The following is a 115343-nucleotide window of genomic DNA, read 5'->3' on the forward strand; positions in this document are numbered from 1 at the left end:
CGCCGCGCCACGACGCACTGGGCGTACTGCGACCGGCTCGCCCGTCAGCACCCCGGGGTCGAGGTCGACCCGGACCCCATCTACGTCAGGGACGGTCACGTCGCGACATCGGCCGGGGTCACCGCGGGCATCGACCTGGCCCTGGCGCTTGTGGAGGAGGACTTCGGCCGCGATGTGGCCCTCACCATCGCCCGCCACCTGGTGGTCTTCCTGCGCCGTCCGGGCAACCAGGCGCAGTTCAGCGTCCAGCTCGCCGCGCAGACCGCGCGGCGCGCGCCGATCCGGGAGGTCCAGCAGTGGATCACCGAACACCCCGAGGACGACCTCACGGTCGACGCGCTCGCCGCGCGCGCCCAGCTCTCGCCCCGCCACTTCGCCCGCGCCTTTCGGGCGGACACCGGGCTGACGCCGGGCAAGTACGTCGAGCGGGTCCGGGTCGAGCACGCCCGCAGGCTCCTGGAGGACACCGACGACGGCGTCGAACAGGTCTCGCGCGCCTGCGGCTACGGGACGCCGGAGGCGATGCGCCGCGCCTTCGTCAAGGCGCTCGGCGCGGCACCGGCCGAGTACCGCCGCCGCTTCCACCCACTGCCCGCCGCGGAGACGGGCCCGGTCACCACCCCCGCCCACCGGTCCGGCCACCCGCACCGGCCGGGCGCACACCACACCAGCGACGCACACCGCTCCAGCGACCCGCACCACCCCAGCGACCCACACCGATAGGGACACCATGCAGATCGCCATCGCTCTGTACGAACGCTTCACCGCCCTCGACGCCATCGGCCCCTACCAGACGCTCAACTCCCTGCCCGGTTACGAGACCGTCTTCGTGGCGGAGCAGGCCGGCCCGGTGAGCGACGACACCGGCTCCCTCGCCCTGATCGCCGACAAGACCTTCGCGGAGGTGCGCACCCCCGACATCGTGGTGGTGCCCGGCGGACCCGGCCAGAGCGACCAGATGGAGAACGAGGCGCTCCTGGACTGGCTCCGCGCCGTCGACGCCACGACCACCTGGACGACGTCGGTCTGCACGGGCTCCCTCGCCCTCGCCGCCGCCGGACTCCTCAAGGGCCGCCGCGCCACCTCGCACTGGTGCGCCCTCGGCGAACTCGACCGGCTCGGCGTGGAGTCGACGGGGGAGCGGGTGGTCTTCGACGGCAAGTACGTCACGGGGGCCGGGGTCTCGGCGGGCATCGACATGGGCCTCACGCTGGCCGGCAAGATCGCGGGCGACGAGCACGCGCAGGCCGTACAGCTGCTGACCGAGTACGACCCGCGGCCGCCCTACGACGCCGGTTCCCCCGAGAAGGCGCCGGCGCACCTCGTCGCGAGGTTCCGCGACCGGAGCCGCTTCGCGCAGTGAAAATCCCGGGCGCACGGCGGCGCCGGGCGCTCAGTCGGCCCGCGCGGTCCAGGTGAAGCGCGGCTGCCTGCGCTCCAGGAAGGCGGCGACACCCTCGGCGGTGTCGCCGCTGCCGCGCGCCTGCTCCGTCCAGTACGCGTCCCGGTCCGTGCGCCCCGCCGCGAACTCCTTCGCCGCCGCCTGGGTCAGTTGCGAGCGGGAGGCGAGGACCCGGGTGAACTCCGCGACCCGCTTGTCCAGCTCGCCGGCCGGCAGCACCTCGTCCACGAGTCCGGTGCGCAGCGCCCGCTCCGCGTCGATCAACTCCCCGGAGAACAGCAGGTACTTGGCGGCGGAAGGACCCACGAGGGAGACCAGGCGCCGGGTGGACGACGCCGGATAGACGATGCCCAGCTTGGCGGGCGTGACCCCGAACAGGGCGTCCTCGTCCGCGAACCGCAGGTCACACGCGCCCGCCAGCTGGGCGCCGCCGCCCACGCAGTAGCCCCGTACCGCCGCGAGCGTCGGCTTGGGGAAGGCGGCGAGGGCGTCCTCGGCCCGCACCGCCAGCTCCTGTGCCGTACCCGGGGACTCGCGCAGCGAGGAGATGTCGGCGCCCGCGCAGAACGTGCCACCGGCCCCGGTCAGCACCACGGCGCGTACGGCGGGGTCGGCGGCCAGGGCCCCGAACAGCGGCGGCACCCGGCGCCACATGTCCGCGGTCATGGCGTTGCGCTTGGCCGGATGGTCGATGAGGACGGTGGCGACGCCGTCCGTGACGGTGTGGCTCAGCTGCGGCTCCATGCGCCGGATGCTATCCGCACCCCTCGAACGTACGATCAAGAAGGGTCGACGCATAAGACGTATACGACGTATACGGAACTTAACGCGCAGAAGGCTCCGCCGAGGGAGAGGGAGACGCTGATGGCCGGACGCAAGAACGCCGACGCCAGGACCGACGGGGCGGCCGGCCCCGGGAGCGGCGGCCCCGACCCCCAGGGCGCGCGGCTCAGCCGCGGCTTCGGCTGGCTCGCCCTGCTCGGCGCGATCCTCGCCGTGGCCGGCCTCGTCGGCCTCGTCTACACCGGGGTAGCCACCCTGACCTCGATGCTCCTGTTCGGCTGGCTGCTGCTGATCGGCGGGGTCGTCGGCCTGCTGCACGCCGTCCAGTCGCGCGGGAGCAGCTTCTTCTGGCTCGGCGTGGTGGTCGCCGCGCTGAACCTCGCGGCGGGGGTCGTGATCATCCGCAGGCCCGACGTGGCGGCGGAGGCGCTGACCATGTTCGCGGCCCTGCTCTTCCTCACCGGCGGAGTGTTCCGGCTGGTCGGCAGCCTGGTGGTGCGCGGCCCGCAGTTCGCCCTGACGCTCCTCCAGGGAGCCTTCGGCCTGCTGATCGGCGTCCTCGTCCTCGCGGGGTGGCCCAGCAGCAGCCAGTACGTGATCGGGTGCTTCTTCTCCCTGGCGCTGCTCTTCGACGGCCTCGGCCTGCTCGCCACGGGCATCGGCGGGCGCCGCATCGTGAGCCTCGTACAACCTGAAGAACGCTTGAATACGCAACAACGGGGGCAGGACCAGTCGCACAACTGACGGTGCCATGCGCCACCGATCAAATCCCGTCGATAGTCGCTGACTTCTGGTCAGTGGAGCGGTCCGGACCAGAGCAGTCCCAACACTCGATGTGTGGCGACTATCGAGCGCGAGGGCGGCGACCGGACGATGGCGAACGGCGGGAGAGAGGCGGGCCCGCTCCCGAACGGCGCGGGGCAGCTGCCCTACGAGGGCGTCTGGCGCTTCACCGCCCCCGCCGTCGACGCCTCCGTGCCCCAGGCCCGGCACGCGGTGCGGGACCTGCTGGCCCGGCAGGGCGTGCCGGCCCCCGACGACCTCGTCCAGGGCCTGCTGCTCATCGTCTCCGAGCTGGTCACCAACGCGGTACGGCACGCGGCCCTGCTCTCGCCGATGCTCGCGGTGGAGGTCGCGGTCGGCGCCGAGTGGGTCCGGGTCTCCGTCGAGGACAACCACCCCTACCGCCCGACGGCCCTGGAGGCGGACCACGGCCAGACGGGCGGCAGGGGACTTCTCCTCGTACGCGAGATCACCCGGGAGGCGGGCGGCGCCTGCGACGTCGAGCACACCGCGAGCGGGGGCAAGGTCATCTGGGCGGCGCTGCCCCTCAAGCCCGACGCGGGCTAGCGGATCGGACGGAGGCCGGGCCGGACGGCCCGGAGGGCTCAGGACCCCGCCGACACCGGAGAGTCCATCCGGTCGCCCACCGACTGCCGGGTGGCGGAGGCGGGTATGGGCCGGTCCTGCCGCAGCGCGTCCCAGACCCGGTGGGACGCCTCGTCCAGCGGCTTGACCCGGCCGGAGTCCTGCGCGTCGTAGGTGACCGGCATCGTCACCATGCGGGTGCGGTCCGGGCTGATGCCCTTCAGCTCCTTGGCGAGACCGAGGAGCTTGTCCGCGGAGGCCAGATCGGAGTCGGCGCTCACGGTCTTGGTCGCGGTGTCCGCCAGGTCGTAGGACTTGGCGGGGTCGCCGAGCGGGTCGAGGGTGTCGGCCCGCTGGATCAGGGCTTTGACGAAGGCCTGCTGGAGCTGGATGCGGCCGAGGTCGCTGCCGTCCCCGACGCCGTGCCGGGTGCGGACCAGCGCGAGGGCCTGCTCGCCCTTGAGCGTGTGCTTGCCCGCGGTCAGCGAGAGCCCGCTGTTGTGGTCCCTGATGGCCTTGTGGGTGGTGATGTCGACGCCGCCGAGCTCGTCGATGAGCTTCTGGAACCCCTTGAAGTCCACTTCGAGGTAGTGGTCCATGCGCAGGCCCGACATCTTCTCGACCGTCTTGACGGTGCAGGCCGGCCCGCCCACCTGGTAGGACGAGTTGAACATGGCCTGCTGTGCGCCCGCCGCGCCGCCGCCGTGGGCCGGCGCGCACCGGGGCCGCTCGACCATCGTGTCGCGCGGGATGCTGACGACCGAAGCCTTCTTGTGGGTCTTGTCGACGTGCAGGACCATCGCCGTGTCGGCCCTGGCCCCGCTGACCCCACTGCCGTACTCGCCGTGGGTACCCGCTCGTGAGTCGGATCCGAGCAGGAGGATGTTCATCGAACCGTCCCGCTGTTCCGCGGGCCGGTCGCCGCCGAGGGCGGCGTTCACGTCCGTGCCCCTGATCTGGCCGTTGAGGTGCTGCCAGGCGTAGGCCACGCCTCCGCCGCCGACGAGGACCACGCCCAGGGCGCCCCATGCGACGTACCGCAGGGCCTTCTTCCTGGACCGGTGCCGTGAGCGGCGTACCCGCGGCTCATTCCCGTTCTCGTGCGGCATGCGCTGACTCTCCTCGATGACCGGGTGCTCAGTAGGCGGAGTCGACGTTGTCGATGGAGCCGTACTTGTCGGCGGCGTAGTTGGCGGCCGCGGTGATGTTGGCGACCGGGTCGGTCAGCGAGTTCGCGGTGCCCTCGACGTGGTAGGCGTCGAAGGTCGGCTGGATGACCTGGAGCAGACCCTTGGAGGGGGTGCCGTTCTGGGCGTTGACGTCCCAGCCGTTCTGGGCGTTCGGGTTGCCGGCGGACTCGCGCATGATGTTGCGGTGCAGCCCCTCGTAGGTGCCGGGGATGCCCTTGGACTTCATGATGTCGAGGGACTGGCGGATCCAGCCGTCGAGGTTGTCGGCGTAGGGCTTCTTGGCGGCCTTGGCCTGCGTCACCGCGGTGCTCGCCTTGGTGGGCTCCGCGGCGTGGGCGGCGGAGGGCGCCACGGTCAGGGCGGCGGCCATCGCACCGGTGGCGGCGATGCCGGCGATGGAGATCTTTCGGAAGCGAGCGGCACGGTCGAGCGTCTTGGTCGTGGCCATGGGGGGATGACTCCTCAAGCGGGGGACGTAGAGGGAGCCCGGTCCGAAGCGGGCGAGAGCGCCCTGCGGTGTGTCCCCGAGCTCCGGCGACGTCAGCCAGACTCAGCGATCGCCCCCGGCGGGCGCAACGGTGTGACGTACTACCCCGGTACGCAGTCGGGCCCGCCCGGCACCGCCCCGAAGTGCCCCCAGGCCCCGGGGGGTCTGCACCGAAGCACCTACTATTTCCCTTCGCATGTGATCTGACCCCTATGAGTGGCTTCACAGCCCCGGGGCCCCCGAGGTGGCGTGGGTCACCGCATGACGACGGCCCGGGCGGCCCGCGGCCGGCCCGGGCCGTCGGCCCGTGGAGCGCCTGTGCCCCCGCGCGGCGCCTATGCCTCGGTCTCGGAGCGGTCACCGCCCCAGAGCGTGTGGAAGGAGCCCTCGCGGTCCGTGCGCCGGTAGGTGTGGGCCCCGAAGAAGTCCCGCTGGCCCTGCGTGAGCGCGGCCGGCAGCCGCTCGGCGCGCAGCGCGTCGTAATACGCAAGCGCCGCCGCGAAGCCGGGGGTGGGCACGCCCTGCGTGGTCGCGGCCGTCAGCACGGCACGCCAGTCGTCCTGCGCCCCCGCGATCTCGTCCGCGAAGCTCTTGTCCGCCAGGAGCGAGACCAGGCCGGGCTGGGCCTCGTACGCCTCGGTGATCCGGTCCAGGAACGCGGCCCGGATGATGCAGCCGCCGCGCCAGATGCGGGCTACGGCGCCCAGGTCGATCGCCCAGTCGTACTGCTCGCCGCCCGCGGCGATCTCGTGGAAGCCCTGCGTGTACGAGACGATCTTCGAGGCGTACAGCGCCTGCTCGACCCGGTCGGCGAAGGCCGCCGCCTCGGACTCGCCCAGCGGCTTCGGCGTGGGCCCCGCCAGGCCCCTGGAGGCGGCGCGCAGCCCGGCGTGGCCCGACAGGGAGCGGGCGAACACCGCCTCCGCGATGCCGGACACCGGCACGCCCAGGTCGAGCGCGATCTGCACCGTCCAGCGGCCGGTGCCCTTCTGCTCGGCCTGGTCCTGGACGATGTCGACGAAGGGCTTGCCGGTGGCGGCGTCCACGTGGGAGAGGACCTCGGCGGTGATCTCGATCAGATACGAGTCGAGGCGGCCGGTGTTCCACGTGCGGAAGATGTCGGCGATCCGCGCGGGGGAGTACCCGGCCACGTCCCGCAGCAACTGGTAGGCCTCGCCGATGAGTTGCATGTCCGCGTACTCGATGCCGTTGTGCACCATCTTCACGAAGTGGCCGGCGCCGTCCGGGCCGACGTGGGTGACGCACGGGGCGCCGTCCTTCGCCTTCGCGGAGATCTTCTCCAGCATCGGGCCGAGCGAGGCGTACGACTCGGGACTTCCGCCGGGCATGATGCTGGGCCCGTGCAGGGCACCCTCCTCGCCGCCGGAGACACCGGTGCCGACGAAGTGGATGCCCTGCTCGCGCAGCTCCTTCTCGCGGCGCCGGGTGTCCGCGAAGTGCGCGTTGCCGCCGTCGACGATCATGTCGCCGGGCTCCAGGAGCGGGGCGAACTCCTTGATCACGGCGTCGGTCGGCTCGCCCGCCTTCACCATGACCACGAGCCGCCGGGGCCGTTCCAGGGCGGCCACGAACTCCTCGGCGGTCTCGGTCGGCACGAAGATGCCCTCCTCGCCGAACTCCTTCACCAGCTGGTGGGTGCGGGCCGCGGTGCGGTTGTGGAGGGCGACCGCGTACCCGTGGCGGGCGAAGTTGCGGGCGAGGTTGCGCCCCATGACGGCGAGGCCCGTGACCCCGATCTGGGCTGTAGTGCTCATGCCTGTCGCTCCTGGGAAGAGGGGTGGATACGTCATTGTTCAGCGCGGCGGCTGCCGCACATGGTGCCCGCTTCCCGAGCGGCGTGTCTCAGGCATTCACGTCGTGGGTGCGCCCGTGTTGCCGGTGCTCACATGGACGTAGTCGACGACGAGCTGCTGGGGGAAGGCCGTGCTGCCGTCCGGGTCGCCGGGCCAGTAGCCGCCGACCGCGAGGTTGAGGATGAGGAAGAAGGGCTTGTCGAAGACCCATCGGTTGCCGTTGAGGTCGGCCGGGGTGCGCCGCTGGTAGACGGTGCCGTCGACGGACCAGGTGACGGAGCCGGGCGACCAGTCCACCGCGAACGTGTGGAACCTGTCCGCGAAGGCCTCGCCTCCGGGCAGGGTGTACGCCGCGCCGATCCCGCCGGAGCCGGAGTACCCGGGCCCGTGCAGCGTGCCGTGGACGGTGCCGGGCTCGAAGCCGACGTTCTCCATCACGTCGATCTCGCCGCTGGCCGGCCACCCCACGTCCCCGATGTCGCCGCCCAGCATCCAGAACGCCGGCCACATGCCCTGGCCCCGCGGCACCTTCATCCGCGCCTCGACGTGGCCGTAGGTCTGCGTGAACCTGCCCGCGGTGTTCAGCCGGGCCGAGGTGTACTGGCATCTGCCGTACCAGCACTGGTAGTTGCCCGGGTTCTCCTTGCGGGCGGTGATGACCAGGTCGCCCCGGCCGTCGAGGGCCGCGTTGGCGGTGCCTGCGGTGTAGTACTGCCGCTCGTGGTTGTTGACGTTGTCGCCGGTCTCGGTCCGCCACTTGGCGCCGTCGACCGCGGCCCCCGCGGGCCCGTTGAAGTCGTCGGTGAAGGTGGCGGCGGCCGTGGAGACGGCGCCGGGCGTACGGGGCGCGGGTTCGGCCGATGCCGAGGGGAGCACGGCGAGGCTCGCGGCGCCGCAGGCCAGGGCGAGGGCGCAGAGCCTGGTGCGGCGGAGGGGGGAGGTGTGCACTGTCATCACATCGCTTCGCGTGGGGGCGGTGGCGCGTGGGGCATGCGCATGACAAATGACGATCGAGAAATGAACGCGGCGACGGAGCCACCGCGTTCACTTTGTTCAGTACTTGATTTAAGGCCGACGCCCGGACCCCGTCAAGGAGTTGGTACGGACCGACCGGGCTCGGCCCGCGCCCCCGCCGGTGCGGCGCTACCAGCCCGCGGACGGGCCCGTCAGCTCCCTGATCGCGGGGCGCGCCGCGTCGAGCACGGTCATGAACCACGCGGAGAACGGGTCCCGCTCGTGCCGTTCGGCCAGCTCCGCCGCGGTCACGAAGGCCGTGGAGCCGATCTCCTCGGGGTCCGGGTCCAGCGGGGACTGGACCATGCCCACGAACAGGTGGTTGAACTCCTGCTCCACCAGTCCCGAGGCCGGGTCCGGGTGGTTGTAGCGCACCGTGCCCGCCTCGGCGAGCAGCGACGGCGAGACCCCCAGCTCCTCGTACGTACGCCGGGCGGCCGCCGCGAAGGGCGCCTCGCCGGGGTAGGGGTGGCCGCAGCAGGTGTTCGACCAGACGCCGGGGGAGTGGTACTTGCCGAGGGCGCGCTGCTGGAGGAGCAGCCGCCCCTGTTCGTCGAAGAGGAAGACGGAGAACGCCCGGTGCAGCTGCCCGGGCGCCTGATGCGCGGAGAGTTTCTCCGCTGTGCCGATCGTCCTGCCGTCCTCGTCGACGAGTTCGAGCAAGATCGCTTCTCCGGTGCCGTTCGACGAGCTGTTCGTCGCGGTGGCAGGTGTGATCGGCATACCCATCCTTCGCTTCGGTCTACGGGCCCCAAGTCTGCCGTACGTTCCGGACGCCCCCGGCACTTCGAGGACCCGCATGTCCCGCCGGAACGTCAGACGCCGAAGGCCGCCGGATACCGGATCGTGCCCCGTGGCAGCCCGGCGAAATCGTCGGACCCGGTCAGCGCGAGCGCCATCATGGCCTCGTCGGGCACCTCGAAACCTGGCCGGATTCCGTACCTGGAAGCGGGCTCGAACCCGAAGCGCGGATAGTACGAGGGGTGCCCGAGCACGAGGACGAGCCGCTCGCCCCGTGCGCGCGCCGCGTCGAGGAGCGCCCGCACCACGGCGGAACCCGCCCCCGTGCGCTGGTGTGCGGGCAGTACGGCGACGGGCGCGAGAGCCAGCGCGGGTGCCCCGTCCACCCGGCAGCGGGTGAGCAGCGCGTACGCGGCCACCGTGCCGTCGGGTGCCTCGGCGACGCAGGAGAGCCCCGGCAGCCAGGCGTCGTCGTCCGCGCGCAACGCGTCGACGAGGTCGGCCTCCGCCCCGGTCTCGAAGGCCGCGGCGTTCACGGCGTGCACCGCGGCCCTGTCCGACGCGGTCTCCGGACGGGTCGGCCAGGAGTCCACGGGCCGCAGCACATAGCCCGTGTAGCCGTACTCCGTCCCGTGCTCGCGCCGCATCGCGATCTCCTCGCGGGTGGCGGCGAGCGCCTCCGCCATGCCGGGAGTGTCCGGGTCCGCCGCGTCCGCGCGCGCGGCGAGCGGGCCGTAGTACTCCTCCCAGTCGGACTCGGGCTGCCGGTGCACGCCGAGTACGGAGTAGCCGGCGCCGGTCGCGGCCCGGATGTTCTGCTCGTGGGTGCGGAGCGGGTAGTGCCGCTCCCAGAAGGCGCGAGCGGCGGCGGAGGGCTCGTCGGCCGTCCATTCGCACTCGGTGAGGACGAGCGCGCCGCCGGGGGCGAGCAGCCGCCGCCAGGCGCGCAGCGCGGTGTCGAAGCCGATGCTGTAGGCGGAGCTCTCCGCCCAGACGAGATCGAACGAGCCGTCCGGGAAGGAGAGTTCCGCCATGTCGGCGTTGAGCGTGGTGATCGATCCGGCCAGCCCGCGCGCCAGGGCGGCGGCGCGGAGCTCCTCGAGGAACGGCTCGTGCAGATCGACGGCGGTCACCTCGGCGCCGTGCTCGGCGGCGAGCAGGAGCGCGGCCCTGCCGGGGCCGCAGCCCAGGTCGAGGACGCGCGGCCGCTCCGGCAGCGCGCCCGCGAGGGCGGAGAGCCGCCGGGTGGTCGCGTCGGAGCCGGGGCCCTGCCGGGGAAGGCCGTGGTGCAGGGCGAAGAAGGCGTGGGTGATGGAGGTGTTCTCGGTCAACGTGGGAAACCCTCGGGTGAGGGGCCCGCGGACGTACGGAGCGTCAGGCGCGGGCCCGGGAAGTGGGGATGCACGTGTCGCCGCGCGGAGCAGCGTCGGCCGCGACAGTCATCAACCCACCTCCTGGAATCCGAGAACTCCGGCCACGATAACACCGGCGCTCTCGCCGCCGGGTGCCGGAGCTCAGTGGCAGAGCTCAGTGGCAGAGCTTCGCCTCGTGCTCCGCGTGGCCGCTCGGCTCCAGCTGGAAGGTGCAGTGCTCCACGTCGAAGTGGTCGCCCAGGCAGCCCTGGAGCTCGTGCAGCATCTTCTCGTGGCCGATGGAGTCGAGGGTGGAGGAGCTCACCACGACGTGCGCGGAGAGCACCGGCATGCCCGAGGTGATCGTCCAGGCGTGCAGGTCGTGGACCTCCTCGACGCCCGGCAGATCGAGGATGTGGGCCCGCACCTCCGCCATGTCGACCCCCTGGGGAGCCGACTCCAGGAGCACGTTCAGGGTCTCCTTGAGGAGCTTGACCGTACGCGGGACGATCATGAAGCCGATGACGAGCGAGGCGATCGGGTCGGCGGCCTGCCAGCCGGTGAGCATGATCACGGTGGCCGCGATGATGACGGTGACCGAGCCGAGGGTGTCCGCGACGACCTCCAGGAAGGCGCCGCGCACATTGAGGCTGTCCTTCTGGCCGCGCATCAGCAGTGAGAGCGAGATCATGTTGGCGACGAGGCCGAAGGCGCCGAACCAGATCGCGAGGGCACCCTCGGTCTGCGCGGGTGTGATGAACCGCTCGACCGCCTCGTACAGCACGTAGCCGCCCACGCCGAGCAGCAGCAGACAGTTGGCGAGCGCGGCCAGGATCTCGGCGCGGGCGTAGCCGAACGTGCGGTTCTCCGTGGGGGGCCTGTTGGCGAAGTGGATCGCCAGCAGCGCCATGCCGAGGCCCAGGGCGTCCGTGGCCATGTGCGTCGCGTCCGCGACGAGCGCGAGCGAGTCCGCCGCGATGCCGCCCACGATCTGCGCGACCATCACCGTGATCGTGATCGCGAGGGCTATTCGCAGCCGCCCCTTGTAGGCCTGGGCCGCGGTCCCCGTGGCCGGTGCCCCATGCGTGTGTCCGTGATCGTGCCCAGCCCCCATGGAGCCGCCTCCCGAGTCGGTCGTCGGTACTGCCGTTCGCTGGTCGCGCGACCACAGTGAACTACGGGTGGGGGGTATCTGACAACGTGGCACTGAACACCGTTGTCATCTCCCTGACCTGCGAAAATGGCAACGGTTGCCGTCAAGGGGAGGGTCGCAGGTCAGGGCGGTGGACGATCAGTCGCGGCGCGCCCGCGGGTGGTGCAGGCACCAGCCCGCCCACGCCGACTCCACCATCTCGCGCACCCCGCGCCGGGCCGTCCAGCCGAGCTCCGCCGCGGCCAGGCCCGCGTCGGCCACGGCACGCGGCGAGTCCCCGGCACGGGCCGGCTCGACGAGCGCGGGCCGGGTGTCCCCGCTCACCTCGCCGATGAGCGTGACGAGTTCGCGTACGGAAACACCGCGCCCCCGCCCGATGTTCACCGTCAGATCGCCCCCGGCCCCGCCTGCCAGCCGGCGGGCCGCCGCGAGGTGGGCCTCGGCGAGATCGGACACATGGACGTAGTCCCGCACGCAGGTGCCGTCCGGGGTGGGGTGCGTGTCACCGAAGATGCGGGGCGGCTCGTCGCGCATCAGCCGGTCGAAGACCATCGGGATCACGTTGAAGACCCCGGTGTCCGCCAGCTCGGGGGCGGCGGCGCCCGCCACGTTGAAGTAGCGCAGGCAGACCGTCCCGATGCCGTGCGCCCGCCCGGCGGCCCGCACCAGCCACTCCCCGGCGAGCTTGGTCTCGCCGTAGGGGCTCACCGGGACGCAGGGGGTGTCCTCGCGTACGAGCTCCACGTCCGCCGGGTTGCCGTACACCGCGGCCGACGAGGAGAACACGAACCGCCGGATGCCCGCCTCGGCGACCGCCTCGAGGAGCGTCGTCAGGCCGCCGAGGTTCTCCCGGTAGTAGCGCAGCGGCTGCTCCACCGACTCCCCGACCTGCTTGCGGGCCGCGAGGTGCACCACCCCGGTGACGCCGTGCTCGGCGAAGACCCGGCGCAGCAGCTCCCCGTCGAACGAGGAGCCCTTCACCAGGGGCAGGCCCTCGGGCAGCCGCTGCGGCACCCCCGACGAGATGTCGTCCAGTACGACGACGTCCTCCCCGGCGGCGGCCATGACCCGCGCCACATGTGCCCCGATGTATCCCGCTCCGCCTGTGATCAGCCATGTCATGGGCGCCCACCCTAAGCGAACGCGTCGGGCGGACAGCCGGTCGCTATGCGGGCAAGCCGGGCGCGGGGCGGGCGCGGTTTGTGGCCGCGGCCCCCCATCCACCATGATGATCGCGAAGGCCGAGGCCCTCGCAGGCCGCCCTTATCGGGGCGTGAACGGGTGATGAACGCCCGCTTCCCATCATCCGATAGCCTCTGCCGACGTGCCGCCCGGCCGCCGTGGCCAGGGGCGCTCCCCTTACGCATGTGCCCGGCGCGAGCCGCGCCGGGACTCAAGGAGTGAGTTCGTCTGTCGACCGCCATCCTCACCGGTCAGCCGGTCCCCGGGTCGCCGCTCGAAGGCGATCTGCGGTCCCTGGGCTTCGACGTGCGGGTCGCCTCTGACGCGGCGGACGCCGAGACGCTGATCGCCGACGTGCCGCGCGACCAGCGGGTCGCGGTCGTCGACGCGCGCTTCGTCGGCCACGTCCACGCGCTGCGCCTGTGCCTCACCGACCCCCGCTTCGCCGCCTGCGCGGTGCCCGGCGCCGTCACGGCCAAGCCGGAGGCCCGCGCCGAACTGACGCGTGCCCTGCGCGCCGGCGCCGGCGCGGCGGGCGGCGTCGCCACGCTCGACGCCCTCCCCGACACCATCGCCGCGGCCATGGAGTCCGGCACCGCCGACGTGCACCGCCCCGACCTCGGCGCCCTCGTCGCCACCGTGCCCAGCGACCCGCAGGCCAGGAACGAGGCGCGCCAGGCCGTCGCCGCCGTCGACGACGAGGCGGTGCGGCTGCGCACCGCGGTCAAGTCGCGCGACGGCTTCTTCACGACGTACTGCATCTCCCCGTACTCGCGCTACATCGCCCGCTGGTGCGCCCGCCGGGGTCTGACCCCGAACCAGGTCACCACCGCCTCGCTGCTCACCGCCCTGATCGCGGCCGGCTGCGCGGCGACCGGGACGCGCGGCGGGTTCGTCGCCGCGGGCCTGCTGCTGCTCTTCTCCTTCGTCCTTGACTGCACCGACGGGCAGCTCGCCCGCTACTCCCTGCAGTACTCGACGCTGGGCGCCTGGCTGGACGCGACGTTCGACCGCGCCAAGGAGTACGCCTACTACGCGGGCCTCGCGCTCGGCGCCGCACGGGGCGGCGACGACGTGTGGGCGCTCGCGCTCGGCGCGATGATCCTGCAGACCTGCCGGCACGTCGTGGACTTCTCCTTCAACGAGGCGAACCACGACGCCACCGCCAACACCAGCCCCACCGCGGCCCTTTCGGACAAGCTCGACAGCGTCGGGTGGACGGTCTGGGTGCGCCGGATGATAGTCCTGCCCATCGGTGAGCGCTGGGCGATGATCGCCGTGCTCACCGCGGCCACCACCCCCCGCACCACCCTGGTCGTCCTGCTCATCGGCTGCGCCCTCGCCGCCTGCTACACCACCGCGGGCCGCGTCCTGCGCTCGCTGACCCGCAAGGCCACCCGCACCGACCGTGCCGCGGACGCCCTCGCCGATCTCGCGGACAACGGCCCCCTCGCCTCGGCCTTCTCGGCCCTCAGGCCCCGGGTGACCTGGCTGCGCCCCGCCCCGGTCCTCGCCTTCGTCGGCGGCGCCGGGCTCGTCGGCACGGCGCTGGCCAACCCCTACGGCAGCCCCGTCGTTGTGGCCGCCGCCGCGCTGTACGTCGCCCTCGCGGGCCTCGCCCTGATCATGCCCCTCAAGGCCCCCCTCGACTGGCTGGTCCCGCCGTTCTTCCGCGCCGCCGAGTACGGCACGGTCCTGGTACTTGCGGCCAAAGCCGATGTGAACGGTGCGCTTCCGGCGGCTTTCGGGCTCGTGGCCGCGGTCGCCTACCATCACTACGACACGGTGTACCGCATCAAGGGCGGCACCGGCGCGCCCCCGCGCCGGCTGGTGCGTGCGATCGGCGGCCAGGACGGCAGGACCCTCGTGGTCGCGCTGGCCGCGGCCCTGCTGCCCGCCACAGATTTCACCGTCGCGCTCACGGCACTCGCCGTGGCCGTGGCACTCGTGGTGCTCGTCGAGAGCATCCGCTTCTGGGTGACCGCCCACAGACTCGGCGCACCCGCCGTACACGATGAAGGAGAACCCGCATGATCGGCCTCGTGCTGGCGGCAGGCGCCGGACGGCGTCTTCGCCCCTACACCGACACCCTGCCCAAGGCCCTGGTGCCGGTCGACGGTGACACCACCATCCTCGACCTCACGCTCGGCAACTTCGCCGAGATCGGTCTGACCGAGGTCGCGATCATCGTCGGTTACAAGAAGGAGGCCGTCTACGAGCGCAAGGCGGCGCTCGAGGCGAAGTACAACCTCAAGCTGACCCTGATCGACAACGACAAGGCCGAGGAGTGGAACAACGCCTACTCCCTGTGGTGCGGCCGTGACGCCATCAAGCACGACGTGATCCTCGCCAACGGCGACACCGTGCACCCGGTCTCCGTCGAGAAGACGCTCCTCGCCGCCCGCGGCAACGGCCAGAAGATCATCCTCGCCCTCGACACGGTGAAGCAGCTCGCCGACGAGGAGATGAAGGTCATCGTCGACGACGCCAAGGGCGTGCAGCGCATCACCAAGCTGATGGACCCCTCCGAGGCCACCGGCGAGTACATCGGCGTCACCCTCATCGAGGGCTCCGCCGCCGACGAGCTCGCCGACGCCCTGAAGACCACCTTCGAGCGCGACCCCGACCTCTACTACGAGGACGGCTACCAGGAGCTCGTCAACCGCGGCTTCAAGGTGGACGTGGCCCCGATCGGCGACGTCAAGTGGGTCGAGATCGACAACCACGACGACCTCGCCAAGGGCCGGGAGATCGCGTGCCAGTACTGACGAGGCTCATCCCCTCGCCGGTCGTCGTCGACATCCGGCCGGGGGCGCTCGACGACCTGGCCGGTGTCCTCGCCGACCAGCGGATCTGCTCGTCGACCGGCAAGCTCGCCATCGCCATCAGCGGTGGCTCGGGTGCGGTGCTCCGCGAGCGGCTGATGCCCTCGCTGAGCGGCGCGGAGTGGTTCGAGGTCGGTGGCGGCACGCTCGACGACGCCATCAAGCTCGGCGAGGACATCAGGAAGTCGGGCCGTTACGACGCGGTCGTCGGCCTCGGCGGCGGCAAGATCATCGACTGCGCCAAGTTCGCCGCGGCGCGCGTCGGCCTGCCGCTGGTCGCCGTCGCGACGAACCTGTCGCACGACGGCCTCTGCTCGCCGGTCGCGACCCTCGACAACGACGCGGGCCGCGGCTCGTACGGCGTGCCGAACCCCATCGCGGTCGTCATCGACCTCGACGTGATCCGCGAGGCGCCCGCCCGCTTCGTCCGCTCCGGCATCGGCGACGCCCTCTCCAACATCTCCGCGATCCGGGACTGGGAGCTCGCCGCCCGCGAGCGCGGCGAGGACATCGACGGTCTCGCGGCCGCCATGGCCCGCCAGGCGGGCGAGGCCGTGCTGCGCCACCCCGGCGGCGTCGGCGACGACGGCTTCCTGCAGGTCCTGGCCGAGGGACTGGTCCTCACCGGCATCGCCATGTCGATCTCGGGCGACTCCCGCCCGGCGTCCGGCGCGTGCCACGAGATCAACCACGCCTTCGACCTTCTCTTCCCCAAGCGCGCCGCCAGCCACGGCGAGCAGTGCGGCCTGGGCGCGGCCTTCGCGATGCACCTGCGCGGTGCCCGCGAGGAGTCGGCGTTCATGGCCTCGGTGCTGCGCCGCCACGGCCTGCCCGTGCTGCCGGAGGAGATCGGTTTCACCGTGGACGAGTTCGTCCAGGTCGTGGAGTTCGCTCCGCAGACCCGGCCGGGCCGCTACACGATCCTCGAACACCTCGACCTGTCCGCAGACCAGATCAGGGACGCATACGCCGACTATGCAAAAGCCATCGGTAGCTGAGCTCCGCCCGGTTGTTCACCCCCCGGGGGTGAAGGACCGGCGCAGCGGCGAACACTGGGCCGGCCGGCTCTACATGCGCGAGGTCTCCCTGCGCATCGACCGCCACCTGGTGAACACGCGGGTCACGCCCAACCAGCTGACCTACGTGATGACCGTCGCCGGCGCCCTCGCCGCCCCGGCCCTCCTCGTGCCGGGGATCACGGGCGCCGTGCTCGGCGTGCTCGCGGTCCAGCTCTATCTGCTGCTCGACTGCGTCGACGGCGAGATCGCCCGCTGGAAGAAGCAGTACTCGATGGCCGGGGTCTACCTGGACCGGGTCGCCGCCTACCTGTGCGACGCCGCGGTCTTGGTCGGCTTCGGTCTGCGCGCCGCCGACCTGTGGGGCTCGGGGCGCATCGACTGGCTGTGGGCCTTCCTCGGCACGCTGGCCGCGCTCGGCGCGATCCTGATCAAGTCCGAGACCGACCTGGTCGGCGTCGCCCGCCACCAGACGGGCAAGGAGCCGGTCAAGGAGTCGGCGGCCGAGCCGCGCTCCTCCGGCATGGCGCTGGCCCGCAGGGCCGCCGCGGCGCTCAAGTTCCACCGGCTGATCCTCGGCGTCGAGGCCTCGCTGCTGATCCTGGCCCTCGCCGTCGTCGACCAGGTCAGGGGCGACCTGTTCTTCTCGCGTCTGGGCGTCGCCGTGCTCGCGGGCATCGCGCTGCTGCAGACCGTGCTCCACCTCGTGTCCATCCTCGTATCGAGCAGGTTGAAGTGAGCACCCCGAGTACCCCGAGCACTCCGGCGGAGAAGCTGAAGGTCGGCGCCGTCATCATCACGATGGGCAACCGGCCGCAGGAACTGCGCGCCCTCCTCGACTCGGTCGCCAAGCAGGACGGCGACCCGGTCGAGGTGGTCGTGGTCGGCAACGGCGCCCCCGTGCCCGAGGTGCCCGAAGGCGTGCGCACCGTCGAACTCCCCGAGAACCTCGGCATCCCCGGCGGCCGCAACGTCGGCATCGAGGCCTTCGGCCCCGGCGGCACCGACGTCGACATCCTGCTCTTCCTCGACGACGACGGACTCCTCGCCAACACGGACACGGCGCGGCTGTGCCGCGAGGCCTTCGCCGCCGACCCTCGGCTCGGCATCATCAGCTTCCGCATCGCGGACCCGGACACGGGGGAGACCCAGCGCCGCCACGTGCCGCGCCTGCGGGCCTCCGACCCGATGCGCTCCTCGCGCGTGACGACGTTCCTCGGCGGCGCCAACGCCGTGCGCACGAAGGTCCTCGCCGAGGTCGGCGGGCTGCCCGGCGAGTTCTTCTACGCGCACGAGGAGACCGACCTCGCCTGGCGCGCACTGAACGCCGGCTGGATGATCGACTACCGCTCCGACATGGTCCTCTTCCACCCGACGACGGCGCCCTCGCGGCACGCGGTCTACCACCGCATGGTGGCCCGCAACCGCGTCTGGCTGGCCCGTCGCAACCTCCCCGCGCCGCTGGTCCCGGTCTACCTCGGCGTCTGGCTGCTCCTCACCCTCGCCCGGCGCCCCTCGGGCCCGGCCCTGAAGGCCTGGTTCGGCGGTTTCAAGGAGGGGTGGACCACCCCCTGCGGGCCTCGCACGCCCATGAAGTGGCGTACGGTGTGGCGGCTGACCCGACTGGGCCGACCTCCTGTCATCTGACAAGCTCGGGTCTGAGAGCATTCGGGCCATACCCCGGTCCCTGGCCCACGCCTACGCCCGACCGGCTGCGCATCTGAAGACGAAAGTTTCCACTCGTGAGTGAGACAACGCATGACGCCGGGGTCGCGGTGACCGCGTCCCCGTCGCCCGATGACGGGCTCTCCCGGGCCGAACTCGCCGCCAAGTACGGTCTGACCGTCAGCGGCGCCCGGCCCGGACTTTTCGAGTACGTCCGCCAGCTCTGGGGACGGCGCCACTTCATCCTCGCCTTCTCGCAGGCGAAGCTGACCGCCCAGTACAGCCAGGCCAAGCTGGGCCAGCTGTGGCAGGTGGCGACCCCGCTGCTGAACGCGGCGGTCTACTTCTTCATCTTCGGCCTGCTGCTCGGCGCCAGGGAGGGCATCCCGCACGAGATCTACGTGCCGTTCCTGGTGACGGGGGTCTTCGTCTTCACGTTCACGCAGAGCTCGGTCATGGCGGGCGTGCGGGCGATCTCCGGCAACCTCGGGCTCGTCAGGGCCCTGCACTTCCCGCGCGCCTCGCTGCCGATCTCCTTCGCGCTGCAGCAGCTCCAGCAGCTGCTCTTCTCGATGGTCGTGCTCGTCGTGATCATGTGCGCGTTCGGGATCTTCCCGGCGTTCTCCTGGCTCCTGGTCCTGCCCGCGCTCGTCCTGCAGTTCGTCTTCAACATGGGCCTGGCGCTGATCTTCGCCAGGATGGGCAGCAAGACGCCGGACCTGGCGCAGCTGATGCCGTTCGTGATGCGGACCTGGATGTACGCGTCGGGCGTCATGTTCAGCATCCCCGCGATGCTCGCGACCAAGAAGGACGTGCCCGGCTGGGTCGGGGACGTGCTCCAGTGGAATCCGGCCTCGATCTACATGGACCTGATCCGCTTCGCCATGATCGACAAGTACGACTCCTCCTACCTGCCGCCGCACGTGTGGCTCTTCGCCGTCGGCTGGGCCGTGGTGATCGGCATCGTGGGCTTCGTGTACTTCTGGAAGGCTGAGGAGCGTTACGGCCGTGGCTGAGGACAAGAACGCCGGCAAGGGGCACATCCCCACCGTCATCGCCGACGAGCTGCACATCGTCTACCGCGTCAACGGCGCGAAGACGGGCAAGGGCAGCGCCACCTCCGCGCTCAGCCGCATGCTGCGGCGCGGCGAGGAGCGCGGCGTCCGCAAGGTGCACGCCGTGCGCGGCGTCAGCTTCACCGCCTACCGCGGCGAGGCCATCGGCCTGATCGGCTCGAACGGCTCCGGGAAGTCGACCCTGCTGCGCGCCATCGCGGGCCTGCTCCCCGCCGAGAAGGGCAAGGTCTACACCGACGGCCAGCCCTCGCTGCTCGGTGTCAACGCGGCCCTGATGAACGATCTGACCGGTGAGCGCAACGTCATCCTCGGCGGTCTCGCGATGGGCATGTCCCGCGAGCAGATCAAGGAGCGCTACCAGGAGATCGTCGACTTCTCGGGGATCAACGAGAAGGGTGACTTCATCACCCTGCCGATGCGCACCTACTCCTCCGGCATGGCCGCCCGCCTGCGCTTCTCCATCGCGGCCGCCAAGGACCACGACGTCCTGATGATCGACGAGGCCCTGGCCACCGGCGACCGCAAGTTCCAGAAGCGCTCCGAGGCCCGCATCCGCGAGCTGCGCAAGGAGGCCGGCACGGTCTTCCTGGTCAGCCACAACAACAAGTCGATCCGTGACACCTGTGACCGCGTGCTCTGGCTGGAGCGCGGTGAGCTGCGCATGGACGGCCCGACCGACGAGGTCATAAAGGAGTACGAGAAGTTCACGGGCAAGTAGCCCGTTCGAGCCATCGGGCGTGCACCCGTTCGGCAGCAGTGCCCCGCCGGGAGTGATCCGGCGGGGCACTGTCGTGACATGGTGTCCCCGAAGCCGCCAGGACCTCACAACTCGCCGGTGCGCGGGGAACGTTGACGCCAATCGGTGTGTTGTTGTGATGCGCCGAACACCCCGACGATGCGCGAGGGGTTGTACAACGTAAGCTGTACCGGTGCTGATTCGCGGCAAGTGGGGCGATATCGCGCGGCGCCCCGGCTCGGAGCGGCGTCCGCCTCGCGCAAGGCTGGGCGGCGTGTCCGAAATGGGATGTATTGGGTCGGCAGTGTAGAACGGGAGATGTGACGGCAATGGCTACGGATGATCTCCGGCTCCGCGATGCATCCGCCGTCCTCGACAAGGCCGCGGACGAGAACTTCCCGGTGGCTCCGTTTTTCCTGCCCCGGGCCTGGCGCGACGACCTGATGGCCGTCTACGGCGTCGTGCGCCTCATCGACGACATCGGTGACGGCGACCTCGCGCCCGAGGCCGCCCACGCCCGCTACCTGGGCACCGACGCCGACGACCCGCTCGGCCTCCTGGACGCCGTCGAGGCCGACCTCGGCAGGCTCTTCGCCGGCGCCGACGCCGGGCACCCGCTGGTGCGGGCGCTGCGGCCGGCCGCCGAACGCGGCACCCTGACGGTGTCGCCGTTCCTCGACCTGATCGAGGCCAACCGCCAGGACCAGCTCGTCACGCGCTACGAGACCTACGACGACCTGGTGGCGTACTGCGCGCTCTCCGCCAACCCGATCGGCCGGCTCGTCCTGGCCATCACCGCAACGGAGACCCCCGAGCGGATCCGCCGCTCGGACGCCGTCTGCACCGCGCTGCAGATCATCGAGCACATCCAGGATGTGGCCGAAGACCTGGGGCGCGGCCGCATCTACCTGCCGGTTGAGGATATGAAGCGGTTCCACGTGAGCGAGTCAGAACTGTCCCGGCCGACGGCGGGTGCGTCGGTACGCGCCCTGGTCGCGTACGAAGCGGAACGCGCCCGCCACCTCCTGAATGAAGGCACCCCCCTGGTGGGTAGCGTCCACGGCAGGCTGAAGCTGTTGCTGGCGGGGTTCGTGGCAGGAGGGAGGGCGGCCGTCCAGGCGATCGTCGCCGCCGGATACGACGTACTTCCTGGACCACCCAGACCCACCAAGCCACGCCTGTTGCGCGAGGCGGGTGCAGTTCTGCGAGGAGAGGGGTGAGCCGGGTAGTGGAGTCAGACCCGCGCGTGTCCGCGTCGGTGCTCGCCGCGTACAGCTACTGCGAGGCCGTGACCGGACAGCAGGCGCGCAACTTCGCGTACGGCATCAGGCTGCTGCCGACGCCGAAGCGGCGGGCCGTGTCCGCGCTCTACGCGCTCTCGCGGCGGGTGGACGACATCGGTGACGGCGCGCTCGACCCACAGGTCAAGGCGGACCGGCTCGACGAGACCAGGGCGCTGGTCGCCCGGATCCGCGCGGGCGACGTGCGGGAGGACGACACCGACCCGGTGGCCGTCGCCCTCGCCCACGCGGCGGCGCACTTCCCGATCCCGATGGAGGGCCTCGACGAGCTCATCGACGGGGTCCTCATGGACGTGCGCGGCGGCACGTACGAGACGTGGGAGGACCTGAAGGTCTACTGCCGGTGTGTCGCCGGCGCGATCGGACGGCTCACCCTCGGCGTGTTCGGTACGGAACGGGGGGCGCTCCATGCCGAGCGCGCGCCGGAGTATGCCGACACGCTCGGTCTCGCGCTCCAACTGACCAACATCCTGCGGGACGTTCGCGAGGACGCCCAGGACGGGCGGACGTACCTGCCCGCCGACGACCTCGCCAAGTTCGGCTGCTCCGCCGGATTCTCCGGCTCCGAGCCGCCCGCCGGATCCGACTTCGCCGGCCTCGTCCACTTCGAGGTGCGCCGCGCGCGTGCCCTCTTCGCCGAGGGCTACCGGCTGCTGCCCATGCTGGACCGGCGCAGCGGCGCCTGCGTCGCGGCCATGGCCGGCATCTACCGCAGGCTGCTCGACCGCATCGAGCGGGAACCCGAGGCGGTCCTCCGGGGCCGCGTCTCGCTGCCGGGCCACGAGAAGGCGTACGTCGCCGTGCGCGGGCTGTCCGGGCTCGACGCGCGGAACGTGTCACGGCAGACCGTCCGGAGGCGCGCGTGAGCCGCATCCGCAGTGATCGTGGGGCAGCGGGGACGGCGCGAGTGAAGCGGCGGGCAACCCTCCGCTCCAGGGTCGCGTCCCAGACTGCAACGGCCGAAGGGGTGGGTGCGTGAAGAGCGAAGACCTGCAGCCCGACGGGCTGGACGCGGACGCCGAAGGCCGCCCCCCGGGGGCGGCCGCCGTGGTGGTCGGCGGCGGGCTCGCCGGCATCACCGCCGCGCTCGCGCTCGCCGACGCCGGCCTGCGCGTGACCCTGCTCGAAGGCCGGCCGCGCCTCGGCGGCCTTGCGTTCTCCTTCCGGCGCGGCGCGCTCACCGTCGACAACGGCCAGCACGTCTACCTGCGCTGCTGCACCGCCTACCGGTGGTTCCTCGACCGCATCGAGGGCAGCCACCTCGCACCCCTGCAGGAACGTCTCGACGTGCCCGTCCTGGACGCCGACCGCAACCGGCTCGGACGGCTGCGCCGCGCCGGGCTGCCGGTGCCGCTGCACCTCGCGGCGAGCCTCGCCACCTACCCTCATCTGTCGGTCGCCGAGCGCGCCAAGGTGGGGCGCGCGGCGCTCGCCCTCAAGGGACTGGACCCGGCCGACCCCGTCCTCGACGGCCAGGACTTCGGCAGCTGGCTCGCCAGGCACGGTCAGTCGGCGCGCGCCATCGAGGCCCTCTGGGACCTCGTCGGCGTCGCGACGCTCAACGCCGTCGCGGGAGACGCCTCGCTCGGGCTCGCCGCGATGGTGTTCAAGACCGGGCTGCTCTCGGAACCGGGCGCCGCCGACATCGGCTGGGCCCGGGTCCCCCTCGGTGATCTGCACGACACGCTGGCCCGCAAGGCGCTCGACGCCGCGGGAGTCCGTACGGAACTAAGGGCACGGGTCACCTCCATCTCCCGTACGGACAACGGAGGTTGGCGGGTGGAGGTTCCCGGCGAGACCGTCGAGGCCGAAACCGTCGTCCTCGCCGTGCCGCAGCACGAGACCCACGACCTCCTGCCGGACGGCGCGCTCGACGAGCCCGACCGGCTGCTCGACATCGACACCGCCCCGATCCTCAACATCCACGTCGTCTACGACCGGAAGGTGCTCAAGCGGCCGTTCTTCGCCGCACTCGGCACCCCCGTCCAGTGGGTCTTCGACAGGACCGAGGCGTCCGGGCTCGCCGAGGGGCAGTACCTCGCGCTCTCCCAGTCCGTCGCCCACGACGAGATCGACGCGCCCGTCGCCGCGCTGCGCGAACGCTATCTGCCCGAGCTGGAACGGCTGCTGCCCGCCGCGCACGGCGCCGAGGTGCGCGACTTCTTCGTCACCCGCGAACGCACGGCCACGTTCGCGCCCACCCCCGGCGTCGGCAGGCTCCGCCCCGGAGCCCGCACCAAGGCCCGCGGCCTCTACCTCGCGGGCTCGTGGACCGCCACCGGGTGGCCCGCGACCATGGAGAGCGCCGTACGCAGCGGCATCAGCGCGGCACAGGCCGCCCTCGCCACCCTCGACCGCCCCCGTGATCACCTCTTCTCGTTCGAGGAGGCGGCGGCGTGAAGCTCGACCTTCTGGGGTCAGGTCCCCAGAGAACCAGCACCGGAACAAGAGGAGAAACTGTGCCGACTGTGCCCTCGGCCGAGAAAACGGCTGCCGACACGGTGGACGTGACCTCACTGCTCGAACAAGGAAGGACGCTGGCCACCCCGGTGCTGCGGGCCGCGGTGGACCGTCTCGCCTCCCCCATGGACACCGTCGCCGCCTACCACTTCGGCTGGATCGACGCCGAGGGCAACCCCTCCGACGGCGACGGCGGCAAGGCCGTGCGTCCCGCGCTCGCCCTGCTCTCCGCCGAGGCCGCCGGCGCGGCCCCCGAGGTCGGCGTCCCCGGGGCGGTCGCCGTCGAGCTCGTCCACAACTTCTCGCTGCTCCACGACGACCTCATGGACGGCGACGAACAGCGCCGCCACCGCGACACGGTGTGGAAGGTGCACGGCCCGGCACAGGCCATCCTCGTCGGCGATGCCCTCTTCGCCCTCGCCAACGAGATCCTCCTGGAGCTCGGCACGGTCGAGGCCGGCCGCGCCACCCGCCGTCTCACCACCGCCACCCGCGCCCTGATCGACGGCCAGGCGCAGGACATCAGCTACGAGCACCGCGACCGGGTCACCGTCGAGGAGTGCCTGGAGATGGAGGGCAGGAAGACGGGCGCCCTGCTCGCCTGCGCCGTCTCCATCGGCGCCGTCCTCGGCGGCGCGGACGAGCACACCGCCGACTCCCTGGAGAAGTACGGCTACCACCTCGGCCTCGCCTTCCAGGCCGTCGACGACCTGCTCGGCATCTGGGGCGACCCGGAGGCCACCGGAAAGCAGACGTGGAGCGATCTGCGCCAGCGCAAGAAGTCGCTGCCCGTGGTGGCCGCGCTCGCCGCGGGCGGCCCCGCGTCCGAGCGCCTCGGCGAACTGCTCACCGCCGACTCCAAGAGCAGCGAGTTCGAGAACTTCTCCGAGGAGGAGTTCGCCGCGCGCGCCGCCCTGATCGAAGAGGCGGGCGGCCGCGAGTGGACCGCCAAGGAGGCCCGGCGCCAGCACGCCGTGGCCATCGAGGCACTGGACAGCGTCCGGATGCCGGAGCGGGTGCGGGCGCAGCTCGTCGCCCTCGCCGACTTCGTCGTCGTACGAGAGAGATGAGCACTATCGCGCGGACATCCGGGATTTCTGGGGGGTGACCCCCAGCACCCAGGCAGTCGCCGGCCGGCGCCCCGCGCCGGCCGACGGCGGACCCACACAGCAGACGTAGCCACCGCACTGCACGAAGGGGAAGCCATGACAGCGACGACCGACGGAAGCACCGGAGCGGCCACGCCCCGCGCGGCCTCGGCCAGCCGGCCCACCGAGCCCGTCGACCGCATCGACACCGTCGCCGCGCCGGCGGGCACCAGAGAAGCCGCGGCGCAGGCCATACGGCGCTCCACGGAGTTCCTGCTGGCCCGGCAGGACGCCGAGGGATGGTGGAAGGGCGACCTCGAGACCAATGTGACCATGGACGCCGAGGATCTCCTGCTGCGCCAGTTCCTCGGGATCCGGGACGAGGCGACCACGCGCGCCGCCGCCCTCTTCATCCGCGGCGAGCAGCGCGACGACGGCACCTGGGCCACCTTCTTCGGCGGGCCCGGCGAGCTCTCCACCACCATCGAGGCGTACGTGGCGCTGCGCCTGGCCGGGGACCGGCCCGACGAGCCGCACATGGCGAAGGCCTCGGCGTGGATCCGCGAGCGCGGAGGCATCGCGTCGGCCCGGGTCTTCACCCGGATCTGGCTGGCCCTGTTCGGCTGGTGGAACTGGGACGACCTGCCCGAACTCCCGCCGGAACTCATTTACTTCCCCAAGTGGGTCCCGCTCAACATCTACGACTTCGGCTGCTGGGCCCGGCAGACCATAGTGCCGCTGACCATCGTCTCCGCCAAGCGTCCTGTGCGCCCCGCGCCCTTCGCCCTGGACGAGCTGCACACCGACGCGCGCGTCCCCAACCCCGCCAAGCCGCTTGCCCCCGTGGTCAGTTGGGACGGCGTCTTCCAGCGGCTCGACAAGGCGCTGCACGTCTACCACAAGGTCGCGCCGCGCCGGCTGCGCAGGGCCGCCATGAACAGCGCGGCGCGCTGGATCATCGAGCGCCAGGAGAACGACGGCTGCTGGGGCGGGATCCAGCCGCCCGCCGTCTACTCCATCATCGCGCTGCACCTGCTCGGTTACGACCTGGACCACCCCGTACTGAAGGCCGGACTCGACTCCCTCGACCGGTTCGCCGTGTGGCGCGAGGACGGCGCCCGCATGATCGAGGCCTGCCAGTCGCCCGTGTGGGACACCTGCCTGGCCACCATCGCCCTCGCGGACGCCGGAGTGCCCGCGGACCACCCGCAGTTGGTCAAGGCCGCCGACTGGATGCTCGGCGAGCAGATCGTGCGGCCGGGCGACTGGTCGGTGCGCAGGCCCGCGCTGACGCCGGGCGGCTGGGCGTTCGAGTTCCACAACGACAACTACCCCGACATCGACGACACCGCCGAGGTCGCTCTCGCACTGCGCCGGGTCGCGCACCCGGACAAGGCCCGCCTGGAGAACGCCATCGAGCGCGGGGTGCGCTGGAACCTCGGCATGCAGTCGAAGAACGGCGCCTGGGGCGCCTTCGACGTCGACAACACCAGCCCCTTCCCCAACCGGCTGCCGTTCTGCGACTTCGGCGAGGTCATCGACCCGCCCTCCGCCGACGTCACCGGCCACGTGGTGGAGATGCTCGCCGTCGAGGGCAGGTCCCACGACCCGCGCACCCGGCGCGGCATCGAGTGGCTCCTCGCCGAACAGGAGGAGAACGGCGCCTGGTTCGGGCGCTGGGGCGTCAACTACATCTACGGCACGGGATCGGTGGTGCCCGCCCTGATCACCGCCGGGCTGCCCGCCTCGCACCCCGCGATCCGACGCGCGGTCCAGTGGGTCGAGTCGGTGCAGAACGACGACGGCGGCTGGGGCGAGGACCTGCGCTCCTACCGCGACCGCGGCTGGGTCGGCCACGGTACGTCGTCCGCGTCGCAGACCGCGTGGGCGCTGCTCGCGCTCCTCTCGGCGGGCGAGCGCGAGGCCGCCTCGGTGGAGCGGGGCATCGCCTGGCTCGTCGGGACGCAGCGCGAGGACGGCTCCTGGGACGAGCCGTACTTCACCGGCACCGGCTTCCCCTGGGACTTCTCCATCAACTACCACTTGTACCGGCAGGTGTTCCCGCTGACCGCGCTCGGCAGGTACGTCAACGGCGAGCCCTTCGCCCCGGGAGCCGCCGCACGGCCGGGTACGACCACACAGTCCGGCAAGAGCAGTTGATGGACCGGACCCCGGCTCCGCGGCCGGGCCCCGCGCCGCTGCTGATCGCCTGCGCGCTCGGCATCGAGCGCTTCGCCCTGCGCACCGGCGACCGCAGCGGCGCGCCGCACACCATGACGGTGCTGCGCACCGGCATGGGCCCCAAGAACGCCGAGCGCGCCGTCACCGGCGCCCTCGGCAAGGAAACCCTGCGCGACGCGGCCGTCCTGGCCACCGGCTTCTGCGCCGGACTCGCCCCTGGCATGCACCCCGGCGACCTCGTCGTCGCCGAGGAGACCAGGGACGCGCGCGGCAGCACCCCCTGTACGGGAACCGGTCTGCTGATCGAGGAGCTGGTGCGGGCCATGCCCGGACGCACCGTGCACACCGGACCGCTCACCGGCTCCGACCACGTCATCCGCGGCCAGGAGCGCAGCGACCTGCTGGCCACCGGCGCGGTCGCGGTGGACATGGAGTCCGCCGCGACGCTGCACAGCGCCGTACGCGCCGGAGAGCGGCCCGTTGCGGCCGTCCGGGTGGTCGTGGACGCACCTCAGCACGAACTCGTCCGCATCGGCACGGTGCGCGGTGGAATATCGGCTTTCCGCGTTCTCCGTGCCGTGCTTCCCGCTTTCTTTGAATGGCACCGTTCTTCGCTGCTCCCCCGGAGGTGAGCCAGATGGCCATGCCGCTTCGTCAGTCCATCAAGGTCGCTACGTATCTCTTTGAACAGAAGCTGCGCAAGCGCGACAAGTTTCCGCTGATCGTCGAATTGGAGCCGCTCTTCGCCTGCAACCTCAAGTGCGAGGGCTGCGGCAAGATCCAGCACCCGGCCGGTGTGCTCAAGCAGCGCATGCCGGTGGCCCAGGCCGTGGGTGCCGTTCTTGAGTCCGGTGCTCCGATGGTGTCCATCGCCGGCGGTGAGCCGCTGATGCATCCTCAGATCGATGAGATCGTGCGGCAGTTGGTGGCGAAGAAGAAGTACGTCTTCCTCTGCACCAACGCCATGCTGTTGCGGAAGAAGATCGAGAAGTTCACGCCCTCGCCGTATTTCGCGTTCGCGGTGCACATCGACGGCATGCGGGAACGGCACGACGAGTCCGTCGCGAAGGAAGGTGTCTTCGACGAGGCCGTGGAGGCCATCAAGGAGGCCAAGAGGCGCGGCTTCCGGGTCACCACCAACTCGACCTTCTTCAACACCGACACCCCGCAGACCATCATCGAGGTCCTGAACTTCCTCAACGACGACCTCCAGGTCGACGAGATGATGCTGTCGCCCGCCTACGCCTACGAGAAGGCGCCCGACCAGGAGCACTTCCTCGGCGTCGAGCAGACCAGGGAGCTGTTCAAGAAGGCCTTCGCGGGCGGGAACCGGCGGCGCTGGCGGCTCAACCACTCCCCGCTCTTCCTGGACTTCCTGGAGGGCAAGGCGGACTTCCCGTGCACCGCGTGGGCGATCCCGAACTACTCGCTCTTCGGCTGGCAGCGCCCCTGCTACCTGATGAGCGACGGCTACGTCCCCACGTACCGCGAGCTCATCGAGGAGACCGACTGGAACAAGTACGGCCGCGGCAAGGACCCGCGGTGCGCCAACTGCATGGCGCACTGCGGCTACGAGCCGACCGCCGTCCTCGCCACGATGGGTTCCCTCAAGGAGTCCATCCGCGCGGCCCGCGAGACGGTCTCGGGGAACCGCGGGTGACGTCATGAACGGGCGGACGAGGGCACTCCGAGAAGGGGTGCCCCCCGTCACCGTGAGCTGAGAAGAATGAGAGAGGGGGCCCGAGCATGACCATTCTCGAAACCATCAGGGGGCCACGGGACCTGAAGGGGCTTTCCGGGGTCGAGCTCGACGAACTGGCGGGGGAGATCCGGGAGTTCCTGGTGCACGCGGTCGCCAGGACGGGCGGGCATCTCGGGCCCAATCTGGGGGTGGTGGAACTCTCCATCGCCCTGCACCGGGTCTTCGAGTCGCCCGTCGACCGGCTCGTGTGGGACACCGGCCACCAGAGCTACGTGCACAAGCTGCTCACCGGGCGGCAGGACTTCTCCAAACTGCGCGGCAAGGGCGGCCTCTCCGGCTACCCCTCGCGGGAGGAGTCCGAGCACGACATCGTCGAGAACAGCCACGCCTCGACCGCGCTGGGCTGGGCGGACGGCCTCGCCAAGGCGCGTCAGGTCCTCGGTGAGCGGGGCCATGTCGTCGCCGTCATCGGGGACGGCGCGCTCACCGGCGGCATGGCCTGGGAGGCGCTCAACAACATCGCGGCCGCGAAGGACCGGCCGCTGATCATCGTGGTGAACGACAACGAGCGCTCGTACGCCCCGACCATCGGCGGCCTCGCCAACCACCTCGCCACCCTCCGTACGACGGACGGCTACGAGCGGGTCCTCGCCTGGGGCAAGGACCTGCTCCAGCGCACCCCCGTCGTCGGAAGGCCGCTGTACGAGTCACTGCACGGCGCCAAGAAGGGGTTCAAGGACGCCTTCGCGCCGCAGGGCATGTTCGAGGACCTGGGACTGAAGTACGTCGGGCCGATCGACGGGCACGACATCGGTGCCGTCGAGTCGGCGCTGCGGCGCGCGAAGCGCTTCCACGGCCCGGTGCTCATCCACTGCCTCACCGAGAAGGGCCGCGGTTACGAGCCGGCCCTCGCCGACGAGGCGGACCGCTTCCACACCGTCGGCGTCATGGACCCGCTCACCTGCGAGCCGCTCACCCCGGCCGGCGCGCCGTCCTGGACCTCGGTGTTCGGGGACGAGATCGCCCGCATCGGCGCCGAGCGCGAGGACGTCGTCGCCATCACCGCGGCCATGCTCGGCCCGGTCGGCCTGACGAAGTTCACCGCGGCCCACCCCGACCGGGTGTGGGACGTCGGCATCGCCGAGCAGCACGCCGCGGTCTCCGCCGCCGGACTGGCGACGGGCGGCCTCCACCCCGTCGTCGCCGTCTACGCCACCTTCCTCAACCGCGCCTTCGACCAGCTCCTGATGGATGTGGCGCTGCACCGGTGTGGGGTCACCTTCGTGCTCGACCGGGCCGGCGTCACGGGCGTCGACGGCGCCTCGCACAACGGCATGTGGGACATGTCGATCCTGCAGGTCGTGCCGGGGCTGCGGATCGCCGCGCCGCGCGACGCCGACCAGCTACGGGCGCAGTTGCGGGAGGCGGTCGCGGTGGACGACGCGCCGACGCTCATCCGGTTCCCCAAGGAGTCGGTGGGGCCCGCGATCCCTGCCGTGGACCGGCTCGGCGGCATGGACGTCCTGCTCCGGGAGGAGGCTGAGGACGTGCTGTTCGTCGCGGTCGGGGTGATGGCGCCGGTCTGTCTGCAGGCCGCCGAGCTGCTCCGGGCGCGCGGCCTCGGCTGCACCGTCGTCGACCCGCGCTGGGTCAAGCCGGTCGATGCGGAGCTGCCCGCGCTCGCCGGGCGGCACCGGGTGGTGGCGGTGGTCGAGGACAACAGCCGGGCAGGCGGGGTCGGTTCGGCGGTCGCGCTGGCGCTCGGCGAGGCCGAAGTGGACGTTCCCGTACGGCGGTTCGGGATCCCCGAACAGTTCCTCGCGCACGCCAAGCGGGGCGAGGTCCTCGCCGACCTCGGACTCACCCCGGTCGAGATCGCGGGACGCGTCAGTGCCACCCTCGCGGCCAAGGAGGGCGCGCGGGAGCAGGGTTCAGGCAAGGAGCACAGCGTATGACCAAGGAGTTCGACACCAGAGAGCCCGGTACCGGGGAGCACGGCCCCAAGGGGTTCGACCTCGGCAGGCTCCTTGCCGAGCGCGGCGCCGAGCGGTACGAACTGCACGCCAGGCACCTCAACCACCAGCTGCCGCGGATGCTGCACACCATCGGCTTCGACAAGGTCTACGAGCGGGCCGAGGGCGCGTACTTCTGGGACGCGGAGGGCAACGACTACCTCGACATGCTCGCCGGTTTCGGCGTGATGGGCCTCGGCCGGCACCACCCCGTCGTACGCAAGGCGCTGCACGACGTCATCGACGCCTCGCTCGCCGACCTCACCCGCTTCGACTGCCAGCCGCTGCCCGGCCTGCTCGCGGAGCGGCTGCTCGCGCACAGCCCGCACCTGGACCGGGTCTTCTTCGGAAACAGCGGCACGGAGGCCGTCGAGACGGCGCTGAAGTTCGCCCGGTACGCGACGGGGAAGCCGCGGGTGCTCTACTGCGCGCACGCCTTCCACGGGCTTACGACGGGATCGCTCTCCGTCAACGGCGAGGACGGGTTCCGGGACGGCTTCGCGCCGCTGCTGCCCGACACGGCGGTCCCGCTCGGCGATCTGGACGCGCTGCGGGCGGAGTTGAGGAGGGGAGACGTCGCCGGGCTGATCGTCGAGCCCATCCAGGGCAAGGGCGTCCACGAGATGCCGCCCGGATATCTGCGCGCCGCCCAGGAGTTGCTGCACCGGCACAAGGCGCTGCTGATCGTCGACGAGGTGCAGACGGGTCTCGGCAGGACCGGCGACTTCTACGCGTACCAGCACGAGGAGGGCGTCGAGCCCGATCTGGTCTGCGTCGCCAAGGCGCTGTCCGGCGGCTATGTGCCGGTGGGCGCGACGCTCGGCAAGGACTGGATCTTCAAGAAGGTCTACTCCTCGATGGACCGCGTCCTGGTGCACTCGGCGAGCTTCGGCTCGAACGCGCAGGCCATGGCGGCGGGGCTCGCGGTCCTTTCCGTCATGGACGACGAGAAGGTCGTCGAGAACGCCCGCGTCACCGGGGAGCTCCTGAAATCCCGGCTCGCCGCGCTCGTGGACCGCTACGAGCTGCTGAGCGAGGTGCGCGGCCGGGGACTGATGATCGGCATCGAGTTCGGCCGCCCCAAGTCCCTGAAGCTGCGCGGCCGCTGGACGATGCTGCAGGCCGCCCGCAAGGGGCTCTTCGCCCAGATGGTCGTCGTGCCCCTGCTGCAGAAACACCGCATCCTCACCCAGGTCTCCGGGGACCATCTGGAGGTCATCAAGCTGATCCCGCCGCTGACGGTGGGGGAGCGGGAGGTGGACCGTTTCGTGGCGGCGTTCACCGCGGTCATGGACGACGCGCACAACGGCGGCGGCCTGATGTGGGACTTCGGCAGGACGCTGGTGAAGCAGGCGGTCGCCAACCGCTGACGTCCGGAACGGGCCGGGACGCGGCGGCATCGGCAGAGATTTTGCCTCCCGGGCAAGAAAGTTGCCCGCGAGGCAAGGCTCTGGCTCAATCAGGGGTATGAGCCCTGCCGAGCCCACGGGTCCCACGGATCCCACGGAATCCGCCGAGCCCGCGTCCGGAGCGGCCACGTCCGCCGAGCCGTCCCGCACGGCCGACGCGCTGCCCGCCGTGGCGCCCCAGCTGCGCGAACTGCGCCGCCGCGCCTCCCTCACCCTGGAGGCCGCGGCCCGGAACGCCGGGCTCTCGCCCGCCCATCTGTCCCGCCTGGAGACCGGCCACCGGCAGCCGTCGCTGCCGATGCTGCTCACGCTCGCTCGTGTCTACGGTACGACCGTCTCCGAGCTGCTCGGCGAGACGGTCGCCGACCGGGACGCGGTCGTCCGCGCCCAGGACATGGAACCGACCCGGGCCGGCGGCTGGACCTACTGGCAGGCGGGCGCCCCGGGACGCGGCATGCAGGCGCTGCGCGTGCACGTCCCGCACGGGGCGCAGGGCGACATCGTGCGCGTCCATCCCGGCGAGGAGTGGCTGTACGTCCTGAAGGGGCGGCTGCGGCTGCGTCTCGGGGACACCGCGCACGCCCTCGGAGCCGGGGACAGCGCGCACTTCGACTCGCTGACCCCGCACCGGATCGCCGCCGCCGACCGGGACGGCGTCGATCTCCTCTTCGTCCACACCTTGCTGCAGAGCCCCGCCACCGCGCTGTGCCTCGGCGGCCCCACCCAGGGAGAACCGACATGACGGAACCGGAACCGCAGGGCCCCCGCCAGCCGGAGCGCCCCCGCAACACCATGGAAGAGAAGTTCCCGCGCGCTCTCTGGGTCCGCCTGATCATCTACGTGGCGGTCGGCCACCTCTTCGCGGCCTTCATCTACCTGCTCTTCGAGTTGGGCGCGAAGAACCAGTAGACCCGGGCGCGGGTCGGGCTGCGGGGCGGAAGCTCAGTCGAGGAGGCGCTCCCGCAGGCGCTCGCGGGTCTCGGCGCTCACCTTGAGGCCCTCGGTGAAGTAGGTGTCCAGGTCGCCCCAGGTCTCGTCGATCGCCTCGTACGCCGCCGTCAGGTACTCGGCGCGGGCGTCGAAGAGCGGGTCGAGCAGCTCCATGACCTCGGGGGACATCGCGTTCGGCGAGCTGTCGCTGCGGTGCACCTTGTAGCGGCGGTGGGACGCGCTCGACTCGAGGTAGTCGGCCTCGATGGCGTCGCGCTCGACGCCGACGGCGAGCAGCGTCACGGCTATGGAGAGGCCCGCGCGGTCCTTGCCCGCCGCGCAGTGCATCAGCGCGGGCACGCTGTCCTCGGCGAGTGCGTGCAGCACCTTGCTGTGCTCGGCGGTGCGCTCCGTGATGATCGCGCGGTACGCGTCCGCCATCCGGGACGCGGCCCTGCCGTCCGAGAGGATCGAGCGGAGCTGGTCGAGGTCCCCGTCGCGCACCATCTTCCAGAACTCGGCGCCGTCGGCGGGGTCCGTCAGCGGCAGGTTCACGTTGCGCACGCCCGGCAGCTCGATGTCGGGACCCTCGAGGCGCTGGTCGGCAGCGTTGCGGAAGTCGAAGACCGTGTGCAGGCCCAGCGAGGCGAGGTACGCGGCGTCGGCGGCGGTGGCGTGCGCCAGGTGGCCGCTGCGGAAGAGCCGGCCCCGGGCGACGCGCCGGCCGTCGACCGTCGGCAGCCCGCCCACGTCACGGAAGTTGCGCACTCCGGCAAGCTCGGGCTCTGTCGACGGGACCTGCTGCGTCACGGGCTCTCCTCAGACTCTGCGCCGGCGCGGCTCGCCGGTGGGTGCGTCCTTGACGATACGACATGGGTACCTGGGGCAATCACCCCTTCGCCGGTGGGGTGAGCGGCCCTGTGGCGGCCCCCTGCGGACGGGATTCGTCCTTGCCCTGGAGTGCTCTCCAGCTCGTACAGTCACGGGACTCACGAGCACAGCGGCCAAGGAGATTCACATGCGTCATCGCGTTCTGGGCGGGACCGGCATAGAGGTCAGCCCCTACTGCCTCGGCACCATGATGTTCGGGTCCGTCGGCAACCCCGACCACGAGGACTGCGCCCGCATCATCCACGCCGCCCTGGACGCGGGCATCAACTTCGTCGACACCGCCGACATGTACTCGGCCGGGGAGTCGGAGACGATCGTGGGCAAGGCGCTCAAGGGCCGCCGCGACGACGTGGTCCTCGGGACCAAGGTCCACTTCCCGATGGGGGAGGGCCCCAACCGCGGCGGCAACTCCCGGCGCTGGATCATCCGCGAGGTGGAGGAGAGCCTGCGGCGGCTGGACACGGAGTGGATCGACCTCTACCAGGTGCACCGGCCGGACCACACCACCGACATCGAGGAGACGCTCTCCGCCCTGACCGACCTGGTGCACCAGGGCAAGATCCGGGCGTTCGGCTGCTCGACCTTCCCGGCGGACGAGATCGTCGAGGCCCATCACGTCGCCGACCGGCGGGGGTTGCAGCGGTTCCGCACCGAGCAGCCGCCGTACTCACTGCTCGCCCGGGGGATCGAGCGGCACGTGCTGCCGGTCGCTCAGCGGCTCGGCATGGGCGTACTGACCTGGAGCCCGCTCGCCTCGGGGTTCCTGACCGGGCGCTACCGCAAGGGCCAGGCCCTCGACCTGAGCAGCGGGCGGCCCACCCTGCACCCGGACCGCTTCGACCCGGCGGCGCCGCGCACCGCCGCGAAGCTGGAGGCCGTCGAGCGGCTCGTGGCCGTCGCCGACGAGGTGGGCTGCACGCTGCCGGAGCTGGCGACCGCTTTCCCGCTCGCGCATCCGGCCGTCACCTCGGTGATCATCGGCCCGCGCACGATGGAGCAGCTGCAGGCCACGCTGAAGGGCGCCGCCGTGGTCCTCGACGACGCCGCACTCGACCGGATCGACGAGATCGTGCCGCCCGGCACGGACATCTACCCGCCGGACGGCGTCTGGACCCCGCCCGCGCTCTCCGTGCCGGCACTCCGGCGGCGCGCGGCCGGCGACAGGTCCGCCGCCTGAGTGCCGGCACCGCGCCGGTTCAGCGGGATTCGGCGAGGGGCTCGCCGGTCTCCAGGAGCGTCTTGAGGCTGGAGAGGATGGCCGGCCAGCCCTGGCTGCACATGGAGTGCAGGGTGCCCGCCTCGTCGAACTCGTGCGTGACGGTCAGCTTGACCTGGTCGCCGTGGGGTTCGAGGTCGAAGGTGACCTGGGAGCGCCGCTCGCTCGCGAGTCGCGCCCGCAGGTCCTCGTCGATGCCGTTCGCCTCGGCCCACTGGGTGCTGAACGTGTGCCAGGTGTAGGCGAGGCGGCGGTGCGGTTCGTGGACGAGGACGACCTGCTCGGGGTCCTCGGTGGTGGCGCCGGTCTCGGTCCAGGTCATCGGGGAGCCCGGCGCCCAGTCGGTCCGGAAGCTGACGCCCCAGTACCGCTGGGTGAAGGCCGGGTCGGTGAGCGCCTGCCACAGGCGCTCGGGGGTGGTGCGGATGTACGTCGTGTAGACGAAGGTCCTGCTGTCCATGGGGGGATGCTCCAATGCTCTCTTCAGGTCCGCGAGGGCGTCGACCCTGTCGCGGTCGAAACGGCTGATCCATCGTTCGGTGATGGCGTTGATCGGAGCGGCGTTCAGGTAGTGCAGCTTCTCCCGCCCCTGCCGCACCGTCGTGACCAGCTCGGCCGCCTCCAGCACGGCCAGGTGCTTGCTCACCGACTGCCGGGCCATGTCCAGGCCCGCGCAGAGCTCGCGCAGGGTCTGGCCGTTGCGGTCCCGCAGCCGGTCGAGCAACCGGCGCCGGTTCGGGTCGGCCAGCGCCTTGAACGCCGCGTCCATTCGCTGTCACCCCCAGTCATGCAGCCGTGAGGCTGCCCATCCATGATTGGCAGCCATTTGGCTGCATGTCAATCGGGACCGACGGAGCCATCGAGGAGAGCGGCGAGGGATCTGGGTGCGCGCGAAATGTGGTGCGTGCACTTATTCCGAGTTGAACGAAACTTGACCGGTGGCTTATCTCACGCCCCGTCAACCCTTCCCTACGGTGGCGTAGGTCACTTAGGGAGGTGAAGGATGGTACCTCGTGAGCGCAGAGTCGACATCCTTCATCAAACACCCCATCAACAACGGCGTATTCAGCTCCTACGCAGCGGTCGGCGACAGCTTCACCGAAGGCGTGGGTGACCCGGGACCCGACGGCACCTTCGTCGGCTGGGCCGACCGCCTCGCCGTCCTGCTGGACGACCGCGTACCCGAGAACACCTTCCGGTACGCCAACCTCGCCGTCCGCGGAAAGCTCCTCGACCAGATCGTCGAGGACCAGCTGCCGCGGGCGAAGGAACTCGCCCCCGACCTGGTGACGTTCTGCGCCGGGGGGAACGACATCATCCGGCCGGGCACCGACCCCGACGAGGTCGCCGAGCGGTTCGAGCGGGCCGTCGCCGACCTCTCGTCGGCGGTCGGCACGGTCATGGTGACCACCGGCTTCGACACCCGCGGCGTGGCGGTGCTCAAACACCTCCGCGGCAAGATCGCCACGTACAACATGCACGTCCGCGCCATCGCGGACCGGTACGGCTGCCCCGTGCTCGACCTGTGGTCCCTCAGGACCGTGCAGGACCGCAGGGCGTGGGACGGCGACCGGCTGCACCTCTCCGCCGAGGGGCACACGCGCGTGGCGCTCCGCGCCGCTCAGGTCCTGGGCCTCGAGGTGCCCGCCGACCCCGACCAGGCGTGGCCGCCGATGCCGCCGCGCGGCACGCTGGAGGTGCGGCGCGACGACATCCACTGGGCGCGCGAGTACCTGGTGCCGTGGATCGGGCGGCGCATCCGCGGCGAGAGCTCGGGGGACCACGTGGAGGCGAAGGGCTTCCGCAATCCGCACACCATCAAGATGCAGATCGAGGCCGTCTCCTGAGCCTCCCGAGCACTCCGAGCGCCGCGGACCACGGCGGACGGAGCGACTCCGCCCACACCGAAGGCGCCCCGTCCGCGGGGCGCCTTCGGTGTGGGCGGGGAGCCGTCCGGGCCGCCCGCGCAGGACTCGGCCGGGGCCGGTGGACATAATGGAGAGGCCTATCCACCCCCCTCAGGAGGTCACGTGTCCCGGTCTCTGATCCCCGGGCTCCGCTCGCTGCGGTCCGCCGCTTTCGGTGCGGATCCCGCAGGTGCCCGGCTGGCCCGGATCCGCAGATCGCCGAACTTCTCCGTGGCCGAAGGGTCCTTCCAGAACCCCGTCGCCGCCCGGACCCGGCCCTCCGGTTCGTCCGTGGAGCTCGCCAAGGTCTACTTCCGCAAGGAGGAGCGCGTACGCCGCGGCCCGGCCGGCGCGATCCCGGTGCACCCCACGACCCTCGCCGACCTCGCGGTGCCGCCGGCCGACGGACTGCGGGTCACCTGGATGGGTCACTCCACCGTCCTGGTGGAGATCGACGGACGGCGGGTGCTGTTCGACCCGGTCTGGAGCGAGCGGTGTTCGCCGTACTCCTTCGCCGGACCCAAGCGGCTGCACCCGGTACCGGTGCCCCTGGAGGCCCTCGGCCCCGTCGACGCCGTGGTGATCTCGCACGACCACTACGACCACCTGGACATGCCCACGATCAAGGCGCTGGCCGGCACCGACACCGTGTTCGCGGTGCCGCTCGGCGTCGGCGCCCACCTGGAGCGGTGGGGCGTGCCGGCCGACCGGCTCCGCGAGCTGGACTGGAACGAGACGGCGAAGGTCGCGGAGCTGACGCTGACCGCCACGCCCGCACGGCACTTCTGCGGCCGTGGCCTGCGCAATCCGCAGCACACGCTGTGGGCCTCCTGGGTGGTCGCGGGACCCGAGCACCGCGTCTACCACAGCGGCGACACCGGCTACTTCCCCGGCTTCAAGGAGATCGGCGCCGAGCACGGCCCCTTCGACGCCACCATGATCCAGATCGGCGCGTACTCGGAGTGGTGGCCGGACATCCACATGACGCCCGCCGAAGGCATGCAGGCCCATCTGGACCTCCAGGGCGGCGAGCCGCACGGCGTGCTGCTGCCCATCCACTGGAGCACGTTCAACCTCGCCCCCCACGCCTGGTCCGACCCCGGCGAGGGCACCGTCGCCGCGGCACGCCGGGTGGGCGCCACCATCGCGCTGCCCGTCCCCGGCGAGCCCTTCGAGCCCGGCGCGGAGTCCCTTCCCGGCGACCTCTGGTGGCGCGGCGTCGCCGTCGTGCCGGAGGGCGGCTGGCCGGGCGCCTCGACCATGGTGGTGCGCGCGATCGCCTCGCCGAAGGCGGACAGCGGGGAGCACGAGGCGACGCCCGTCGGATAGCGGGCCCGCGCGGCTTTCGCTCACGCGGCGCGGGCGCGGTGCCGGCGTACGGCGTCGCGGTTGGCGCACCGCTGGGTGCAGTAGCGCTGCCGCCCGGTGCGGGAGGTGTCGGCGAAGATCGTGGTGCACTCGGTCACGTCGCACCTCCGCAGCCGGTGCATGCCCCGCCCCGCCAGGTGCAGGGCGGTGCCGACGGAGATCAGGGAGAACAGCAGGGCGCCGAGGGGCTGTCGGGGCTCGCGGTAGTGCAGGTGCCAGCCGCTGCCCGCGTGGTCGGTCAGGCGCGGGTGGGCCGTGGCCGCCGCCAGCATGGCGTTGACGCGCTCGGCGCGCTCGTGCTCCCCGGTGGCGTCGACGACTTTCTCCCAGGCGTCCAGGGCCTCCTCGGCGCGCGCCAAGTCACCCGGTTCGACCAGCCGTTCCAGGGTCAGGCCCGCGGCACGGCAGCGGTCCGCGAGCTCCTCCGCGCTGGTGGGGCGGGAGTTGGCGAGATCGGCGGCCAGGTTCACGGCGGCTTCCCCGTAAGGGTTGAGATGCATGCGGCCATTACAGCAGGGCGGCCGTCGCGAGACGCGGCCCTCAGGAGGACACGGTCAGGGCCAGGGAGGCGATCGCGGTGGCGCAGTAGAAGCCGGGGAACGCGAGGTTGTGGAGCACGCGGGCCCGCAGATGGAAGGCGAGCGCGCCCAGATAGAGCAGGACGAGACCGCAGGCCGCCGCGGCGCCGAGGGGGCGTAGCGCGGCATCGAAGAGTCCGAGGAGGAGGCCCGCCGCGCCGGCCAGCTTGAGGACGGCCAGCCGGGGGAGCCAGGAGCGGGGAACGCCCACAGGTGCCCCGGCACCGTTCATTATCTCCTTCTATGACCTCGCGGCATGGACGTGGGCACGCGCCTGCTCCGGTACTTCGCCGCAGTGGCGGAGGCGGGCAGCCTGACCGGTGCCGCGAAGAGGCTGTTCGTCTCACAGCCTGACCGAGGCGGGCGGTGAACTCGCCGCGCGGGTGCCCGCGCTGCTGGACGGCTGGGACGAGGCGGTGCGGGCGACCGGCCGCGCGGCACGGGTGCTGCGCCTCGGCTTCCTGGACGCGGGTGCGGTGGGGGCCGTCCCCGAGGCCATCGCGCGGTTCCGCCGCGCGCGGCCGGAGTGGCGGGTGGAGCTGCGGCAGTCCGACTGGTCGGACCCGAGCGCCGGCCTGGCCGGGGGAGAGGTGGATGCCGCGGTGGTGCGTCTGCCGTTTCCGGGGCAGGAGGGCTTCTCGGTGCGGGAGTTGTACGTGGAGGAGCGCGGCGTGCTGCTGCCGGCCCGGCATCCGCTGGCGGCCGGCGGGACGGTGGAGTTCCGCGAACTGTGGGACGAGCCGTTCGTCGCGGCCGGAGCCGGGACCGGTGCCTGGCGGGAACACTGGCTGGCGGCGGAGGAGCGGGACGGGCACCCCGTCAGGGTCGGCGCCGTCGCCGACCGTCCCGACGAATGGCTCGGAGCGGTGGCCGGCGGCTGCGTGGCGCTGGCCCCGGCGTCGGCGGCCCGTTTCCACTCCCACCCGGATGTGATGTTCCGTCCGGTCCGTGGGGTCTCGCCGAGCGGGGTGGGGCTGGCCCGGTCCCGGCGGCGGACGCACGAGGCGGTACTGGATGAGCTGCTCCAAATCATCACGGGGCGGCTGAGCCGGAGATGAGGTCCGGGCCGGGCGCTCACCGTCGTACCGCCCGGCCGCTCACCCGCGTACCGCCCGGCCGATCACCGGAGTAGCCCGCGGAGGGCGGTGGCGTCCCGCGTACGCGAGTCGAATCGGTCCTGTGTACGAGGCGAATCGGACCCCCGTGCGAGGCGTCATACCAGAGCGGGACGCTGCGCCGCTGACTTTGTCAACTGCCCACCGCACGTGATGCGTTGCCGACTACCGTGAGTGGCCGTCGGGCGACGCAGGGATCACGACGCAGGGCTGACGTCGCGACCTGCCGGCCGGCACGGCGATGCCGCAACCACGCCGCAAAGGGGAGCCGGGCCGACCGCCGGGCCCTCGTCGCAACGTACCGAGGACGCAGATGTCTCACCTACGCGCACCGGCCGCCCGCCCAGACCGCCGTGAGGGCGGCCGGCACGGCAGGCCCGGCAGCCGAAGCGCCGCCGCACTGCCCGAGACCCACATACGGCCGCAGCTCCTGCGCATCGCGGTGCTGCCGGCCGTCGCCGTGGGCCTCAGCGCCTGTGCGGCCGTGCTCTTCACGCTGCGCTCGACCGGCGCCCGGCCGGGACCGGTCCTGCTCGCCGTCCTCACCGCCGCCGCCCTGGTCGGCCTCGCCGGCATCGTGACCGCCGCCGTCGCCGCCGAACGCGCCGCCAGGACCGTGCGCGACCGGGTCGTCCTGCTGCGCCGCACCACCGCACGCGGCCAGGCCGAACTGCGCGCCGTCGTCGACCGGTTGCGCCGCGGCGACACGCCCGCGGAGCCCGAGTCGGCGCCGCCGCCGAGGACCAGGGCGGGCGGCGACGAGTTCGACCAGCTCGCCGACGAGCTGTCCCGCGCACAGGACGCCGCCGTCGGCGCCGTCGTCCAGGCCTCCCGGCTCTCCGGCCGGGCGGGCAGCGAACAGAAGGTCGAGGTCTTCGTCAACCTCGCCCGGCGCCTGCAGTCGCTCGTGCACCGCGAGATCTCCCTGCTCGATGAGTTGGAGAACGAGGTCGAGGACCCCGACCTGCTCAAGGGCCTCTTCCACGTCGACCACCTCGCGACCCGCATCCGGCGCCACGCCGAGAACCTCGCCGTGCTGGGCGGCGCCGTCTCGCGCCGCCAGTGGAGCAACCCGGTCTCCATGACCGAGGTGATGCGCTCGGCCATCGCCGAGGTCGAGCAGTACTCGCGCGTCAAACTCGTGCCGCCCGTCGACGGCACCCTGCGCGGGCACGCCGTCGCCGACGTCATCCACCTGCTCGCCGAACTCGTCGAGAACGCCACGGTGTTCTCCGCCCCGCACACCCAGGTCCTGCTGCGCGCCAACGCCGTGACCGCCGGGCTCGCCGTCGAGGTCGAGGACCGGGGCCTCGGCATGCCCCTTGCCGAGCAGAACAGGATGAACCGGCTGCTCACCGACCCGGACCAGGTCGACGTCGGCAGCCTCCTGCAGGACGGCCGCATCGGGCTCTTCGTCGTCTCCGCGCTCGCCCGCAGACACGGCGTCGCCGTGCGCCTCCAGAGCAACATCTACGGCGGCGTCCAGGCGGTCCTGATCCTGCCCCAGGCGCTGCTCGGCGCCGAGGAGCAGGCGGAGCCGGTCACCCGTCGCCGCCCCGCGGCCGAGGCGGCGGCCCGTGGCGCCATCGGGGACACCGGCGAGCTCGGGGAGACCGGCGCCATCGGGGAGACCGGCAGCCTCGGGGACATCCGGTGCGCCGAGAGCGTCGGTGGCGCCCCTGGTCCCGTAGGCGCCCCTGGCCCCGGAGCCATTCCCGGTCCCGGTCTCGAAGGCGTCCCCGGCCCCGGAGGTGTACGGGACGACGCGTCCGTCGCCGCATCGCCGTGGCCGTCCGCCGAACCCCAGGAACAGCCCCACCCCGTACCGGGTCCGGCGCCCCGCTCCGCACCCCTGCCGGCCCCCTCCCCGGAACCGGTGGCCGCGCCGCACCGCCCGAACGGCGTGCACGGCACCCCGCCCGCCCCGCTGCCCGTGCGCGGCTCCCGCCGGGAGCGCCCGACGCCCGCCGACGCCACCCCCGGCATCCGGCCGGAGGACCGGCAGGCCGTCGCCGAACACACCGCGGCACCGGTGACCCCCCTGGGCGGCGCCGTGCGCGGCCGCGTCGGCCGGCCCCAGCTCCCCAAGCGGCGCGCCCAGGAGCACCTCGCCCCCCAGCTCCGGGACGCCCCGGCGCCGAGGCCCGAGAGCGACACCGTCGTCGGCCACGACCCGGGCCTGATGGCCGCGTTCCAGCGCGGCATCGGTCTCGCCCAGGCGCAGGACGCACGCGATCCCACCCCGCGGGAGCACGAGATCGGCGTCCCGCACGACGGGCGCGGCCAAGGCGGCTGACCGGCACCGGGCAGCCCGACCACCCCCCACCACCTCTGCCCCGGCAGACCTACGTACGTTCTGTACCCCAAGGAGTCGATCCCCCATGGCGAGCGATGCGCCGACCGGCCATGTATCCGATCTCGACTGGCTGATGAGCGGCCTCGTGCAGCGCGTGCCGCACACCAGAAGCGCCGTCCTGCTCTCCTCCGACGGACTCGTGAAGTCGGTGCACGGCCTCGACCCGGACAGCGCCGACCACATGGCGGCACTCGCCTCGGGGCTCTACTCCCTGGGGCGCAGCGCGGGCATCCGCTTCGGCGACGGCGGCGACGTCCGCCAGGTCGTCGTGGAACTGGACTCCACCCTCCTGTTCGTCTCCACCGCGGGCTCGGGCACCTGCCTCGCCGTACTCGCCGGGCGCGACGCGGACGCGGCCGTCCTCGGGTACGAGATGGCGATGCTGGTCAAGAGCGTCCGCCCGTACCTGATCACCGCTCCCCGGCAGCCCGCCGGCGAACCCGCGCCGATGAGGCATTGAGCATGGCGGCCCCGCACGACGGGCCCTGGCTCGACGACGCAGCCGGGCGGCTCGTCCGCCCCTACACGGTCAGCAACGGCAGGACCAGACCGACCGGCCAACTCGACCTGCTCTCCCAGGTGATGGCGACCGGCTCCACACCGCTCGGCTATCTCGGGCCCGAGCACTCCACGGCCCTCGGCCTGTGCGAGGCGCCCACCTCCGTCGCCGAGATCGCGGCCCAGCTGAAGCTGCCCGCGGTCGTGGCCAAAGTGATCCTCTGCGATCTCCTCGACTGCGGGGCCCTCACCCAGAAGGCCCCGGACTCCTACCACAACCCCACTGACCGGTCCCTGTTGGAGGCAGTGCTCGATGGATTACGACGACAGCTCTGACCCCTTCCCCACCGCACTCAAGATCCTGGTCGCGGGTGGCTTCGGGGTCGGCAAGACGACCTTCGTCGGCGCCGTCAGCGAGATCGCGCCGCTGAGCACCGAGGAGCTGCTCACCACGGTCAGCGAGGCGACCGACGACCTGTCGGGCGTGGAGAACAAGACCACCACGACCGTCGCCATGGACTTCGGACGGATCACCCTCGACCCGGAACACGTGCTGTACCTCTTCGGCACACCGGGCCAGGAGCGGTTCTGGTTCATGTGGGACGAGCTCTCCGAAGGCGCCCTCGGCGCCGTGGTGCTCGCCGACACCCGGCGCCTGGAGGACTGCTTCGCCGCCGTCGACTTCTTCGAGCAGCGCGGCATGGGCTTCATCGTGGCGATCAACGAATTCGACGGCGCCCACCGCTACGAGCCGGAGGAGGTACGGGCCGCGATCGACCTGGACCCTCAAGTGCCCGTCGTGCGCTGCGACGCGCGGATCTCCAGCTCCGGCATCCAGACCCTCCTGATCCTCGTCAAGCACCTCCTCGACCACGCCCCGGCGCCGAGCTACGGAGCCCATACGTGACGTACGACCCGACCGGGCACCTGCTGCTGACCCCCGTCGACAAGGAGGCGCCCGCGCGGGTGCTGAGGCTGCGCGCACTCGGGATCGGGCAGTACCCCGAGCCGGCGCTCGACGTCTACGCGGGCCGGCTCGCCGGGCTGACCGGCGCGCCCTGCGCGATGGTCAACTTCATCGGCGAGGAGCGGCAGTTCTTCGCCGGCCTGCACGCCCTGGGCAGCGAGGCGCGCCGCCACCTGCCGCGCGATCACGGTTACTGCCCGCACGTCGTGGTGCGCCGCAAGGCGCTCGTCCTGGAGGACGTCCGCGACTATCCGCGGTTCGCGGGCAACCCGGTGGTGGACGAGAGCGGCATCCGCTCCTATCTGGGCGCGCCCCTCATCGACCGTACGGGCATCGCACTCGGCACGGTGTGCGTCGTCGACGTCGAGCCGCGCCCCTGGGGCAGGACGGGCCTGGACACGATCAAGCGCATGGCCGCGGAGCTGACCGAGCAGATACACCGGCGCGAGGAGGGCGGCTTCTGAGCCTGGTCCGCCAGGCGTCCGGCCCCGCTCAAAGGTCCAGCTCAGAGGTCCAGTTCGGTTCCGTCCGGGAAGCCGACCCGCACGCGGTCCCCCTCCACGGCGCAGCTGACGGCCTCCCGCAGCGCCCGTGGGGACACCGTGTCCTGCGACAGGGCGACCAGGGTGACGTGGAGGGTGTCGCCGCCCGGGTGGGCCGCCGAGGTCAGGAACGGCGTCGCGGAGTGCGGTCCGTACGCGTTGGCGGCCGCCTCGCGGGCGATGCCCGCTTCCTCGTCCCAGCCGTACAGGCCGACGACCGCGCTGGTCAGACCGGACTCCGTGCGGGTGAGCGCCCAGCCGGGGCCCTGCTCGGCGTGCGGCCGCGCCCGGCCCGCCACCGCGTGGCCGCCCTCGCGGACGGTGACACCGGCGGGGGCCCGCACGCGGTGCACGCGGATCTCCCACGGGCCGTGCAGCGCGCTCACCGTCTCGATGGGGAACTCCTCGTCGCCGCCGGGGAATCGGGCGTCGTGGCGGGAGGCGGCCACCCGGCCCGCGCAGCGCAGCGGGTGGATGCGCAGGCGGCGCGAGGCCGTGCCGTCCGGGGCGAGCAGCGCGAGGTGGCCGTCGACGGCGCGCTCCCAGGCGCGCGGCGCGGTCTCCGGCGCGGTGGCCGTCGAGTAGCCGAACTTGGCGTAGTGCGGGTCGTCCTCGGCGGGACCTTCGAGGGGGTTGTGGTCGCTGCCGTGGTTGACCAGGCGGACGATGCCGTCGTGCCGGGTGCCGTGCAGCAGCCAGCCGGGTTGGGGGAGAGCCGTGTACTGGTCGGACTCCTCGACGGGGAGCGGCAGTTCCCGCTCGGTCCACACCGGGTGGGCGGCCGGGAGCAGCAGGCCGAGGAAGCCCTTGCTCGCCCAGTACGGGGAAGCCGGCCCCGAGTAGGGCTGCGTGGTGGGCAGATGTGTCCCGTACCAGCCGAGCGGCAGCAGCCCCCGCCCGTCGGGGACCCCGCGCTCCACGAAGTGCCGCGCGGTGCCGGAGGCGAGGCGCCGGGTCAGGCCCGGCGCGAGCGGGCTGCAGCCGGCGAGCGCGCCCATCCACACGGGCGCGGCGGCCGCGAAGCGGTACGTCAGGGAGCGGCCCTGGTGGACGGGGGCGCCGTCGCCGCCGAAGAAGTGCGGGTAGCTGGTGAGGAATTGGGCGAGGCGCTCACGGTAGACCTCGGCGCGGCCGCCGTCCTCGGCCCCGGCGATCCGGGCCCACAGCAGCGGGTACAGGTGCAGGGCCCAGCCGATGTAGTAGTCGAAGTTCCGGCCGTCGCCGTCGCTGTACCAGCCCTCGCCGCGGTACCAGTCCTCGATGCGGTCCAGGCCGCCGTCGATGTCCGCCCGGCTGTACGGCGCGCCCACCGAGGCGAGGAACTGTTCGGAGACCACCTGGAAGAGCCGCCAGTTGTTGTCCCACGTCTTCGCGCCGACGAACCCGGAGAACCAGTCCACCACCCGCTCCCTGACCCGGTCGTCGAGTCTCTCCCAGATCCAGGGGCGGGTCTCGTGCAGTGCGACGGCGATCGACGCGGCCTCCACCATCTGCTGCGAGCAGTCGGTGAGCCGGGGCCAGGCCTCGCCGCCGCGTCGGTCCGTGCCGGCCGCCAGGCCCTGTGCGTAGCGTTCCGTGAGGCGGGGGTCCACGTCGCCGCCGGCTCCCGCGATCCGGAAGGCGGCGAGCAGGAAGGACCGCGCGTACCCTTCGAGCCCGTCCGAGACGACCCCCGACCAGCTGCTGCGGCCCGGCAGCCGGTACTGCGCGAAGCCCGGCGTCGCATGCGGCAGGAGCGCCGCCAGCTGCCGGTCGGCGAGCGCCTCCCAGTGCGCGCGGGTCCAGCCGGTGAGGGGCGAGAGGACGCGGTCGGTCGGCGGCAGGTGCAGGTGCGGTGCGGGCATCGTTCCGTGACTCCTCGACGGGCGGCGGGCCGACGGGGCGCGGGCGGTCGCGCGCGTCGGCAGTAAGCGTGTACCGAGGCGGCTCCCGGCGCCAGGTCCGGGTGCGGGAAAAATCCAAGTGTGCACGGGCAGATGTCCGTTGACGTCGGCGGTAAGCGATTACTACGTTGCCACCTCATGGCTGAGAAAAGGACCCGAACCGCGCGTGCCGCCGTCGCGACGGCGGCCGCGGCCGCCACCCTCGCCCTCGCGGTCCCCGCCCACCCGGCCCCGCGCACCCCCACCCCCGGCGCGGACGGCGTGGGCGACCCCCTGTACCCCACCCTCGGCAACGGCGGCTACGACGTCCGCCACTACGACCTCTCCTTCGACTTCACGCCCGTCACGTACGACTTCACCGCCACCATGAAGATCCGGGCGAGGGCCACCCAGGACCTGTCCTCCTTCAACCTCGACGTCGACTCGCTCGCCGTCGACGCCATCGAGGTCAACGGCGAGAAGGCGACCTGGACGCTCACCCCAGGACCGACGGGGCAGGAACTCACCGTCACCCCCGCCCGCCCCCTGCGCGACCACCGCTTCTTCGGCGTCGAAGTGGCCTACCACGGCAACGGCAGGACGAAGCCGGCCGGCCTGCCCGGCTGGCGGCACATGTCCGACGGCGGATTCGCCTCGGCGGCCCAGGCCTCCCGCGCCGACACCTTCGCGCCCGTCAACGACCACCCGTCGGACAAGGCGACGTGGACCTTCCACCTCACCGCGCCCAAGGGCTGGACCCCCGCCGCCAACGGCGACCTCACCGGCCGCAGGGACGCCCCCGGCGCCCGCCGCACCTGGGACTTCGCCCTGAACTCCCCGATGGCACCGGAGCTGCTCGGCATCTCCGTCGACCGGCAGACCTACGTCCACGGCCGCGGCCCGCACGGGGTGCGGCTGCGCCACCTCGTACCCGAGGACCAAGTGGCGAAGTACCGGCCCATCGTCGAGGAGACCGGCGGCCACCTCGCCTGGCTGGAGAAGACCCTCGGCGTGCGCTACCCCTTCGGCACGTACGGCGTGCAGATCGTCCGCGACGGCTACGGCGACGCGCTGGAGAACCAGACCCTCTCCCTCTTCGGCCCCGGCTGGTTCGAACGGCCCACCTACTCCACGACGATGGTCCACGAGCTGACCCACCAGTGGTTCGGCGACTCCGTCACCCCCGCCACCTGGCAGGACGCCTGGCTCAACGAGGGGCCCGCCGTGTACTACGCCGCCCTGTGGGCGGACCAGAAGGGCTTCCAGCCGATCGAGGAGAAGATGCGGACGGCGTACGCGAAGCTCGACGCGGTCCGCAAGGCCGAAGGCCCGCCCGGCAGGCCGAAGGGACTCGGCGGCTTCAACATCTACGACGGCGGCGCCGTCACCCTCTACGCGCTGCGCCGGCAGATCGGGCAGGACGAGTTCGACGCGGTCATGAAGGCCTGGCTGACCGGGCACCGGCACGGCAACGCCGACACCCGGGACTTCATAGACAACGCGGTCGAGGTGACCGGCGACCCCTCCGTCGGCACCTTCCTGCGCCACTGGCTCTTCGACCTCGACAACCCGCCCATGCCCGCGGACCGGGACCGGAACGCGGCACGGTGAGGCGCCGACCGCCCGGCCACCCACAGCTCGCGCATCCGTGAGCTCACCCGCAACACCCGGTCAAACGAAGGAAGTTCCATGACCGACCTCCGTCTCGGCGTCCTCGGCTACGGACTGCGCGGCTCGCTCGCCCGCACCGCCCACCGGCCGGACGCGGGCTCGCGCGTCACCGCGCTGGCCGACCCCGACGCCGCGGCCCGCGCCGAGGCGGCCACGGCCTTCCCCGGCGCCTCTATATCGGGCGACCACCGCGAGGTCGTCGAGGACCCGGACGTCGACGCGGTCCTCGTCCTCACCCCCGACCACACCCATGCGGCACTCGCCTGCGAGGCGCTGCGCACGGGCAAGCCCGTCTTCGTCGAAAAGCCCCTCGAAACGGGGATCGAGGCCTGCGACACGATCCTGCGGACCGCGTACGAGACAGGCACCCGGCTCTACGTCGGGCACAATATGCGCCACATGCCCGTGGTCCGGCTGATGCGCGACATCATCGGACGCGGCGAGATCGGCACGGTCAAGACGGTCTGGGTGCGCCACTTCGTCGGCTACGGAGGCGACTGGTACTTCAAGGACTGGCACGCCGAACGGCAGTACACCACCGGCCTGTTGCTGCAGAAGGCCGCCCACGACATCGACGTGCTGCACTGGCTGGCGAACGGCTACACACGCCGGGTGCAGGCCCTCGGTGACCTCATGGTCTACGGCGACAACCCGCACCGCCGCGCGCCGGGCGAGCCCAAGAGCGACGACTGGTACACCGCGGACGGCCACTGGCCGCCGCACACCCAGCGCGCCCTCAACCCGGTCATCGACGTCGAGGACGTCTCCCTGGTCAACATGCGCCTGGACAACGGTGTTCTCGCCGCCTACCAGCAGTGTCACTTCACCCCCGACTACTGGCGCAACTACACCGTCATCGGCGACGCCGGCCGCCTGGAGAACTTCGGCGACGGCCCCGGCGCGACCGCCAAGGTGTGGAACGCGCGCCGCTCGGGCCACCGGGCGCAGGCGGACGCCGAGTACGCGGTGCCCCACGCGCAGGACGAGGCGGGGCACGGCGGCGCTGACCCCCTGCTCGTGGACGAGTTCGTACGTTTCGTACGCGAGGGAGGGCGCACCGACACCTCGCCCGTCGCGGCCCGGATGGCGGTGGCCGCGGGCGTACGGGCGACGCAGTCGCTGCGGGACGGCGGGACACCCCGCGAGGTGCCGGTCCTCGATCCGGAGCTGATCGCCTACTTCGAGCGCGGCCAGACCCGCTGACCGGACCGGGCGGGCGGGGCCTGAAGGAAAGCTGCGGCGGCGCTTAAGAAATCCTCGATGGACCGGGGCGCCGCCGTAGGGAAGATTCCTGTGTCGTCGGGGGAAGAAGCGACGTACGACAGGAGCCGTGGCGTTGAAGGCGCTGGTCAAGGAGAAGGCTGAGCCGGGTCTCAGCCTCAAGGACGTGCCGGAGCCGGTCATCGGCCACGGCGACGTCCTCATCAAGGTGCTCCGCACCGGTATCTGCGGAACGGACCTGCACATCCGGTCCTGGGACGGCTGGGCGCAGCAGACGATCACCGCCCCGCTGGTCGTCGGCCACGAGTTCGTCGGCGAGGTCGTGGAGACCGGCAGGGACGTCGCCGACATCAAGGCGGGCGACCTGGTCAGCGGCGAGGGCCACCTGGTCTGCGGCAAGTGCCGCAACTGCCTGGCCGGCCGGCGCCACCTGTGCCGTGCCACCGTCGGCCTGGGCGTCGGACGCGACGGGGCCTTCGCGGAGTACGTGGCGCTGCCCGCGGGCAACGTGTGGGTCCACCGCGTCCCCGTGGACCTCGACGTCGCCGCGATCTTCGACCCGTTCGGCAACGCCGTGCACACCGCCCTGTCCTTCCCGCTCGTCGGCGAGGACGTCCTGATCACCGGCGCGGGCCCGATCGGCCTCATGGCGGCGGCCGTCGCCCGGCACGCGGGCGCCCGCAACGTGGTGATCACCGATGTCAGCGAAGAGCGCCTGGAGCTGGCCCGCAAGGTCGGCGTGAGCCTCGCCCTCAACGTGGCGGACTCGACGATCGCCGACGGCCAGCGCGGCCTCGGCCTGCGCGAGGGCTTCGACGTCGGCCTGGAGATGTCCGGCAACCCGCGCGCCATGCGCGACATGGTCGCCAACATGACCCACGGCGGCAAGATCGCCATGCTGGGCCTGCCCGCCGAGGACTTCGCCGTCGACTGGGCGCGGATCGTCACCTCGATGATCACCATCAAGGGCATCTACGGCCGCGAGATGTTCGAGACCTGGTACGCGATGTCGGTGCTGCTCGAAGGCGGCCTCGACCTGGCGCCCGTCATCACCGGCCGGTACGGCCACCGCGACTTCGAGGCCGCCTTCGACGACGCGGCCAGCGGCCGGGGCGGCAAGGTCATCCTCGACTGGACCGCCTGACGCCCGCCGGCCCCTACGACCTCCTCGGCTCGACTCCCCAAAGGAATCCCGCATGTTCGACTCCGTACGCGAAGACCTCCAGGCCACCCTCGACGAGATCCGCGCCGCCGGACTGCACAAGCCCGAGCGCGTCATCGGCACCCCGCAGTCCGCGACGGTCGCCGTCACCGCGGGCGGCCGCCCCGGCGAGGTCCTGAACTTCTGCGCCAACAACTACCTCGGCCTCGCCGACCACCCCGAGGTCGTCGCCGCCGCGCACGAGGCCCTGGACCGCTGGGGCTACGGCATGGCCTCCGTCCGCTTCATCTGCGGCACGCAGGAGGTGCACAAGGAGCTGGAGGCGCGCCTGTCGGCCTTCCTCGGCCAGGAGGACACGATCCTCTACTCCTCGTGCTTCGACGCCAACGGCGGCGTCTTCGAGACGCTGCTCGGCGCCGAGGACGCCGTCATCTCCGACGCCCTCAACCACGCGTCGATCATCGACGGCATCCGCCTGTCGAAGGCGCGCCGCTTCCGCTACGCCAACCGCGACATGGGCGACCTGGAGAAGCAGCTCAAGGAGGCCACGGAGGGCGGCGCCCGGCGCAAGCTGATCGTCACCGACGGCGTCTTCTCCATGGACGGTTACGTCGCGCCGCTCGGGGAGATCTGCGACCTCGCCGAGCGGTACGACGCCATGGTCATGGTCGACGACTCGCACGCCGTCGGCTTCGTGGGACCCGGCGGCCGCGGCACCCCCGAGCTGCACGGCGTCATGGACCGCGTCGACATCATCACGGGCACGCTGGGCAAGGCCCTCGGCGGCGCCTCCGGCGGCTACGTCGCCGCCCGCGCCGAGATCGTCGCCCTGCTCCGGCAGCGCTCCCGCCCCTACCTCTTCTCCAACACCCTCGCCCCGGTGATCGCGGCCGCCTCGCTGAAGGTCATCGACCTGCTGGAGTCCGCCGGTGAGCTGCGGGAACAGCTCGCCGCCAACACCGCCCTGTTCCGCTCGCGGATGACCGAGGAGGGCTTCGACGTCCTCCCCGGTGATCACGCCATCGCGCCGGTCATGATCGGCGACGCGGCCGTGGCCGGACGGATGGCCGAGCTGCTCCTTGAGCGGGGCGTGTACGTCATCGGCTTCTCCTACCCCGTGGTGCCCCAGGGGCAGGCCCGCATCCGCGTCCAGCTGTCGGCCGCGCACTCCACCGACGACGTGAACCGCGCCGTCGACGCGTTCGTCGCCGCCCGCGCGGAGCTGGCGGAGCCGGGCCGGGCCTGACGCCCCGCGGCCCCGCCCCGGTCACCGGGGCGGGGCCGGTGGTGCGCCGTCCACCGCCGGTTGGGAGAATCGACGACATGATCGAAGCGCGGCGGCTGCACATCCTCCGTGCGGTGGCCGACCACCGCACGGTCACGGCGGCCGCCGCCGCGCTCTATCTCACCCCCTCCGCGGTCTCCCAGCAGCTCGCCGCCCTGGAGCAGGAGACCGGCCACCGCCTGGTCGAGCGCTCGGCACGCGGCGTACGGCTGACCGCGGCGGGCGAGATCCTGCTCACCCACACCAACGCCGTCCTCGCCCAGCTGGAGCGCGCCGAGGCCGAGCTCGCCGCCTACAGCTCCGGCGAGGCGGGCACCGTGACCGTCGCCGCCTTCGCCACCGGCATCGGACTGGTCGTCGCGCCCGCCCTCACCCGCCTCGCCGCCTCCGCGCCCGGCATCCGGGTCCACGTCCAGGACGCGGAGGGCGACGCCAGCCTGCCGATGGTCCTCGACCGGCAGGTGGACGTGGCCGTGGCCGTCGAGTACCGGGGAGCGCCGGGCGCCGACGACCCGCGGCTCACCCGCGTCCCGCTCTACGCGGAGCCCTTCGACGCGGTGCTGCCGCCCGGCCACCGGCTCGCGGACGCGGAGCGGGTGGCCCTCGCCGAGCTCGCCAAGGACCCCTGGATCGGCCCGTTCGCCGGCAACCCCTGTCACGACGTGGTCGTCCTCGCCTGTGAACTGGCCGGATTCCAGCCGCTGTTGGAGCACTGGTCGGACGACTTCCGGGCGGTGGTGGCGCTCGCCTCCGCCGGGGCCGGGGTCGCCCTCGTGCCGCGTTCGGCGCTGCGCGGCATGGACGTGTCGGGGGCCGTGGTGCGTCCGGTGGAGGGCGTGGCCCCCACGCGCCGGGTGTTCGCGGCCGTGCGGTGCGGGGCGGAGGACCACCCGCTGATCCGTCCGGTCCTGGACGCCCTGGGCGAAGCGGCGGGCTGAGCGCGGGCCGGCCGAGGCATTTACCCGCATCCCACATCCGGGATACCGTGCCGAATATGGAACACGATGGAGTCGACGCGCGCCTCGCCGCCCGACTGGCCGAGCTGCGCGCCGAACGCGGCTGGTCCCTGGGTGAGCTGGCCGAACTGAGCGGCATCAGCCGCTCCACCCTGTCCCGGGCCGAACGCGCGGAGATCAGCCCCACCGCGGCCCTCCTGAACCGGCTCTGCGCCGTCTACGGACGCACCATGTCGCAGCTCCTGAGCGAGGTGGAGGCGGAGCCCGCCCAACTCGTGCGCGCCGTCGACCAGTCGGTGTGGGCCGACGACGAAGCGGGCTTCATGCGGTGGTCGGTCTCGCCGCCCACCACCGGGATGCGCGGCGAACTCGTCGAGGGCCGGCTGCAGCCGGGTGCCGACATCGCCTACGACCGGCCGCCCGTGCCCGGCCTCGAGCAGCACATCTGGGTGCTCGAAGGCTCCCTGGAAGTCACGGTGCACGGGGAGGCGCACACCCTGTCCACGGGCGACTGCCTGCGCTACCGGCTGTGGGGCGCGTCGCGGTTCCGCTGCCGCGGCGAGGAGGCCGTGCGGTACGCGCTCGTGGTGGTGAAGCCGTGACCGCCCCCGCCACGCGCACCCGCCCCGTCCGGCTCGACGCCGCCGGACTCCGCGCGTCGGCCGACGCGTTGGCCGCGCTGCTCGTCGACACCGTTCGGGCCGGCTCCTCGCTCGGCTTCCTCGCCGACCTGGACCGGGCCACGGCGGCCGCCTGGTGGCGCGGGCTCGACACGGCCGTCGAACGGGGACGGCTCGCAGTCTGGGCGATCCACGGCGAAGGCGGCGAAGGAGGAGAAGGAGGCGAAGAGGGTGAGGAGAGCGACGGGCGGGACGCCGGACGCGTCCTCGGCACCGTCAGTCTCGCCTTCGTGGACAAGCCCAACGGCCGCCACCGCGCGGAGCTGGCCAAGCTGATGGTGCACCCGGCGGCGCGCGGGCAGGGCCTCGCCCGTACGCTCCTGACCGCCGCGGAAGAGACGGCGGAACGGGCCGGCGTGACCCTCCTCGTCCTGGACACCGAGACCGGCAGCCCCGCCGAGACCCTCTACGAGCGAGCCGGCTGGACGGCGGCGGGCACGATCCCCGACTACGCCACCGACCCGGCGGGCGCCCTCCACCCCACGACCCTCTTCTACAAGCGGCTCGGCAGGGGCGGACCCCGCACGCATGACGTCCCGCGCGCGGGGGAGGCTGCCCCGAAGAGACCCCAGCCGCACCCCCAGGGAGCCCGACACGATGCCGGACCGAGCCGCTGACACCACCTCGAACCCCGCCCCCGCCGCGTACACCGCGGGACTGCTCAACGCGGCGGACGGCGTGCCCGTCGCCACGTACACCTGGCTGCCCGCCGACGGCAGGCCCCGCGCCTACGTGCAGATCGCGCACGGAGCGGCCGAGCACGCCCTGCGCTACGACCGCTTCGCCCGCCACCTGACCGCGCACGGCTACGGAGTGGTCGCCTCCGACCACCGGGGCCACGGCGCCACCGCCCAGGCCACCGGCGGCTACGGAGTGACCTCGGAGGTGGCCGGCGGGGAAGAGGCCGACAGCTGGCGGGCGATCGTCGACGACCTCAAGGCCATCGGCGACCAGGTCCGCACGCTCCACCCCGGCGCGCCGTTCTTCCTCCTGGGGCACAGCCTCGGCTCGATGCTCGCGCGCGACTACGCACAGGAGTACGCCGACGGCCTCGCCGGTCTGATCCTCTCCGGCACGTTCCGCTCGCTGCCCGGCGCCGACACCGAGTCGGCCATCGCCCGCCTGGAGCGGGAGATCGCCGAACACGGCCGCGCCGCCCCGTCCTCGTACGTCTCCGAGCTCTTCGCCTCGTTCAACGACGCCTTCCCGCGCCGCACCGGATTCGAGTGGCTCTCGCGGGACGAGGCGGAGGTCGACGCGTACGCCGCCGACGAGCGCTGCGGATTCGGCTTCTCCGCCGGACTCTCCCTGGACTGGGTGCGTGCCGTGCGGAAGATCAACGATCCGCGCAACATCGCGCGCGTGCCCGCCGATCTGCCGATCCACGTCGCGGTCGGCGAACAGGACCCCTGCAACCAGCACATGACACTCGTCCACGAACTCCTGGAGGACTTCCGGTACGCGGGGATCGAGGACCTGACCTGGAAGGGCTACCCGGACGCGCGCCACGAGATCCTCAACGAGACCAACCGCGACGAGGTCCAGGAGGACCTGAGGTCCTGGCTGGACAAGCGGGTGCTGTGACCCGGGCCGGGCGCGCGGTCGCCGGCGGGTGACTGTCAGTGGCGTTGGCTACGGTTCATGCCATGTCGAAGTCCAGATCCCGTTCCCGCACCGCCGTCACCTCCGACGACGTGCGCCGCATCGCCCTCGCCCTGCCGGAGACGGTGGAGAAGATCGCGTGGAGCATGCCCACGTTCCGGGTGGCAGGAAAGATGTTCGTGACGGTCCCCGACGACGAGACGTCGTTCGCGGTGCGCTGCCCGAAGGCCGAGCGGGACGAACTGGTCCTCGCCGAGCCGGAGAAGTTCTGGGTCGCCGCCCACGAGGCGGGCTCCGCGTGGGTGCGGGTGCGCCTCGCGGCGCTGGACGCGGACGAGCTCTCCGACATCCTCGCCGACTCCTGGCGCCAGGCGGCCCCGCCCCGCCTCCTGGAAGAGCATCCGACGCTGGGGGTCGCGGCCGGGGAATGACGGGACAGAGAGCGCTGTCCATGACCCGTGGCATGATCCCACCACTGCCGTAGGGGAGGGGTGGGTCAGCGTGCCGTCAGGGCCGGGGACGCGAGGGAAGGGCGACCGGGAGGCCGGCGCCCCAGAGGGCCAACGGGGGATCTGGTCACGGGACTTCGGGCTGTTCTTCGCGGCCCGTGCCGTGGCCAAGCTCGGCGACACCATGCTGCCGGTCGCCCTCGCCGCGGGCCTGTTGCGGCATGGGCACGGGGCCGGCGCCGTCGGCCTCGTGATGGCCGCCACGACCGTCTGCTTCGCCGGTCTGGTGATCTTCGGAGGGGTCTTCGCCGACCGCTTCAGCACCCGGCTCATGATCGGCGCCGACGCCGTCCGGCTCGGCACGCAGTCGCTGGCGGCGGTGTTCTTCTTCACCGGACACGTCGTGCTCTGGCAGATCTGCGCGATCGGCGCGGTCAACGGCGCGGCCGCCGCCCTCTTCCAGCCCGGCGTCGCGAGCACCGTCCCGCGCCTCGCCGCCGACGTGCAGAAGGCGAACGGCGCGATACGGGTGGCGGAGTCGACGGCGTCCCTCGCGGGGCCGGCCGCCGCGGGCGTCCTCGTCGGCCTCGCCTCACCCGGGGCGGTCTTCGCCGCCCACGCCGGCACGTACGCGCTGAGCGCGCTCTGCCTCCTGCTGCTCCGGCTGCCGCCCGCCCGCCCGGGATCGCAGCCGCAGAGCCACGGCTTCCGGGCCGATCTGGTGCAGGGCTGGCGGGAGTTCAGGTCCCGCACCTGGCTGTGGGGCGTCATCGCCGTCTTCGGCGTGCTGATGATCACGACCGTCGGTCCCGCCGTGCCGCTGGTGGCGACCCTGGTCGTCCGGGAGCACGGTTCGGGTTCGTACGGCCTGGTGAACTCCGCGCTCGGCGCGGGCACCGTCCTCGGGGGCCTGCTCGCCCTGCGGCTGCGCCCGCGTCACATGCTCCGCGCCGGCGCCATCGCCCTGGTCGGCTACGGCGCCTTCCCGGCCACGGTCGGTGCCGGGTGGGGTGTTCCGCTGATGGCGGCCGGGGCCGCCGTCGCGGGCGCCGGGGTCTCCTTCTGGGGAGTGATGTGGGCGACGAGCGTCCAGACCCAGGTCCCGCCGGACGTCCTCAACCGCATCCACGCCTACGACGTCGCGGGTTCCCTCGCCATGCTCCCGGTCGGCCAGGCCCTCGCGGGCCCGGCGGCGGACGCCTTCGGCGCCGAGAAGGTGCTGCTCACGGGCGGCGTGATGACGGTGCTCGTCTGCCTGGCCCTGCTCGCCGTCCCGGCGATCCGCGATCTGGTGCGGGCGGACGTGGCTCCGTCGGGCGTCGTGCGGCGGGCGGCGGAGGTGGGCGAGCCCGGCGGTCTCGGCCTCGGCGTCCACGACGCGGCCGCCCCGCCCCGGTGGCGTCCGGGGCGGGGCGGTTCGTGAGGCGTCGTGATCCGTGGGTCACTTGTCGGTCCGCGGATTGCCGGGTGCCGTCGGCCCGGTCGTCCGGTCCAGCAGCCCGGTCCGGTCAGTCCTGGTGGACCTCGTTGCGGCCCGGCCCGCCGGAGAGCTTGTCGGTGCCCGCGCCGCCCCACAGGACGTCGTCACCGCTGTTGCCCCACAGCGTGTCGTTGCCCGCCTCGCCGTACAGCTTGTCGTTGCCCTTGCCGCCGTAGAGGACGTCGGCGCCGCCCTTGCCGTGCAGGACGTCGTTCCCGTCCTCGCCGTGCAGGTTGTTCTCCTCGTCGGTGCCGGTCAGGGTGTCGTTGCCGGGGCCGCCGAAGCAGTCCTGGCTGCAGCGGGTGAGGGTGTCGTTCCCGGCGTCGCCATACGGGCCGAAGCCCATCGGGCCGCCACCGCCGTCGAGACGGTCGTCACCGTCGCCGCCGTGCAGGAGCGCGGACTCCGAGGCCTTGATGACGTCGTTGCCCGCGCCGCCGTAGATGCCGGCCCAGGCCTGGCTGTCCGGCGCGAGGGTCGCGGTGTCGTTCTTGTCGCCGAGGTCGATGTCGTAGCTGTCGGAGTCGTCCGAGTTCTCCGGGATCTTGACCGCGCACCGCACGGCGGTGTGGTCGCCCTCCTCCGGGTACGCGCACTCGTCCCACTGCGCCGCGTCGGCGGAGACGGCGATGTCGTACCGGTCGTGGAAGGTGAGGACGTAGTAGGAGTCGTGCTCGCCGCGGTGGTCGATCGTCTCGTCGACCGTCACCTTGTTCTGCTGGCCCGGGGCGGCCTTGTACCAGAGCTCGCCGTCCGCGACGACGAGAGAGGCCGTGGCCTCGGTGGCGGACGGGGCGGACGGGGCGGACGGGGCGGCCTGGGCCGCCGACGCCGCTAAGCCGGCCGCGCCGAGCGTCAGGGCGAGGGTGGCGGAGGCCGCGATGGTCCGGTGAATGCGCATGCGGAAGTGGCCCTTCAGGGTGTGCGTGTGCGGTGGTGCTTCTGGTCACCCGGTTAGACAGGGGGCCCCGGAACGGAGTTGCGCGGTGCCGCGTGAACACCGGCGGACGGCGTGGTGACCGGTACGTGGACGGTGGGGCACCGCCGCCGATGACACCTGATCGGCGCGGGCGGGGAGTGACGCTTGCCCTGGAATTCGAACGTGTGATCCCATCGAAGCATGCGTCACACCGATCCTCGCGACCCCATTCGGCCGGACCAACCCGAGCCGCACCGCCCGGCCCGCAGCGGCACGTGGGACTCATGACGCCCGCGATCGTCGTCCACCGACCGTCCGCGAACGGTGGGCGACGGGTCACCCTGGGCACCGCGACCCTGGGCCTGGCCCACGACGACCGCGATCTCATCGAGTTCCTCAGACGCGCGGGACTGGACGACGCCGAAGGCCTCGTACTCGGAGAGTCGCTGCTCATCGAGTGGCGGGGCGGCGGTGCGCACGAGTACGACGGAAAGGGGTGAGCGATCACCGGTCGGAGTGCGGTATTGTTTCGGTGCGCGTTCGGCCGGGGGAAACCCCAGGTCACACGGGCACCGGGACGTGGCGCAGCTTGGTAGCGCACTTGACTGGGGGTCAAGGGGTCGCAGGTTCAAATCCTGTCGTCCCGACTCGAGAGAGTCGCAGATCGAGGGCCGTTTCAGAGCGAATCTGAAACGGCCCTCGATTCGTTTGCGCCCTCGACGTTCTTCGGGCCACCGCATGTTTGTGCCCCCGGGAGCGCCGTGCGTCCGGGGGCGGGGGCGAGCCTCGGCTGTCCGCGAGGGCTACGCGGTGGTGTGCGCCAGTTCCTGGCCCAGGTGGTGGGCGAGCTGGGCGGGCGTGGGGTTCTCGACGATGGCCACCATCGCGATCTCCATGCCGGTCAGCGTCATCAGGGTCTTGGTGAGTTCGAGGGCGGTGAGGGAGTTGAGGCCGTTCTCCAGGAAGTTGCTGTCGTCGTCGAGGGGCGTGTTGAGGAGCGTGCCGGCCTGCGTGCGGATGGTGTCGGTGAGGAGCTTCTCGCGCTCCTCGGGGGTGGCCGCGGCGAGCTGCTTCTCGAGCTCGGTGGCGTCCTGGCCGGGGGTGTTGCCGGTGCTGGTCATGAATGCTCCTGTGTGAGTGGGTTGGTGGCGTGTCACACCGAGGCGTGCGCGGTGTGGTCGTGCAGCCAGTGACGCGTGGCCTGGAAGGGGTACGTCGGGAGGTCGACGGCCGGGGCGTGGGGGGTGTGCCGGACGAGCGGCGTCCAGTCGACGGTGCCGCCCGTGGTGTGCAGCCGCGCGAGTGAGGCGAGCAGGGCGTGCGGGGCGGGCGTGTCGGAGGAGTGGGCGCCCAGGTCGAGGATCGGGTGGGTGCCGGGGGCGGGGGCCGCGTCGGCGGGGGAGGCGGTGAGGTGGTGGTGCCAGTACGCGGGGGTGGTGACGGGCGTGTCCGCGGGGGCGGTGCTCGTCAGGGTGAGCGTGGGCGGCGAGAAGGTCAGCTGCCCCAGGACCTGCTCGTACGCCTCGGGGGTGGGCTCCCGGGTGCCGTCGGCCGTGACCGTGGCGTGCGCGGCGGCCAGGCGGCACGCGTCGTCCAGGTTCAGGACGCCCGCGGCGTACGCGGCGGCGATGTGGCCGACACCGTCCCCGGTGAGCGCGTGCGGGTGGACCCCGGCCGCGAGGAGCAGCCGGGCGAGCGCGGCGTCGACCGCGAAGCGCAGGGCCTGCGCATGGCCCGGGTGCGGGGAGCCCAGGGGGTCGGCGGGCAGCGGGGCGGCCAGGTGCGGGGAGAGCAGACCGCACGTCTCGTCGAAGGCGGCGGCGAACAGGGGGAGGGCCGCGTACAGGTCGGCGGCCGGCGCGGTGTCGGTCAGCGGGCCCCCGGCGAAGTGACAGCTGACCTTTCCGGGCGCGGCCGGACCGTCGCCGCCGTCATCGGAGGCGCCGCCGATCAGGGCCGGGTGGTCGTCGGCCGCGGCCAGGGCACGGGCCGCGCCCAGCAGCTCTGAGGCGTCCGTGCCGATGAGGACCGCGCGGTGCTCCATGGGGCTGCGGGTCGCGGCGAGCGCGTACGCGACCTCGGCGGGCGAGGGCGCCGGGTCCACGGCCGAGAGGTGGGTGACGAGTGCTTCCGCCTGCGCCCGGAGGGCCTCGGGGGTGCGCGCCGAGAGAGGCCAGACCACCACCGGGCGCGCCGGGGAGGCGGCGTCGGCGGGCGGGACGGGCGCGTCCGGTTCCGGGGCCTCCTCCAGGATGAGGTGGGCGTTGGTGCCGGACGTGGCGAACGCGGAGATGCCCGCCCGGCGGGGCTCCTCGCGGCGGGGCCAGTCGACCGCCTCGGTGAGCAGCCGGACCCCGCCCTTCTTCCAGGCGGCGAGCGGGGTGGGGCGGTCGACGTGGAGCGTCGGGGGCAGCGTGCCGTGCCGCAGGGCCTGCACCATCTTGATGAGCGCGGCGGTACCCGCGGCTCCTTGCGTGTGCCCGGTGTTGGACTTGACGGAGCCGAGCCACAGGGGCCGGTCGGCGGGCCTCCCCGCGCCGTAGGTGGCGAGGAGCGCCTGCACCTCGATGGCGTCGCCGATGGGCGTGCCCGTCCCGTGCGCCTCGACGGCGTCGACCTGGTCGGGGGCGAGCCGCGCGTCGGCGAGGGCGGCGCGGATCACGTTCTGCTGGGAGGGGCCGTTGGGGGCGGCGAGGCCGTAGCCGGCACCGTCCTGGTTGACCGCCGAGCCGCGGATGACGGCGAGCACCGGGTGGCCGTTGCGCCGCGCGTCGCCGAGCCGCTCCAGGAGGACCAGGCCGACGCCCTCGCCCAGGCCCATGCCGTCCGCCGCGGCGGCGAACGGCTTGCACCGGCCGTCCGCCGCCAGGGACTTCTGGTGGGCGAAGGCGTGGAAGGTGTGCGGCGTCGACATGACGGTGCCGCCGCCGGCGAGCGCGAGACGGCACTCGCCGCGGCGCAGCGCCTGACAGGCCAGATGGAGGGCGACCAGCGAGGACGAGCAGGCCGTGTCCACGCTGATCGCGGGACCTTCGAGGCCGAGGGCGTAGGCGATGCGCCCGGAGACGAGACTCCCCGACGTGCCGCCGCCGAGATAGGGCAGCAGCTCGTCGGGCGCGGTCTCCAGGCGCGTGGCGTAGTCGTGCCCGGTGGCGCCGACGTAGACGCCGGTGAGGGTGGAGCGCAGGGTGTGCGGGGCGATGCGGCCGCGCTCGACGGTCTCCCAGGCCAGGTGGAGCATGAGGCGCTGGAGCGGTTCGGTGGCGACGGCCTCGGCGGCGCCGATGTCGAAGAAGCCCGCGTCGAACCCCGCGGCGTCGTCGAGGAAACCGCCGAGCTCCGCGTACGGGGGGTCCTCGGGGAGGTCCCAGGCGCGGTCGTCGGGGAAACCGGTGACGGCGTCGCGCCCCTCGGAGACCAGATCCCACAGGTCGTCCGGGGTGCGGGTCTTGCCGGGCAGCCGGCACGCCATGGACACGATGGCGATCGGCTCGTGGTGCGCGGCCTGGAGTTCGCGCAGCTGCTGCTGCGCCTGGTGCAGCTCGGCGGTCGTCCACTTGAGGTATTCGACGAGCTTCTCTTCGTTCGCCACGGGAATGGTCAGCCTTCCTGTTCTCGCGCGTGAAGCCTCAGGTGGGAGCCGCAAGGAGATCGAGGACGGGGTGGGCAGGCGTGCGCGGCACACGGTCGTTGCCAGGGTTGCCGCGGCTGCTTAAGCGGGTCTAACCCCTGGCTTGCCGCCGGGTGCGGCGGTGTCGTGGGCCAGCCGCAGGAGGTCGGCCGCTATCTCGTCGGGCGCCCCCGCGTGCAGGTCGTGGTCGGAGCCCGGATACCAGCGCACGCTCACCTGGTCCAGGGCCTCTTCGGCGGCGGCCACCCAGGCGCGCACCCGGTCGGAGAGCTGAGGGATGGCCGGGATGATGGGCAGCAGCCGGACGGGCACGGTGATCTTCGGATACCAGTCGGCGGGGGCCTCGCGCTGCAGGCTCTCGACGATCGACATGACCTGTTCCGAGGTCAGCCGGGGCACGAGCAGCCCGTCCGGCCCCACGCGGTAGTCGGCCAGGCGCGCCTCGACGGAGGTGGCCGACCACTCCGGGTGCGTGGCCCGGAGGTAGGCGCGCATGTCGGCGGCGCTCGTGGTGCCCTGCTGCGCGCGCCGGACCACCTCGGCGGTGCGTTCCCAGAAGGCCCGCATCACCGGCCCGTCGAACTCGTACCAGCCGCCGTCGATCAGTACCAGACCGGAGACCAGGTCGGGCCGTTCCGCCGCGAGGCGCAGCGCGAGGTGCGCGCCCCAGGAGTGTCCCGCCACCAGGGCGCCGTCCAGGCCCAGCGCGGTGACGGCCTCCACCAGGTCCCTGACGACGGCCGCGTTCTCGTAGCCGTCCGGCGGGGTGTCCGACTCGCCGTGACCGCGGTGGTCGACGGCGTAGACCGGGTGGCCCGCGGCGGCGACGCGCTCGGCGACCTCGTCCCACATCCGGGCGTTCGAGAGCATGCCGTGCAGCAGCAGGAACGGCCGCCGCGCCGCGCCCGGCCCGCCCACGGGCCGGTGCCGGACATTGAGGGAGACGGTGTTCGACACGGGGACGCGGAGGTTCTTCACAGGCTGGCCCTAGGGGTGGGGGAGCGGGACGAGGACGGCGCGTCGGCCACGGGGCACCGCGGGATCCGCGGTCGGCTGACGCCCGGTCAGGGGCGCTGCGCGGTGGCGAAGATGTATCCCAGTTCGGGCATCTTGCCGAGGGCCGCCTGGTTGTGCAGGAAGAGCTCGTACCCCTCGACGCCGATGATGTCGACGTACTCGTCCCGGTGGGCGCGGATCCACTCGACGTAACCGTCGTAGGTCTTGGCGGTCTCGGCGGTGATGTCGGTCAGTTCGAGCACCGTCCAGCCGGCCGCGCGGAAGATTCCGGGGTAGTCCTCGATGTCGGTCAGCGCGGCGTAGATGGTGGTGTCGCTGACGGTGGCGGTCCGGGGCCTGCCGGGGTCGGGGTTGAGGGAGACCATGTCGGCGATGGGCATGCGCGCGCCGGGCTTCACGACGCGGAACGCCTCCGAGAGGACGCGCTGCTTGTCGGGCATGTGGAGCATCGACTCCAGGGCCCAGCAGTGGTCGAAGGAGCCGTCCTCGAACGGCAGGTTCATCGCGTCGACCTGCTCGAAGCGGACGCGGTCGGCGAGGCCGGCCTCGCGCGCCCGGCGGTTGCCGCGCTCGACCTGGCGGGCGCTGACGGAGATGCCGACCACCTCGACGTCGCGGGCCCGGGCCAGCTGCATCGCCGGGGTGCCGTTGCCGCAGCCGATGTCCAGGACGCGGTGGCCGGGGCCGGGGTCGAGGCGCCGGATCATCTCGTCCGTCATCTGGACCATGGCCTGGTCGAACGTGGCCTCCTGGCGGCCGCCGTCGAACCAGTAGCCGTAGTGCAGGTTGCCGTCTCCGAGCTGAGTCATCAGATCGAAGACCTTGTGGTCGTAGTAGTGGCCGATGTCGGTGGGCTCGGGGGCGACGGTCTTGTTCACCGTCGGGGGCTTCTTGGTCGTCGCGTTCTTCGTCACGGCCTCAGCGTCACCGCCCGGCAGGCGGCGCCACAACCCCGACAGGGCCCCTCAACAGCCCCTATGTCCGCCCCTCACCCACCCCTATGAAGGGCCCCTGCGGGGGTGTCGGCCCCTTGTCCACGGGCCTTGACGCGATCCATACGGAACGGGTGCTACCCCGGCGCAGAAAATGAGAGTACGCTCCGACTAGATATTGAACTCTCTTTAGGAGGTCGACTCCCGTGTCAGATCTGGGTGCGCGGCGGTGGTGGGCCGTCGGGGCTCTCGTACTCGCCTCGATGGTCGTCGGCTTCGACGTGACGATCCTTAGCCTGGCGCTGCCGGCCATGGCCGACGATCTGGGTGCGAACAACGTCGAGCTGCAGTGGTTCGTGACGTCGTACACGCTGGTCTTCGCGGCCGGCATGATCCCGGCGGGCATGCTGGGCGACCGCTTCGGACGCAAGAAGGTCCTGCTCGGCGCCCTGGTGATCTTCGGCATCAGCTCGCTGGCCTGTGCCTACGCCACGTCGTCCGGCACGTTCATCGGCGCGCGCGCGGTGCTCGGCCTGGGCGCGGCGCTGATCATGCCGACGACGCTGTCACTGCTGCCGGTGATGTTCTCCGACGAGGAACGGCCCAAGGCGATCGGGGCGGTGGCCGGCGCGGCGATGCTCGCCTATCCGCTCGGCCCGATCCTCGGCGGCTACCTGCTCAACCACTTCTGGTGGGGCTCGGTCTTCCTCATCAACGTGCCGGTGGTGATCCTCGCGTTCCTCGCGGTCTCCGCCTGGCTCCCGGAATCCAAGGCCAAGGAGGCCAAGCCGTTCGACATGGGCGGCCTCGTCTTCTCCAGCGTCGGTCTCGCCGCGCTCACGTACGGCGTGATCCAGGGCGGCGAGAAGGGCTGGACGGACGTCACCACGGTGGTCCCCACCCTCGGCGGACTGCTCGCCCTCGTCGTCTTCGTCCTCTGGGAGAAGCGCGTCGCCGACCCGCTGGTCGACCTCTCGCTCTTCCGCTCGGCCCGCTTCACCTCAGGCACCATGCTCGGCACGGTGATCAACTTCACCATGTTCGGTGTGCTGTTCACCATGCCGCAGTACTACCAGGCGGTCCTCGGCACCGACGCGATGGGCAGCGGCTTCCGGCTCCTGCCGATGGTCGGCGGTCTCCTCGTGGGTGTGACCGTCGCCAACAAGGTCGCCAAGGGGCTCGGCCCCAAGACCTCCGTCGGCATCGGCTTCGCACTGCTCGCCGCCGCCCTCTTCTACGGCGCCACCACCAGCACCGACAGCGGCACCGGTCTGGCGGCCGCGTGGACGGCGGCGTACGGCCTCGGCCTCGGCATCGCCCTGCCCACCGCCATGGACGCCGCCCTCGGCGCGCTGTCCGAGGACTCCGCGGGCGTCGGATCCGGCGTCAACCAGTCGATCCGTACGCTCGGCGGCAGCTTCGGCGCCGCCATCCTCGGCTCCGTCCTGAACTCCGCCTACCGCGGCAAGCTCGACCTCGACGGAGTGCCCGCACAGGCCCACGAGGCGGCCAAGGACTCCGTCTTCGGCGGCCTTGCGGTGGCCCGCGCCCTCAAGTCCTCGGCGCTCGGCGACTCGGTGCGCTCCGCGTACGTCCACGCCCTGGACGTCGTCCTCGTGGTCTCCGGAGGCCTGGGTCTGCTCGGGGTGCTGCTGGCCGTGGTGTGGCTGCCCCGCCATGTTGGTCAGACCACCGCCAAGCCCGCAGAATCTGAGCATGAAGCCGCAGACGCAGTCTGACCAGGCCCGAACCGTGCCTGGACTGAGAGAACGCAAGAAGGCCAGAACGAAGGCCGCGATTCAGCGGGAGGCGGTGCGCTTGTTCAGGGAACAGGGCTACTCCGCCACGACCATCGAGCAGATCGCCGAAGCCGCCGAGGTCGCCCCCAGCACCGTCTTCCGCTACTTCGCGACCAAGCAGGACCTGGTCTTCTCGCACGACTACGACCTGCCCTTCGCCATGATGTTCCAGGCCCAGTCGCCCGACCTGACGCCGATCCAGGCCGAACGGCAGGCCATCAGATCGATCCTGGAGGACATCCCCGAGCAGGAACTGGCCCTGCAGCGCGAGCGGTTCGCGCTCATCCTCTCCGAACCGGAGCTGTGGGGCGCAAGCCTCGGCAACATCGGCCAGACCATGGAGCTCATGGGCGAACAGGTGGCCAAACGGGCCGGCCGCGAGCCGCGGGACCCCGCGGTGCGCGCCTACACCGGGGCCGTCTTCGGAGTGATGCTGCAGATCTCCATGGACTGGGCCAACGATCCGGAGATGGACTTCGCGACCACCCTGGACGAGGCGCTCCACTGCCTGGAGGACCTGAGGCCCTGACCGGTTGAAGACTGTCGGCGACCGCCACGGCGTGGTCACCGCACAGCCACCCGACGAGGGGCGGAACACCTTCCCGCCCCTCACCCAGACGTCGTACGCGTCGGCTCCGGCCGGTGCGTGCGACCCCCGCGCCCCTCAATTCCCCCGCAGGGGCGCGGGGCCCACAGGGGGAGGACGACCGCGCGCGGCCACCGTCCCCCGGCTACCGCGTACGGTCCAACCTGGCGTGCTCCGACTTCCCTCGGCGGAGCACGCCAGGGGTTTTCCCGCCCGCGTCAGACGCCCGGCGCCGCCGCAAGCGCGGCCCTGATCACGCCGGCCACCTGCTCCTGGCAGTTGTCGAGGTAGAAGTGGCCGCCGGGCAGCACCCGCAGATCGAACGCCGCGCTGGTGCGCTCCCGCCAGGTCGCCGCCTCCTCGGGCGAGGTCCGCCCGTCGGCGTCACCGATCAGCGCCGTGATCGGGCAGGCGAGGTGCTCCGGACCGGGCGCCTCGTACGTGCCCACGGCCCGGTAGTCGGCGCGCAGCGCGGGCAGGATCAGCTCCTGCAGCTCCGGGCTGGCGAAGAACCGCTCGTCGGTGCCGCCCATCGCCCGCAGATGGGCCAGGATGTCCGCGTCCCCGAGCGGCGCCGCCGCCCGTCCCGCCGGCCGGTACGGCCGCGCCAGGCCCCCCGAGGCGAACAGGTGCACCGGCAGGCCCGGGCCCGAAGGGCCGCGCAGGCGCCGCGCCACCTCGAACGCCACGATGGCGCCCAGACTGTGCCCGAACAGCGCGAACGGCTTGCCGTCCGCGGGCAGGTGCGGCACCACGCCGTCGGCCAGCGCGGCCACCGACTCCAGGCACGGCTCGGTGTGCCGGTCCTGCCGCCCCGGATACTGCACGGACAGCACCTCGATGCCCGGCGCAAGCAGCCCCGAAAGGCCGAAGTAGTAGCTCGCCGAACCGCCGGCGAACGGGAAACACACCAGCCTCACCGGTGCCGACGCGCCGTCGTGGTAGCGGCGCAGCCACACCCCGGCCCCGGTCGTCGGCGCCACTCGCGCCATGCCCCTGTCCATCGCACTCCCTCTCGCTCCCACACGTTCCGCTCGCGGACCGGTGCCGCGCGCCCCCGATGCTGGCGGCGGACCTTAGCGCGCGGCTAAAGCGGCAGGCGGCTAGCCGGGGTTTGGGGCGCCTTTAGAGAGCCCGCCCACGATGAGCCCGGTACTCGTAGCGATCTCCGATTTCGGACCGGGAGCGCCGTTGATGTCTTGTGGCAGCCAGTTGTTCCGAGCTCGACCGCAGCTGACGTGATGGCGACGTCCTCACCGTCATCGTCCTCGCCGTCGTCCTCGCCGTCGTCGGACGAGAGCCTGCTCCCCGAGCCGATCGCGGTCGTCGGGATGGCCTGCCGCCTGCCCGGCGCGGCCGATCCGGCCGCCTTCTGGCAGTTGCTGAGCGAGGGGCGCAGCGCTGTGCGCGCCACGCCGCCCGAGCGCCGGCGGGCCGACTCGGGTCTCCACGGGCCCGGCGGCTTCCTGGACCGGATCGACGGCTTCGACGCGGGATTCTTCAACATCAGCCCGCGCGAGGCCGAGACGATGGACCCCCAGCAGCGGCTGCTCCTCGAACTGAGCTGGGAGGCCCTGGAAGACGCCGGGATCCGGCCGCCCACGCTGACCGGGAGCCGCACCGGCGTCTTCGTCGGCGCCTTCTGGGACGACTACACCCACGTCCTCGACCGCCGGACCGACCGCGCCGTCGCCCGGCACACGATGACCGGCGTGCACCGCGGCATCCTGGCCAACCGCATCTCGTACACGTACCACCTGGCGGGCCCGAGCCTGACCGTCGACACCGCGCAGTCCTCCTCGCTCGTCGCCGTGCACCTGGCCTGCGAGAGCCTCAGGAACGGCGAGAGCGACACCGCGTTCGCGGGCGGCGTCAGCCTCATCTGCTCGCCCCGCTCCACCGAACTGGCCGCGGCCCGCTTCGGCGGCCTCTCCGCCACCGGCCGCTGCCACACCTTCGACGCCCGCGCCGACGGATTCGTGCGCGGCGAGGGCGGCGGGCTCGTCGTCCTCAAGCCGCTCGCCGCGGCGCGCCGCGACGGCGACCCGGTCTACTGCGTGATCCGGGGGAGCGCCGTCAACAGCGACGGCGCGACCGACGGCCTCACCCAGCCGAGCCGGCAGGCACAGCGGGACGTGGTGCGGCTCGCCTGCCGCCGTGCCGGGGTGCGTCCCGACCAGATCCAGTACGTCGAACTGCACGGCACCGGCACCCCCGTCGGGGACCCGATCGAGGCCGCCGCGCTCGGCGCCGCCCTCGGGCAGGACGCGGCGCGCACCACCCCGCTCGCCGTGGGCTCCGCCAAGACGAACATCGGCCACCTCGAGGCCGCCGCCGGAATCGCCGGACTGCTCAAGACGGCCCTGAGCATCCACCACCGGCGGCTCGCGCCGAGCCTCAACTTCGACACCCCCCACCCGGCCATCCCGCTCACCGAACTCGGACTTGCCGTCCAGCGGGAGCCGGGCGCCTGGCCCCGCCCCGAACAGCCCTTGCTCGCCGGCGTGTCCTCCTTCGGCATGGGCGGCACCAACAGCCACCTCGTCCTGTCCGCGGCCCCCGCCCCGGCCACGCCGGAGGCCGAACCGCAGGCCGAACCGCACACCGTCCTCTCCCGGCCGCACGAGCCCGCCCGTACAACGGCCGAACCCGCCGCCGCGCCCCCTGTCCCGTGGCCGGTCAGCGCCCACACCGCCCCGGCACTGCACGCCCAGGCCGCGCGGTTGCGCGAACACCTCGCCGCGGGTCCCGCCCCCGACGCCGCACGGCTCGGCCGTGCGCTGGCCACCACCCGGGCCTCCCTCACCCACCGCGCGGTGCTGCTCGGCACCGACACCACCCAGCTCCTCACCTCTCTTGAGGTGCTGGCCGAGGGAGCGGAGAGCCCGTCCGTGGTGCGCGGCGAGGCGGACGGCAACGGCAAGACCGCCTTCCTCTTCAGCGGCCAGGGCGCCCAACGGCCGGGCATGGGCCGCGAGTTGTACGCGGCCTTCCCCGTCTTCGCGGACGCCGTCGACGAGGCGTTCGCGGAGCTCGACGCCCATCTGGAACACCCGCTGCGCGAGATCGTCTTCGGTGAGGACGCCGAACACCGCACGCTCCTCGACCGGACGGCGTACACCCAGCCGGCGCTCTTCGCCGTCGAGACGGGCCTGTACCGCCTGGCGGCCTCCTTCGGCCTGCGGCCCGACCACGTCCTCGGCCACTCGGTCGGCGAAATCACCGCCGCGCACGTGGCCGGCGTCCTCTCGCTGGCGGACGCCGGCGCCCTGGTGGCCGCACGCGGCCGGCTCATGGAGGCGGTGCGGGCGCCCGGCGCGATGGCCGCCTGGCAGGCGAGCGCGGACGAGGCGGCCGAGCTGCTCGCCGGGCACGAGGACCGGGTCACCGTCGCCGCCGTCAACGGCCCCGGCTCCGTGGTGGTCTCAGGCGACCGCGACACCGTCGACCGGCTCACCGCCGACTGGCGGGCCCGCGGCCGCAAGGCACGCCGCCTGACGGTCAGTCATGCCTTCCACTCCCCGCACATGGACGCCGTCCTCGACGACCTGCGCGCCGTCGCCGCCGGCCTGACCTTCCGTACACCGAAGATCCCCGTCGTCTCGAACGTGACGGGCGCGCCGGTGACCGGCACCGAGTTCGCCGACCCCGAGTACTGGGCGCGGCACGCGCGTGAGCCCGTGCGGTTCCTGTCCGGTGTGCGGGGGCTGTGCGAGCGCGGCGTGACCACGTTCGTCGAACTCGGCCCGGACGCCCCGCTGTCCGCGATGGCCCGCGAGTGCTTCCCGCCGTCCTCGGCACCGTCCGCGAACTCGGCCCGCCGTCCTGTGGCGGTCGCCGTGTGCCGCCGGGGCCGCGACGAGCCCACTACCTTCATGACGGCTCTGGCGCAGGCGTACGTGCGCGGCGCCGACGTCGACTTCACGGCGGCGTACGGCGACGACACCGGCACCGCGGACCGCCCGAGCCTGCCCACCTACGCCTTCCAGCGCGAACGCCACTGGCCCGACACCACCCCGCCGGACTCCCTTCAGGACGCCGCCCCGAGCGCCGCCGTCCCGGAGGATGCGGCACCGGATGAGGCCGAACCTTCGGAGCGGCCCGCGCCGGTGGCCGACGAGGAGAACGACGCGCGCACCGGGCTGGCCCGGCGACTCGCCGAACTCACCGTCGCCGACCAGGAGCGCACCCTCATCGGCCTGGTCGCCAAACAGGTGGCCCTGGTGCTCGGCGCCACCTCGGAGACGGTCGAAACCGCCCGCACCTTCAAGCAGTTGGGCTTCGACTCGATGGCCGCGGCCGAGCTGAGCGAACGGCTCGGCACGGCGACGGGCCTGCCGCTGCCCGCCACCCTCACCTTCGACCACCCGACGCCCCTGGCCGTCGCCTCCCACCTGAGGTCCCTCCTCACCGGGACGGCGGAACCCCCGCTCCCAACACGGCCCGACGGCACGGGCGTTCCCGGCACGGAAACCGACGAGGACCCGATCGCCGTCGTGGCCATGAGCTGCCGCTACCCGGGCGGCGCGGGGTCACCGGAGGAGCTGTGGCGGCTGGTCGCTGACGGCACCGACGCGATCGGCGACTTCCCCACCGACCGCGGCTGGGACCTGGACCGGCTGTTCCACCCCGACGCCACCCGCTCGGGCACCAGCTACACGCGCAGGGGCGGGTTCCTGTACGACGCCGCCGACTTCGACGCGGAGTTCTTCGACATCAGCCCGCGCGAGGCGCTCGCCGTCGACCCGCAGCAACGGCTGCTCCTCGAATGCGCCTGGGAGGCCTTCGAACGGGCCGGCCTCGACCCGACGGCGCTCAAGGGCAGCCCCACCGGTGTCTTCGTCGGCATGACGGGACAGGACTACGGCCCCCGGCTGCACGAGCCGTCCCGGTCCACCGACGGCTACCTGCTGACCGGCAGCACCCCCAGCGTGGCCTCCGGCCGCCTCTCGTTCAGCTTCGGCCTGGAAGGGCCCGCCCTGACGGTGGACACCGCCTGCTCCTCGTCGCTGGTCACGCTCCACCTGGCGGCCCAGGCGCTGCGGCGCGGCGAGTGCGACCTGGCGCTGGCGGGCGGCGCCACCGTCCTCGCCACCCCCGGCATGTTCACCGAGTTCTCGCGCCAGCGCGGCCTTGCACCGGACGGCCGCTGCAAGCCGTTCGCGGCGGGTGCCGACGGCACGGGATGGGCCGAGGGCGTGGGCCTCGTCCTCCTCGAACGCCTCTCCGAGGCGCGGCGCAGGGGCCATGACGTACTCGCCGTGATCCGGGGCTCCGCGATCAACCAGGACGGCGCGAGCAACGGCCTGACCGCCCCCAACGGCCCCTCCCAGCAGCGCGTCATCCGCGCCGCCCTCGCCGACGCCCGGCTCGCGCCGGAGGACGTCGACGCGGTGGAGGCCCACGGCACGGGCACCACGCTCGGCGATCCCATCGAGGCGCAGGCGCTGCTGACCACGTACGGCCAAGGACGTTCCGAGGGACGGCCGTTGTGGCTCGGCTCGGTCAAGTCGAACATCGGTCACACGCAGGCCGCCGCCGGCGTCGCGGGCGTCATCAAGATGGTGATGGCGCTGCGCAACGAACTGCTGCCCGCCACCCTGCACGTCGACGCGCCGAGCGAGCACGTGGACTGGTCGACGGGCGCGGTCCGGCTGCTCACCGAACCCGTCGTCTGGCCCCGCGGCGAACGTCCGCGCCGCGCCGCCGTGTCGTCCTTCGGCATCTCCGGCACGAACGCGCACCTCGTACTGGAAGAGGCCGGGACGGCTACGGGAGCGGCGCTCACCTCTGGACTGACGGCACCTGAGTCCGGAGAAGCAGCGGACGGTGCGGTGGTGCCCTGGGTGGTCTCCGGGCGGACCGCAGCGGCGCTGCGCGAACAGGCGTGCCGCCTGGGTGAGTTCGTCGCGGGCGACGCGACGGTGCCGGTGTCGGCCGTGGGCCGCTCGCTGGTCACCACGCGGGCCGCGTTCGAGCACCGGGCCGTGGTCGTGGGCCGCGACCGGGACACGCTGGCGGCCGGCCTCGCCGCGCTGGCCGCGGGCGAGGCGTCCGCCGACGTCGTATCCGGCGTCGCGGGCGATGTCGGCCCCGGCCCGGTGCTGGTCTTCCCCGGGCAGGGGTCGCAGTGGGTGGGCATGGGCGCCCGGCTCCTCGACGAGTCGCCGGTGTTCGCCGCCCGGATCGCCGAGTGCGAGCAGGCGCTCTCCGCGTACGTCGACTGGTCCCTCGCCGAGGTGCTGCGCGGGGACGGCGGCGAGCTGTCCCGCGTCGACGTCGTCCAGCCGGTGCTGTGGGCCGTCATGGTCTCGCTCGCCGCCGTCTGGGCGGACCACGGTGTCACCCCGGCCGCGGTCGTCGGCCACTCCCAGGGCGAGATCGCCGCGGCCGTCGTGGCGGGGGCACTCACCCTGGAGGACGGCGCGAAGATCGTCGCGCTGCGCAGCCGGGCCCTGCGGCAGCTCTCCGGCGCGGGCGCCATGGCCTCCCTCGGCGTGGGCCGCGAGCAGGCCGACGAACTCGTCGCGGGGCAGCCGGGCGTCGGGGTCGCCGCCGTCAACGGGCCCTCGTCGACCGTCATTTCGGGCCCGCCGGAACAGGTGGCCGCCGTCGTGGCCGACGCCGAGGCGCGCGGGCTGCGCGGCCGCGTCATCGACGTGGACTACGCCTCGCACAGCCCGCAGGTCGACGCCATCACCGACGAACTCACCCGCACCCTCGCGGGCGTCCGCCCCCGCACGGCGCCCGTGGCGTTCTACTCGGCCGTGACCGGCACCCGCGTCGACACCTCCGGCCTCGACACCGGCTACTGGGTCACCAATTTGCGGCAGCCGGTCCGGTTCGCCGACGCCATCGCCGCACTTCTGGCCGACGGACACCGCGTCTTCATCGAGTCCAGCAGCCACCCCGTCCTCACCCTGGGGCTGCAGGAGACCTTCGAGGAAGCCGGGGCCGACGCGGTCACCGTTCCCACCCTGCGCCGCGACGACGGCGGCCAGGCACGCCTGGCCCTCTCGCTGGCGCAGGCCTACGCCGCCGGGTGCGCGGTCAGGTGGGAGAAGTGGTTCCCGGCCAACGGCACGCCCACCGTCCCGCTGCCCACGTACGCGTTCCAACGGCGCCGCTACTGGCTGGAGGCGCCCGCGGGCACCCAGGACGCGGCGGGCCTCGGCCTCGCCGCGGCCGGCCACCCGCTCCTCGGTGCGGCGACCGAACTCGCCGACGGCGACGTACGGTTGCTCACCGGCCGCATCAGCAGGCACAGCCACCCCTGGCTCGCCCAGCACACCCTCTTCGGCGCCGCGGTCGTGCCCGCCACCGTGCTCACGGAATGGGCGCTGCGCGCCGCCGACGAGGCCGGATGCGCGGGCGTCGACGAGCTGACGCTCCGGGCGCCGCTGACCCTGCCGGAGACCGCGGGCGTACAAGTGCAGATCGTGGTGGGTCCCGCCGACGGGCAGGACGGCCACCGTGAGCTCCACGTCTACGCCCGACCCGAGGACGAGGACGCCCCCGACGCGAGCGGCGCGCCCTGGACCTGCCATGCCGCTGGACGGCTGGTCGCCGAGGCCGTACGCCCCGCGGCCGAGGGCCCTTCGGGGCGCCCCGGCTCCTCGGACGAGGCGTGGCCGCCCTCCGGCGCCGAGCCCGTGGACCTGGGCGACTTCTACGAGCGGGCCGCCGAGGCGGGGGTCGGCTACGGGCCGGCCTTCACGGGAGTACGTGCCGTGTGGCGGCGCGGCGACGAGCTCTTCGCCGAGGCGGTACTGCCCCAAGAGGCCCCGGACGCCAAGGGGTTCGGCATCCACCCCGCTCTCCTCGACGCCGCACTGCACCCCGCGCTCCTCGGCGAGCGGCCGGACGCGGACGGCCAGGTATGGCTGCCGTTCACGCTGAGCGGCGTTTCTCTATGGGCGACCGGTGCCACTTCCGTACGCGTCCGTCTCACCCCGCTGGACCAGGGCGAGGCCGGACAGTCCGGGGAGTCCGGGAGGAGCTGGCGGGTCGGCGTGAGCGATCCGGCCGGTGCCGAGGTGCTGACCTGCGAGGCTCTGGTCGTCGTGGCGGCGGGGGCCCGGGAACTGCGGGCCGCCGGTGACCGGGTGTCCGACCTGTACGCACTGCGGTGGGTGCCGGATGCCGGGGCCGGGGTTGCCGCCGGGCGTGAGGGTGCGGAGGCGGGCGACCGGCTCGGCTGGGCGCGTCTGGGACCGGACGGGTACCCGGACCTCGACGCGCTGGACGCGGCCGTCGACGGGGGGACGCCGGCACCGTCCGCCGTCGTCGTCGAAGTCTGCGCCGACGCTCCCGCCGAGATCGGTGCCGACGTCGACGCGGGTGACGACGACCCCGCCGTCGCCCTGGCCGCGGTCACGCGGACCGGCGCCCTCTTCGAACGCTGGCTCGCCGACGCACGGTTCACCGGCACCCCCCTGGTGCTGATCACCCGAGGCGCGGTCGCCACGGACGACGGGCGGCTGCCCGGCCCGACGGTCGCCGCCGTACGCGGACTGGTCGAGGACGCGCAGGCCAGGCATCCGGGCCGGTTCCTCCTCATCGACACGGACACCGGCACCGGGGCGGACGACGCCGCCTTCGCACAGGCGCTCACCACCGCGCTCGCGACGGACGAGCCTCGCCTCGCCCTGCGCGCGGGCCGTCTCCTCGTACCCCGTCTCGCGGTGGTCCGGGATGCCGGTGCCCATGAGACGGCTCGCCCGCTCGACCCGGACGGCACCGTCCTGCTCGCCGGGGCGGCCGGTGCGCCGGTCGCGGCCGTCGCCACCCACCTCGTACGCGCCGGACAGTGCGGACACCTGCTGCTCCTCACCGCTCCGGACAGCGGCGAAGCGGGACCCGACGGAAGCGAACTCGACCGACTGGCAACAGAGTTGCGTGACTCGGGCGCAACCGTCAGCCACGTCGCGGCCTCCTCGGCGGTTCCCGCCGCCGTCGCCGACATCGTGGCCGCCGTCGACTCCGACCACCCCCTCACCGGCGTCATCCACGTCACCGACACCACCCACGACACCGACGACCCCGCTCCCGGCGGGGCGTGGGCGGCGAGCGCCGGTGTCACGGCGGCCCTGCACGCCGCCACCGCCCACCTGCCGCTCGCCCTCTTCGCCGTGCTGTCCCCGGCCGGCGCGGCCCTGGGCATTCCCCGGCCGGGGATCACCGCAGGAGCCGACGCCTTCCGCGAGGCACTCGCCCTGCGACGGCACACCACGACCACGACGGGCGTGGCCCTCGCCTACGGGCCACCGACCGCCCCGGGGCCAGGTCTCAAGGAGACGCCGCCCGGCCGGCTGCCCGCCCTGCTCGACGCCGCGCGCGGACACGGCGGCCACCCCCTGGTCGGCGTCAGGGCGGCCGTCCGCGCCCTGGCCGCCGAGGACCCCGCCACCCTGCCCGCGCCGCTGCGCGCCCTGGCCGCGGGGCAGACCCCGGCCCGCCGCACGGCGGCCGACCGCAGGCCCCCGACCGACTGGCCCGCACGCCTCGCCCCCCTGTCGGCCGCCGAACAACTCCGCCTGCTCATCGACGCCGTACGCACCCACGCCGCCGCGGTACTCGGCCGCACCGACCCGGAGGCGCTGCGCGGCGACGCCACCTTCAAACAGCTGGGCCTTGACTCGCTGACCGCGGTCGAGCTGCGCAACCGGCTCGTCGCCGACACCGGACTGCGCCTGCCCACCGCCCTCGTCTTCCGCCACCCGACACCGGCGGCCATCGCGGCACACCTGCGCGAGCGGCTGACCGGCGGGAACGACACGCCCGCGGCCGAGTCCGCCGCGCAGGGCGCCGACGGGCCTCCCGCCCCCGCCGCCGTGCTGAGCGAGCTGGCCCGCATGGAGAACACCCTGGCAGCGCTGGCGGCCAGGCTCCCGCAGCAGGAGACGGGCGAGATCACCACCCGCCTGGAGGCGCTCCTCGCCCGGTGGAAGACCACGGACGCCCCCGCGTCCACCGGCACCGCGGACGACGACGACAGCGCCGCCGACCGGCTGAAGGCGGCCTCCGCCGATCAGATCTTCGACTTCATCGACAACGAGCTGGGTGTCGGGCACGACACCTCGCGCGCGACCCCCACTCCGAAGGCCGGGTGACCCCACATGGCGAGTGAAGAGCAACTGGTCGAGTATCTGCGCCGGGTGACCACCGAGCTCCATGACACGCGCCGCCGCCTCGCACAGGAGGAGGAGCGCAGGCAGGAGCCGGTGGCCCTGGTCGGCATGGCCTGCCGGTTCCCGGGCGGCGTGTCGTCGCCCGAGGACCTGTGGGACCTCGTCGCCGCCGGCAAGGACGCCATCGAGGACTTCCCCACCGACCGGGGCTGGGACCTGGAGGGCCTGTACCACCCGGACCCGGCCACCTACGGCACCAGTTACGTGCGCCACGGCGGATTCGTGGACGACGCCGGCTCCTTCGACGCCGACTTCTTCGGCATCAGCCCGCGCGAGGCCCTGGCGATGGACCCGCAGCAGCGCCTCATGCTGGAGACGTCCTGGGAGCTGTTCGAACGGGCGGGCATCGACCCCGTCACCCTCAAGGGCAGCCGCACCGGCGTCTACGCCGGAGTGTCCAGCGAGGACTACATGTCCCAACTCCCGCGCATCCCGGAGGGGTTCGAGGGACACGCCACCACGGGAAGCCTCACGAGTGTCATCTCCGGACGCGTGGCCTACAACTACGGTCTCGAGGGCCCCGCCGTCACCGTCGACACCGCCTGCTCCGCCTCTCTCGTCGCCGTCCACCTCGCGAGCCAGGCGCTGCGCCAGCGCGAGTGCGACCTCGCCCTCGCGGGCGGCGTGCTGGTGCTGTCGAGCCCGCTGATGTTCACAGAGTTCTGCCGCCAGCGGGGTCTGGCCCCCGACGGCCGCTGCAAGCCGTTCGCCGCGGCGGCCGACGGCACCGGCTTCTCCGAGGGCATCGGCCTGATCCTCCTGGAGCGCCTCTCCGACGCACGCCGCAACGGCCACAACGTGCTGGCCGTTCTGCGGGGTTCGGCCGTCAACCAGGACGGCGCGAGCAACGGCCTGACCGCCCCCAACGACGCGGCCCAGGAACAGGTCATCCGCGCCGCCCTCGACAACGCCCGGCTCGCCCCCGCCGAGGTGGATGCCGTGGAGGCCCACGGCACCGGCACCAAACTGGGCGACCCCATCGAGGCCGGAGCGCTGCTCGCCACCTACGGGCAGCACCGCGACCGGCCCCTGCTGCTCGGCTCCCTCAAGTCCAACATCGGCCACACCCACGCCACCGCCGGTGTCGCCGGTGTCATCAAGACCGTCATGGCCATCCGCAACGGCATGGTCCCCGCCACGCTCCACGTCGAGGAACTGAGCCCGCACGTGGACTGGGACGCGGGCGCCGTCGAGGTCGTCACGGAACCCACGCCGTGGCCGGAGACCGGCCGCCCGCGCCGCGCCGGCGTATCCGCGTTCGGCATCTCCGGCACGAACGCGCACGTGATCCTGGAGGAGGCGCCCCAAGAGGCACCGGACGCGGCGTCGGGGGAGACGGCCGGAGGAGCCGAGCGGGACGACCGCCCCGAGCATGCGCCGGGCACGGTGGTGCCGTGGGTGGTCTCCGGCCGTACCGAGGAGGCCTTGCGCGAACAGGCCCGCCGCCTCGGCGAGTTCGTGGCGGGCGACACCGAGGCGCTGCCCGGAGAGGTCGGCTGGTCGCTGGTGACGAGCCGCTCGGTGTTCGAGAACCGGGCCGTGGTCGTGGGCCGCGACCGGGATTCCCTGACGGCAGGCCTCGGAGCCCTGGCGTCGGGAGAGACGTCGCCGGGTGTGGTGTCGGGGGTGGCCGGTGATGTGGGGCCAGGGCCGGTACTGGTGTTCCCGGGGCAGGGGTCGCAGTGGGTGGGCATGGGTGCTCAACTGCTGGATGAGTCGCCGGTGTTCGCTGGACGGATCGCGGAGTGTGAGCGGGCGCTTTCGGCGTACGTGGACTGGTCGTTGACGGAGGTGTTGCGCGGGGATGGCGGTGAGCTGTCCCGGGTCGAGGTTGTCCAGCCGGTGCTGTGGGCGGTGATGGTGTCGCTGGCCGCCGTGTGGGAGGACTACGGGATCAAGCCGGCTGCGGTCATCGGGCACTCGCAGGGGGAGATGGCTGCCGCGTGTGTGGCCGGGGCGTTGTCGCTGGAGGATGCGGCGCGGATTGTTGCGGTGCGCAGTGATGCGCTCCGGCAGCTTCAGGGGCATGGCGACATGGCGTCGCTGGGGACGGGGGCTGAGGAGGCTGCCGAGCTCATCGGCGACCGGCCGGGTGTGTGCGTGGCGGCTGTCAACGGGCCTTCTTCCACGGTCATTTCGGGTCCGCCGGAACATGTCGCGGCGGTTGTCGCCGATGCGGAGGCGCGTGGTCTGCGGGCCCGGGTCATCGACGTCGGCTACGCCTCCCACGGTCCCCAGATCGACGAACTCCGCGACCTGCTGACCGAGCGACTGGCCGACATCACCCCGTCGAGTACCGATGTCGCCTTCTATTCGACGGTCACGGCGGAGCGCCTGGCCGACACCACTGCCCTGGATACGGAGTACTGGGTCACCAACCTCCGTCAGCCGGTCCGCTTCGCCGACACCGTGGAGGCGTTGCTCGCGGACGGCTACCGGCTCTTCATCGAAGCCAGCCCCCACCCGGTGCTCGCTCTCGGCATGGAAGAAACCATCGAGCGGGCCGACATCCCCGCCACCGTCGTCCCCACCCTGCGCCGCGACCACGGCGACACCACCCAGCTCACCCGTGCCGCCGCCCACGCCTTCACCTCCGGTGCCGAGGTCGACTGGCGGCGCTGGTTCCCGGCCGACCCCACCCCTCGTACCGTCGACCTCCCCACCTACGCCTTCCAGCGGCGACGCTACTGGCTGGCCGACTCCGTGATGCGGGGTGCGGGGCGGGACGCGGGCGGTTCGGGGCACGCGCAGTTGCCGACCGCGGTCGCTCTCGCCGATGGGGGCGTGGTGCTCAACGGCCGGGTCTCCGCCGAGCGCGGCGCCTGGCTGGGCGGGCACGTGGTGGCCGGAACCGCCCTGGTGCCCGGTGCGGCGCTGGTGGAGTGGGTGCTGTGGGCCGCCGACGAGGCGGGCTGCGCCACGGTGGAGGAACTGACATTGCAGGCGCCGCTCGTGCTGCCGGAGACCGGGGGCCTCCAGGTCCAGGTCGCCGTGGGTGCGGCGGACGAGCAGGGTCGACGGGACGTACGCGTGTATTCGCGGCCCGAGCGGGATGCCTCGGCCGGATGGCTGTGCCACGCGGTGGGGGAGCTCGGGCGCGACGCGGCGGTACGGCCCGCGCCGCAGGCCGGGGCATGGCCGCCGGCGGGTGCGGAGCCGGTGGACGTGACCGGCTTCTACGACGACGTCGCCGCGGCCGGTTACGCCTACGGTTCGGCCTTCCGCGGGCTGCGGGCGCTGTGGCGGCACGGCCCGGATCTCCTCGCGGAGGTGGAGCTGCCCGAGCAGGCCGGTTCGTCGGCGGGCTTCGGGATCCATCCGGCGCTGCTGGACGCGGCCCTGCATCCGCTGCTCGCCCAGCGGGGCCCGGCCGGGGCCGACGGAGGGGACGTACTGCTGCCGTTCACCTGGAGCGGTGTCTCGCTGTGGGCGACGGAGGCCACCACCGTCCGGGTCCGGCTCGCCGGGCTGTCCGGGGGTGACGAGGAGACGGTGGCCCTGACGGTGACCGACCCCGCCGGTGGGCCCGTCCTCGACGTGGCCGAGCTGCGGCTGCGGTCGACCAGTGCCCGGCAGATGCGGACCGCCGCCGGGCCCGGCACGGATGGGCTCTACGAACTGCGCTGGTCGCCGCTGCCCGTACCGGCTTCGGACGACGGGGCCGGCACGCTCGTCGCGTCCGGCTGCGCGGTGCTCGGCGAGGCGGACGCGGCGCCGGACGCGTACGCGGAGTTCGGCGCGGACCTGGAACGGTATCGGGACGTGGGTGTTCTCGCGGACGCCGCTGCCGTGCCCGCCGTGGTGTTCGCCCCCGTCGAGACCCGCGGTGAGGACGGACTCGCCGTGGCTGAGCGGGTGTTGGGGGTCGTGCAGGAGTTCCTCGCCGCACCGGCCCTGGAGCAGACCCGTCTCATCTTCGTGACCCGGGGCGCGGTCGACGCGGCCGATCCCGCCGACGACCTCGGGGCGGTGCGCGCGGCGGACCCGGCGGGCGCGGCGGTATGGGGTCTGGTGCGCAGTGCGCAGTCGGAGAACCCGGGCCGCTTCCTGCTGCTCGACATGGACGGGCCCCGTGACTCCGCCGACCGTTCCGCCGTGATCGACGCGGTGCGACGCGCGGTGGACGCGGACGAGCCCCAACTGGCGCTCAGGGGCGGCCGGGTGCTGGTGCCGCGTTGGGCGCGGGCCGACGAGCCCGCCGAGGTGGCCGGGCCGCCCGGCGCCGGGGCCTGGCGCCTGGTCGGCGGGGAGTCCGGAACGCTGGAGGCGGTCGTGGCGGAGCCCTGTGACGCCGTGCTGGGTCCGTTGGGAGCCGGTCAGGTCCGCGTCGCCGTGCACGCCGCGGGGGTCAACTTCCGTGACGTACTGATCGCTCTGGGCATGTATCCGGACCCGGACGCGCTGCCCGGCACCGAAGTGGCCGGTGTGGTCACCGAAGTCGGGCCCGGTGTCACCCGCCTGTCGGCCGGTGACCGCGTGATGGGCATGGTGGACGGCGCGTTCGGGCCGTGGGCGGTCGCCGACGCGCGCACTCTGGCGCCCGTCCCGGACGGCTGGGACATGCGGGAGGCGGCTGCCACCCCGGCGGCGTTCCTGACGGCTTGGTACGGGTTGGTGGAGCTGGCCGGTCTCAAGGCGGGGGAGCGGGTGCTTGTCCATGCCGGTACGGGTGGTGTGGGCATGGCTGCGGTGCAGATTGCCCGGCATCTGGGTGCGGAGGTGTTCGCGACCGCGAGCCCGGCCAAGCACGCGGTGCTGGAAGAGATGGGAATCGACGCCGCTCATCGTGCCTCGTCCCGTGATCTCGACTTCGAGGAGACGATCCGGGCGGCGACCGGCGGGCAGGGCGTCGACGTCGTACTCAACAGTCTCGCCGGTGAGTTCATCGACGCGTCGCTGCGACTGCTGGGTGAGGGCGGCCGGTTCGTCGAGATGGGCAAGACCGATCTCCGTGCCCCCGAGGATGTGGCAGCCGGGCACCCCGGGGTCACGTACACCGCCTTCGACCTGGTCGCCGACGCCGGGCCCGAGTGGCTCGGGCAACTCCTCGACCGGCTCGGCGAGTTCTTCGCCACCGGCGCGCTGCGGCCGCTGCCGCACTCCGCATGGCCCCTCGGCCGGGCGCGCGAGGCGTTCCGCCACATGAGCCAGGCGAAGCACACCGGCAAGCTGGTACTCGACGTACCCGCGCCACTGGATCCCGACGGAACCGTCCTCATCACGGGCGGCACCGGCACCATTGGCTCCGCCGTCGCCGAGCACTTGGCGCGCACCGGCGCCTGCACGCACCTGCTCATCGCCGGCCGCAGCGGCGGCGACGCCGAGGGAGCGGACGAACTCGCCGACCGGATCGCCGCGTCGGGCGCCGAGGTCACCTTCGTGGCGGCCGACGTGAGCGACCCCGAGGCGGTCGACGCGCTGATCGCGGGCATCGACCCGGCGCACCCGCTGACCGGCGTCGTGCACGCCGCCGGTGTGCTCGACAACGCGCTGATCGGCGCGCAGAGCCCCGAGAGCCTCGCCCGGGTGTGGGCGCCCAAGGCCGCCGCCGCACGCCGCCTGCACGAGGCGACGCGCGGGATGCGGCTCGGTCTGTTCGTGATGTTCTCGTCCTTCGCCTCCACCCTCGGCACCCCGGGCCAGGCCAACTACGCCGCCGCGAACGCCTATTGCGACGCGCTGGCCGCTCGGCGCCGCGCCGAGGGCCTTGCGGGCCTCTCCGTGGCATGGGGGCTGTGGGAGACCACGAGCGGTCTGACCGGCACCCTCTCCGCCGCCGACCGTGCCCGCATCGACCGCTACGGCATCAAGCCCACCGGCGCGGCCCGCGGCTGCGCCCTGCTGGACGCCGCACGGAGCCACGGACGCCCCGACCTGCTCGCCATGGACCTGGACGCCCGCGTCCCGGCCCGCTCCGACGCACCCGTCCCCACCGTGCTGCGCGCCCTGGCCGCAGCGGGGGCACCCGCCGCCGCACGGCCCACCGCGGCCGCCGACGGCGGAGCACAGGACTGGCAGGGCAGGCTCGCGGGGCTCGGCGCCGAACAGCGGGTCGAGCTCCTCACCGGACTCGTCCGCACCCACGCCGCCGGCGTCCTCGGGCACGCCGACCCGGACGCGGTCCAAGTGGACACGCCGTTCAAGGAGTTGGGCCTCGACTCGCTGACGGCGGTCGAACTGCGCAACCGGCTCGCGGCCGCCACCGGCCTGAAGCTGCCCGCGGCCCTGGTCTTCGACTACCCGCAGGCCCACGCGCTCGCCGCCCACCTGGCCGAGCGGCTCGCCCCCGACGGGGCCGGCGCCGCGACCGCCACGGGCGGCGACACGACCGCCCAGGTGCTGCGGGAGGTGGCCCGGGTCGAACACACCCTGTCCGCCGCCGTCGCACAGGGCCTCGACCAGGCGGCCGTCACGGCCCGCCTGGAAGCGCTGCTCGCCCGCTTCACGGCGGCCATGGCGGCAGGCACGACCACCGCCGACGGCGGCGACGACGCGGCGGACCAGCTGGAGACGGCCACCGCCGAACAAGTACTGGACTTCATCGACAACGAACTCGGGGTGTGAGCCGCATGCCGGCCGCACGCCCCGCGATCACGGGCGGGGAGCTAAAGCGCACATGGTGAGCGAAGAGAAACTGGTCGACTACCTCAAGCGTGTCTCCGCGGACCTGCACGCCACCAGGCAGCGGCTGCGCGAGGCCGAGGAGCGCGACCAGGAACCGGTGGCCGTGGTGGAGATGGCCTGCCGCTACCCCGGCGGCGTCCGCAGCCCGGAGGACCTGTGGGAACTGGTCTCCACGGGCGGCAACGCCCTTGGCCCCTTCCCCGACAACCGGGGCTGGGACCTGGAGCGGATCTTCCACCCCGACCCCGACCACCCCGGCACGAGCTACGCCCGCGAGGGCGGGTTCATCCACGACGCCGACCGGTTCGACCCGGAGTTCTTCGGCATCAGCCCGCGCGAGGCCGCCGTGCTCGACCCCCAGCAGCGGCTGCTCCTGGAGTGCGCCTGGGAGGCGCTGGAGCGCGCGGGCATCGACCCGCGCTCGCTGAACGGCACCCGCACCGGCGTCTACGCGGGCGCGGCACTGCCCGGCTTCGGCACCCCCCACATCGACCCGGCGGCCGAGGGCCACCTCGTCACCGGCAGCGCCCCCAGCGTCCTCTCGGGCCGCCTCGCCTACACCTTCGGACTGGAAGGCCCGGCGGTGACGATCGACACCGCCTGCTCGTCGTCGCTCGTCGCCGTCCACCTGGCCGCGCACGCGCTGCGCCGACGGGAGTGCGACCTGGCGCTCGCCGGCGGCGTCACGGTGATGACCACCCCGTACGTGTTCACCGAGTTCTCCCGCCAGCGCGGCCTGGCCGCCGACGGCCGCTGCAAGCCCTTCGCGGCCGCCGCCGACGGCACCGCGTTCTCCGAGGGCGCCGGACTCCTCGTACTGGAACGCCTCTCCGACGCCCGCCGGGCCGGACACCGCGTGCTCGCCGTCATCCGCGGCTCCGCCGTCAACCAGGACGGCGCGAGCAACGGTCTGACCGCCCCCAACGGCCCCTCCCAGCAGCGCGTCATCCGCGCCGCACTCGCCGGGGCCCGGCTCTCGCCCGCCGAAGTCGACGCGGTCGAGGCACACGGCACCGGTACCCGGCTCGGCGACCCCATCGAGGCCGACGCGCTCCTCGCCACCTACGGCCAGGAGCGGCACGAGAACCGGCCGCTGTGGCTCGGCTCGGTGAAGTCCAACATCGGCCACACCCAGGGCGCGGCGGGCGCCGCGGGTCTGATCAAGATGGTCCAGGCGCTGCGGCACCAGACGCTGCCCGCCACCTTGTACGCGGACGAGCCCACCCCGCACGCCGACTGGGAGTCGGGCGCGGTACGCCTGCTCACCGAGCCCGTCGCCTGGCCGCGCGGCGACCGCGCCCGCCGCGCGGGCATCTCCTCCTTCGGCATCTCCGGCACCAACGCCCACCTCATCCTGGAGGAGGCACCTCAGGACGAGAAGGAGACACTCCCGGCCGCCGCGGACGCGCCCCCGCCGGCACAAGCGACGTCCTCGGCCGCACAAGGGGCACGCCTGGCCGAGGAAGCGGCACTCCCGGCCGGGACCGAAGCAGTGGCCGATGCCGTTGCAGGGGCCGCCGCCTCTGCCGTGTCCGCGCGTTCCGAGGTCTCCCGGGGCGGGGCGGCGACGCTGCCCTGGGTGCTGTCCGCCCGCACCCCCGCCGCGCTGCGCGCCCAGGCCGACGCGCTCGCCGGCCACCTCGCCGCCCACCCCGGCGGCTCGACCGCCGACATCGGCGCCACCCTGCTGCGCCGCACCCTGTTCGAGCACCGCGCCGTCGTGCTCGGCACCGACCACGACGAGCGCGCCGCCGCACTGAACGCACTCGCGGCCGGCCGCAGCCACCCCGCCCTCACCCGCGCCGCGGGCCCCGCACGCCCCGGCGGCACCGCCTTCCTCTTCACCGGCCAGGGCAGCCAACGGCCCGGCATGGGCGCCCGGTTGTACGAGACCTTCGACGTCTTCGCCGAAGCCCTGGACGAGATCTGCGCCCACCTGGACCCGCTGCTCGAACAGCCGCTGCGCTCCGTCCTGTTCGCCCCCGCCGACACCGCGCAGGCAGCCGCGCTGCACGGGACCGGCATGACCCAGGCCGCCCTCTTCGCCCTCGAAGTCGCCCTGTACCGCCTGGTCACCTCCTTCGGTGTGACACCCGCCCGGCTGACCGGACACTCCGTCGGCGAGATCGCCGCCGCGCACGCCGCAGGGGTGTTCTCCCTGCCGGACGCCTGCGCCTTGGTCGCCGCCCGCGGCCGGCTCATGCAGGCCCTGCCCTCGGGCGGCGCCATGCTCGCCGTACAGGCGGCCGAAGAGGACGTACTGCCCCTGCTCGCGGGGGAGGAGGAGCGCCTCTCGCTCGCCGCGGTCAACGGCCCCGCCGCCGTCGTCGTCTCCGGCGAGGAGGACGCCGTCACGGAGATCGAACGGGCCTTGCGCGCCCGCCGCGTCAAGACCAAGCGCCTCAACGTCAGTCACGCCTTCCACTCGCCGCTCATCGAGCCGATGCTCGACGACTTCCGCCGTGTGGTCCGCTCCCTGACCCTCCACCCGCCGACCCTGCCCGTCGTCTCCAACCTCACCGGGCGCCTCGCCGACGCGGAACTCCTGACCGACCCCGAGTACTGGGTGCGGCACGTCCGCCGGCCCGTGCGCTTCTTCGACGGGCTGCGCACCCTCGGCGCCGACAACGTGGTGCGCTACCTGGAACTCGGCCCCGACCCCGTCCTCGCCACCATGGTCCAGGACTGCCTCCCGGCCGCCCCGGCCGACGGCACCGAGGAACCCGCCCCTCTCGTCGTCGCCGCCCTGCGCGCCGGACACGACGAGGCCCGCACCCTGCTCGGCGCCGTCGCCGCGCTGCACACCGACGGACACACCGCCGACCTCGCCCCGCTCTTCCCCGCGGACGCCGCCCAACTGCCGCTGCCCACCTACCGGTTCCAGCGCCGCCGGTACTGGCGCGCCACCCCCGACGCCGCCGCGCCGGCCCGCGCCGCCGACGTCCACGACACCGGCCACCCGCTCCTGCCCGCCGTCATCCACCAGGCCGACGGCAGCCTGCTCCTCGCGGGCCGGCTCTCCCTGCGCACCCACCCGTGGCTCGCCGACCACGCCATCGCGGGCGGCGTCCCGCTGCCCGCGACCGCCTTCGTCGAACTCGCCCTGCTCGCGGGACGCTTCGCCGACTGCGACACCGTCGACGACCTGACACTCGAGACGCCGCTGCTCCTCGATGACGCCGACAGCGGCACGGGTTCAGGCGGTGGCAGCGGTACGGGCACCGGTGGCGCGCACGGCTCCGGAGCGGGCGCCGTCCACGTACAACTCGCCCTGGCAGCCCCCGACGAGACCGGCCGCCGCACCCTCACCATCCACACCCGGCCCGCCGACGACGACGCCGACGCCGGCACCGACGGGATGGAAGACGGAACGGGCACCCACGGCTGGCGCCGACACGCCACCGGCATCCTCTCGGCCGGCCCGGCCACCGAACCCCCGGCCCCCGACACCACGCCCTGGCCGCCCGCCGGGGCCACCGCCCTCGACGTCGACGCGCTGTACGACCGTCTCGACGCCCAGGGCTACTGCTACGGGCCGGCGTTCCGCGCCGTCCACGCGGCCTGGCGGCACGGCGACGACCTCTACGCGGACGTCCGCCTCGCCGACGAACAGCACGCCGACGCCGAGGCGTTCGCCCTGCACCCGGCCCTGCTCGACGCCGCCCTGCACGCCGTCGACGAGCTCTATCACGCCGGGGACGGCGAGGCCGAGGCGCCCGTACGGCTGCCGTTCTCCTTCAGCGACATACGCCATCACGTCACCGGGGCGACCCATCTGCGGGCCCGCCTCGGCCCTCGCGGTGACGACCGGCTGACCCTGACCCTGACCGGCGCCGACGGCACGCCCGTCGCCACCATAGACACCCTCCAACTGCGGCTGATCCCCGCGGACCGCTGGCGCGCCGCCCGCCCCGCGGCCACCATCCCCCTGCACCACCTGGACTGGCAGCCGCTGCCGCTGCGGGACGAGACGCAGCCCGCCGGGACCTGGGCCGTGCTCGGCACCGACGACGCGGGCATCGGACCCACCGCACACCACCCGGACCTGGCCGCGCTGACGGCCGCCGTCGCCGACGGCGAGCCCGTACCGGACATCGTCTTCGCCCCGTTCACCGTCGACAGCGACGCAACCACTGACGCCACCGATGGCCCCACCGCGGACAGCGCGGAGAGCATCCCGGCGCGCGTACGGGCCCACGCCCGGCACGCCCTCCAGCTGCTGCGGGAGTGGCTCACCACGGACAGCCTCCCCGGTGCCCGCCTCGTCATCCTCACCACGGGCGCGGTCACCGCCCACCCCGACGACGCGCCCGCCGACCTGGCCACCGCGCCCCTCTGGGGCCTGGTCCGCGCCGCCCAGGCCGAACAGCCCGACCGCGTGCTGCTCGTGGACACCGACCAGGACACCGCGTCACGCGACGCGCTGCCCGCCGCCCTGGCCGCCGCCACCGTCCACGCCGAGAACCAGCTCGCCCTGCGTACCGGCACGGCCCTCGTCCCCCGCCTCGCGGTCACCCCGCCCGGCCCCGACGCCACCGCGCCACACCTGGACCCGGAGGGCACCGTCCTGATCACCGGCGGCACCGGAGGTCTCGGCCGCGCCGTCGCCCGCCACCTGGCCGCCACACACGGCGCACGCCACCTCCTCCTCGCCGGCCGGCGTGGCGAGGCGGCCGAAGGTGTCGCCGAGCTGCGCGCCGAACTCGCCGCCGACGGCGTCGACGTACGCGTCGAGGCCTGCGACATCACCGACCCCGACGCCCTGAGGGCACTCCTGGCCGGCATCCCCGCCGCCCACCCCCTCACCGCCGTCGTCCACACCGCAGGCGTCATCGACGACAGCCTCGTCACGACGATGACCCGCGGCCAGCTCGACGCCGTCCTGGCACCCAAGGTCGACGCGGCCTGGCACCTGCACGAACTCACCCGCGACACGGACCTGTCGGCGTTCGTCGTCTTCTCCTCCGGCGCCTCCCTCCTCGGCAACGGCGGCCAGGCCAACTACGCGGCCGCCAACGTCTTCCTCAACACCCTCGCCGAACACCGCCGCGCCCACGGCCTCGCCGCCACCTCCCTCGCCTGGGGACTGTGGGAGTCCGCGTCCGGCGGCATGGCGGCCCGGCTCGCGGACGCCGACCGCGCCCGCATCCACCGCACCGGGGTCGCGGGACTCGACGACGACCAGGCCCTCGCCCTCTTCGACGCGGCCCTCACCGCCCCGCACGCCACGGTCCTCGCCACCCGCTTCGACCGGGCCGTCCTGCGCGGCCAGGCCGCCGCACGCACCCTGCAACCCGTCCTGCGCGGGCTGGTGCGCACGCAGCGCCCCACAGCCACCCGCACCACCGGCACCGGCACCGGCACCGACGAGGCCACGCCCACGTCGTGGGTGGCCCGCCTCGCCAAGCTCTCCGACGCCGACCGCGACCGCGCCCTCAACGACCTCATCCGTGAACAGATCGCGACGGTCCTGGCCCACCCCTCACCCGAGACCATCGAACTGGGCCGCGCCTTCCAGGAGTTGGGCTTCGACTCGCTCACCGCCCTGGAACTCCGCAACCGCCTCTCCACCGCCACCGGCATCCGGCTGCCCGCCACGCTCATCTTCGACCACCCCAGCCCCGGCGCCCTCGCCCGCCACCTGCGCGGCCACCTCCCCGACAGCGACGCACACACGTCACCGGCCACCCAGGCACCCGCCCCGCGCACCACGGGCACCGACGACGACCTCATCGCCATCGTCGGCATGGCCTGCCACTACCCCGGCGGCGTGACCTCGCCCGACCGGCTGTGGCAGCTGGTAGCCACCGGCACCGACGCCATCGGCCCCTTCCCCGAGGACCGCGGCTGGGACACGGCCGCCCTGTTCGACCCCGACCCCGACCAGGTCGGCCACAGCTACACGCGAGAAGGAGGCTTCCTCTACGACGCGGCCCGCTTCGACGCCGGCTTCTTCGGCATCAGCCCCCGCGAGGCCGCCGCCACCGACCCGCAGCAACGCCTGCTCCTCGAGACGGCCTGGCAGGCCTTCGAACACGCGGGCATCGACCCGGCCACCCTGCGCGGCACCTCCTGCGGCGTGATCACCGGCATCATGTACGACGACTACGGCTCACGCTTCCTTGCCCGCAAGCCGGACGGCTTCGAGGGACGCATCATGACCGGCAGCACGCCGAGCGTGGCCTCCGGCCGGGTCGCCTACACGTTCGGGCTCGAAGGCCCCGCCATCACGGTGGACACCGCCTGCTCCTCCTCGCTGGTCGCGATGCACCTGGCGTCCCAGGCGCTGCGCCAGGGCGAGTGCGAGCTCGCGCTCGCCGGCGGCGTGACCGTCATGGCCACCCCGAACACCTTCGTGGAGTTCTCGCGCCAGCGAGGCCTCGCCCCCGACGGCCGGTGCAAGCCGTTCGCGGCCGCGGCCGACGGCACCGGCTGGGGCGAAGGCGCCGGCCTCGTCGTCCTGGAGCGCCTCTCCGACGCGCGCCGCAACGGTCACAAGGTCCTCGCGGTGATACGGGGCTCCGCCGTCAACCAGGACGGCGCGAGCAACGGCATGACCGCCCCCAACGGCCCCTCCCAGGAACGCGTCATCCGCGCCGCCCTCGCCGGGGCGGGCCGGGCCCCCGAGGACGTCGACGTGGTGGAGGCCCACGGCACGGGCACCACGCTGGGCGACCCCATCGAGGCGCAGGCGCTGCTGGCCACGTACGGCCAAGGGCGGTCCGAGGACCGGCCGTTGTGGCTCGGCTCGATCAAGTCGAACATCGGTCACACTCAGGCGGCGGCCGGCGTGGCGGGCGTCATCAAGATGGTGATGGCCCTGCGCAACGAACAGCTCCCCGCCACCCTCCACGCCGACGAACCGACCCCTCATGTCGAGTGGGATGGCGGCGGGGTGCGCCTGCTGACCGAACCGGTCCCGTGGTCGCGTGGCGAATGGGTGCGGCGCGCGGGAGTCTCGTCCTTCGGCATCTCGGGGACGAATGCGCATCTGATCCTGGAGGAGGCGCCGGAGGAGGTGCCTTCGGGGGAGGTCTCCTCGGGAGAGGCTGCTTCGGGTGGCGTCGTCGCGCCGGGAGCGGGTGTGGTGCCGTGGGTGGTGTCCGGGCGCTCGGTGGACGCGTTGCGTGAACAGGCGCGGCGGCTGGACGAGTTCACCTCACGGGACTCTGACTCCACGGTGGCCGAGGTCGGCTGGTCGCTGGTGATGAGCCGGTCCGTGTTCGAGCAGCGGGCCGTCGTCGTGGGCCGCGACCGGGACGAGTTGAGGGCCGCGTTGCGGTCGCTGGCGGCAGGTGACGCGTGCGCGGACGTCGTGTCCGGTGCGGCGACTTCTGCGGGGGCGGGGCCGGTGCTGGTCTTTCCCGGGCAGGGGTCGCAGTGGGTGGGTATGGGTGCTCAACTGCTGGATGAGTCGCCGGTGTTCGCGGAACGGATCGCCGAGTGCGAGCGGGCGCTTTCGGCGTACGTGGACTGGTCACTGACGGAGGTGTTGCGCGGGGACGGCAGTGAGCTGTCCCGGGTCGAGGTTGTCCAGCCCGTGTTGTGGGCGGTGATGGTGTCCCTGGCCGCCGTCTGGGAGGACTACGGGATCAAGCCGGCTGCCGTCATCGGGCACTCGCAGGGCGAGATGGCTGCCGCGTGTGTGGCCGGGGCGCTGTCGCTGGAGGATGCGGCACGGATTGTTGCCGTGCGCAGTGATGCGCTCAGGCAGCTTCAGGGACACGGCGACATGGCGTCGCTGGGGACGGGGGCCGAGGAGGCTGCCGAGCTCATCGGCGACCGGCCGGGTGTGTGCGTGGCGGCCGTCAACGGGCCCTCGTCCACGGTTATTTCGGGTCCGCCGGAGCATGTCGCGGCGGTCGTCGCTGACGCGGAGGCGCGTGGTCTGCGGGCCCGGGTCATCGATGTCGGCTATGCCTCGCACGGCCCGCAGATCGACGAGCTGCGCGACCTGCTGACCGAGCGCCTTTCCGACATCACCCCCTCCCGTACTGATGTCGCCTTCTACTCGACGGTCACCGCCGAGCGCCTCGACGACACCACCGCTCTGGACACCGAGTACTGGGTCACCAACCTCCGCCAGCCGGTGCGTTTCGCCGACACCGTGGAGGCGTTGCTCGCGGACGGCTACCGGCTGTTCATCGAGGCCAGCCCGCACCCGGTGCTCGCTCTCGGCATGGAAGAGACCATCGAGCGGGCCGATATCCCCGCCACCGTCGTGCCCACCCTGCGCCGCGACCACGGCGACACCATCCAGCTCACCCGGGCCGCCGCCCACGCCTTCACCTCCGGTGCTGAGGTCGACTGGCGGCGTTGGTTCCCGGCCGACCCCACCCCTCGTACCGTCGACCTCCCCACCTACGCCTTCCAGCGACGGCACTACTGGCTGGAGGAGCCCGGAGGCTCCACGGGGGACGCCGCCGACCTCGGCATGGCGTCCGCCGGTCACCCGCTGCTCGGTGCCTGCGTGGAACTCGCCGAGTCCGACGCGTACTTGCTCACCGGCCGGCTCTCCCGCAAGGCCCCTTCCTGGCTTGCCGAGCACGTGGTGGCCGGGACGGTCCTCGTGCCGGGGGCCGCCCTTGTGGAGTGGGTGCTGCGGGCCGCCGACGAGGCGGGCTGCGCCACGGTGGACGAGCTGACGTTGCAGGCGCCGCTTGTGCTGCCCGAGTCCGGCGGCGTCCAGGTCCAGGTGGCCGTGGGCGCGGCGGACGAGCAGGGCCGACGGGACGTACGCGTGTACTCGCGGCCGGATGGGGCCGACGGAGCCGCCCCGTGGTTGTGCCATGCCGTCGGCGTGGTGAGCGCGGAACTCGCAGCGCCCACACCGGAGATGGGCGGCGCGTGGCCTCCGCCCGGCGCCGAGGCCGTGGATGTGTCGGACTTCTATGAGCGGGCCGCCGAGGCGGGGTACGCGTACGGCCCGGCGTTCCGGGGGGTGCGGGCCCTGTGGCGGCACGGGTCCGAGCTGCTGGCCGAGGTGACACTGCCCGAGCAGGCGGGTGGCCATGACGGCTTCGGGGTCCACCCGGCGCTGCTGGATGCCGCCCTGCATCCGCTGCTGCTCATCGACCGGCCGGCCGACGGTCAGATGTGGCTGCCGTTCGCGTGGAACGGGGTGGCCCTCAGTGCGGAGGGTGCGACGCACGTCCGCGTGCGGCTCTCCCCGCAGGAGGACTCGGCCGAGCGCGGCCTGCGGGTCGAGATCGCCGACGGCGACGGCGCGCCCGTTCTGGCTGTGGACGCGCTGACGCTGCGGGCGGCCGACCCGGGGCAGCTGGCGGCCGCCGCGGGCAGCGGCGTCGACGGTCTCTACACGGTGGACTGGACGCCGCTTGAGGTGCCGTCGACCGACGTGTCGGAGGATGCCGGCTGGGTCGTGCTCTCGGGTGATGCCGGTCTGTCCGGCGTGGTGCCGGAGAGCGGCGGCGAGGCGCCGTGGGCCGTACTGGCTCCTGTCGAGGCCCCCGCAGGGGGAGACGACGGGCGGCCGGTGGTGGAGCGGGCGCTCGCCCTGGTCCAGGAGTTCCTGGCGGTGCCGGAGCTGGCCGAGTCCCGGCTCTTCCTCGTCACGCGGGGCGCCGTGGCCGTGGACGGCGCCGGCGACGTGGACGCGTCCGCCGCCGCTGTATGGGGCCTGGTCCGCACCGCGCAGTCGGAGAACCCGGGCCGCTTCGTCCTGCTCGATGTCGACGGCGATCTTGATGGCGGCCTCGGTGGCGATGGCGACGGGCACGGAGACAGTCGCAGTGCCGTCGCCGACGGGCTGCCGCTGGGCGCTCTGCGGCACGCCGTCGAAGTACTCGACGAGCCCCAACTCGCCCTCAGGGATGGAAAGATACGTGTTCCTCGTCTGACGCCCGCCGGTGGGCCGGAGGAGCTGGTGCCGCCGACCGGCACGCCCGCCTGGCGTCTCGGCACCTCGGGCACGGCCACGCTGGAGAACCTCGCGGTCGTCGACGCCCCGGAGGCGCTCGCCCCGCTCGAGCCCGGCCAGGTGCGGATCTCCGTACGGGCGGCCGGCATCAACTTCCGTGACGTACTGATCGCGCTGGGCATGTATCCCGACAAGGGCACCTTCGCGGGCAGCGAGGGTGCCGGGCATGTGACGGAGGTCGGGCCCGGCGTCACGCATCTGTCCGTCGGTGACCGCGTGATGGGCCTGTTCGAGGGTGCCTTCGCGCCCCTGGCGGTCGCGGACGCCCGGATGGTCGTCCCGGTCCCGGAGGGGTGGAGCCTCCAGCAGGCCGCCGCCGTGCCCGTGGTGTTCCTGACGGCCTGGTACGGGCTGGTGGACCTCGGTCGCCTCAGGGCGGGCGAGTCGCTGCTCATCCACGCCGGCACCGGCGGGGTGGGCATGGCCGCCACCCAGATCGCCCGCCACCTGGGCGCCGAGGTGTACGCCACCGCCAGCCCCGCCAAACACGGCGTGCTCGACGGCATGGGCATCGACGCCGCCCACCGGGCCTCCTCCCGCGACCTCGCCTTCGAGGAAGAGCTGCGCGCGGCGACGGGCGGGCGGGGCATGGACGTCGTACTCAACAGCCTGGCGGGGGAGTTCACCGACGCGTCGCTCCGGCTGCTCGCCGAGGGCGGGCGCATGGTCGACATGGGCAAGACCGACAAACGCGACCCCGAGCAGGTCGCGGCCGACCACGGGGGCGCCTGGTACCGGGCGTTCGACCTGGTGCCGCACGCCGGACCCGACCGGATCGGCGAAATGCTGGCCGAAATGGGCGAGTTGTTCGCCTCCGGGGTCCTTTCCCCACTGCCGGTGACGCCCTGGCCGCTGGGCCGGGCACGGGAGGCGTTCCGGTTCATGAGCCGGGCACAGCACACCGGCAAGCTCGTCCTGGAGATCCCGCCCGCCCTCGACCCCGACGGTACGGTCCTCATCACCGGCGGCACCGGAGTGCTCGCCGCCGCGGTCGCCGAGCACCTGGTGGGGGAGTGGGGCGTACGACACCTGCTGCTCGCCGGCAGGCGTGGTTCCGAGGCGCCCGGCAGCGGCGAACTCGCGGCCCGGCTGACCGGGATGGGGGCCGAGGTGACCGTCGTCGCGGCGGACGTCGCCGACCGCGAGGCGGTGGCCGAACTCATCGGCAAGATCGATCCGGCGCATCCGCTGACCGGCGTGATCCACGCCGCCGGTGTCCTGGACGACGCCGTGGTCACCGCGCAGACACCGGAGAGCCTCGCGCGCGTATGGGCGGCGAAGGCCGCCGCCGCGACGCATCTGCACGAGGCGACACGCGACCTGAGGCTCGGGCTGTTCGTCGTCTTCTCCTCCGGGGCGGCGACACTGGGCAGCCCCGGGCAGGCCAACTACGCGGCGGCGAACGCCTATTGCGACGCCCTCGTCCAGCGGCGCCGCGCACAGGGGCTGCCCGGCCTCTCGATCGGCTGGGGCCTGTGGCAGACCGCGAGCGGCATGACCGGGCACCTGGGCGAGGGAGACCTGGCCCGCATGAAGCGCACCGGATTCACCCCGCTCACCACCGAGCGCGGCCTCGCCCTGCTCGACGGCGCCCTCGCCCACGGCCGGCCGCACCTCGTCGCCGTCGACCTCGACGCGCGGACCGTCGCCGCCCAGCCCGCGGCGTCCCGTCCCGTCCTCCTGCGCGCCGTGGCCGCCACCGCACGCGGCGGCCGGATCACGACCCGGCGCAGCGCGACCGGGGCCGGCGCCCCCGCCACGGACGGCTTCGCCGCCCGGCTCGCCGGACTGACGGTCCCCGAACGGCGCCGCCAACTGCTGGATCTCGTACGGACCAACGTCGCGGGCGTCCTCGGCCACACCGACCACGACGCGGTCCGCCCGGACACGTCCTTCAAGGAGCTCGGCTTCGACTCCCTGACCGCCGTGGAACTGCGGAACCGGCTCGCGGCGGCCACCGGCCTGAAGCTGCCCGCCGCACTCGTCTTCGACTACCCGGAGTCCGCCGCGCTCGTCGACCACCTCCTGGAACGCCTGTCGCCCGACGGCGCCGCCCCGCCCGTCAAGGACGCGGCGGACCCGGTGCTCAACGAACTCGGCAGGATCGAGTCCTCCCTGGACGTCCTCGCCCTCGACGACGACGCGCGCGGCCGGGTCACCAGGCGCCTCAACACGCTGCTGTCCAAGCTGAACGGCGCCGCCGGCGGCGCCACGGCGGACGGGCACGGCGCGACCGGTCTGGACGCGCTCGACGACGTCTCGGACGACGAGATGTTCGAGTTCATCGACCGGGAGCTGTGACCCCTGCCCCGGCCCACCCCTCCCCCCAGCCCCTCCGTACCCCTGTGCCCTTCACCGATGGAGAAGTGACGTTCGATGTCGAACACCGAAGAAAAGCTTCGTCAGTATCTGAAGCGGGTCACAGTGGACCTCGGCCAGGCCCGCCGGCGTCTGCGCGAGGTGGAGGAGCGCGCCCAGGAACCGATCGCCATCGTCTCCATGGCGTGCCGCTTCCCCGGTGACACCCGTACGCCCGAGGCCCTCTGGCAGCTGGTCGCCGACGGCGGCGACGCCATCGGTGACTTCCCCGCCAACCGGGGCTGGGACCTGGAGAGCCTCTACCACCCCGACCCCGACCACCCCGGCACCAGCTACGTGCGCCACGGCGGCTTCCTGTACGACGCCCCGGCCTTCGACCCCGCGTTCTTCGGCATCAGCCCGCGCGAGGCCCTGGCCATGGACCCGCAGCAGCGGGTGCTGATGGAGACGGCCTGGGAGCTCCTGGAACGGGCCGGCATCGACCCCGCCGCGCTGAAGCTGAGCCCCACGGGCGTCTACGTCGGCGCCGGCGTGCTCGGCTTCGGCGGCGCCCAGCCCGACAAGACGGTGGAGGGCCACCTCCTCACCGGCAACGCGCTGAGCGTGCTCTCCGGCCGGATCTCCTTCACCCTCGGCCTCGAAGGCCCCTCGGTGAGCGTCGACACTGCCTGCTCCTCCTCGCTGGTCGCGATGCACCTGGCGGCGCAGGCACTGCGGCAGGGCGAGTGCGAGCTGGCCCTCGCCGGCGGTGTGACGGTGATGTCGACGCCCGGCGCGTTCACCGAGTTCTCCCGGCAGGGCGCGCTGTCGCCCGACGGCCGCTCCAAGGCGTTCGCCGCCTCCGCCGACGGCACCGGCTTCTCCGAGGGCGCTGGCCTGCTCCTCCTCGAACGCCTTTCCGACGCCCGCCGCAACGGCCACCAGGTCCTCGCCGTGATCCGTGGCTCCGCCGTCAACCAGGACGGCGCGAGCAACGGCCTCACCGCCCCCAACGGTCCCTCCCAGGAACGCGTCATCCGCGCCGCCCTCGCCAACGCGGGCCTCGGCGCCGCCGAGGTCGACGCCGTCGAGGCACACGGCACCGGCACGAAGCTCGGCGACCCCATCGAGGCCGGGGCGCTCCTCGCCACCTACGGCCGCGACCGGGACGAGGACCGGCCGCTGTGGCTCGGCTCCGTCAAGTCGAACATCGGCCACCCGCAGGGCGCGGCGGGCGTCGCGGGCGTCATCAAGATGGTGATGGCGCTGCGCAACGAACTGCTGCCCGCCACCCAGTACGTCGACGAACCCACCCCGCACGTCGACTGGTCCACGGGCACCGTCAAGCTCCTGACCGAGCCCGTGCCGTGGACACGCGGCGAACGCCCCCGCCGCGCGGGCGTCTCCGCGTTCGGCATGTCCGGCACGAACGCCCACGTGATCCTGGAGGAGGCGCCCGCGGAAGAGACCCTTCAGCGGACCGACGAGTCTCCTCAGCGGACCGATGGGCCCCCGCAGCAGACCGACGAGTCCCCGGAGCAGGCCACCGGGCAACCGTCGACACCGGCGACGGAACCCCTCCCGGAGTCGCGACCGGTGGCGGGCGGGGTCGTGCCATGGATCGTCTCCGCGCGCGGCGACGACGCGCTGCGCGCCCAGGCCGCCCGCCTGGCCGAACACGCGGGCACGGACCCGCGACCGGCGTCCCCGGCCGAGCTGGGCTGGTCACTGGCGACGACCCGGTCGGTCTTCGAGAACCGCGCCGTGGTCATCGGCGAGGACCACGCAGGCCTCCTCGACGGCCTGCGCTCCCTCGCGTCGGGCGACGCCTCGCCCGACGTGGTCTCCGGGACGGCGGGCGCCACGGGCCCGGGCCCGGTCCTGGTCTTCCCCGGCCAGGGCGGCCAGTGGGTGGGCATGGGCGCCCGGCTCCTCGACGAGTCGCCGGTCTTCGCCGCCCGGATCGCCGAGTGCGAACAGGCCCTCTCCCCGTACGTCGACTGGTCCCTGACCGACGCCCTGCGCGGCGACGGATCCGAACTGGCCCGGATCGACGTCGTCCAGCCGGTGCTGTGGGCCGTCATGGTCTCGCTCGCCGCCGTCTGGGCCGACCTCGGCGTCACCCCGGCCGCGGTCGTCGGCCACTCCCAGGGCGAGATCGCCGCCGCCTGCGTCGTCGGCGCCATCTCCCTCGACGAGGCCGCGCGCATCGTCGCCGTGCGCAGCATCCTGCTGCGGCAGCTGTCCGGACGCGGCGGCATGGCCTCCCTGGGCATGAGCCAGGAGCAGGCCGCCGACCTGATCGACGGGCACCAGGGCGTGGTCATAGCCGCCGTCAACGGGCCGACCTCCACGGTCATCTCCGGGCCCCCGGACGGCATCGCCGCCGTCGTCGCCGACGCCCAGGAACGCGGCCTCCGGGCCCGCGCGGTCGCCTCCGACGTCGCCGGCCACGGCCCGCAGCTCGACGCCCTCCTGGACCAGCTCACCGAGGGCCTCGCAGGCATCGCCCCGACCGCCACCGACATCGCGTTCTACTCCACCGTCACCGGCGGGCACCTGCCCGACACCACCGGCCTGGACACGGAGTACTGGGTACGGAACGTGCGCCGCACGGTGCGCTTCGCCGACACGGTCGACGCGCTGCTCGCGGACGGGTACCGGCTGTTCATCGAGGTCAGCCCCCACCCCGTCCTCAACCTGGCGACGGAGAGCCTCATCGAACGGGCCGAAGTGGCCGCCACCGTCGTGCCCACCCTGCGCCGCGACCACGGCGACACCATCCAGCTCACCCGCGCCGCCGCCCACGCCTTCACCGCCGGTGCCGAGATCGACTGGCGGCGCTGGTTCCCGGCCGACCCCACCCCCCGTACCGTCGACCTCCCCACCTACGCCTTCCAGCACCAGGACTTCTGGATCGCTCCGGCCGGCGGGAAGGCCGGTGACCCGGCCGGACTCGGCCTCGCCGCGTCCGGGCACCCGCTCCTCGGCGCCTGCATCGGCCTCGCCGGCGGAGACATACACCTGCTGAGCGGCCGGCTGTCCCGGCAGTCGGCGTCCTGGCTTGATGACCACGCCGTGGCCGGCCAGGCGCTGGTTCCCGGCGCCGCGCAGGTCGAGTGGGTGCTGCGGGCCGCCGACGAAGTGGGCTGCCCCGCCCTCGAGGAACTCACGCTGCGGACACCGCTCGTGCTGCCCGACTCCGGAGGCCTGCAGATCCAGGTCGTCGTGGACGCGGCCGACGCGCAGGGGCGACGCGACGTCCAGGTGTTCTCCCGCCCCGATGACGACGACGCCTTCGCCTCCTCCCGGCCCTGGACCTGCCACGCCGCCGGTGTGCTCGGCCCCCGGCCGGCCGACGCCACGGCGGACACCCTCGACGGCGCCTGGCCCCCGGCCGACGCCGAACCGGCGGACCCCGAGGAGCTCTACGCCCGGGCCGACCGCACCGGATACGGCTACGGCCCCGCGTTCCGCGGAGTGCGCGCCCTGTGGCGCCACGGCAAGGACGTACTGGCGGAGGTGAGCCTGCCCAAGGAGGCCGGCGACCCGGCCGGTTTCGGCATCCACCCGGCCCTCTTCGACGCCGTCCTGCAACCCGCCGCCCTGCTGCTGCCGTCCACCGACGCCGGACAGGTGTGGCTGCCGTTCGCCTGGAACGACGTGGCGCTGCACGCCGTGCGGGCCACCACCGTCCGGGTACGCCTGACGCCGCTCGGCGAACGGATCGACGAGGGGCTGCGCATCACCGTCGCCGACGCGGTGGGCGCTCCCGTCCTCACCGTCCGCGACCTGCGCTCCCGCCCGACCGACACCGGCCGCCTCGCCGCGGCCGGATCCCGCGACCGGCACGGACTCTTCGACCTGGTGTGGACCGCACCCGAGCCCGCTTCCGCACCGGTCCCGGTCCAGGCCGCGGACGACAGCTGGGTGACCATAAACGACGCCGCGAACGCGGATGCCGCGAGCAAGGCGGACGCATACGAGGACGCATACGAGTACGAGGACGCGGTGAGCCTCGCGGAGCTGCTGGCGTCGGTCGAGGCCGGCGCCCCGGTGCCGCCGCTCGTGGCCGCCCCCGTCGAACCGGCCCCGGGCGACGACGGTCTCGCACTCACCACCCGTGTCCTCGACCTCCTCCAGACCTGGCTGGCCTCGCCCCTGACGGACTCCCGCCTCGTGCTGGTGACACGGGGTGCGGTCGCCTTCGACGGCGACGGCGACGGCGACGGGGAGGGCGAGAGTCGTGGCGATGGTGACGTGGACGTGGCGGCGGCGGCCGTCTGGGGCCTGGTCCGCAGCGCCCAGTCCGAGAACCCCGGCCGCTTCACGCTGATCGACCTCGGCCCGGACGACACGCTCGCCGCGGCGATGGCGGCGGTCGGCCCGGACGAGTCGCAGGCGGCCGTGCACGGAGGCGAAACGCGGGTGCCCCGCCTCGTCCGCGCAGTGCCCACGACACACGCAAGCACCGAGACCACGGGGACCGCTGAGGCTACTGAGACCGTTGAGACCGCCAAGGGGATCGACCCGAACGGCACGGTCCTCATCACCGGCGGCACCGGCGTCCTCGGCCGGCTGGTGGCCGAACATCTCGTACGGGAGTGGGGCGTACGCCACCTCCTGCTGGCGAGCCGACGCGGCGACGCGACCCCCGGAATCTCGGAACTTACGGGGAAACTCGACGAGTTGGGCGCCCACGTGTCGGTCGCTGCGGCCGACGTCGGCGACGTGGAGTCGGTCGCCCGCCTGGTCGCGTCGGTCGACCCGGCGCACCCGCTGACCGGCGTGATCCATGCCGCGGGTGTCCTGGACGACGCCGTGGTCACCGCGCAGACCCCCGAGAGCCTCGCGCGCGTATGGGCGGCGAAGGCGACCGCGGCACGGCACCTCCACGAGGCGACCCGCGAGACGCCCCTCGGCCTGTTCCTGGTCTTCTCCTCGGCGGCCGCCTCACTCGGCAGCCCCGGACAGGCCAACTACGCGGCCGCCAACGCCTACTGCGACGCCCTCGTCCAGCACCGCCGCGCGCAAGGCCTCGCGGGCCTCTCCATCGCCTGGGGCCTCTGGGAGGCGACCAGCGGCATGACCGGGGAGCTGAGCCGGACGGACCTGGCCCGCATGAAGCGGACCGGATTCGCCGCGCTCACCGACGAGGGCGGGCTTGCCCTGCTCGACGCCGCCCGCGCCCACGACCACGCCTACGTGGTCGCCGCCGACCTCGACCCCCGCGCTGTCACCGACGGCCTCTCGCCCCTGCTGCGCGCGCTCACCGCCTCCGGCACGCGTCGCCGCGTCGCCTCCGAGGGTCTCGCCGACGGAGCGCTCGCGGGCCGCCTCGCCGGACTCGACGCGGAGGGCCGCCTCCGGCTGCTCACCGATGTCGTACGCGAATACGTCGCCGCCGTCCTCGGCCACGGCTCGGCAGCCCAGGTGAAGGTCGACGTGGCCTTCAAGGACCTCGGCTTCGACTCGCTGACCGCGGTGGAACTGCGCAACCGGCTCTCGGCCGCCTGCGGCGAACGGCTCCCCGCCACCCTCGTCTTCGACCACCCGACACCCCAGGCCCTCGCCACCCACCTGGTGCACCGCCTGGCGGGCACCGGCCCGGCCGCCACCACGCCCGCGTCCGCCTCCGTGCCCGCGACGGCACACCCGCGGCGGACCGCGTCCGACACCGACGACCCGGTCGCGATCGTCGCCATGACCTGCCGTTTCCCGGGTGGCGTGACCTCGCCGGAAGGCCTGTGGGACCTGCTCGAAGCGGGCACGGACGCCATGGGTGCCTTCCCCACGGACCGCGGCTGGGACCTGGAGCGCCTCTTCCACCCGGACCCCGAGCACATCGGCACCAGCTACACCGACCAGGGCGGATTCCTGCCGGACGCGGGCGACTTCGACGCGGCGTTCTTCGGGATCAATCCGCGTGAGGCGCTGGCGATGGACCCGCAGCAGCGGCTGCTGCTGGAGTCGGCGTGGGAGGTGTTCGAGCGGGCGGGCATCGACCCGACGACGCTCAAGGGCAGCCTGACCGGCACCTACGTGGGTCTGATGAACCACGACTACGCCAAGTCCTTCCCCGAGGCCGACGCCCAACTGGAGGGCTACGCCTACCTGGCGAGCACCGGAAGCATGGTCTCCGGGCGCGTCGCCTACACCTTCGGCTTCGAGGGTCCGGCGGTGACGGTCGACACGGCGTGCTCGTCGTCGCTGGTCTCGATCCATCTGGCGGCGCAGGCGCTGCGCCAGGGCGAGTGCGACCTGGCCCTCGCGGGCGGCGTCTCGATCGTGGCGGACCCGGACATGTTCGCGGGATTCTCGCGCCAGCGCGGCCTCTCACCCGACGGCCGCTGCAAGCCGTACGCCGCCGCGGCCGACGGAGTCGGCTTCTCCGAGGGCGTCGGCGTACTCCTGCTCGAACGTCTCTCGGACGCGCGCCGCAACGGCCACCAGGTCCTCGCGGTCGTACGGGGTTCAGCGGTGAACCAGGACGGCGCGAGCAACGGCTTGACGGCGCCGAACGGTCCCTCGCAGGAGCGGGTGATCCGTCAGGCGCTGGAGAGTGGGCGCTTGTCCGCGGCCGACGTCGATGTCGTCGAAGGCCACGGCACGGGGACGACGTTGGGTGATCCGATCGAGGCGCAGGCGTTGTTGGCGACGTATGGGCAGGGTCGGCCGGTGGAGCGGCCGTTGTGGTTGGGTTCGGTGAAGTCGAACATCGGTCATACGCAGGCTGCCGCGGGTGTGGCGGGTGTGATCAAGATGGTGTTGGCGATGCGGCATGGTGTGGTGCCGGCGAGTCTGCATGTGGATGAGCCGACGCCGCATGTGGATTGGGAGTCGGGTGCGGTTCGGCTGGCGGCGGAGACGGTGGCGTGGCCGGAGGCGGGCCGGGTCCGTCGTGCGGGCGTCTCGTCGTTCGGCGCCTCGGGCACGAACGCACACCTGATCCTGGAACAGGTTCCGGAGCCGGACGTCGAGCCGGTGGCCGAAGCGGCGGACGGCCCGGGGGACTCGGTGTTGCCGGAGGTCTCCTCCAGCGTGCCGTGGGTGCTGTCGGCGCGTGGCCCCCAGGCCCTCCGTGCCCAGGCACGCCGCCTGCACGACCACGTCGGCGACGCGCCCCACACCCGGCCGGTCGATGTGGCGTGGTCGCTGCTGAAGACCCGGGCACTCCACGACCACCGCGCGGTCATCGTGGGCGCGGAACGGGCCGACCTGATGGCGGGGTTGGAGGCACTGGCGGCCGGAGAGCCGCACCCCACGCTGATCGGCTCGCCCTCGTCGCAGCCTCGCCCGGGTGGCGAGACGGTGTGGTTGTTCAGTGGTCAGGGGAGTCAGTTGGTGGGGATGGGGGCCGGCCTTTATGAGCGGTTCCCTGTCTTCGCTGAAGCCTTTGACGAGGTGTGTGCGCGGTTGGATGCGGAGCTTGGGGCTTCGTTGAAGGATGTTGTTTTTGGTGGTCCGCGGGAGTTGTTGGATCACACGATGTGGGCGCAGGCCGGGTTGTTTGCGTTGCAGGTGGCTCTGGCGCGGTTGTGGGAGTCGGTCGGGGTGCGCCCGGATGTGGTCGTGGGCCACTCGATCGGGGAGATTGCGGCTGCGTTTGTGGCGGGTGTGTTCGGTCTGGAGGATGCGTGCCGGGTGGTGGGTGCGCGGGCCCGGTTGATGGGTGCGTTGCCTGAGGGTGGCGCGATGTGTGCGGTGCAGGCCACGCCGACGGAGCTGGCGGCGGATGTGGACGGCACGGGTGTGAGTATTGCGGCGGTCAATACTCCTGATTCGACGGTGATTTCGGGCCCGTCGGATGTGGTGGAGGCGATTGCGGGGCGGTGGCGGGAGCAGGGCAGGAAGACCAAGGCCCTGTCGGTGAGTCACGCTTTCCATTCCGCGCTGATGGAGCCGATGCTGGCGGAGTTCACCGAAGCACTGCGGGAAGTCGAATTCCGCCAGCCCTCGATTCCCTTGCTGAGCAATGTCTCGGGTGAGCGTGCCGGTGAGGAGATCACGCAGCCGGAGTACTGGGCGCGGCATGTACGTCAGGCGGTTCTGTTCCAGCCTGCCATAGCTCAAGTAGCCGAGACCGCCGCAGTGTTCGTGGAGCTGGGTCCCGCCCCAGTTCTGGTGACCGCTGCTCAGCACACGCTGGACGAGTTTGCTGGCTCGGAGCCGGTGTTGGTGTCTTCGCTGGCGGGGGAGCGGTCGGAGGAGTCGGCGTTCTTCGAGGCCGTGGCCCGTCTGCATGTGGCGGGGGTTGCCGTGGATTGGTCGGGGTTGTTCCCGGCGGGTCCGGTGCCGCGGGTGGTGGATCTTCCGACGTATGCCTTCCAGCGTGAGCGGTTCTGGTTGTCGGCTCGCGCGGGTGGTGGAGATGCGGCCGGGCTGGGACTGGTGGCTGCGGGGCATCCGTTGCTGGGTGCGGCGGTGGAGTTCGCCGACCGGGGTGGGTGTCTGCTGACGGGACGGTTGTCGCGCTCGGGTGCGGCCTGGCTTGCCGATCACGTGGTGGCCGGGACTGTCCTGGTGCCGGGTGCGGCCCTGGTGGAATGGGTGTTGCGCGCCGGTGATGAGGTCGGCTGCGGGGCGGTGGAGGAGTTGATGCTGCAGGCGCCCGTGGTGGTGCCCGAGGCGTCCGGACTTCGTGTGCAGGTCGTCGTCGATGAAGCCGATGACCAGGGCCGTCGCGGGGTGCAGATCTATACCCGCCCTGATGGGGACACCACAGACGGCGACGACACCTGGGTCTGTCACGCCACTGGAACGCTCGCTCCTGAAGTCGACGTAACGGGTGCCGATTTGACGGGTGTCTGGCCGCCCACCGATGCCGAACCCGTGGGCATCGAGGACTTCTACGCGCAGGCGGCGGAGGCCGGGTACGGATACGGTCCGGCCTTCCAGGGTCTGCGTGCGGTATGGCGGCACGGGAAGGATCTCCTTGCCGAGGTGGCGCTGCCCGAGGCCGCTGGAACCCACGACGGTTACGGCATCCACCCCGCCCTCCTGGACGCCGCCCTCCACCCCCTCCTCGCCGACCGTTTCCTGAGCGGCAGTGAGGACGAGCAGGTCTACGTGCCGTACGCGTGGACCGGTTTGTCCCTGCGCGCCGTGGGGGCCTCGACGGTGCGTGTACGGCTCCGTCCGGTCGGGGAGAGCGCCGAGCAGGGTCTGAGCGTGACGGTCGCCGACGCGACCGGCGGCCCGGTCATGAGTGTCGGCACCCTGCAGACGCGTCCCGTCAAGCCCGGTCAACTGTCGTCCGCGACGCAACAGCCCGCCATTCGAGGCCTGTTCACGGTGGACTGGGCCCCCCTTCAGGCTGCGTCGACCGACGTGCCGGAGTCTGGTGGCTGGGTCCGTCTCACGGACGGCGCCGACTTGGCCGATCTGGTGCGGCCGGGCGGCGAGGTGCCGTGGGCGGTGCTGGCTCCTGTCGCGGACTCCGCCGACGACGACGCTCTGCCGGTGGTGGAGAGGGTGCTGGCGCTGGTGCAGGAGTTCCTGGCCGTACCGGAGCTGGTCGAGTCCCGGCTGTGCGTCGTGACGCGGGGTGCGGTGGCCACCGACGGTGGCGGTGACGTGGACGCGGCCGCGGCGGCCGTGTGGGGCCTGGTGCGCAGTGCGCAGTCGGAGAACCCGGGCCGCTTCGTCCTGCTCGACGTCGAGAGCGAGGTCGAGGGCGACGTCGTCTCGAAGGTCTACGAGGAGCTGCCCCAGGGTCTGCTGCGGCATGCCGTGGAGAACCTCGACGAGCCTCAACTCGCCCTGCGCGGCGACCAGCTCCACATCCCCCGCCTCTCGCAGGCACGCCGCACGAACGAACTGGTCGCCCCCACCGGCGAATCGGCCTGGCGCCTGCGGATGGTGGACGGCGGTTCGCTGGACGACCTGGCGGCAGCCCCCTGCCCGGAGGTCCTCGAACCCTTGGCACCCGGACGGATACGCCTGTCCGTGCACGCGGCGGGCATCAACTTCCGCGACGTCCTGGTCGCCCTCGGAATGGTCCCCGCGTACGGGGCCATGGGCGGCGAGGGCGCCGGCATCGTGACGGAGGTCGCGCCCGACGTCACCCATGTCTCGGTCGGTGACCGCGTGATGGGTGTGTTCGAGGGGGCGTTCGGCCCCGTCGCGACCGCGGAGGCGCGGATGGTCACCCGCGTACCGCAGGGCTGGGACATGCGCGAGGCCGCAGGCGTCCCGGCGGCGTTCCTCACGGCTTGGTACGGGTTGGTGGAGCTGGCCGGTCTCAAGGCGGGGGAGCGGGTGCTGATCCACGCCGGTACAGGCGGCGTAGGCATGGCGGCGATTCAGATCGCCCAGCACCTGGGCGCGGAGGTATTCGCGACCGCGAGCCCGGCCAAGCACGCAGTACTGGAAGAGATGGGAATCGATGTCTCCCATCGCGCCTCCTCCCGGGATCTCGCCTTCGAGGAGACGATCCGGGCGGCGACCGACGGCCAGGGCGTCGACGTCGTACTCAACAGTCTCGCCGGGGAGTTCATCGACGCGTCGCTGCGACTGCTCGGCGAGGGCGGCCGGTTCCTGGAGATGGGCAAGACCGACCTCCGTACCCCCGAGGACGTGACCGCCGAGCACCCCGGAGTCGCGTACACCGCATACGACTTGGTGGGTGATGCCGGTCCTGACCGCATCGGCCGGATGCTGGACCAGCTCGTCGAGTTGTTCACCTCAGAACGGCTTAAGCCGTTGCCGGTACGTTCCTGGCCGCTGGACAAGGCGCGGGAGGCGTTCCGGTTCATGAGCCAGGCAAAGCACACCGGCAAGCTGGTACTCGACGTACCCGCTCCGCTGGACCCCGATGGCACGGTGCTGGTCACCGGTGGTACGGGTGCGTTGGGCCAGGTGGTGGCGGAGCATCTCGTGCGTGAGTGGGGTGTGCGTCATCTGCTGCTGGCCAGCCGCCGTGGCCCCGCTGCTCCTGGTGCTGAGGAACTGGTGGACCGGCTCGGTGAGTTGGGTGCTGAGGTACAGGTCGTGGCCGCTGATGTCGGTGATCTGGCGTCGGTGGTGGAGCTGGTCGGCAAGACCGACCCCTCCCACCCCCTGACCGGTGTCGTACATGCGGCGGGTGTCCTGGAGGATGCCGTGGTCACCGCGCAGACGCGTGAAGGTCTGGGGCGGGTGTGGTCGGCGAAGGCCGCTGCCGCGGAGAATCTGCACGAGGTGACGCGCGGGATGCGGCTGGGCCTGTTCGTGGTCTTCTCTTCCGCGGCGGCCACCCTCGGCAGCCCGGGCCAGGCCAACTACGCGGCAGCCAACGCTTATTGCGACGGTTTGATGCGTCACCGCCGGGCCATGGGCATGGCGGGGCTGTCCGTGGGCTGGGGGCTGTGGCAGGACACGGCGGCAGCGACCGGCCAGACGGCCGGCGCGACCAACGGGGCCGTCGGCGGGATGACGGGCGGGCTCAGCGGCACCGACCTGGCCCGCATGAGCCGTATCGGCGTGAAGGCCATGACCAATGAACACGGCCTGGCCCTTTTGGACGCCGCACACCGGCACCCCCACCCCCACCTGGTGGGATTCAACCTCGACCTGCGCACGCTCGCCACGCACCCCGTGGCGACCAGGCCCGCCCTCCTGCGCGGTCTGGCCGCCTCCACCAAGGGTGGGACGAGCAGGCCGACGGCCACGGCGGGTGGACACCCCGCCGACCTGGCCGGCCGGCTCGCCGCGCTGCCGCCGACCGACCGGCACCACACGCTGGTGAGGCTCATCCGGGAGCAGGCGGCCACCGTTCTCGGGCAGCACACCGACGCGCTCGCCACCGGCAGCACCTTCAAGGAACTCGGATTTGACTCCCTCACCGCCGTCGAACTGCGCAACAGGCTGTCCGCCGCCACCGGCCTCCGCCTGCCCGCCGGCCTCGTCTTCGACCACCCGGACGCCGACATCCTGGCCGAACACCTCGGCGCGCAACTCGCCCCCGACGGCGACGCGCCCGCCGGGCAGGAAGCCACCGACCCGCTCCTGCGCGACCTGGCGAAGCTCGAGAACGCCTTGTCAAGCACCCTCGTCGAACACGTCGCCGTCGACACCGACGCCGTCACGGCACGCCTTGAAGCGCTCCTGGCCAAGTGGAAGGCGGCCGGCGCGTCGCCCGACTCCGGCAGCACGAAGGAGCAGCTCCAGGTCGCCACGACCGACCAGGTCCTCGACTTCATCGACAAAGAACTGGGTGTGTGAAACGACCGTGCACGGCGCGAAAACCACGCTGAAGGCTGGGTGAACTCTCATGGCGAGTGAAGAGCAACTGGTCGACTACCTCAAGCGGGTCGCCGCCGAGCTGCATGACACCCGGCAGCGCCTGCGCGAGGTGGAGGACCGCAGGCAGGAGCCGGTGGCGATCGTCGGCATGGCCTGCCGCTTTCCGGGCGGCATCGAGACGCCCGAGGGGCTGTGGGACCTGGTCGCCACCGGCGACGACGCGATCGAGCCCTTCCCCACGGACCGGGGCTGGGACCTCCAGGGCATCTACCACCCGGATCCGGACCACCCCGGAACCTGCTACGTACGCGAAGGCGGCTTCATCAGCGCCCCCGGCCGGTTCGACTCCGACTTCTTCGGCTTCAGCCCACGCGAGGCCCTCGCCAGCAGCCCGCAGCTGCGGCTGCTCCTGGAGACCTCCTGGGAGGCCCTGGAACGGTCCGGCATCGACCCCGCCTCGCTCAAGGGCAGCCCCACCGGCGTCTACGTCGGCGCGGCGACCACCGGCAACCAGACGCAGGGCGACCCCGGCGGCAAGGCCACCGAGGGGTACGCGGGCACCGCGCCCAGCGTCCTCTCCGGACGCGTCTCCTTCACCCTCGGCCTCGAAGGCCCCGCGGTGACCGTCGAGACCGCCTGCTCCTCCTCGCTGGTGGCCATGCACCTGGCGGCCAACGCCTTGCGGCAGGACGAGTGCGACCTCGCCCTGGCGGGCGGCGTCACCGTCATGTCCACCCCCGAGGTGTTCACCGGTTTCTCGCGCCAGCGCGGACTGGCACCCGACGGCCGCTGCAAGCCCTTCGCCGCCGCGGCGGACGGCACGGGCTGGGGCGAGGGCGCGGGACTCATCGTCCTGGAACGTCTCTCCGACGCCCGCCGCAAGGGCCACAAAGTCCTTGCCGTGCTGCGCGGTTCGGCCATCAACCAGGACGGCGCCAGCAACGGATTCACCGCGCCCAATGGCCCCTCCCAGCGTCGCGTCATCCGCCAGGCCCTCGCCGGCGCCCACCTCTCCACGTCGGAGATCGACGTCGTCGAGGCGCACGGCACCGGTACCAGGCTCGGTGACCCCATCGAGGCCGAGGCGCTCATCGCCACGTACGGCAAGGACCGCGAGGCCGACCGCCCGCTGTGGCTCGGCTCGGTCAAGTCCAACATCGGTCACACGCAGGCCGCCGCGGGCGTCGCGGGCGTCATCAAGATGGTGATGGCCCTGCAGAACGAACTGCTGCCCTCCACCCTCAACGTCGACGAGCCGACCCCGCACGTCCAATGGGACGGTGGCGGCGTACGCCTCCTGACCGAGCCGGTCCCCTGGTCCCGCGGCGAACGCCCGCGCCGCGCCGGCGTCTCCTCCTTCGGCATCTCCGGCACGAACGCGCACGTGATCCTGGAGGAGGCGCCGGAGGAGTCGCGAGAGGAGACCCCGTCGGCCGAGGCCGCTCCGGGTGACGTCGTCGCGCCGGGAGCGGGCGTGGTCCCGTGGATGGTGTCCGGGCGCTCGTTCGACGCATTGCGTGAACAGGCGCGGCGGCTGGCCGAGTTCACGTCCGGGCATGCGGATGCCCCGACGGACGGGGTGGGTTGGTCCCTGGCCACGACACGGGCGGTTCTCGAACACCGCGCGGTCGTCGTGGGCCGCGACCGGGAAGCCCTGACGGCAGGCCTTGGGTCTCTCGCAGCGGGCGAGGCGTCGGCGGACGTGGTGTCGGGGGTGGCCGGGGATGTGGGGCCGGGGCCGGTACTGGTTTTCCCTGGGCAGGGGTCACAGTGGGTAGGTATGGGCGCCCAACTGCTGGATGAGTCGCCGGTGTTCGCGGGACGGATCGCTGAGTGTGAGCGGGCGCTTTCGGCGTACGTGGACTGGTCGCTGACGGATGTGCTGCGCGGGGATGGCGGTGAGCTGTCTCGGGTCGAGGTTGTCCAGCCGGTGCTGTGGGCGGTGATGGTGTCCCTGGCTGCGGTCTGGGAGGACTACGGGATCAAGCCCGCTGCTGTCATCGGCCACTCGCAGGGCGAGATGGCTGCCGCGTGTGTGGCCGGGGCGCTGTCGCTGGAGGACGCGGCGCGGATCGTCGCGGTGCGCAGTGACGCGCTCAGGCAGCTTCAGGGGCACGGCGACATGGCGTCGCTGGGGACGGGGGCCGAGGAGGCTGCCGAGCTCATCGGCGACCGGCCGGGCGTCTGCGTCGCTGCCGTCAACGGGCCGTCCTCCACCGTGATTTCGGGTCCGCCCGAGCATGTCGCGGCGGTTGTTGCCGATGCGGAGGTGCGTGGTCTGCGGGCCCGGGTCATCGATGTCGGTTACGCCTCGCACGGCCCCCAGATCGACGAACTCCGTGACCTGCTGACCGAGCGCCTGGCCGAAATCCGGCCGTCGAGTACTGATGTCGCCTTCTATTCGACGGTCACGGCCGAGCGCCTGGCTGACACCACCGCCCTGGACACCGAGTACTGGGTCACCAACCTCCGCCAGCCGGTGCGTTTCGCCGACACCATAGAAGCGCTCCTCGCAGACGGTTACCGGCTCTTCATCGAAGCCAGCCCGCACCCGGTGCTCGCTCTCGGCATGGAAGAGACCATCGAACAGGCCGAGATCCCGGCGACCGTCGTGCCGACCCTGCGCCGCGATCACGGCGACACGCTCCAGCTCACTCGCGCCGCCGCCCACGCCTTCACCGCCGGTGCCGAGGTCGACTGGCGGCGCTGGTTCCCGGCCGACCCCACCCCCCGTACCGTCGACCTCCCCACCTACGCCTTCCAGCACCGCCACTACTGGCTGCCGGTGGACGGCGTCGGCGACGTGCGGTCCGCCGGGCTGCGGAGGCTCGAACACACGTTGCTGCCCGCCGCGCTCGGACTCGCCGACGGCGCGCTCGTGCTGACCGGGCGGCTCTCGGCGGCCGGTGGCGGTGATGGCGGCTGGCTCGCCGACCATGCCGTGGCGGGTACGACGCTCGTGCCCGGCGCCGCGCTGGTCGAGTGGGCGTTGCAGGCGGCCGACGAGGCCGGGTGCTCCACGGTCGAGGAGCTGACGCTTCAGGCACCCCTCGTGCTCCCGGACTCCGGCGGTCTGCAGGTCCAGGTGGTCGTCGGCGCGACCGACGGGCAGGGCGGCCGGCGCGAGGTGCGGGTCTTCTCCCGTGTCGACTCGGACGAGGATCCGGTCGGGCAGGACGAGGGCTGGACCTGTCACGCCATCGGCGCGCTGAGCCCCGACTCCGTCGAGGTTCCGGACGGGCTCGCGGGCCAGTGGCCCCCGGCGGGTGCCGAGCCTGTGGAGATCGGGGATCTTTACGAGCGCGCGGCCTCGGCGGGTTACGAGTACGGGCCGTCGTTCCAGGGCCTGCGCGCGGTGTGGCGGCACGGACAGGACCTGCTGGCCGAGGTGGAGCTGCCCGAGCAGGCCGGCTCACACGACGGCTTCGGCATCCATCCCGTACTTCTGGACGCCGCGCTGCACCCGGCCCTGTTGCTGGAGCAGGACCCGGACGACGCGGGCGGCACGGGAGAACTCCGTCTGCCGTTCGCGTGGAACGGGGTGTCTCTGTGGGCCACGGGCGCCGCCACCGTACGGGTACGTCTGGCCCCGTACACGGAAGAGGGAGCGGAGGACGGCGGTGCGCTGCGTGTGACGGTCGCCGACGCCGCCGGGGCGCCGGTCCTGAGCGCGGACTCCCTGGCGCTGCGGCCCGCCGACCCGGAACTTCTGCGCTCGGCCGCGCGGGCGGGCAGGGGCACCGACGGGCTGTTCACCGTGGAGTGGATCACCGCGCACGCGGCGGCCGAGGAGGAGAGCCGCGACGGCTGGGCGGTGCTCGGCCCGGACACACCCGACGGGGCCGTATCCGCGCAGGACATGACCCGGTACCCGGATCTGCCGGCCCTGTCGGCCGCGCTCGACGCCGGCACGCAGGCCCCCACCACCGTCCTGGTCGATACCGCCGCCACGCTTTCTCCCACGTCACCCGGCGGGGCGGTCGACGCGAGCGGCCGTGAGGCCGCCGAACGCACCTTGCACCTGGTACGGGAGTGGCTCGCCGAACCGCGCCTCGCCGAGGCCCGGCTCGTCCTGGTGACCCGCCACGCGGTGGCGACCGCGACGAAGGGCGACGACGGCGGGGACCACCTGGCCCCCCAGCCCCAGCCGACCCAGAAGACCATCGATCCGTCGGCCGCCGCCATATGGGGACTGATACGCAGCGCCCAGGCCGAACACCCGGACCGCTTCGTCCTGTTGGACCTGGACGCCGGAGACGACACCGACCGGACGGCGGCCCTCGCGCGAGCCCTCGCCACGGGGGAGCCGCAGCTCGCCGTCCGCGCGGGAGAACCGAAGGCCCCCCGCCTGACCCCGGCCACCACCCCCTCGACCGCGCCCGCCTCCGACCCCGCCCTCGACCCCGAAGGCACCGTCCTCATCGCGGGCGGCACCGGCATGATGGGCGGTCTCGTCGCCGAACACCTGGTGCGTGCCTGGTCGGTACGGCACCTCCTGCTGGTCAGCCGGCAGGGTTCCGACGCCCCGGGCGCCCGGGAGCTCGCCGACCGGCTGACCGGACTGGGCGCCGAGGTGCGGATCGTGGCCGCCGACCTGACGGACGGCCCCGCCACCGCGGAACTGGTCGCCTCCGTCGACCCGGCGCACCCGCTGACCGGCGTGATCCATGCCGCGGGTGTCCTGGACGACGCCGTGGTCACCGCCCAGACCCCCGAGCAGCTGGCCCGGGTGTGGGCCGCGAAGGCCTCCGTCGCCGCCAACCTGGACGCGGCCACGGCGGAACTGTCGCTCGGACTGTTCGTGATGTTCTCGTCCGCCGCCGGTGTCCTCGGCAACGCGGGCCAGGCCGGATATGCCGCCGCCAACGCCTTCGTCGACGCCCTCGTGGCCCGCCGCCGCGGCGCCGGTCTGCCCGGCCTTTCGATCGCCTGGGGCCTGTGGGCGCGCGGCAGTGCCATGACGCGGCACCTGGACGACGCCGACCTGGCGCGGCTGCGCGCGGGCGGCGTGAAACCGCTCCTGGACGAGCAGGGCCTCGCACTGCTCGACGCGGCGCGGACCGCCGCCCCGCACACCTCGCTGGTGGTCGCCGCCGGAATCGACGTCCGCGGCCTCGGCGGGGACGACGTGCCCGCCATGCTGCGCAACCTGACGGGCCGCTCCCGGCGCAGGGCGGCGGCCGACGGAACCGTGGACCGAGGCGCACTGGAGTCGCGGCTCGCCGGCCTGGACGAGGCCGGCCGCCGGGCCGTCGTCGGTGACGTGGTACGCGAATGCGTGGCGGCGGTACTCGGTCACCGGTCCCCGGCGGACGTGCGCACCGAGGCCAACTTCAAGGACCTCGGCTTCGACTCCCTCACGGCCGTGCAGCTGCGCAACCGCCTCTCGGCGGCGAGCGGCCTCCGCCTGCCCGCCACGATGGCCTTCGACCACCCCACCCCCGACGCCCTCGCCGCCTACCTGTGCACGCGGCTCGGCGGCAGCAGGGCGGCGGCACCCGCCGCCCCCGTGGCGCCGTCGTCGACCGGGACGGACGACCCGGTGGCGATCGTCGCCATGGCCTGCAAGTACCCGGGTGGCGTGACCTCGCCGGAAGGCCTCTGGGACCTGGTCGCCGCGGGCACGGACGCCATGGGTGCCTTCCCCACGGATCGCGGCTGGGACCTGGAACGCCTCTTCCACCCCGACCCGGACCACCCCGGCACCAGCTATGCCGACGTAGGGGCCTTCCTGCCGGACGCGGGGGATTTCGACGCGGCGTTCTTCGGGATCAATCCGCGTGAGGCGCTGGCGATGGACCCGCAGCAGCGGCTGCTGCTGGAGGCGTCCTGGGAGGCGATCGAACGGGCCGGCATCGACCCGACGACGCTCAAGGGCAGCCTGACCGGCACCTACGTGGGCGTCATGTACCACGACTACGCCGCGGGCCTGGCGCAGGACGCCCAGCTGGAGGGCTACTCCATGCTGGCCGGTTCCGGCAGCGTGGTGTCCGGCCGGGTCTCGTACACCCTGGGACTCGAGGGCCCGGCGGTGACGGTCGACACGGCGTGCTCGTCGTCGCTGGTCTCGATCCATCTGGCGGCGCAGGCACTGCGCCAGGGCGAGTGCGACCTGGCCCTGGCGGGCGGCGTCACCGTGATGGCCACCCCTGAGGTCTTCACCGGTTTCTCGCGCCAGCGTGGCCTGGCGCCCGACGGCCGTTGCAAGCCCTTCGCCGCCGCCGCCGACGGCACGGGCTGGGGCGAGGGCGTCGGCGTACTCCTGCTCGAACGCCTCTCGGACGCCCGCCGCAATGGCCACCAGGTCCTGGGCCTCCTGCGCGGCTCCGCCGTCAACCAGGACGGCGCGAGCAACGGCCTCACGGCCCCGAACGGCCCGTCGCAGGAGCGGGTGATCCGCCAGGCGCTGTCGAGCGGCCATCTCACCGCGGCCGATGTGGACGTGGTGGAAGGCCACGGCACGGGCACCACGTTGGGTGATCCGATTGAGGCGCAGGCGTTGTTGGCGACGTATGGGCAGGGTCGGCCGGTGGAGCGGCCGTTGTGGTTGGGTTCGGTGAAGTCGAACATCGGTCATACGCAGGCTGCCGCGGGTGTGGCGGGTGTGATCAAGATGGTGTTGGCGATGCGTCATGGTGTGGTGCCGGCGAGTCTGCATGTGGATGCGCCGTCGCCGCATGTGGATTGGGAGTCTGGCGCGGTTCGTCTGGCGTCGGAGACGGTGGCGTGGCCGGAAGTGGGCCGGGTCCGTCGTGCGGGCGTCTCGTCCTTCGGCGCCTCGGGAACGAACGCACACCTGATACTTGAATACGACCCCGAGCTGACGGACGAGCCGGTGAGCTCGCTCCCGGAGGCGACGGACTCCTTGACGCCGGAGGTCTCCTCCAGCGTGCCGTGGGTGCTGTCGGCGCGCGGCCCCCAGGCCTTGCGTGCTCAGGCACGCCGCCTGCGCGAGGCGGTGGCCACGGATACGGCGCCGGCGATACGAGACGTGGGCTGGTCCCTGCTGCACTCGCGCTCTCTGTTCGACCACCGCGCGGTGGTGACGGGCCGCGACCGCACCGAACTGCTGGCAGGCCTCGACGCACTGGCCGACGGCAAACCCCACCCCACGCTGACGGAAACCCGCCCGGGCGCCGTCCCTCCCAGCGGCGACACGGTGTGGTTGTTCAGTGGTCAGGGGAGTCAGTTGGTGGGGATGGGGGCCGGTTTGTATGAGCGGTTCCCGGTGTTCGCCGAGGCCTTTGACGAGGTGTGTGCCCTGCTGGATGCGGAGCTTGGGGCTTCGCTGAAGGATGTTGTTTTCGGTGGTCCGCGGGAGTTGTTGGATCACACGATGTGGGCGCAGGCCGGTCTGTTTGCGTTGCAGGTGGGCCTGGCGCGGTTGTGGGAGTCGGTCGGGGTGCGCCCCGATGTGGTCGTGGGCCATTCGATCGGGGAGATTGCCGCTGCGTTTGTGGCGGGTGTGTTCGGGCTGGAGGATGCGTGCCGGGTGGTGGGTGCGCGGGCTCGGTTGATGGGCGCGTTGCCTGAGGGCGGGGCGATGTGTGCGGTGCAGGCCACGCCGGCGGAGCTGGCGGGGGATGTGGACGGCACGGCAGTGAGTATTGCGGCGGTCAATACGCCTGATTCGACGGTGATTTCGGGTCCGGTGGATGAGGTGGAGGCGGTTGCGGGTCGGTGGCGGGAGCAGGGCAGGAAGACCAAGGCCCTCGCGGTGAGTCACGCTTTCCATTCCGCGCTGATGGAGCCGATGCTGGCGGAGTTCACCGAAGCGCTGCGTGGGGTGGAGTTCCGTCAGCCGTCGATTCCGTTGTTGAGCAATGTCTCGGGTGAGGTTGCGGGTGAGGAGATCGCGCGGCCGGAGTATTGGGCGCGGCATGTGCGGCAGGCGGTGTTGTTCCAGCCCGCCATAGCCCATGTGGCGGAGCGTGCGGGCGTGTTCGTGGAGCTGGGTCCCGCCCCGGTCCTGGTCACCGCAGCGCAGCACACCCTGGATGATGCAGTTGATTCATCCGTGGCCGAGCCGGTGTTGGTGTCTTCGCTGGCGGGGGAGCGGTCGGAGGAGTCGGCGTTCTTCGAGGCGGTAGCTCGTCTGCATGTGGCGGGGGTTGCCGTGGATTGGTCGGGGTTGTTCCCGGCGGGTCCGGTGCCGCGGGTGGTGGATCTTCCGACGTATGCCTTCCAGCGTGAGCGTTTCTGGTTGTCGGGTCGTGCGGGTGGTGGAGATGCGGCCGGGCTGGGGCTGGTGGCTGCGGGGCATCCGTTGCTGGGCGCGGCGGTGGAGTTCGCCGACCGGGGCGGGTGCCTGCTGACGGGACGGTTGTCGCGCTCGGGTGCGGCCTGGCTTGCCGATCACGTGGTGGCCGGGACTGTCCTGGTGCCGGGTGCGGCCCTGGTGGAGTGGGTGTTGCGCGCCGGTGATGAGGTCGGCTGCGGGGCGGTGGAGGAGTTGATGCTGCAGGCACCTGTGGTGGTGCCCGAGGCGT

Annotated in this window: 67 protein-coding genes, 1 tRNA gene and 2 pseudogenes (2 of these 70 running past the window's edge); 50 read left to right on the forward strand and 20 right to left on the reverse strand. The window is 72.7% G+C overall.

The features are described from left to right. Both ACZ7DY_RS01930 and ACZ7DY_RS01935 read left to right on the forward strand, forming a co-directional pair. Window positions 1-597, forward strand: a pseudogene (locus tag ACZ7DY_RS01930) (GlxA family transcriptional regulator) (its annotated part extends 363 nt beyond the left edge of the window); the annotation flags it as partial. 133 nt (window positions 598-730) lie between these two features. Next, window positions 731-1363 carry a DJ-1/PfpI family protein gene (locus ACZ7DY_RS01935; RefSeq protein WP_471128747.1) on the forward strand — a complete coding sequence of 211 codons (633 nt, stop codon included), beginning with the start codon at window positions 731-733 and terminating at the stop codon, window positions 1361-1363. Between the two features lie 30 nt (window positions 1364-1393). Here the strand turns inward: ACZ7DY_RS01935 and ACZ7DY_RS01940 are convergent, their stop codons facing one another. Beyond that, entirely contained in the window at window positions 1394-2146 is a 753-nt protein-coding gene (locus ACZ7DY_RS01940) for an enoyl-CoA hydratase/isomerase family protein (protein ID WP_471128750.1), read from the reverse strand. Window positions 2147-2266: 120 nt separating this feature from the next. Here ACZ7DY_RS01940 and ACZ7DY_RS01945 point away from each other — a divergent pair, with 120 nt between their 5' ends. Both ACZ7DY_RS01945 and ACZ7DY_RS01950 read left to right on the forward strand, forming a co-directional pair. Next, window positions 2267-2929: an HdeD family acid-resistance protein gene (locus ACZ7DY_RS01945; protein WP_471128753.1), complete on the forward strand. Its 663-nt coding sequence runs from the start codon at window positions 2267-2269 to the stop codon at window positions 2927-2929. Window positions 2930-3022: 93 nt separating this feature from the next. Beyond that, the gene (locus ACZ7DY_RS01950) at window positions 3023-3535 is read left to right on the forward strand and encodes an ATP-binding protein (protein ID WP_471128754.1); all 513 of its coding nucleotides are present in this window, start codon (window positions 3023-3025) and stop codon (window positions 3533-3535) included. Window positions 3536-3573: 38 nt separating this feature from the next. On the opposite strand, the gene ACZ7DY_RS01955 is transcribed toward ACZ7DY_RS01950, so the two are convergent. The 8 genes from ACZ7DY_RS01955 to galE form a co-directional block, all read right to left on the reverse strand. Further along, window positions 3574-4662, reverse strand: coding sequence for an LCP family protein (locus ACZ7DY_RS01955; RefSeq protein WP_471128757.1), 1089 nt, complete (start codon window positions 4660-4662; stop codon window positions 3574-3576). A 28-nt stretch (window positions 4663-4690) separates the two neighbouring features. Continuing rightward, window positions 4691-5191, reverse strand: a complete 501-nt coding sequence (locus ACZ7DY_RS01960) for a transglycosylase SLT domain-containing protein (protein ID WP_471128759.1) — start codon at window positions 5189-5191, stop codon at window positions 4691-4693. A gap of 374 nt (window positions 5192-5565) precedes the next feature. Then, window positions 5566-7005 carry an NADP-dependent phosphogluconate dehydrogenase gene (gndA, locus tag ACZ7DY_RS01965; RefSeq protein ID WP_471128762.1) on the reverse strand — a complete coding sequence of 480 codons (1440 nt, stop codon included), beginning with the start codon at window positions 7003-7005 and terminating at the stop codon, window positions 5566-5568. Between the two features lie 96 nt (window positions 7006-7101). Beyond that, window positions 7102-7998 (reverse strand): glycoside hydrolase family 16 protein, encoded by an 897-nt coding sequence (locus ACZ7DY_RS01970; RefSeq protein WP_471128764.1) that lies wholly within the window; start codon window positions 7996-7998, stop codon window positions 7102-7104. 189 nt (window positions 7999-8187) lie between these two features. Further along, entirely contained in the window at window positions 8188-8781 is a 594-nt protein-coding gene (idi, locus tag ACZ7DY_RS01975) for an isopentenyl-diphosphate Delta-isomerase (protein ID WP_471128767.1), read from the reverse strand. 92 nt (window positions 8782-8873) lie between these two features. Continuing rightward, the gene (locus ACZ7DY_RS01980; RefSeq protein WP_471128769.1) at window positions 8874-10130 is read right to left on the reverse strand and encodes a bifunctional class I SAM-dependent methyltransferase/N-acetyltransferase; all 1257 of its coding nucleotides are present in this window, start codon (window positions 10128-10130) and stop codon (window positions 8874-8876) included. Window positions 10131-10326: 196 nt separating this feature from the next. Continuing rightward, the gene (locus ACZ7DY_RS01985) at window positions 10327-11265 is read right to left on the reverse strand and encodes a cation diffusion facilitator family transporter (protein WP_471128772.1); all 939 of its coding nucleotides are present in this window, start codon (window positions 11263-11265) and stop codon (window positions 10327-10329) included. Window positions 11266-11442: 177 nt separating this feature from the next. Continuing rightward, entirely contained in the window at window positions 11443-12426 is a 984-nt protein-coding gene (galE, locus tag ACZ7DY_RS01990) for a UDP-glucose 4-epimerase GalE (protein WP_471128775.1), read from the reverse strand. A 288-nt stretch (window positions 12427-12714) separates the two neighbouring features. Here galE and ACZ7DY_RS01995 point away from each other — a divergent pair, with 288 nt between their 5' ends. From ACZ7DY_RS01995 to ACZ7DY_RS02080, 18 genes are all read left to right on the forward strand, one after another. Next, a complete protein-coding gene (locus ACZ7DY_RS01995; RefSeq protein WP_471130182.1) occupies window positions 12715-14520 on the forward strand; it encodes a DUF5941 domain-containing protein in 1806 nt (601 codons plus the stop codon). Next, a complete protein-coding gene (locus tag ACZ7DY_RS02000) occupies window positions 14517-15254 on the forward strand; it encodes a phosphocholine cytidylyltransferase family protein (protein ID WP_471128778.1) in 738 nt (245 codons plus the stop codon). The genes ACZ7DY_RS01995 and ACZ7DY_RS02000 overlap by 4 nt, the downstream gene beginning before the upstream one ends. Continuing rightward, complete coding sequence (locus tag ACZ7DY_RS02005; protein WP_471128779.1) at window positions 15242-16309, forward strand: iron-containing alcohol dehydrogenase family protein; 1068 nt, start codon at window positions 15242-15244, stop codon at window positions 16307-16309. Before ACZ7DY_RS02000 ends, ACZ7DY_RS02005 begins: the two co-directional genes overlap by 13 nt. Further along, the gene (locus ACZ7DY_RS02010) at window positions 16287-17066 is read left to right on the forward strand and encodes a CDP-alcohol phosphatidyltransferase family protein (RefSeq protein WP_471128781.1); all 780 of its coding nucleotides are present in this window, start codon (window positions 16287-16289) and stop codon (window positions 17064-17066) included. Before ACZ7DY_RS02005 ends, ACZ7DY_RS02010 begins: the two co-directional genes overlap by 23 nt. 62 nt (window positions 17067-17128) lie before the next feature. Further along, window positions 17129-17974 carry a glycosyltransferase family 2 protein gene (locus ACZ7DY_RS02015; RefSeq protein WP_471130184.1) on the forward strand — a complete coding sequence of 282 codons (846 nt, stop codon included), beginning with the start codon at window positions 17129-17131 and terminating at the stop codon, window positions 17972-17974. Window positions 17975-18069: 95 nt separating this feature from the next. Beyond that, window positions 18070-19008, forward strand: a complete 939-nt coding sequence (locus ACZ7DY_RS02020) for an ABC transporter permease (RefSeq protein WP_471128783.1) — start codon at window positions 18070-18072, stop codon at window positions 19006-19008. Then, window positions 19001-19786, forward strand: a complete 786-nt coding sequence (locus tag ACZ7DY_RS02025; protein WP_471128784.1) for an ABC transporter ATP-binding protein — start codon at window positions 19001-19003, stop codon at window positions 19784-19786. Before ACZ7DY_RS02020 ends, ACZ7DY_RS02025 begins: the two co-directional genes overlap by 8 nt. A 347-nt stretch (window positions 19787-20133) precedes the next feature. Then, window positions 20134-21024 (forward strand): squalene synthase HpnC, encoded by an 891-nt coding sequence (gene hpnC / locus ACZ7DY_RS02030; RefSeq protein WP_471128785.1) that lies wholly within the window; start codon window positions 20134-20136, stop codon window positions 21022-21024. Beyond that, on the forward strand, window positions 21021-21971 hold the full coding sequence (gene hpnD, locus ACZ7DY_RS02035) for a presqualene diphosphate synthase HpnD (protein WP_471128786.1): 951 nt from the start codon (window positions 21021-21023) through the stop codon (window positions 21969-21971). Before hpnC ends, hpnD begins: the two co-directional genes overlap by 4 nt. A gap of 124 nt (window positions 21972-22095) precedes the next feature. Then, window positions 22096-23505 (forward strand): hydroxysqualene dehydroxylase HpnE, encoded by a 1410-nt coding sequence (hpnE, locus tag ACZ7DY_RS02040; protein ID WP_471130186.1) that lies wholly within the window; start codon window positions 22096-22098, stop codon window positions 23503-23505. Then, window positions 23502-24635 (forward strand): polyprenyl synthetase family protein, encoded by a 1134-nt coding sequence (locus ACZ7DY_RS02045; RefSeq protein WP_471128788.1) that lies wholly within the window; start codon window positions 23502-23504, stop codon window positions 24633-24635. The genes hpnE and ACZ7DY_RS02045 overlap by 4 nt, the downstream gene beginning before the upstream one ends. A 135-nt stretch (window positions 24636-24770) precedes the next feature. Continuing rightward, the gene (gene shc / locus ACZ7DY_RS02050; protein ID WP_471128790.1) at window positions 24771-26813 is read left to right on the forward strand and encodes a squalene--hopene cyclase; all 2043 of its coding nucleotides are present in this window, start codon (window positions 24771-24773) and stop codon (window positions 26811-26813) included. Then, window positions 26813-27466, forward strand: a complete 654-nt coding sequence (locus ACZ7DY_RS02055; protein WP_471128793.1) for a phosphorylase family protein — start codon at window positions 26813-26815, stop codon at window positions 27464-27466. The genes shc and ACZ7DY_RS02055 overlap by 1 nt, the downstream gene beginning before the upstream one ends. 5 nt (window positions 27467-27471) lie before the next feature. After that, complete coding sequence (gene hpnH, locus ACZ7DY_RS02060; RefSeq protein ID WP_471128796.1) at window positions 27472-28494, forward strand: adenosyl-hopene transferase HpnH; 1023 nt, start codon at window positions 27472-27474, stop codon at window positions 28492-28494. A gap of 86 nt (window positions 28495-28580) precedes the next feature. Beyond that, the gene (gene dxs / locus ACZ7DY_RS02065; protein WP_471128798.1) at window positions 28581-30491 is read left to right on the forward strand and encodes a 1-deoxy-D-xylulose-5-phosphate synthase; all 1911 of its coding nucleotides are present in this window, start codon (window positions 28581-28583) and stop codon (window positions 30489-30491) included. Next, the gene (locus tag ACZ7DY_RS02070; RefSeq protein ID WP_471128801.1) at window positions 30488-31918 is read left to right on the forward strand and encodes an aspartate aminotransferase family protein; all 1431 of its coding nucleotides are present in this window, start codon (window positions 30488-30490) and stop codon (window positions 31916-31918) included. Before dxs ends, ACZ7DY_RS02070 begins: the two co-directional genes overlap by 4 nt. A 97-nt stretch (window positions 31919-32015) precedes the next feature. Then, window positions 32016-32699: a helix-turn-helix domain-containing protein gene (locus ACZ7DY_RS02075; protein WP_471128804.1), complete on the forward strand. Its 684-nt coding sequence runs from the start codon at window positions 32016-32018 to the stop codon at window positions 32697-32699. Window positions 32700-32749: 50 nt separating this feature from the next. Next, window positions 32750-32866 carry a DUF6126 family protein gene (locus ACZ7DY_RS02080; protein ID WP_355814311.1) on the forward strand — a complete coding sequence of 39 codons (117 nt, stop codon included), beginning with the start codon at window positions 32750-32752 and terminating at the stop codon, window positions 32864-32866. 33 nt (window positions 32867-32899) lie between these two features. Here the strand turns inward: ACZ7DY_RS02080 and ACZ7DY_RS02085 are convergent, their stop codons facing one another. Continuing rightward, window positions 32900-33697 (reverse strand): tyrosine-protein phosphatase, encoded by a 798-nt coding sequence (locus ACZ7DY_RS02085; protein WP_471128807.1) that lies wholly within the window; start codon window positions 33695-33697, stop codon window positions 32900-32902. 208 nt (window positions 33698-33905) lie between these two features. On the opposite strand from ACZ7DY_RS02085, the gene ACZ7DY_RS02090 reads away from it, so the two are divergent. Continuing rightward, window positions 33906-34955: an aldo/keto reductase gene (locus tag ACZ7DY_RS02090; RefSeq protein WP_471128810.1), complete on the forward strand. Its 1050-nt coding sequence runs from the start codon at window positions 33906-33908 to the stop codon at window positions 34953-34955. Between the two features lie 19 nt (window positions 34956-34974). On the opposite strand, the gene ACZ7DY_RS02095 is transcribed toward ACZ7DY_RS02090, so the two are convergent. Beyond that, window positions 34975-35763, reverse strand: a complete 789-nt coding sequence (locus ACZ7DY_RS02095) for an ArsR/SmtB family transcription factor (protein ID WP_471128812.1) — start codon at window positions 35761-35763, stop codon at window positions 34975-34977. A 244-nt stretch (window positions 35764-36007) separates the two neighbouring features. On the opposite strand from ACZ7DY_RS02095, the gene ACZ7DY_RS02100 reads away from it, so the two are divergent. Together ACZ7DY_RS02100 and ACZ7DY_RS02105 are read left to right on the forward strand one after the other, a co-directional pair. Beyond that, complete coding sequence (locus tag ACZ7DY_RS02100; protein ID WP_471128815.1) at window positions 36008-36841, forward strand: SGNH/GDSL hydrolase family protein; 834 nt, start codon at window positions 36008-36010, stop codon at window positions 36839-36841. A gap of 183 nt (window positions 36842-37024) precedes the next feature. After that, a complete protein-coding gene (locus ACZ7DY_RS02105; protein ID WP_471128818.1) occupies window positions 37025-38230 on the forward strand; it encodes an MBL fold metallo-hydrolase in 1206 nt (401 codons plus the stop codon). Window positions 38231-38250: 20 nt separating this feature from the next. Here ACZ7DY_RS02105 and ACZ7DY_RS02110 read toward each other — a convergent pair whose 3' ends face one another. Together ACZ7DY_RS02110 and ACZ7DY_RS02115 are read right to left on the reverse strand one after the other, a co-directional pair. Continuing rightward, entirely contained in the window at window positions 38251-38769 is a 519-nt protein-coding gene (locus ACZ7DY_RS02110) for a CGNR zinc finger domain-containing protein (protein WP_471128821.1), read from the reverse strand. A 40-nt stretch (window positions 38770-38809) separates the two neighbouring features. Further along, the gene (locus tag ACZ7DY_RS02115; protein ID WP_471128823.1) at window positions 38810-39079 is read right to left on the reverse strand and encodes a DoxX family protein; all 270 of its coding nucleotides are present in this window, start codon (window positions 39077-39079) and stop codon (window positions 38810-38812) included. 24 nt (window positions 39080-39103) lie between these two features. Between ACZ7DY_RS02115 and ACZ7DY_RS02120 the strand changes: the two are divergent. From ACZ7DY_RS02120 to ACZ7DY_RS02145, 6 genes and pseudogenes are all read left to right on the forward strand, one after another. After that, window positions 39104-39905, forward strand: a pseudogene (locus tag ACZ7DY_RS02120) (LysR family transcriptional regulator). Window positions 39906-40275: 370 nt separating this feature from the next. Next, window positions 40276-42258: an ATP-binding protein gene (locus ACZ7DY_RS02125; RefSeq protein WP_471128825.1), complete on the forward strand. Its 1983-nt coding sequence runs from the start codon at window positions 40276-40278 to the stop codon at window positions 42256-42258. Window positions 42259-42343: 85 nt separating this feature from the next. Then, window positions 42344-42778 carry a roadblock/LC7 domain-containing protein gene (locus ACZ7DY_RS02130; protein ID WP_471128827.1) on the forward strand — a complete coding sequence of 145 codons (435 nt, stop codon included), beginning with the start codon at window positions 42344-42346 and terminating at the stop codon, window positions 42776-42778. 2 nt (window positions 42779-42780) lie between these two features. Next, on the forward strand, window positions 42781-43152 hold the full coding sequence (locus ACZ7DY_RS02135; RefSeq protein ID WP_471128830.1) for a DUF742 domain-containing protein: 372 nt from the start codon (window positions 42781-42783) through the stop codon (window positions 43150-43152). Further along, complete coding sequence (locus ACZ7DY_RS02140) at window positions 43130-43723, forward strand: GTP-binding protein (protein ID WP_471128832.1); 594 nt, start codon at window positions 43130-43132, stop codon at window positions 43721-43723. The genes ACZ7DY_RS02135 and ACZ7DY_RS02140 overlap by 23 nt, the downstream gene beginning before the upstream one ends. After that, window positions 43720-44247 carry a GAF domain-containing protein gene (locus ACZ7DY_RS02145; protein ID WP_471128835.1) on the forward strand — a complete coding sequence of 176 codons (528 nt, stop codon included), beginning with the start codon at window positions 43720-43722 and terminating at the stop codon, window positions 44245-44247. The genes ACZ7DY_RS02140 and ACZ7DY_RS02145 overlap by 4 nt, the downstream gene beginning before the upstream one ends. 41 nt (window positions 44248-44288) lie before the next feature. Here ACZ7DY_RS02145 and ACZ7DY_RS02150 read toward each other — a convergent pair whose 3' ends face one another. Next, complete coding sequence (locus ACZ7DY_RS02150; RefSeq protein WP_471128838.1) at window positions 44289-46169, reverse strand: DUF2264 domain-containing protein; 1881 nt, start codon at window positions 46167-46169, stop codon at window positions 44289-44291. A 177-nt stretch (window positions 46170-46346) separates the two neighbouring features. Between ACZ7DY_RS02150 and ACZ7DY_RS02155 the strand changes: the two genes are divergently transcribed. The 10 genes from ACZ7DY_RS02155 (at window position 46347) to ACZ7DY_RS02200 (ending at window position 56636) form a co-directional block, all read left to right on the forward strand. Further along, the gene (locus tag ACZ7DY_RS02155; protein ID WP_471128841.1) at window positions 46347-47798 is read left to right on the forward strand and encodes a M1 family metallopeptidase; all 1452 of its coding nucleotides are present in this window, start codon (window positions 46347-46349) and stop codon (window positions 47796-47798) included. A 78-nt stretch (window positions 47799-47876) separates the two neighbouring features. Continuing rightward, window positions 47877-49061 (forward strand): Gfo/Idh/MocA family protein, encoded by a 1185-nt coding sequence (locus tag ACZ7DY_RS02160; RefSeq protein ID WP_471128843.1) that lies wholly within the window; start codon window positions 47877-47879, stop codon window positions 49059-49061. Between the two features lie 133 nt (window positions 49062-49194). Beyond that, entirely contained in the window at window positions 49195-50223 is a 1029-nt protein-coding gene (gene tdh, locus ACZ7DY_RS02165) for an L-threonine 3-dehydrogenase (protein WP_471130190.1), read from the forward strand. Between the two features lie 52 nt (window positions 50224-50275). Next, entirely contained in the window at window positions 50276-51487 is a 1212-nt protein-coding gene (locus tag ACZ7DY_RS02170; protein ID WP_471128846.1) for a glycine C-acetyltransferase, read from the forward strand. A 77-nt stretch (window positions 51488-51564) separates the two neighbouring features. Then, complete coding sequence (locus tag ACZ7DY_RS02175; protein WP_471128848.1) at window positions 51565-52464, forward strand: LysR family transcriptional regulator; 900 nt, start codon at window positions 51565-51567, stop codon at window positions 52462-52464. A 56-nt stretch (window positions 52465-52520) separates the two neighbouring features. Next, window positions 52521-53084: a helix-turn-helix domain-containing protein gene (locus ACZ7DY_RS02180; protein WP_471128851.1), complete on the forward strand. Its 564-nt coding sequence runs from the start codon at window positions 52521-52523 to the stop codon at window positions 53082-53084. Continuing rightward, entirely contained in the window at window positions 53081-53779 is a 699-nt protein-coding gene (locus ACZ7DY_RS02185) for a GNAT family N-acetyltransferase (RefSeq protein WP_471128854.1), read from the forward strand. The genes ACZ7DY_RS02180 and ACZ7DY_RS02185 overlap by 4 nt, the downstream gene beginning before the upstream one ends. Next, a complete protein-coding gene (locus ACZ7DY_RS02190; protein ID WP_471128857.1) occupies window positions 53760-54746 on the forward strand; it encodes an alpha/beta fold hydrolase in 987 nt (328 codons plus the stop codon). The genes ACZ7DY_RS02185 and ACZ7DY_RS02190 overlap by 20 nt, the downstream gene beginning before the upstream one ends. A gap of 62 nt (window positions 54747-54808) precedes the next feature. Beyond that, complete coding sequence (locus tag ACZ7DY_RS02195) at window positions 54809-55195, forward strand: MmcQ/YjbR family DNA-binding protein (protein WP_471128860.1); 387 nt, start codon at window positions 54809-54811, stop codon at window positions 55193-55195. 70 nt (window positions 55196-55265) lie between these two features. Then, entirely contained in the window at window positions 55266-56636 is a 1371-nt protein-coding gene (locus ACZ7DY_RS02200) for an MFS transporter (protein ID WP_471128863.1), read from the forward strand. 85 nt (window positions 56637-56721) lie between these two features. Here the strand turns inward: ACZ7DY_RS02200 and ACZ7DY_RS02205 are convergent, their stop codons facing one another. Beyond that, window positions 56722-57594 (reverse strand): calcium-binding protein, encoded by an 873-nt coding sequence (locus tag ACZ7DY_RS02205; protein ID WP_471128866.1) that lies wholly within the window; start codon window positions 57592-57594, stop codon window positions 56722-56724. A gap of 302 nt (window positions 57595-57896) precedes the next feature. Here ACZ7DY_RS02205 and ACZ7DY_RS02210 point away from each other — a divergent pair, with 302 nt between their 5' ends. After that, entirely contained in the window at window positions 57897-58112 is a 216-nt protein-coding gene (locus tag ACZ7DY_RS02210; protein ID WP_471128868.1) for a hypothetical protein, read from the forward strand. A gap of 73 nt (window positions 58113-58185) precedes the next feature. Beyond that, window positions 58186-58259 (forward strand) — tRNA-Pro (locus ACZ7DY_RS02215). A 156-nt stretch (window positions 58260-58415) separates the two neighbouring features. Here the strand turns inward: ACZ7DY_RS02215 and ACZ7DY_RS02220 are convergent. The 4 genes from ACZ7DY_RS02220 to ACZ7DY_RS02235 form a co-directional block, all read right to left on the reverse strand. Beyond that, window positions 58416-58733 (reverse strand): acyl carrier protein, encoded by a 318-nt coding sequence (locus ACZ7DY_RS02220; protein ID WP_471128871.1) that lies wholly within the window; start codon window positions 58731-58733, stop codon window positions 58416-58418. 32 nt (window positions 58734-58765) lie between these two features. Further along, complete coding sequence (locus tag ACZ7DY_RS02225; protein ID WP_471128872.1) at window positions 58766-61204, reverse strand: type I polyketide synthase; 2439 nt, start codon at window positions 61202-61204, stop codon at window positions 58766-58768. A 120-nt stretch (window positions 61205-61324) separates the two neighbouring features. Next, window positions 61325-62221: an alpha/beta fold hydrolase gene (locus tag ACZ7DY_RS02230; protein WP_471128875.1), complete on the reverse strand. Its 897-nt coding sequence runs from the start codon at window positions 62219-62221 to the stop codon at window positions 61325-61327. Window positions 62222-62307: 86 nt separating this feature from the next. Beyond that, window positions 62308-63174 (reverse strand): SAM-dependent methyltransferase, encoded by an 867-nt coding sequence (locus ACZ7DY_RS02235; protein WP_471128878.1) that lies wholly within the window; start codon window positions 63172-63174, stop codon window positions 62308-62310. A gap of 224 nt (window positions 63175-63398) precedes the next feature. Between ACZ7DY_RS02235 and ACZ7DY_RS02240 the strand changes: the two genes are divergently transcribed. Further along, a complete protein-coding gene (locus ACZ7DY_RS02240) occupies window positions 63399-64931 on the forward strand; it encodes a DHA2 family efflux MFS transporter permease subunit (protein WP_471128881.1) in 1533 nt (510 codons plus the stop codon). 73 nt (window positions 64932-65004) lie between these two features. Next, the gene (locus ACZ7DY_RS02245; RefSeq protein ID WP_471130193.1) at window positions 65005-65520 is read left to right on the forward strand and encodes an acyl-CoA-like ligand-binding transcription factor; all 516 of its coding nucleotides are present in this window, start codon (window positions 65005-65007) and stop codon (window positions 65518-65520) included. 275 nt (window positions 65521-65795) lie between these two features. On the opposite strand, the gene ACZ7DY_RS02250 is transcribed toward ACZ7DY_RS02245, so the two are convergent. Then, window positions 65796-66569, reverse strand: a complete 774-nt coding sequence (locus ACZ7DY_RS02250) for a thioesterase II family protein (protein ID WP_471128884.1) — start codon at window positions 66567-66569, stop codon at window positions 65796-65798. Window positions 66570-66818: 249 nt separating this feature from the next. Here ACZ7DY_RS02250 and ACZ7DY_RS02255 point away from each other — a divergent pair, with 249 nt between their 5' ends. The 5 genes from ACZ7DY_RS02255 to ACZ7DY_RS02275 form a co-directional block, all read left to right on the forward strand. After that, a complete protein-coding gene (locus ACZ7DY_RS02255) occupies window positions 66819-75689 on the forward strand; it encodes a type I polyketide synthase (protein WP_471128886.1) in 8871 nt (2956 codons plus the stop codon). 6 nt (window positions 75690-75695) lie between these two features. Beyond that, a complete protein-coding gene (locus tag ACZ7DY_RS02260; RefSeq protein ID WP_471128889.1) occupies window positions 75696-82331 on the forward strand; it encodes an SDR family NAD(P)-dependent oxidoreductase in 6636 nt (2211 codons plus the stop codon). Window positions 82332-82383: 52 nt separating this feature from the next. Next, window positions 82384-94632 carry an SDR family NAD(P)-dependent oxidoreductase gene (locus ACZ7DY_RS02265; RefSeq protein ID WP_471128892.1) on the forward strand — a complete coding sequence of 4083 codons (12249 nt, stop codon included), beginning with the start codon at window positions 82384-82386 and terminating at the stop codon, window positions 94630-94632. Between the two features lie 75 nt (window positions 94633-94707). After that, window positions 94708-106833, forward strand: coding sequence for an SDR family NAD(P)-dependent oxidoreductase (locus ACZ7DY_RS02270; RefSeq protein WP_471128894.1), 12126 nt, complete (start codon window positions 94708-94710; stop codon window positions 106831-106833). 49 nt (window positions 106834-106882) lie between these two features. Then, on the forward strand, window positions 106883-115343 hold the 5' portion of the coding sequence (locus ACZ7DY_RS02275) for an SDR family NAD(P)-dependent oxidoreductase (protein ID WP_471128896.1). Its footprint extends 3665 nt past the window's final position; the window shows 8461 of its 12126 coding nt (coding positions 1-8461); the start codon lies at window positions 106883-106885; its stop codon lies beyond the right edge, outside the window.

The organism is Streptomyces sp. NPDC037013, assembly GCF_055607265.1.

Coding starts and splice junctions, on each gene's coding strand:
- ACZ7DY_RS02080 (WP_355814311.1), top strand. CDS start 32,750: ATGGAAGAGAAGTTCCCGCGCGCTCTCTGGGTCCGCCTGATCATCTAC.
- ACZ7DY_RS01935 (WP_471128747.1), top strand. CDS start 731: ATGCAGATCGCCATCGCTCTGTACGAACGCTTCACCGCCCTCGACGCC.
- ACZ7DY_RS01940 (WP_471128750.1), bottom strand. CDS start 2,146: ATGGAGCCGCAGCTGAGCCACACCGTCACGGACGGCGTCGCCACCGTC.
- ACZ7DY_RS02265 (WP_471128892.1), top strand. CDS start 82,384: ATGGTGAGCGAAGAGAAACTGGTCGACTACCTCAAGCGTGTCTCCGCG.
- hpnH (WP_471128796.1), top strand. CDS start 27,472: ATGGCCATGCCGCTTCGTCAGTCCATCAAGGTCGCTACGTATCTCTTT.
- ACZ7DY_RS02270 (WP_471128894.1), top strand. CDS start 94,708: ATGTCGAACACCGAAGAAAAGCTTCGTCAGTATCTGAAGCGGGTCACA.
- ACZ7DY_RS02170 (WP_471128846.1), top strand. CDS start 50,276: ATGTTCGACTCCGTACGCGAAGACCTCCAGGCCACCCTCGACGAGATC.
- dxs (WP_471128798.1), top strand. CDS start 28,581: ATGACCATTCTCGAAACCATCAGGGGGCCACGGGACCTGAAGGGGCTT.
- ACZ7DY_RS02150 (WP_471128838.1), bottom strand. CDS start 46,169: ATGCCCGCACCGCACCTGCACCTGCCGCCGACCGACCGCGTCCTCTCG.
- ACZ7DY_RS02260 (WP_471128889.1), top strand. CDS start 75,696: ATGGCGAGTGAAGAGCAACTGGTCGAGTATCTGCGCCGGGTGACCACC.
- ACZ7DY_RS02175 (WP_471128848.1), top strand. CDS start 51,565: ATGATCGAAGCGCGGCGGCTGCACATCCTCCGTGCGGTGGCCGACCAC.
- ACZ7DY_RS02055 (WP_471128793.1), top strand. CDS start 26,813: ATGGACCGGACCCCGGCTCCGCGGCCGGGCCCCGCGCCGCTGCTGATC.
- ACZ7DY_RS02180 (WP_471128851.1), top strand. CDS start 52,521: ATGGAACACGATGGAGTCGACGCGCGCCTCGCCGCCCGACTGGCCGAG.
- ACZ7DY_RS02195 (WP_471128860.1), top strand. CDS start 54,809: ATGTCGAAGTCCAGATCCCGTTCCCGCACCGCCGTCACCTCCGACGAC.
- ACZ7DY_RS02115 (WP_471128823.1), bottom strand. CDS start 39,079: ATGAACGGTGCCGGGGCACCTGTGGGCGTTCCCCGCTCCTGGCTCCCC.
- ACZ7DY_RS02125 (WP_471128825.1), top strand. CDS start 40,276: ATGTCTCACCTACGCGCACCGGCCGCCCGCCCAGACCGCCGTGAGGGC.
- ACZ7DY_RS02155 (WP_471128841.1), top strand. CDS start 46,347: ATGGCTGAGAAAAGGACCCGAACCGCGCGTGCCGCCGTCGCGACGGCG.
- ACZ7DY_RS02075 (WP_471128804.1), top strand. CDS start 32,016: ATGAGCCCTGCCGAGCCCACGGGTCCCACGGATCCCACGGAATCCGCC.
- shc (WP_471128790.1), top strand. CDS start 24,771: ATGACAGCGACGACCGACGGAAGCACCGGAGCGGCCACGCCCCGCGCG.
- ACZ7DY_RS01955 (WP_471128757.1), bottom strand. CDS start 4,662: ATGCCGCACGAGAACGGGAATGAGCCGCGGGTACGCCGCTCACGGCAC.
- hpnC (WP_471128785.1), top strand. CDS start 20,134: ATGGCTACGGATGATCTCCGGCTCCGCGATGCATCCGCCGTCCTCGAC.
- ACZ7DY_RS02090 (WP_471128810.1), top strand. CDS start 33,906: ATGCGTCATCGCGTTCTGGGCGGGACCGGCATAGAGGTCAGCCCCTAC.
- ACZ7DY_RS02015 (WP_471130184.1), top strand. CDS start 17,129: ATGGGCAACCGGCCGCAGGAACTGCGCGCCCTCCTCGACTCGGTCGCC.
- ACZ7DY_RS02135 (WP_471128830.1), top strand. CDS start 42,781: ATGGCGGCCCCGCACGACGGGCCCTGGCTCGACGACGCAGCCGGGCGG.
- ACZ7DY_RS02140 (WP_471128832.1), top strand. CDS start 43,130: ATGGATTACGACGACAGCTCTGACCCCTTCCCCACCGCACTCAAGATC.
- ACZ7DY_RS02000 (WP_471128778.1), top strand. CDS start 14,517: ATGATCGGCCTCGTGCTGGCGGCAGGCGCCGGACGGCGTCTTCGCCCC.
- ACZ7DY_RS01945 (WP_471128753.1), top strand. CDS start 2,267: ATGGCCGGACGCAAGAACGCCGACGCCAGGACCGACGGGGCGGCCGGC.
- ACZ7DY_RS02010 (WP_471128781.1), top strand. CDS start 16,287: ATGCAAAAGCCATCGGTAGCTGAGCTCCGCCCGGTTGTTCACCCCCCG.
- ACZ7DY_RS02255 (WP_471128886.1), top strand. CDS start 66,819: ATGGCGACGTCCTCACCGTCATCGTCCTCGCCGTCGTCCTCGCCGTCG.
- galE (WP_471128775.1), bottom strand. CDS start 12,426: ATGACATGGCTGATCACAGGCGGAGCGGGATACATCGGGGCACATGTG.
- ACZ7DY_RS02250 (WP_471128884.1), bottom strand. CDS start 66,569: ATGGCGCGAGTGGCGCCGACGACCGGGGCCGGGGTGTGGCTGCGCCGC.
- ACZ7DY_RS02210 (WP_471128868.1), top strand. CDS start 57,897: ATGACGCCCGCGATCGTCGTCCACCGACCGTCCGCGAACGGTGGGCGA.
- ACZ7DY_RS02070 (WP_471128801.1), top strand. CDS start 30,488: ATGACCAAGGAGTTCGACACCAGAGAGCCCGGTACCGGGGAGCACGGC.
- ACZ7DY_RS01960 (WP_471128759.1), bottom strand. CDS start 5,191: ATGGCCACGACCAAGACGCTCGACCGTGCCGCTCGCTTCCGAAAGATC.
- ACZ7DY_RS02220 (WP_471128871.1), bottom strand. CDS start 58,733: ATGACCAGCACCGGCAACACCCCCGGCCAGGACGCCACCGAGCTCGAG.
- ACZ7DY_RS02130 (WP_471128827.1), top strand. CDS start 42,344: ATGGCGAGCGATGCGCCGACCGGCCATGTATCCGATCTCGACTGGCTG.
- idi (WP_471128767.1), bottom strand. CDS start 8,781: ATGCCGATCACACCTGCCACCGCGACGAACAGCTCGTCGAACGGCACC.
- ACZ7DY_RS02110 (WP_471128821.1), bottom strand. CDS start 38,769: ATGCATCTCAACCCTTACGGGGAAGCCGCCGTGAACCTGGCCGCCGAT.
- ACZ7DY_RS02205 (WP_471128866.1), bottom strand. CDS start 57,594: ATGCGCATTCACCGGACCATCGCGGCCTCCGCCACCCTCGCCCTGACG.
- gndA (WP_471128762.1), bottom strand. CDS start 7,005: ATGAGCACTACAGCCCAGATCGGGGTCACGGGCCTCGCCGTCATGGGG.
- ACZ7DY_RS02095 (WP_471128812.1), bottom strand. CDS start 35,763: ATGGACGCGGCGTTCAAGGCGCTGGCCGACCCGAACCGGCGCCGGTTG.
- ACZ7DY_RS01970 (WP_471128764.1), bottom strand. CDS start 7,998: ATGACAGTGCACACCTCCCCCCTCCGCCGCACCAGGCTCTGCGCCCTC.
- ACZ7DY_RS02160 (WP_471128843.1), top strand. CDS start 47,877: ATGACCGACCTCCGTCTCGGCGTCCTCGGCTACGGACTGCGCGGCTCG.
- ACZ7DY_RS01985 (WP_471128772.1), bottom strand. CDS start 11,265: ATGGGGGCTGGGCACGATCACGGACACACGCATGGGGCACCGGCCACG.
- ACZ7DY_RS02190 (WP_471128857.1), top strand. CDS start 53,760: ATGCCGGACCGAGCCGCTGACACCACCTCGAACCCCGCCCCCGCCGCG.